This is a genomic window from Pseudomonas sp. JUb52 (genome assembly GCF_004341115.1).
Lineage (GTDB): Bacteria > Pseudomonadota > Gammaproteobacteria > Pseudomonadales > Pseudomonadaceae > Chryseomonas > Chryseomonas oryzihabitans.
Genome location: NZ_SLYS01000005.1, coordinates 226615 through 340282 on the forward strand (window position 1 = coordinate 226615; position 113668 = coordinate 340282).

A 113668-nucleotide genomic window follows, 5' to 3' on the forward strand; every position below is an offset into this window, starting at 1 on the left:
CAGCGGACAGGGAAGGGAGGTCCGAGCCTAGCAGCCGCGGGTCGTCCAGGAAAACCGCCCGGGCGCGGCTGGAGTATGCTGAGGGGATGAATTATCTCGCGCACTTGCACCTGGGCGGCCCCGGCCGCGAAGATCGCCTCGGCAGTCTCTATGGCGATTTCGTCAAGGGCTCGGCGGACGCCTGGCCGGCTGGGATCGCCGCCGGCATCCGGCTGCACCGGCGCATCGACGTCTATACCGACGACCACCCCCTGGTGATCAGGGCCAAGACCCGGCTCCCCGCGGCGCGGCGACGGGTGGCCGGACTGCTGGTGGATGTCTTCTTCGATCACTGCCTGGCGCGCCTCTGGCACCACTATGCCGAGCAGCCGCTGCCGAATTTCGTCGCGGACTGCTACCAGACCCTGCTGGAGGAGCCGGAGCTGCCGCCACGGCTGGCCCGCATCGCGCCCCTGATGGCCCGCCAGGACTGGCTGGGCAGCTACACGGACTTCGCCGTGCTGGAGCGGGTGGTGGAGGGCATGGCGCGGCGGCTGTCACGCCCGGAGCTGCTGGCCGGGGCCTTCGCCGAACTGGACGCCGCCTACGACGGCCTGCTGGAAGATTTCCGCGCCTTCTATCCGCAGTTGCAGGCCTTTGCCGCCGCCGAGCGGGCGGCGCGGGTTTCCAGCTGAATCCCGAGGCGGGCGGCGATGGCCGCCTGGCAGCGACCCGCCAGCACCTGGCGCGCCTGGCCCTGGGGCAGTACCGCGGGCAGCAACTCGATCCTCAGGGTGGTCCCGCCGTTGTCCAGCAGCCGCAGCAGATGACTCACCAGGTCGTCGTCGCCGATGAAGGCCGCGGCCCGATCCGGCTCGCCGTTGCGCCAGTAGCTCAGGGCCACGGGTTGCAGCGGGGTGCCGGTGGCGATGGCCGGACTCAGCAGCCGGCCGTGAAAGGTGCGCAGCACGCTGCCGTCGGTGGTGGTGCCCTCGGGAAAGAGCGCCAGCGACAGGCCCTGGGTCAGGCGCGTGGTCAGGGCCTCGCCCAGGGCGTCGCCGCGCTCGGCGCCACGGCGGATGAACAGGGTGCCGGCCTGGCGCGTCAACCAGCCGGCGAAGGGCCATTCCGCCACCTCCGTCTTGGACAGGAAGCCCAGCGGCCGCAGGCTGCCGAGGGCGACGATATCCAGCCAGGACACATGATTGGCCAACCACAGGTGGGTGCCGCGCGGCACCTCGCCGCGGACCTCCAGGCGCAGGCGCAGCGCCCGGGCCAGCAGCTGGAAGAAGCGCCGCGTCAGCCGTTGCCGTAGCCCCAGGCAGGGCCGGCGACCGAGCGTTACCGCCAGCGCCACCGTCAAGGCGAACAGCGCCCCGAGCAGCAGCGCGGCCAGCACCGGTAGCAGCCGCACGGCAAGGCGCAGTCGCTTCATACCGCGGCCTTGAAGTGGCGGGCATAGCGCGGGCAGAGGTCTTCGCGCTTGAGCAGAATGAAGACGTCGGCCACGCCGAATTCCGGATCCCAGCAGGGCGCGCCGCAGACCTGGGCGCCCAGGCGCAGATAGGCCTTGAGCAGGGGCGGCAGCTGCACCACCAGGTTGTCCGGCACGGCGACGAAGGGCAGCGGGCGCCGCGGCGTGGCGCGGATCGCCGGGATGCGTTCGTCCCGCGCGGCCTGGCGCAGCAGGGCAGCGGCCTGCAGACCGCCATCGGCCATGGGCACGCTGGCGCAGCCCATGAGGTAGCGATAGTCGCCGCAGGCCATGATCTCGGCCAGCTCCGCCCACAGCAGGGCGATGGCCGCGCCGGTGCGATGCCCGGGCGCCACGCAGGTGCGACCGATTTCCAGCAGCGGACCCTGCAGGCCGTCCAGACCTTCCAGCTGGAATTCGCTTTCGCTGTAGAGACTGCCCAGACGCTCGCGGCGGCGCCCGTCGAGCAGTCGCGTGGTGGCGATCAGCTCGCCGCTGCGCAGGTCGCGCACCCCCAGGTGCAGGCAGTGGGCGTCGTAGGCGTCCTGGTCGAGGTTGTCGGCGAAATGCACGCCGTAGGTGCTGCCGAAGACCGCGGCCCGCAGGCGCTGGGCAGCGCGGATATCCGCGGCGGTCGACAGGCGTTCGGCGCGCAGCGCGGGCGGTGCGGACACTGGAATCGGCATGGCAGGGCTCCGGCAGTGGGTATGCAGCAAACCCTAGGTAGCCGGGATGACAGCCCCGTGAAGCGGCCATGGCGATCTCGTGACGAGCGGTCGGGCACCGTTGCAGGGGCGCCCTCCAGATGCCTGCGGGCGCCAGGGGACTGACCGAACGCATTCGCAATTGCTAGGTTGGACGCGTAGACTGATGCGTCAATCCTATTTTTTCCCAGCATGAAGGTTCTGGCCATGCAGATCGCGGCGAACACGGCAGTATCCATCGACTACACCCTGACCAACGACGCCGGCGAAGTCATCGACAGCTCCGCTGGTGGTGCTCCGCTGGTGTACCTGCAAGGCGCGGGCAACATCATTCCCGGCCTCGAGCGCGCCCTGTCCGGCAAGCAGGCCGGCGACGAGCTGAAGGTGGCCATCGAGCCGGAAGACGCCTACGGCGAATACACCCCCGAATTGGTTGCCACCCTGGGCAAGGAAATGTTCGAAGGCGTGGACGAGCTGGAAGTGGGCATGCAGTTCCACGCTTCCGGCCCGGACGGCGCCATGCAGATCGTCACCGTGCGTGACATCGATGGCGACCAGGTCACCGTCGACGGCAACCACCCCCTGGCCGGCCAGCGTCTGAACTTCGACGTCAAGGTGGTCAACGTGCGTGCGGCCAGTGACGAAGAAATCGCCCATGGTCACATCCATGGCGAAGGTGGTCACCACCACTAAGCCTGGCCTCAGGCTCCCATGACGCCCGTGTCCGGCCCTGCCGGCGCGGGCGTCGTCGTTTGGGGCGTCCGTGCGGCGTGGCCCTCACCCCAACCCTCTCCCAAGGGGAGAGGGGGGCTGGTTGGGTGGGGCGCGTAGGGTGGATGACGGCGCAGCCTCATCCACGGTGGCACGCTGCCCGCGTGGAAAACGCTGCGCGGTTTTCCACCCTACCGGGCTGCCAGGCGTAGGGTGGATGACGGCGCAGCCTCATCCACGGAGGCACGATGGCCGCGTGGAAAACGCTGCGCGGTTTTCCACCCTACCGAACCCTGGCTGCCTTAGGGACGCACCACCAGGGCCTTGTCGCCCCCTTCACGTACCCAGAACAGCGTGGCCCCGGCCACGGCGGCGGGCATGAACAGGGCGTTCAGGCCGGGGACCAGCAGCGCCAGGTAGGTCACCCCGCCAAAGCCCAGGCAGCGCAGGCGGCGGGTGCGCAGCCAGGCGAGCATGGCGCGGAAATCCAGCTTGTGGTTGTCGGCGGGAAAGTCGATGTACTGCACCGCCATCATCCAGACGCCGAACAGGATCCACAGTGGCGCGGCGATCAGGTTTAGACCGGGGATGAAGGTCAGCACCAGCAGGCCCAGGGCGCGTGGCAGGTAGTAGCCCAGCTTGCGCAGTTCGCGCTGCAGGGTGCGCGGCACCATGGTGACCAGTTCGGTGAGGTTGAACGGCGGGAAGTCGTCCTGGCCACGCACCATGACCTCGACCTTTTCCGCCAGAAAGCCGTTGAAGGGCGCTGCCACCAGGTTGGCCAGCATCGTGAAGGTAAAGAAGATGATCGCCAGCAGCAGGAGCACGAACAGCGGCCAGAGCAGCCATTCGACGAAGCTCGCCCAGGCCGGCAGGCTCGGCATCAGCTGCTCCAGCCAACCCTCGAAGCCGCGCACGGCAAAGGTGAGGATGGCGGCGTAGAGCAGCAGGTTGATGGTCAGCGGGATGACCACGAAGCGGCGCATGCCGGGGCGGGTCACCAGGCGCAGCCCTTCGGCGAAGTAGGCGGAGCCGGACAGCGGAGCGACAGCCATGAAGATTCCTGACAGGTAACGGGAAGGCACAGCTTACCTCAGGGCTCCCTGGCCGAAGCGGTCGACATAGGCGCGCCCTATGGTCTGGATTTAGAATGGTCGCTTCTGTGGAGGGGCGGCACCCGGTAGGCTGAGCCCCATCCTTGGACCCGGTGTCCGCCTATCGGCGCCGGTCGCGCCGTCGCCAGGAGCGACCGGCGCTTGCGGAACGGCTCCGCACGCACACCGGCCGGCATGCCCATAGGGCGCGCCGGCCACTCTACTCTTAGGTCTGCCGGAGACCCCGGCAGGGAGAATGTCATGTCTGAAGTCAGCACCACGCGCCATTCGCGTCTCATCATCCTCGGTTCCGGTCCGGCCGGTTACACGGCCGCGGTCTATGCCGCCCGTGCCAACCTCAAGCCGCTCTTGATCACCGGCATGCAGATGGGCGGCCAGCTGACCACCACCACCGAAGTCGACAACTGGCCGGGCGACCCCCACGACCTGACCGGTCCGGCGCTGATGGAGCGGATGCGCGAGCACGCCGAGCGCTTCGAGACCGAGATCGTCTTCGATCACATCAACGCCGTGGACTTTGGCGGCAAGCCCTACACCCTCAAGGGTGACAGCGCTACCTACACCTGCGACGCCCTGATCATCGCCACCGGTGCCAGCGCCCGCTACCTGGGCCTGGCCAGCGAAGAGGCCTTCATGGGCAAGGGCGTGTCCGCCTGCGCCACCTGCGACGGCTTCTTCTATCGCAACCGCGAGGTGGCGGTGGTCGGCGGCGGCAACACCGCGGTCGAGGAAGCCCTGTACCTGGCCAACATCGCCAGCAAGGTGACCCTGATCCACCGCCGCGAGACCTTCCGCGCCGAGAAGATCCTGCAGGACAAGCTGCGCGCCCGGGTCGCCGAAGGCAAGATGGCGCTCAAGCTCAACGCCAGCGTCGACGAGGTGCTGGGCGACAACATGGGCGTCACCGGTGTGCGCATCAAGAACAACGACGGCAGCAGCGAAGAGCTGCAGGTGGCCGGTCTGTTCGTCGCCATCGGCCATACCCCCAACACCGGGCTGTTCGAAGGCCAGTTGGAGACCCACGACGGCTATCTGGTGGTGAAGGGCGGCCGCGAGGCCAATGCCACCGCCACCAACGTGCCGGGTGTGTTCGCCGCCGGCGACGTGGCCGACCACACCTACCGCCAGGCCATCACCTCGGCCGGTGCCGGCTGCATGGCGGCGCTGGACGCCGAGCGCTATCTGGACGGCCTGGGCGATCTGCAGGTGCTCTAAGGCCCGGTTGTCGCCTGACAAAGAAAAACCCCGGCAGTGGCCGGGGTTTTTCGTTTCCGGGGTCTTCCGGCAGGCGGCAAGGTCTGGCCTGGCTGCCTTGACGACCCCTCTGAAAATGCAAAGAGCCCCGGCCAATGGGTCGGGGCTCTTCGTTTTGGGTTTTTTCTCACCCCGGCCCTCTCCCTGGAGGAGAGGGGCAAGGCGTGCCTCTTACTTGCCGTATACCGGCAGGCGGGCGCAGACGGCCTTGACCTTTTCACGGACGGCGTCGATCACCGCTTCGTCGCCCATGTTGCCGAGGATGTCGCAGATCCAGCCGGCCAGTTCGCGGCACTCGGCTTCCTGGAAGCCACGGGTGGTGACGGCCGGGGTGCCGATGCGCAGACCGGAGGTGACGAAGGGCGAGCGCGGATCGTTCGGCACCGAGTTCTTGTTCACGGTGATGAAGGCGCGACCCAGGGCGGCGTCCGCGTCCTTGCCGGTGATTTCCTGCTTGATCAGGCTGAGCAGGAACAGGTGGTTGTCGGTGCCGCCGGAGACGACGTCGAAGCCACGCTCGATGAACACGCCGGCCATGGCCTGGGCGTTCTTGATCACCTGCTGCTGGTAGGTCTTGAACTCGGGCTGCAGGGCTTCCTTGAAGCATACGGCCTTGCCGGCGATGACGTGCATCAACGGGCCGCCCTGGGCACCGGGGAAGACAGCCGAGTTGAGCTTCTTCTCGATGGCTTCGTTGGCCTTGGCCAGGATCAGGCCGCCACGCGGACCGCGCAGGGTCTTGTGGGTGGTGCTGGTGACCACGTCGGCGAAGGGGACCGGGTTCGGGTAGACGCCGGCGGCGACCAGGCCGGCGAAGTGGGCCATGTCGACGAACAGGTAGGCACCCACGGCATCGGCGATGGCGCGGAAGCGGGCGAAGTCCAGCACCTGGGAGTAGGCAGAGTAGCCAGCCACGATGACCTTGGGCTTGTGCTCCCGGGCCAGGCGCTCGACCTCGGCGTAGTCGATCAGGCCCTGCTCGTCGATGCCGTACTGCACGGCGTTGTACAGCTTGCCGGAAGAGGACACGGTGGCGCCGTGGGTCAGGTGACCGCCGTGAGCCAGGCTCATGCCGAGGATGGTGTCACCGGCTTCGATCAGCGCCAGGTACACGGCCGAGTTGGCCTGGGAGCCGGAGTGCGGCTGGACGTTGGCGTAGTCGGCGCCGAACAGCTCTTTGGCGCGGTCGATGGCCAGTTGCTCGACCACGTCGACGTATTCGCAGCCGCCATAGTAGCGCTTGTGGGGATAGCCTTCGGCGTACTTGTTGGTCAGCACGCTGCCCTGGGCTTCCATGACCGCCGGGCTGGTGTAGTTTTCCGAAGCGATCAGCTCGATGTGATCTTCCTGACGCTGGGCTTCCTGCTGCATGGCGGCATACAGGTCGGCGTCGAAGCGGGCGAGGGTGGTTTCACGGCTGAACATGGCGGCAGGGTCCCCTGAGGCATGGCGAAGAGCGAGCCCGATCGGGCTCGTGAGGGGCAGTATTCTACCCCATCGCGGGAACTCTGAGGTATGAGCGCCGGTCATGCGGAGGCGCCATCGGTCTCATGTCAGGACTGGAAACAACCCTTGGTGCTCCAGCCGTTCGCGCAGCAGATCCGGGGGCAGCGGACGGTTGAAGAGGAAGCCCTGCACCTCGTCGCAGCCATGCAGGCGCAGGAATTCCAGTTGCGCCGGTTCCTCGACGCCTTCGGCGATCACCGAGAGATTGAGGCTATGGGCCATGGCGATTATGGCCCGGGCGATCTGCGCATCCTGCTCGCCGTGGGGCAGGCCGTCGACGAAGCTGCGGTCGATCTTGAGGATGTCGATGGGGAACTGCTTGAGGTAGTTGAGCGAGGAATAGCCGGTGCCGAAGTCATCCACCGCGATGCACAGGCCCAGGCTCTTGAGTTCGCCGAGCAGTTGCAGGGCCTCGCCGACGTCGCGCATCAGGATGCTCTCGGTCAGTTCCAGCTCCAGGCAGGCCGGCGCCAGGCCGGTCTCGGCGAGGATCGCGGCGATGCGCTGGCCGAGCTGGCCGTCGCTGAACTGCCGCGCGGAGAGATTCACCGAGACCTTGGGAATGCGCACCCTGGCCGCGTGCCATTCGCGCATCTGCCGGCAGGCCTCGCGAATCACCCAGTCCCCGACCTGGACCACCAGGCCGATCTCTTCCAGCACCGGGATGAATTCCGCCGGCGAGACGTGGCCGCGCACCGGATGCTCCCAGCGCAGCAGGGCCTCGACCCCGGTCAGGCGCCGGTTGTCGCAGCGGTACTGCGGCTGGTAGTGCAGGCGGAATTCGCCCTGCAGCAGGGCGTGCCGCAGATCGGCTTCCAGTTCCAGGCGTTCCAGGGCGCGGGCGTTCATCTCGGCCTGGTAGAACTGGAAGTTGTTCTTGCCCATCTCCTTGGCGTGGTACATGGCGGTGTCGGCGTTCTTCATCAGCTGGCTGAGCTCATGGCCATCCTGCGGCGAGAGGGCGATGCCGATGCTGGCGGAGACGAAGAATTCGCGGCCTTCGAGCACGAAGGCCTCGGACAGCTGGGTGAGGATCTGCTCGCCGACGCGGATCGCCTGGGCCAGGGCCACCTCGCGGGTTTCCAGGCCGGACAGCAGCAGGGTGAATTCGTCGCCGCCCATGCGCGCCACGCTGTCCTCGGTGCCGACGCAGGCGGTCAGGCGCATGGCCACCTCCTTGAGCAGGCGGTCACCGGCGGCGTGGCCGAGGCTGTCGTTGATCGGCTTGAAGCGGTCGAGGTCGAGGAACATCAGCACCACCCAGCTGCCGTTGTGGCGACTCAGCTGCAGGGCGTTGTGCAGGCGGTCTTGGAACAGGGTGCGGTTGGGCAGCAGGGTCAGGGCGTCGTAGTAGGCGAGGCGATGGATGCGTCTCTCGCTGGCCTTGCGCTCGCTGATGTCGACGAAGAAGCAGACATAGCTCATCAGGTCGCCGTCGTCGTCGCGGATGGCGGTGATGCCGACCCAGGAAGGGTAGGGCTCGTTGTCCTGGCGCCGCTGCCAGAGTTCGCCTTCCCAGCTCTCCTGGGTGCGCAGCTGCTGCATCACGTGCTGCAGCTGGTTGGCTTCCTGCTTGTCCGCGCAGAGCATCATCGGCTGCTGGTCGAACACCTCTTCGGGGCTGAAGCCGGTGATGCGGGTGAAGGTGCGGTTGACCCGCACGATGTAGCCGGCCGGATCGGTGACCAGGATGGCGCCAGCGGAGTGGTCGAAGACCGTGGCCGCCATGCGCATGTCCTTTTCCGTGCGGCGCTGGGCGGAGATGTCGCGGCAGATGCCGAGCAGGCCGGCGAAGCGCTCGTGGTCGTCCCACAGCGGCTTGAGACGCAGTTCGATCTGCAGGGTGTGACCCTGGGCGTGCAGGCAATCCAGCAGCAGGGGCGCGAAGTGCTCCCGGCGCAGCTCGGCCAGGGCGCGCGGATCGTCGAGGCTGCGCAGCAGCCGCTGCAGGGTGCGGCGGAATTCCTGTAGCTGGCGCGAATGCACCACCAGCTCGGCCAGGGTGCGCTGTTGCAGTTCGGCGACGGGATAGCCGAGCAGTTCCTCGACCGAGGGGCTGAGGTAGTTGAGCACCAGCTGGGCGTCGGTGGTGAAGATGACGTCGCTGATGCTTTCCGCCAGCTGCCGGTAGCGATTCTCGCTCTCGCGCAGGCGCTCGCTGGCGCGGACCATGTCGGTGACGTCCAGGGCCAGCCCGACCACGCTCGCCGCGCTGCCGTCCGCCGCACTGGCGAGGCGTTGCTCGCGCACGTCGAACCAGCGCCAGCCGCCGTTGCGGTGCTGCCAGCGCAGGAGGCTGCTGCTGGGCTGGTCGGACAGCGACGGCCGCATGCTGACCACCCGCTCGTGCAGCTCGACGTCGTCCGGGTGCAGGCGCGCGCGACCGAGGCTGGCGAAGGCCTCCGGCGGATAGCCGAGCTTGAGCGCCAGCGAATGACTCTCGTAGGTCAGCTCGCCGCTGGCCACGTCGTAGGTGTAGAGGGTGTCGGGAATGGCGCTGATCAGATTCGACCAGAAGCTGTCGCGCTCGAGCAGGCGCAATTCGCCGAGCTTGCGCTGGGTGATGTCGGTGAGGCTGAGCAGGGTGGCATCGAGGTGCTGGGGATCGGCCGGCAGGTGCATGGTCAGCCAAAGGTGGCGCTTGCCCTCGGCGGTGTCGATGCAGGTCTCGATTTCCAGCACCTGCTGGCCGGAGAGCAGACCGGCCAGCAGACGATAGCGCTTGCCGCCGAGCTGCACGCGGGAGTCGCCCACCAGCCGCGCCCAGGCCTGGTCAAGGTGACTGATGCCGAGCATTTCCAGGGCGCGCTGGTTGATCTCGGTGATGCGCACCTGACGACCCAGGGTATCCAGGGCCTCGGGCTGGCGGGCGAACAGCTCCGCCAGTTGCTCGGGGCGCTCCAGGCCCAGGGCGTGCATGTGGGGATGGATGGCACTCAGATCGACCACGCAGATGCCGGTGTGCACCCCGTTGAAGATGCTTTCGTAGCGCTGCCGGGTGGTCTGGATGGTCTCCAGGTTGCGCTGCTGCTCGGTGACGTCGCGCAGCACCCAGACGAAGCCGTCCTGGGTCTGGGTGCGGTCGCGCAGGACGCGCGCGCTGGGCTGGCTGTCCGCCAGGGCATGGCAGCTGACCGCGAAGCGGCGGAGCTGCCCTTCCACCGTCAGGGCGACCAGGGCGCCGCTGTCCCGCTCGGCGGGCGTCAGGGCGGTCAGCTGGGGCAGCAGACTGGCGAGGAAATACTGCTGGGCGTCGTCGGCGGCGATGCCCAGCAGGCGGGCGGCGGTGGCGTTGACATGGACCAGGCGACCGTCGGCCTGGGTCATGCAGACGGCTTCCTCGATGCCATTGAGGGCGATGCCGGCCAGGCGCAGGCCCCGCCGTGAGGCCAGGGTGAGGGCCCGCAGGCCCTGTTCTTCGCGCAGTAGCAGGTAGAGCAGGATGACGGCCACCACACCGGCCAGACTGAACAGGGCCAGGCGGCCGAAGGAGGCGCCCAGCAGTGTAGCGCCCATGTCCGTGGCGGAATGGATGCCCACCACCTGCCAATCGCTGTAGGCCAGCGCCTGGCGCATCTCGTCGACGCTCTGCTTGGCCGGCATCGCACCGCCACGGAACAGCAGGGTGCCCTGGGCGCGATCTTCCAGGCGCCAGTCGAGGCCCGACGGCACCCGGGTGGGTCGCCACAGGGGTTCGAGCAGGGGGGCGCTGGTCAGCACCCACCAGCCGTCCTGCAATTGCGGATCGCCGGCCAGCAGCACATAGAGGGGGGCGGCAGTGGCCTGAGCGTTGTAGCCGTAGCGGAAGTCGGCCTGGCCAGCGCGCGCGATCAGCTGCTGGATGAAGGCGGCGTCCGGCGAGTCACCCAGGCGCGCAGCGCGCAGGGTGGCGTTGGCCGGCAGCCAGCGCGCCTGTTGCAGCCCGGGAAAGAAGTCCTTGAGGCTGAGCAGCAGATTGGGTGCCAGCGGCAGGGTGGGGTCCAGCGACCAGCGCAGGGTGCTGCGCACCGCCTGGGCCTTGAGCGCCAGGCCGAATTCGACGGTGTTGGCCAGTTGTCGGGTCAGACCATCCAGCTGTTCGCGCCGCAGGGCCTCGCGCTCGGCCACGCTGGCGAAGGCCTGCCAGAACATCAGGGCCAGCATGGCCATCAGCGAGAGGATCAGCAGGCCACGGGTGAGGCGTCGCGAGGCGGGGGCGAGCGGCGCTTCCGGCAGCGAGGAGGGCGGGCTGTTCACGACGGACTGCGTTCCTGCAGAGGCGATGGCCGTTCGGCTGCGCCCGATTCCGCGGGGCAGGGATGGCCTATGATAAGGGACCGGACGGTGTCTCCGCCGGTTTTTTCCGCGTGATCAGCGCCGACGCTTTCGTCGCGCGGGGTTTCGACAGCGTTCGCTGCTGACGCCATACTGTGTCCCCTGTTTTTCATTCCGGTCCCAAGGTCCCACCATGGCTCAATACGTCTACACCATGCATCGGGTCGGCAAGGTCGTGCCGCCCAAGCGTGAAATCCTCAAGAACATCTCCCTGTCGTTCTTTCCCGGCGCCAAGATCGGCGTGCTCGGTCTGAACGGTGCGGGTAAATCGACGCTGCTACGCATCATGGCCGGCGTCGATACCGAGATCGAAGGTGAAGCGCGTCCGATGCCCGGTATCAATGTGGGTTATCTGCCGCAGGAACCGAAACTTGATCCCGAACAGACGGTTCGTGAGGTGGTCGAGGAAGCGGTCGGGCAGATCAAGCAGGCCCAGGCCCGCCTGGACGAGGTCTATGCCGCCTACGCCGAGCCGGATGCCGACTTCGACGCCCTGGCCGCCGAGCAGGCCAAGCTGGAAGCCATCCTCCAGGCTGCCGACGGCCACAACCTGGACCGCCAGTTGGAAGTCGCCGCCGATGCCCTGCGCCTGCCGGCCTGGGACGCCAAGGTCGGGGTGCTCTCCGGTGGCGAGAAGCGCCGCGTGGCGCTGTGCCGCCTGCTGCTGTCGGCTCCCGACATGCTGCTGCTGGACGAACCCACCAACCACCTGGACGCCGACTCGGTGGCCTGGCTGGAGCACTTCCTCCACGACTTCCCCGGCACCGTGGTGGCCATCACCCACGACCGCTACTTCCTCGACAACGTCGCCGGCTGGATCCTGGAACTGGACCGTGGCCAGGGCATCCCCTTCGAGGGCAACTACTCCGGCTGGCTGGAATCCAAGGCCGCGCGCCTGACCCAGGAAGCCAAGCAGGAAGCCGCCCATGCCAAGGCCATGAAGGCCGAACTGGAATGGGTGCGCTCCGGTGCCAAGGCCCGCCAGTCCAAGTCCAAGGCCCGCCTGCAGCGCTTCGAGGAAATGCAGTCCCAGGAATTCCAGAAGCGCAGCGAGACCAACGAGATCTACATCCCTGCCGGCCAGCGCCTGGGCGACAAGGTCATCGAGTTCAAGAACGTCAGCAAGGGTTATGGCGACCGCCTGCTGATCGACGACCTGAGCTTCGTGGTGCCCAAGGGCGCCATCGTCGGCGTCATCGGTGGCAACGGCGCGGGCAAGTCGACCCTGTTCCGCATGATCATGGGCAAGGAGCAGCCGGATTCGGGCAGCATCGAGATCGGCGATACCGTGCAACTGGCCAGCGTCGACCAGAGCCGCGAGAACCTGTCCGACACCAAGACCGTCTGGGAACAGGTCTCCGACGGCTCCGACGTGATCAAGATCGGCAACTACGAGGTGCCCTCGCGCAGCTACGTGGGTCGTTTCAACTTCAAGGGCGCCGACCAGCAGAAGTTCGTCAAGGACCTCTCCGGCGGTGAGCGCGGTCGTCTGCACCTGGCGCTGACCCTCAAGCAGGGCGGCAACGTGCTGCTGCTGGACGAACCCTCCAACGACCTGGACGTGGAAACCCTGCGCGCCCTGGAAGACGCCCTGCTGGACTTCCCCGGCGCGGCCATCGTGATCTCCCACGATCGCTGGTTCCTCGACCGTATCGCCACCCACATCCTCTCCTACGAGGATGACTCCAACGTGGTGTTCTTCGAAGGCAACTACACCGAGTACGAAGCCGATCGCAAGAAGCGCCTGGGCGAGGCCGCGGCCCAGCCCAAGCGGGTCAAGTACAAGAAGCTGGCCTAAGCGCCAGAACCAACGCCGGCGGGGAAACCTGCCGGCGTTTTCTTTTGTGCCCTCGGCAGCCGCCAGCGTCTTGCGGCTGCCGCTGGGCTGACAGCCCCAATGGAGAAAGCCCGATGCTGTCCAACCGTTCCCGCCTGTCGCTGCTGCTGCTCACCGCGACGCTGGCCACCCCGGCCCTGGCCGATGAGGTCCAGGTGGCCGTGGCCGCCAACTTCAGCGCGCCGCTCAAGGCCATCGGCGAGCGCTTCGCCCAGGACACCGGCCATCGGCTGGTGATTTCCAGCGGCGCCACCGGCCAGCTCTATAGCCAGATCAGGAATGGCGCGCCCTTCGCGGTCTTTCTCTCCGCCGACGACAGCACCCCGGCCAAGCTGGAAAGCGAGGGCGCGGCGGTCAAGGGCTCGCGCTTCACCTATGCCATCGGCACCCTGGCGCTCTGGTCGCCCAAGCCCGGCTATGTGGACGGCGACGGCGCGGTGCTCAAGCGGAACGCCTTCACCCACCTGGCCGTGGCCAATCCCAAGACCGCGCCCTATGGCCTGGCCGCCACCCAGGTACTGGCCAAGCTGGGCCTGACCGAGGCGGTCGCGGCCAAGCGGGTGGAAGGCCAGAACATCACCCAGACCTACCAGTTCGTCGCCACCGGCAATGCCGAGCTGGGCTTCGTCGCCCTGTCGCAGATCTACAGGGACGGCAAGATCAGGGAAGGCTCGGCCTGGATCGTGCCGGCCGAGCTCTATGCGCCGATCCGCCAGGACGCCGTATTGCTGGACAAGGGCCAGGACCAGCCGGCGGCCAAGGCGCTGCTGGCCTATCTCAAGGGCCCCCAGGCGGCCGCGGTGCTCAAGGCCTACGGCTACCGGCAGTGACGCCATGAGTCTGAGCGCGGCGGACTGGGCGGCGATCCGCCTGACCCTGGAGCTGGCCAGCGTGACCACCCTGCTGCTCTTGGTGCTGGGTACGCCCCTCGCCTGGTGGCTGGCGCGCACCCGCTCCCGGCTCAAGGGGCCGGTCGGCGCCCTGGTGGCCCTGCCGCTGGTGCTGCCGCCCACGGTGATCGGCTTCTACCTGCTGCTGGCCATGGGACCGGAGGGCTGGGTGGGGCAACTGACCGAGGCGCTGGGGCTGGGGCGCTTGCCCTTCACCTTCGCCGGGCTGGTGGTGGGTTCGCTGTGCTATTCACTGCCCTTCGTGGTGCAGCCGCTGCAGAACGCCTTCGAGGCCATCGGTCCGCGCCCGCTGGAAGCGGCGGCCACCCTCAGAGCCGGCCCCCTGGATACCTTCTTCCACGTGGTGCTGCCGCTGGCGCGGCCGGGCTTCGTCACCGCCGCCATCCTCGGCTTCGCCCATACCGTGGGCGAATTCGGCGTGGTGCTGATGATCGGCGGCAACATCCCCGGACGTACCCAGGTGGTCTCCACCCAGATCTTCAATCACGTGGAAGCCATGGAATATCCCCAGGCGCACCTGCTGGCCGGGGGCATGGTGGCCTTCTCCTTCGTGATCCTGCTGCTGCTCTATGGGCGCCGTGGGCGGTCGGCCTGGACATGAGTCTCGCTGCGCGCTTCGAACTGCGGCATGCCGACTTCGTGCTGGACGTGGACCTCGCCCTGCCCGGCAGGGGCGTCACCGCCCTGTTCGGTCCCTCGGGCTCGGGCAAGACCAGTTGCCTGAGGTGCGTGGCCGGACTCGAACCCGCCGCCCGTGGCCGCCTGGTGGTGGCGGGAGAGACCTGGCAGGACAGCGACTGCGGCCTGTTCCTGCCGCCGCACAAACGCGCCTTGGGCTACGTCTTCCAGGACGCCAATCTGTTCGAGCACCTGGACGTGCGCCGCAACCTGCTGTTCGGCTGGAAGCGGGTGGCGCCCGCTGCGCGTCGACTGGAACTGGAGCAAGTCGTCGAGTTGCTGGGCATCGAAGGACTGCTCGCGCGGATGCCGGCGCGCCTGTCCGGCGGCGAACGCCAGCGGGTCGGCATCGCCCGCGCGCTGCTGACCAGTCCGCGGCTGCTGCTGATGGACGAACCCCTGGCGGCGCTGGACGCCGAGCGCAAGGCCGAGATCCTGCCCTACCTGGAGCGCCTGACCGGGGAGCTGGCGCTGCCGATCCTCTATGTCAGCCATGCCCCCGACGAGGTGGCGCGGCTGGCCGATCACCTGGTGCTGCTGGAGCGGGGCCGGGTGCTGGCCAGTGGGCCGACCACCGAGGTGCTGGCACGCCTCGACCTGCCCATCGCCCTGGCCGACGACGCCGGGGTGGTGCTGGCAGGGCGGGTGCTCGGCCATGACCCGGACTACGGCCTGCTCAGCCTGGGGCTGGCGGGCGAGCAGCGCGTGCTGCTGGCCCATGCGCCGCTGCCGCCCGGGCAGGCGCTGCGCATCAAGGTGCTGGCGCGGGATGTCAGCCTCAGCCTGGAGCGCCAGCACAGCAGCATCCTCAATGTGCTGCCGGCCACCGTCGCCGAGATCGCCCCGACCCGTTCGCCGGCCCAGGTGCTCTTGCGCCTGGACCTGGGCGGCGCGGCGCTGCTGGCGCGGATCACCCGCTATTCGCTGGAGAGGCTGGCGTTGCGGCCGGGCAGCCGGGTCTGGGCACAGCTCAAGTCGGTGGCGGTGCTAGCCTGAGCCTGGGGTTGGCCCGAGCCGCTCCAGCAGAAAATCCACCAGCGCCCTGACCGCCGCCGGCAACTGGCGATCCGGCGGATAGAGCAGCCAGGCGGTACCCTGGTAGGGACCCAGGTATTGCCAGTCGGGCAGCACCCGTTGCAGGCGGCCGTCGGCCAGGCCGGCTTCAGCGGCGAAGGCCGGCAGGCAGGCGATGCCCAGGTCGGCGAGGGTCGCCTCCAGGCGCACGCCGCTGTGGTTGCAGGCCAGGCGGCCGCGCACCGTCACGCTTTCCACCCGGCCGCCGCGACGCAGTTGCCAGCGCTGGTCGCCCGGGGTTTCGCCCAAGTAGAGGCAATCGTGCTCGGCCAGCGCCTGGGGCTGCTGCGGCATACCGCGGCGCCCGAGATAGGCCGGGCTGGCGCAGAGCACGAAGTCCATCTCGCGCAATGGCCGGGCGACGAAGCCGGCGGGTGGCTGCTCGGTGATGCGCACCAGCAGATCCTGGTCGTCGGCGATGGGGTCCAGCGGACGATCGTCCAGGCGCAGTTGCAGATCCACCTCGGGATAGCGCTGGAAGAAGTCCGGCAGCAGCGGCGCGATCAGCCGGTAGCCGACCGCCTTGGGCACCGCCAGCCGCACCTGGCCGCGGGGCTCCTCGCGATGCTGCAGACCGCTGTCCAGCGCCGCACCGGCGGCGGCCAGCAGCTGGCGGCAGTGGCCGAGCACCTCGCGGCCGGCCTCGCTCAGGCGCAGCTGGCGGGTAGTGCGCTGCAACAGGCGCACGCCCAGCTCCCGCTCCAGCCGCGCCACCTGGCGACTGACCGCCGAAGGCGTGGCATCCAGGAGGCGGGCGGCGGCGGTAAAGCTGCCGGTCTCCACCACCTTGGCGAAGGCGACCAGACAGGGCAGCAGGGGAAGGGCGCGCACGAGATCCATGCCAAATCCGCGGGAAGCAATGGGGCTGGAAAGACTGGCATTGCTTCCCTGGCGGAACAAGAGCTATGCGCGCGGACGGGCTTATCGCGCCTGCCGCGGGACGGGCACACTGGCGGCCTGATCCAGGGAGAAGCCGTCATGTCGCCACGCCCCACCTTCGGTCTCGCCGAAGGCCTGCTGCTCGCCACCGCCCTGGTCTGGGGGACCAGCTACGCCGTGGTCAAGGACGCCGTGATGCTCTATCCGGTGCTAGGCTACCTGGCGCTGCGCTTCTGCCTCACTGCGGCGCTGCTGCTGCCCACCCTGAGGGGCGAAGGCCGGCGGGCCTGGCGGCCCGGGGTGCCGACCGGTCTGCTGCTGCTGGCGATCTTTCTCGCCGAGACCTATGGCGTGGCCCTGACCAGCGCCAGCAACGCCGCCTTTCTCATCAGCCTGTGCGTGGCCCTGACGCCCTTCGTCGAATGGTGGCTGCTCGGCCAGCGTCCCGAGCCTCGCGCCCTGGGCGCCGCGGCCCTGGCGGTGGCGGGCGCCGGGCTGCTGACCCGCGGGGTGACCCTGAGCTTCAACCTGGGTGATGGCCTGATCCTGTTGGCAGCCGTATTGCGCGCGGTCAATGTCTGCGTGGTGCGTCGGCGTCTGCAGCGGGCCAGTACCCCGGTGCCGGCCCTGGCGCTGACCGCGGTGCAGACCGGCGTGGTCGGCCTGGCCTGTCTGCTGCTGTTCGCCCTTGGCCCGGGTCTGACGCCGTTGCCCGTACAGCCAGGCTTCTGGCTAGCCACCGGCTACCTAGTGCTGTTCTGCACCCTGGGCGCCTTTCTTGCCCAGAACTTTGCCCTGGGCCGCACCAGCGCCACCCGCGTCGCCCTGCTGATGGGCGCCGAGCCGCTGTTCGGCGCGCTGTTCGCCAGCATCTGGTTGGACGAACGCCTGGGCCTCTGGGGCTGGCTGGGCGGCCTGCTGATCGTCATCGCCTCGCTGTGGGGGACCTTGCCGCGGCGCGCGCCAGAACACTCGGCCCCGGCTATTCGAACACGATCCGCGGAAAATAGAAGCTGACTACCCAGTTGGGCACGTCGACGATCTCGCTGATGCGCAGGTCGCCGCAGACCGAGCAGAGCAGATAGGCCTGTTCCGCCGGCAGGTTGCGGCTCTGCCCGAGCCAGTCGATGGCGCCGCTGACGGCCATGCGCGCCGCGGCCAGCAGGTCCGGTCCGATCCCGGTGAAGACCTCGTAGCCGGCGCCGTCCAGGTGCCGGGTGACCGGTCCCGGGGTGCTGAAGCGCGGCATGGCCAGCGGTTGCCCCTTGATCAGCTCGAAGGTGGCGGTGACCGCCATGGCGGTCTCGATGGCGGTGCCGCAGACCTCGCCATCGCCCTGGGCGGCATGGGTGTCACCAATGGAAAACAGTGCTCCGGCGACCTCCACTGGCAGGTAGAGGCTGGTGCCGGCGGCCAAGTCGCGGATATCCAGATTGCCGCCCACCCGCCGCGGTGGCACCACCGAGTGCAGCCCCGGCGCCGCGGGCGCCACCCCCAGGGTGCCGGCGAAGGGCTTGAGCGGGACCCGCGCCAACTCGCCGAAGGCCGCCGGCGTCTGACCGCTGCGGTCGTACTGCCAGAGTTGCAGCACCGGGTCCGGAAACTGGTCGGCGAGCAGGCCGAAGCCGGGGATGTTGGCGGTCCAGCCAAAGCCGCTGGGGGTGAAGCTGTCCAGGGTCACCTTGAGCACGTCGCCCGGCTCGGCGCCATCGATCCACAGCGGACCACAGACCGGATTGACCCGCTCGAAGGGCAGGGTGGCGATGTCGGCGGCGCTGGAGTGGTCGTGGAAGTGGCCGTCCGCCGCGTCGCGGCAGGCAAAGCTGACCGTCTCGCCCGGCGCGACCTCCAGCGCCGGAGCGAGGCTGTGATCCCAGCCGCAATGGCAGTGCTGACTGTGCAGGGTCTTGATCATCTGAAGCCTCCGCGGCGGGTCTGTGCCTAATGGACGGCGTCGTTGGCCTTGAATTCCGTGGTCCGGCCGCTGAGCTTGAGGAAGGCCAGCACGGCCAGGCCCAGCACCATCCAGCAGCTGCCACCGACCTTGGCGTAGACGTCGGCGTTGAACAGCACATAGGCGAGGATGATGAAGCCGATCAGCGGGACCAGCGCATGGAGCAACGGGCGACCGGCGCCGCGGTGATGCCAGGCCACTGCCACATGCAGGAGCAGGAAGGCGGTCAGCGCACCGAAGTTGCACATGGAGGCGAGCAGATTGATCTGGCCGACAAAGAACAGCCCCAGCACCAGACTCAGGGCCGCCACCAGCAGGATGGCGCGCTGCGGCACCCGGGTCGCGGGGTGGATCTGGCGCAGGAACTGCGGCAGCTGGCGGTCACGGGCCATGGCGAACAGCAGGCGCGAGGTGGCGGCCTGGGCCACCAGGGCGTTGGCGATGGCGGCGCCGATGGCCACTGCCAGAGCGATCACCACCTGCAGCCAGGGGCCGGCGATCAGCCGACCGATCTCGTAGAAGGCGTTGTTGGAGGCGTCGGCGTCGGGGTACTGGATCAGGTTGGGTTGCAGCAGGGCGGCCAGCCAGGTCTGCACCATGAACAGCGCCGCCACCAGGGTCAGGGCCAGCAGGGTGGCGCGGCCCACCACGCGGCTGCCGCCGCGGGTTTCTTCGGAAAGGGTGGAGATGGCGTCGAAACCGAGAAAGGACAGCACCGCCACCGACAGGGCGCTGAAGATCAGCGGCAGGGAGAATTCCTGGGGGTTGTACAGCGGCTTCAGGCTCCACTCGGCGCCATTCACGCCGCGGCTGATGGCCAGCGACGCCAGCACCACGAACACCAGCAGCACCGCCAGCTGGCCATAGAGGAACAGCCGGTTGGCGCGGGCGGTGGTCTCGATGCCGCGCAGGTTGACCAGGGTGTTGAGGCCGACGAAGAAGAGGATCCACAGCGGCTGGGGAAGCGCCGGGATGACGTTGGCCATGGCATTGGCGCCGATCACATAGAGCAGCGTGGGCACCAGCAGATAGTCGAGCAGGATGGCCCAGCCGGCAAGAAAGCCCAGCGCCGGGTGCAGGCCGCGGCCGACATAGGCATAGACCGAGCCGGCCACCGGGAAGGCGCGCGACATCTGCTGGTAGCTGACCGCGGTGAACAGCATGGCGACGAAGCCGATCAGGTAGGTGAGGGGCACCATGCCGTGGCTGGCGTCGAACACCCCGCCAAAGATGGAAAAGGGCGCGATGGGCACCATGAACACCAGGCCGTAGATCAGCAGGTCCTTCAACCCGAGCTGGCGCCTGAGTTCCTGGGTGTAGCCGAAGCGGGCGAGGTCGGCGGCGTCGCCGGACGGAGCGTGCTGAGTCATGGGGGCTTCCTCGAAGGGGCGGGGTAGGCTCGACTCTAGGCCAGGGTGGGCCCTGGCCCCATCCACAAAAGTGCTAGGTTTGCGGCCGGCCGGGGACGACTGGCAGAGCCTTTGCTTCGCTTTCCCCATCGCGATCCAGGGGAGGAGCTCCAAGATGCATGCCGATCTGCTCACCGTCAGCAGCCGCCTTGCCGGACTGCCCACGCTCGATGCCTGTCTGGATGCCGTCCAGGCCAGTGCCGACCACCTAGGGTGCAAGGCGCTGATCTACGACTACGCGCCGGTGCCCCTCAGTCACGAGGGCGTACTCATCACCCCCTCGGTGTTCAAGGTGCGCAACGCCCCGGCGGACATGCAGGCCTTCTGGTGCGAGCGCGGCTACTACCAGATCGATCCGGTGCAGCAATGCGCCAGTCGGCGCGCGGCGCCCTTCGTCTGGTCGTTTCGCAGCGAAACCCGCAGCGCCCTGCGCGAGTACCTGGGTGACAGTCATAGGCCGGTCACCTGCTATGTGCGTGACAGCGGCCTGGCCACCGGGGTGACGGTGCCGCTGCACCTGCCGGGCGGTGCCTTCGCCACCCTGACCGGCATCCTCGACGCCGATGCCCCGGACGCCGAGGCCGCCGGCGAAGCCTGCCTGGGCGCCTTCCTGGTGCTGGCCCATGCCTTCCAGGCCCGGGCCGACGAACTGCTCGCGCCGGCCGAACGCCGCTGCGGTCAGGTCCGCCTGACGCCGCGCGAGCGCGAATGCCTGCAGTACTCGGCCAAGGGCCTGACCGCCAAGCGCATCGCCGCGACCCTCAACCGATCCACCGCCACGGTCAACCTGCACCTCAACTCCGCCGCCCGCAAACTGGGCGCACGCAACCGGGTGGAGGCGGTGGTGCGGGGCTTGCACTATCGCCTGGTAGAGGTCTGAGCGACTTGGCCGGATCCGTGGGCCGTTCGACCTTGTGACACCTTCGCTGCGGCCTGACACTGGGGCCCTGTCTGCCAAGGAGAGTCCCCATGAGCGCTGCCCGTCCCCCCGTTCCGCCCTTTACCCTAGAGTCCGCCCGGCAAAAGGTCCGCGCCGCCGAAGACGGCTGGAACAGCCGCGATCCGGCCAAGGTGGCCCTGGCCTATACCGCCGACAGCCGCTGGCGCAATCGCAACGATTTCCTCCAGGGCCGCGCCGCCATCGAGGCCTTTCTCACCCGCAAGTGGCAGCGCGAGCACGAATACCGGTTGATCAAGGAACTCTGGGCCCATGACGGTCCGCGCATCGCCGTGCGCTTCGCCTATGAATGGCGGGACGAAGACGGCCAGTGGTACCGCGCCTACGGCAACGAGAACTGGCACTTCGACGACCAGGGCCTGATGGCCGAGCGTCACGCCAGCATCAACGACCTGCCGATCAGCGAGGCCGAGCGGCTGTTTCATTGGCCCCAGGGGCGGCGCCCGGATGACCATCCCGGCCTGAGCGACCTGGGTCTCTAACCTGAGGCGGGCGGCTACCCCGGGCGCGCCGGCTCCTGTACAAGGACCGCTGGCCGCCTGGACCCCAAGATGATGCACTACCGCAACCTGCTCCGCCGCCTCGACCTGGTCTCGCTGCAGCTGCTGCTGGCGGTGCACGAGGAGGGCACCCTGACCCGCGCCGCCGAACGCGAGATGATCGCCCTGTCCGCCGCCAGCAAGCGACTGCACGACCTGGAGCGCTCGCTCGACATCGAACTCTTCGAGCGCAACGCCAAGGGCACCACCCTCACCCCGGTCGGCGAGACGCTGCTGCATTACGCCAAGCGCATCCTCGCCGACGTCGAGCGCATCAGCATCGATGTCGGCGAGCACCTGCAGGGCGTGCGCGGCTACGTGCGGATGATGGCCAACATCTCCGCCATCATCGAATTCCTCCCCGAAGACCTGCAGGCCTTCACCGTCGGCCATCCCCAGGTCAAGGTCAGCCTGGACGAACGACCCAGCGCCGGGGTGGTGAAGGGGGTGCTGGAAGGCGCCGCCGACCTGGGCATCTGTTCCTCGGACACCGACACCCGCGGCCTGCTGGCCGTGCCCTATCGGCAGGACACCCTGGTGGTGGTCATGCGTCCGGATCATCGCCTGGCCGCACGCCCGCGGCTGGCCTTCGCCGAGACCCTGGACGACGACCACGTCGGCCTGCACGCCGACAGCTTCATCAACCTGCGCACCAAGGCGGCTGCGCGCAGTCACGGCAAGGCCCTGCGCCTGCGCATCCATGTGCCCGGCTTCGACGCCGTGTGCCGCATGGTGCAGGCGGGCTTCGGCCTGGGCGTGCTGCCGCTGCAGGCCTTCGAACTCATCGGGCGACCGCTCGGACTGATCGCCGCGACGCTGGATGACGACTGGTCCCAGCGCAGCCTGGCGCTGGTAGTACGTGACGTCGAGTCGCTGTCACCGGTCAGCCGGCTGCTCTACGACCACCTGCTGGACGTGTGAGTCGGGTCTTCGCGATCTGCGAAGACCCCTTGCCGAAAGACGTTAACCACCGGCTGCACTATTGTCCTAGCATCGGCCTCATTCCAATAACAAGAGAGGCTAGCCCGCCATGACGGCTCTCACCGGACTCCGTGTCATCGAGATCGGCACGCTCATCGCCGCCCCCTTCGCCGCTCGGCTGATGGCCGAATTCGGCGCCGAGGTGATCAAGATCGAAGCCCTCGACAAGGGCGATCCCCTGCGCAAGTGGCGCAAGCTGCACGAGGGCACCTCGCTGTGGTGGTACCTCCAGTCGCGCAACAAGAAGTCCCTCGCCCTGAATCTGCGCTCCGCCGAAGGCGTGGCCCTGGTCAAGCAGCTGGTCGAGGGCGCCGACGTGCTCATCGAGAATCTGCGCCCGGGCGCCCTGGAAAAGCTCGGCCTCGGCTGGGACGACCTGCACGCCCTCAATCCCAAGCTCACCCTGGTGCGCATCTCCGGCTACGGCCAGACCGGCCCCTATCGTGATCGCCCCGGCTTCGGTGCCATCGGCGAGGCCATGGGCGGCATCCGCTACACCACCGGTACCCCGGGCGTGCCGCCGGCGCGGGTCGGGGTCAGCCTCGGTGATTCCCTGGCCTCCATGCACGCGGTGATCGGCGCCCTGATGTCGGTGCTGCGGGTCAAGACCGGCCAGGGCGACGGCCAGGTGGTCGATGTCTCCCTGGTCGAGAGCGTGTTCAACGTCATGGAAAGCCTGGTGCCCGAATACTCCATGCTCGGCCATGTGCGCGAGCGCACCGGCGGGGCGTTGCCGGGCATCGCGCCGTCCAACACCTATCCCACCGGCGATGGCGGTTTCGTGGTGATCGCCGGCAACAGCGATCCCATCTATGTGCGGCTGATGCAGGCCATCGGCCGACCTGACCTGGCCGAGCGCCCCGACCTTGCGCAGAACGACGGGCGCGCCCGCCACTGCGAGCTGATCGACGAGGCCATCGCCGCCTGGACCGGCAGTCGCGGCATCGACGAGGTGCTGGAGATCCTCGAAGGCGCCGAGGTCCCGGCCGGTCGTATCTATTCGGCCGCCGACATCGTCGCCGATCCCCATTACCAGGCGCGGGACATGCTGCTAGACACCACCTTGCCCGACGGCGCGAACCTGAAGATGCCGGGCATCGTGCCCAAGCTGTCGGCCACTCCGGGCCAGGTCAACTGGCAGGGTCCGACCCTGGGTCAGCACACCGATGGCCTGCTGGCCGAACTGGGGCTGAGCGACGCGGACATCCAGCGACTCAGGAAGGGCGGGGTGGTGCAATGAGTACCGAACGCCTGATCGTCCAGGAAGTCGCCCCCCGCGATGGCTTGCAGATCGAGCCGAGCTGGGTGGAAACCGCCGACAAGATCGCCCTGATCGACGAGCTTTCGGCGCTGGGTTTCTCGCGGATCGAAGCCGGTTCCTTCGTCTCGCCCAAGGCGGTGCCCATGCTGCGCGACGGCGAGGCGGTGTTCCAGGGCATCGCCCGCCGGCCCGGGGTGACCTATGTCGCCCTGGTGCCCAATCTCAAGGGCGCCCAGCGCGCCCTGGAAGCAGGCGCCGACGAGCTGAACCTGGTGCTCTCCGCCAGCCAGACCCACAATCGCGCCAACATGCGCATGAGTTGCGAGCAGTCCCTCGCCAGCTTCGCCGAGGTGGTGCAGCTGGCCAAGGGGAAGGCGGTCTCGCTCAACGGCACGGTGGCGACCACCTTCGGTTGCCCCTTCGAGGGGCGCATCGACGAAGGCTGGGTGTTCGAGCTGGTGCAGCGCTATCTGGCGCTGGGCATGACCGGCATCACCCTCGCAGACACCACCGGCATGGCCAATCCGCGGCAGGTCGCGCGGATCGTCCGCCAGGTGCTGGAACTGATCCCGGCGTCCGCCCTGACCCTGCACTTCCACAACACCCGCGGCCTCGGCCTGTGCAACGTGCTGGCGGCTTATGAAGCCGGCGCGCGCCGCTTCGACGCCGCCCTCGGCGGCCTCGGCGGCTGCCCCTTCGCGCCCGGCGCGTCCGGCAACATCTGCACCGAGGACCTGGTGAATCTCTGCGTGGAAACCGGGGTGGAGACCGGGATCGACCTGGAGCGGCTGATCGCGCTGTCGCGTACCCTGCCGGCGCTGCTCGGCCACGATACCCCCGGTCAGCTGGCCAAGGCCGGTCGCAACTGCGATCTGCATCCGCCGCCCGCGGCCACTGGCTGAGCCGCACCCGTTTTCATTCGTTCGCCCTGACTACAACAACAAAGGAGCGCCAGCCTGGCCGCTCCCGGGAGACCGCTATGTCCTCATCCGCAACCTCCGCCGCCCTGGCGGCCACCGAACAGGCCATCGTCCGCAAGGTCGCCTGGCGGCTCATGCCGCTGATCATGGTCTGCTACCTGTTCGCCTTCTTCGATCGCATCAACATCAGCTTCGCCAAGTTCCAGCTGCAGGCCGACCTGTCGCTGAGCAACACCGCCTATGGCCTGGGCGCGGGACTCTTCGTGGTGGGCTATGTGCTGTTCGAGGTACCCAGCAACATGATGCTGTACAAGGTCGGCGCCCGGCGCTGGATCGCCCGCATCATGATCTCCTGGGGCATCGCCACGGCGCTGATGATGTTCGTCACCGCCGAATGGCAGTTCTATGTGCTGCGCTTCCTGATCGGCGCCATGGAAGCCGGCTTCGCGCCGGGCATCCTCTACTACCTGACGCTGTGGTTTCCGCAGAGCTATCGCGGCCGCATCACCTCGACGCTGTTTCTCGCTTCGGCCTTTGCCGGGCTGATCGGCGCCCCGGTCTCGGGGGTGATCCTCGGCCAGATGGACGGTCTGCTGGGCATGCGCGGCTGGCACTGGCTGTTCCTGGTCGGTGGCATCCTCTGCGTGCTGCTCGGCGTGCTGGTGCTGCGCCTGCTGCACGACCGCATCGCCGATGCGCCCTGGCTCAACGCCGACGAGAAGACCTTCCTGGCCAGCCGCATCGCCCGGCATGAAAACAACAGCCATGGCTCGCTGCTGGCGGCAATCCGGCTGCCGGGCTTCCTGCTGCTCGGGCTGATCTACTTCCTGATCCAGGTCGCCTCCTATGGCCTCAACTTCTGGGCGCCGCAGCTGATCCGCAGCGCCGGTACCGAAAGCCCGACCGTCATCGGCCTGCTCACCGCCGTGCCCTACGTCTTCGGCGCCATCACCATGGTGGTGGTAGGCCGGCTGTCGGACGCCAGCGGCGAGCGGCGCAAGTTCGTCTGCGGCCTGGTGATCGCCGGCGCCCTGGGCTTCTTCAGTGCAGGACTCTTCGCCGACCACACCCTCTTCCTGATCCTGTCCCTGGCCCTGATGGGCGCCGGCATCATCGCTGCCATCCCGGCCTTCTGGGCCCTGCCGCCGAAGCTGCTGGCCGGGGCCGGTGCGGGCGCCGCGGGGGGTATCGCCCTGATCAACACCCTGGGGCAGTTCGGCGGCATCGTCAGCCCGGTGATGGTGGGCTACATCAAGGACCTGACCGGCAGCACCACCCCGGCGCTCTACCTCATCGGCTGCACCAGCCTGCTGGCCGCCGGCCTGCTGTTCTGGGCGCTGCCGCAGAGCCTGCGGACCTCGGACAAGCTCGGCGCCCGCAAGCCCGAGCCCGCGCCGGTCGAGGACGCCACGCTGCTGGGCGACAAGCGGCCCCATAACGCCTGAGGCTAACGGTCCGGCGCGCGCCAGCGCCGGACCAGCCGCAGCACCCCCACGAAGAACACCGGCACGAAGACCAGCGCCAGGGTGGCGCTGAGCATGCCGCCGATCACCCCGGTGCCCACCGCCTGCTGGCTCGCCGAGCTGGCCCCGGTGGCCAGGGCCAGGGGCACCACGCCGAGGATGAAGGCCAGCGAGGTCATGACGATGGGTCGCAGGCGCAGGCGGGCGGCGCGGCAGGTGGCCTGGTACAGGTCCATACCTTCGTCGTGCAGGCGCTTGGCGAATTCGATGAGCAGGATGGCGTTCTTCGCCGTGAGGCCGATCACCGTGATCAGCCCGACCTTGAAGAAGACGTCGTTGGGCATCCCCCTCAGGGTCACCGCCAGCACCGCGCCGAGCACGCCCAGCGGCACCACCAGCAGCACCGCGGTGGGAATCGACCAGCTCTCGTAGAGCGCCGCCAGGCAGAGGAACACCACCAGCAGCGACAGCCCCAGCAGCAGGGGCGCCTGGCCGGCGGAGAGGCGTTCCTGCAGCGACAGCGCCGTCCACTCCAGGGCGAAACCGTGCGGCAACTCGGCGGCCAGGCGCTCCAGTTCGGCCATGGCCTCGCCGGTGGTGTGACCGGGCAGCGGCTCGCCGGCCAGGCTGATGGCCGGGTAGCCGTTGTAGCGCGACAGCTGTGCCGGGCCCTGGGTCCAGTCGGCGCTGACAAAGGCGGACAGCGGCACCATGCGTCCGCGCTCGTTGCGTACCTCCAGGCGCAGCAGGTCGTCCACCTGGCTGCGGGTGCCCAGGTCGGCCTGGACGATCACCTGCTGCATCCGCCCGCGATTGGGGAAGTCGTTGACGTAGCTGGAGCCCAGGGCGGTGCCCAGGGTCTCGCCGAGGGCGCTGAAGCCTACCCCCAGCGCGGCGGCCTGGCGGCGATCCACCACCAGCTGCACCTGGGCGCTGTCGGCCAGGGCAGTCTCCCGCACGTAGGCGATGATCGGATTGCCCGCCAGCCTGGCCTGCAGTTCATCGCGTGCCGCCTTGAGCGCCGCCTGGCCGCGATTGGACCTGTCCTGCAGGCGCACCTCGAAGCCGCTGGAGGTGCCCAGGCCTTCCACCGGCGGCGGCAGCACGGCGAAGCCCTGGGCCTCGCTCTCGCCCGCCAGGGCGGCATTGGCCCGCTCGGCGATGGCTGCGGCGGAGTCGGCCGGGCCGCGGGCGGACCAGTCCTTGAGGGTGGTGAAGGCCAGCGCGGCGTTCTGGCCGCTGCCGGAAAAGCTGAAGCCGAGCAGCACGAGATCGTTGGCCACTCCGGGTTCGTCGGCGTAATGGCGCTCCAGGCGCTCGAGCACCTTGAGGGTGCGCTCCTGGGTGGCGCCCGGCGGCAGCTGGATGTCGGTGATCACATAGCCTTGGTCCTCGGTGGGCAGAAAGGCGCCGGGCAGGCGGCCATAGAGCGCCACCAGGGCCGCCAGCAGGACGGCGAACAGCAGGAGATTGGGCAGCAGTCGGCGGATGGCGCGGGCCACCCAGCCTTCGAAGCCGCCGGTCAGACGTTCGAAACCCCGGTTGAAGGCGGCAAAGAAGCCGCCGTGGGCATGGGCGCCCTGGGGAATCGGCTTGAGCAGGGTGGCGCACAGCGCAGGGGTCAGGCTCAGGGCGAGAAAGGCGGACAAGAGGATGGCCACCGCCATGGACGCCGAGAACTGGCGATAGATGACGCCCACCGAACCGCTCATGAAGGCCATGGGCACGAAGACCGCGGTCAGCACCAGGGTGATGCCGACGATGGCGCCGGCGATCTCGCCCATGGCCTTGCGCGTGGCGGCGCGCTGATCCAGGCCTTCGCTGGCCATCAGTCGCTCGACGTTCTCCACCACCACGATGGCGTCGTCCACCAGGATGCCGATGGCCAGCACCATGCCGAACAGGGTCAGCACATTGATCGAATAGCCCAGCGCCAGGAGCACGGCGCAGGTGCCCAGCAGCGCCACCGGCACTACCAGGGTCGGGATCAGGGTGTAGCGCAGATTCTGCAGGAACAGGTACATCACCGCAAACACCAGCGCCATGGCCTCCAGCAGGGTGTGGATGACCTGGGTGATGGAGATCTCGACGAAGGGCGCCGTGTCGTAGGGGATGTCGTACTTCATCCCCGGCGGAAAGTACCGGGACAACTCGGCCAGCTTGGCGCGCACCGCCTTGGCGGTGGCCAGGGCATTGGCGGTGGGCGCCAGCTGCACCCCGACCGCCACCGAGGGCTTGCCGTCCAGGCGGGTGCCGAAATTGTAGCTCTGGCTGCCCACCTCGACCCGGGCGACATCGCCCAGGGTCACGCTGGAGCCATCGACCCCGGCGCGCAGCAGGATGCCGGCGAATTCCGTCGGGTCGCTCAGTTGGCCCTTGATCAGCACCGGCGCGCTCAACTCCTGGCCCGCAGGGGCGGGCAGCTCGCCGAGACTGCCGGCCGCCACCTGGACGTTCTGCTCGGCGATGGCGCGGGTCACGTCGGCCGGGGTCAGGCCGACCGCCACCAGGCGACTGGGGTCGAGCCAGACGCGCAGGGCGTGTTCGGCGCCAAACAGCTGGGCCTTGCCCACGCCGTTCAGTCGGCGCAGTTCATTGACCACGTTGCGCGCCAGGTAGTCGCTCAGCGCGGTGGTGTCGAGGCGCTCGTCGGTGGCGGTAAGGGTGACGAACAGCAGATAGCCGGCGGAGGTTTCCTCGATCTGGATGCCCTGCTGGGTGACCGCCCGCGGCAGGCGCGGCTCCACCACCTTGAGGCGATTCTGGATGTCCACCTTGGCCAGCTCCGGATCGGTGCCGGGCTGGAAGGTCACGGTCAGGGTGGCGCTGCCCTGGCTGCTGCTGGACGAGAAGTAGAGCAGGTGATTGACGCCATTGAGTTCCTGCTCGACCAGGCTGACCACGCTCTCGTCCAGGGTCTGCGGCGAGGCGCCCGGATAGCTCAGGGTCAACTCGATCTGCGGCGGCGCCACGTTGGGGTACTGGGCCACCGGCAACTGCGGCAGCGCTAGCAGGCCGGCGAGCAGGATGAACAGCGCCACCACCCAGGCGAACACCGGGCGGTCGATGAAGAAATTGGCCATCAGCGCCCCTCCGCCGGGGCGGCCTGGGCTTCCTGGGGCGCGACCACCAGGCCTGGCTGCGCCTGTTGCAGGCCCGAAAGCAGTACCCGCTCACCGGCGGCGAGGCCCGACTCCACCACCCAGCGACCCTCCACCACCGGTCCCAGGCGCACCTCGCGCAGGGCGAGCCGGTCTTCGGCATCCACCACCCAGACCTGGGCCTGGCCGCCGGCGCTGCGCTGCACCGCCCGCTGCGCCACGCTCAGGCCCTGGTCGAGGCGCGCCTGCTCCAGGCGCACCCGCACGAAGCTGCCCGGCAGGAGCTCGCGCCGTGGATTGGGAAACTGGCTGCGCAGGGTAATCTGGCCGGTGCTGGCGTCCACCGCCAGATCGGCGAACAGCAGGCGGCCGCTCTCCGGGTAGGGGCTGCCGTCTTCCTGCAGCAGGGTTACCTGGGCCTGATCCGGCGCCACCTGCTGCAGCCGACCGTCGCGCAGGGCATCGCGCAGCGCCTTGAGCTGACGGGTCGACTGGGTGACGTCGGCCTGGATGGGGTCCAGCTGCTGGATGATCGCCAGCGGCGTGGCGTCGCCCTGGCCGACCAGGGCGCCTTCGCTGACCAGGGCCTTGCCGATGCGCCCGGCGATGGGCGTGGTGACCGTGGCATAGCCCAGATTCAGCCGCGCCCGCTTGAGCGCCGCCTGGGCCGCGGCCACCTCGGCCTGCGCTTGCAGACTGGCACCGCGGGCATCGTCCTGCGCCTGACGACTGATCGCCTCGCTCTCCACCAGCGCCGCATAGCGCTCGGCCAGCCGGCGCGCCTGGAAGGCGCTGGCCTCGGCCTTGCGCAAGGCGGCGGCACTGTCCACCTCGGCCTGCAGCGGCGCCGGATCGATACGGAACAGCACTTCACCGGCCTTGACCTCGCTGCCTTCGCGAAACACCCGCTGCAGCACGATGCCGGCGACCCGCGCCCGTACCTCGGCGGTCCGCGGCGCCACCAGGCGGCCACTGAGTTCGCTGGCGATGGCCAGGGGCGTGGGGTGCAGCGTCTCCACCTGCACCCTGGGCGCGGGCGGGGCGGCGGCCTCCGGGGCCGGGCGGTCGCAGGCGGCGAGCAGCAGGCAGAGCAGCGCGAGGCTGCCGAGGGCAGGGCGGGACAGAGACATCGGGGCTTCCTCCAGGAGAGCGCCATGGTAGGCGTCCCGCTCGGGCCTCCCTGTAAACGTCTGTAGGTCTCTTGTGAAAGAGTGTTAAGCCCGGCGCCCGCCTGCCCGGGGCTCGGCTATGCTCGGCACTTTCCGCCACGAAGACCTGCCGTGATCCCCTTGCTCATTGTCGAAGACGACACCGCCCTGGCCGAGCTCATCGCCACCTACCTGGGCCGTCAGGGCTATGCCGTGACGGTGATCGGTCGCGGCGACGAGGCGCTGGCCGCGGTGCAGCGCCTGCGCCCGCACCTGGTGGTGCTCGACGTCATGCTGCCGGGGCTGGACGGCCTGCAGGTCTGCCGTCAGCTGCGCGCGGCCCAGCCGGGCCTGCCGATCCTGATGCTCACCGCCCTGGACGACAGCCACGACCAGGTGCTGGGCCTGGAGATCGGCGCCGACGACTACGTCAGCAAGCCTTGCGAACCGCGGGTGCTGCTGGCACGCATCCGCACCCTGCTGCGCCGTTGCCAGCTGGGCGAGGCGCCCGCCGATGACCGCCTGACGATCGGCCAGCTGCGGTTGCTGCCGGGTGAACGCCAGGTCTGGTGGCGCGACCAGCTGGTGGAACTGTCGTCCACCGAATTCAACCTGCTGGCGATCCTCATGCGCCATGCCGGCGAGGTGCTCAGCCGCGACCAGTTGATCCAGCAACTGCGCGGCATCGAATTCAACGGCGTCGATCGCTCGGTGGACGTGGCCATCTCCGGCTGCGCCGGCGCTTCGAAGAGCACCCCGGCGACGCCCGGCGGATCAAGACCGTCTGGGGCAAGGGTTATCTGCTGTCTCGCGCCGAGTGGGAATAGATGCTCAAGATCCTCGTCCGCCTCTACCTCATCCTGCTGGTCACCTACGGCGCCGCTAGCTACCTGGTGCCCGAGGCACTGCTGCAGGTGTTCTACGAGCGCTACAGTCGCTACACCCTCGAACAACTGCACGGCCCGCTCAGCCTGGTGCAGCGCACCTTCAACCAGGCGCCGCCGGCGCGTTGGCCAGCCCTGCAGGACGAGTTGGCCGCGGAGCTGGCGCCCATCAGCCTGCGTCTGGTCCCGCTTGAGGATCCGGCTCTCAGTCCGGAGGAGCGCGCAGGCCTGGCCGCCGGCCAGCGCCGGGTACGGCTGGGCGACTATGGCGAGCCCAGCGCGGCCCTGGTACCCCTGCCTGAGAATCAGGTGCTCTGGGTCGGCATCCCCGAGGCGCCCACCGACATCGCCCTGACCTACTGGGCCATGAACGCCCTGATCGGCGCGGCCCTGTTGGTCTGCCTCTATGTCTGGCTGCGACCGCACTGGCGCGACCTGGAGCGGCTGCGGCGTACCGCGGCGCGGCTGGGCAAGGGCCATCTGGGCGAGCGCACGGCCATCTCGCCGCGCTCGGACATCGGCGAGGTGGCGCGGGCCTTCGATGACATGGCCCAGGAACTGGAAGCGCTGATCGTCCAGCAGCGCGACCTGCTCAACGCCGTCTCCCACGAATTGCGCACGCCGCTGTCACGCCTGGAATTCGGCCTGGCGCTGTTGCAGGCCGATCCGCTGCCCGCCGAGACCCACCGCCAGCTGGAACAACTGGTGCGCCACGTCCGCGAACTGGATGCCCTGGTCGACGAACTGCTGTCCTTCGCCCGCCTGCAGAGCAGTCAGCAACCGCCCGAACGCCTGAGCCTGGAACTCGAAGCCTTTCTCGACAGCGTGCTGGCCGACTTCGCCGAAGAGCAGGAGCGGTGCGGCGTCTTGGTGCACCTGGACCTGACGCAGGCGCCCAGGCGGGTCGAACTGGCGCCACGCCTCACCGCCCGCGCCCTGCAGAATCTCGTCGGCAACGCCTTGCGTTACTGCCAGCGCGAGATCTGGGTAGCGGTCCGGGGCGACGGCGACGCGTTGCTGATCGCCGTCGAGGATGACGGCGAGGGGATTCCCGCGGCGGAGCGCGAGCGGGTCTTCGAACCCTTCTATCGCCTGGATCGCAGTCGCGACCGCGCCACCGGCGGCTTCGGCCTGGGCCTGGCCATCAGCCGCCGCGCGGTGGAAAACCAGGGCGGCCGGCTGGACCTGAGCGCCGGTGCCCAGGGCGGCGCTCGATTCGAGATCCGCCTGCCGCTGCCGCCGCGCCTGGGGCTCGCCTGAGGCCGCCGCGGCCCCTACACTTGGCGCCCCCGCCCGTTTCGGAATTGTCATGGCAGAGCCCTTCGACCGCCAATTGCTGCAACCCCTGCTCGACCGTATCGCCGCCGCCGCGCCGCGCCATTTCGGCGACGGCGAGGTGGCCGACTACATCCCGGCCCTGGCCGAGGTGGCGCCGGATCAGTTCGGCATCGCCGTCTGCGACGTCAACGGCCAGGTCTGGCGCGCCGGGGCGGCCGACACGGCCTTTTCCATCCAGTCGATCTCCAAGGTGCTCAACCTGGTGATCGCCATGCAGCGCCTGGACGAGCCGGACATCTGGACCCGCGTCGGCCGCGAGCCCTCCGGCCATGCCTTCAACTCCATGGCCCAGCTGGAAGAAGAGAAGGGCGTGCCGCGCAATCCCTTCATCAATGCCGGCGCCGTGCAGGTCTGCGAATTGCTGGTGTCGCGCATCATGTCGATCCACTGGATGATGCGCGAACAGGCGCGCCGTCTGGCCGGCAATCCGGCGATCAACTTCGACGACCGCGTGGCCCGCTCGGAGATGGACCACAAGGCGCGCAACGCCGCCCTGGCCTATCTGATGAAGGCTTACGGCAACCTGCACAGCGAGGTCGATGACGTTCTCGACGTCTATTTCCACGGCTGCGCCCTGGCCATGAGCTGCGTCGACGTGGCCCGTGCCTTCGCCTTTCTCGCCAACGGCGGCATCAATCCCCAGGATGGCCAGGCCGTGGTGACGCCCCAGCAGACCCGCCAGCTCAACGCCTTGCTGCTGACCTGCGGTCTCTACGATGCCGCAGGCGACTTCGCCTGGCGCGTCGGCCTGCCGGGCAAGAGCGGGGTAGGGGGCGGCATCGTCGCCATCGTGCCGGGGCAGATGAGCATCTGCGTCTGGTCGCCCCGGCTGGACAGCTACGGCAACTCGGTGGCCGGCCTGCGCGCCCTGGAGACCCTGGTGGAGGGGCTGGGCGTGGCGCCGCTGGGCTAAGAAGCTATTCACGATCTGCTGCGCGTCGGCCAAACGGCGTTGAAAAGCCCTTCGGAATGCTCATTTACGCCGAGTAAACTCCGCTTCCTCAGGTCTTTTCGCCTTGTTTGGCTCTAGCTCGCGAGATCGTGAACAGCTTCTAATAGGCCATGGACAGGCTGAGGGTCACCTGGGGCACCACGCCGTCGGTCTCGCCCTCCGGACCGCTCAACTCGCGCAGGGCGCCGTCGCGATAGAGCGCCAGGGCTTCGGCGCGAGCGCTCCAGCGCGTCTCGCCCCAGCGAAAGGGCTGCTCCAGCGCCAGCCCGGTGCGGGCATAGAGGCGATCGCCGGAATCCGGTCCATAGAAGCCGTTCCAGCCCACCCCCAGGGCACTGGGGAAACTTAGGCGCAGGCCACTGGCCGAGAGGTCCAGTCCGGGTTCCAGGCTGCCCTGGGTGTAGAGACCGCTGTCGCCCTGGGTGCGGGTGGTCACCGCCAGCCCCGGACGCCAGGCGCCTAGGCCCGACTCGGCCTGATAGGCCAGGGTCAGGCTGGCTTCCTGAGTGGTCGCGGCGACGTCGTTGGGGCTGCTCTTTACCGTGTAGACGAAGCCGACCCTCAGGCCCTCGGCCGGTGACACCACCAGGCCCAGCAGGTTGTTGCTCTCGTACCAGCGCCGCGGGCTGACCCGCTCCTCGCTGGACGGGCTATGCAGGCCGTTGCTGCTGCTGAACACCAGCCAGGCATCGGCATTGCCGTCGCTTCCCTGGTGCAGATCCAGGGCGAAGCCCGCCTGGAGGTGCAGCGGGACGCGGTCGAGGCTGGCCGCGTCGTCATCGTAGTTGCCGCGGGAAAAGTCGCCGTTGCGCACGTCCATGCCCAATTGCGGATGGAAGCGCCCGGAGTTTTCGCTGACCTCCACGCTGCCCAGGGCGGCGTCTTCGCTTTCGATGGAGGGCACGCTGCGCGGCGCGGCGGTGGCCGTCAGGGCCAGACCACCTGCCAGCAGGCAGACGCAACGCAGGGGCGATGGGGATGGCATGGCGGGCGACTCCAGGGCGCGGGGCGCTCCGGGCACGGCGCCATTGCGTATCGGACCGGGCCGTCGCAGAGCGGGTTCCGGCCCCTAGAGCACCGGCGAAAACACCCGCGCCACCCGCATGGCCACTCGCCGCCAGCGGCGCAGGGCGGCGTTGTCCTCGGGGGTGAGTTCGCGGGAGCGACTGAAGTCCTGCTCCAGCATCTTGCGCACTTCCCAGGCGAAGGGCACGTCCATCACCATCACCATGACCTCGAAGTTGAGGCGGAAGGAGCGGTTGTCCAGGTTGGCGCTGCCCACCGCGGCCACGTCCTCGTCGATCAGCACCACCTTCTGATGCAAGAAGCCCGGGCCGTAGCGGAACACCCGTACCCCGGCATGCACCGCTTCGAAGGCATAGAGATAGGAGGCGGCATAGACCACCTTGTGGTCCGGTCGCGAGGGCAGCAGGATGCGCACGTCCACCCCGCGCAGGGCGGCCAGGCGCAGGGCCGCCGAAACGGCTTCGTCGGGAATGAAGTAGGGGGTGGTGATCCAGACGCGGTGGCGCGCCGAGTGGATGGCCTCGACAAAGAACAGCGAGCAGGTCTCCTGATCGTCCGCCGGCCCGCTGGGCACCACCTGGCAGAGCACGCCGCCCTCTTCGTAGCGCTCCGGCAGCAGCAGGGTGGGCAGCTTTCTGGTCACCCAGTACCAGTCCTGGGCAAAGGTCTCCTGCAGGGTGGCCAGGGCCGGACCGCGCAATTCCAGGTGGGTATCGCGCCAGGGCGCCAGGGGCGGCTTGAGGCCCATGTATTCGTCGCCGACGTTGAGCCCGCCGGTAAAGCCCACCTCGCCATCGACGATGACGATCTTGCGGTGGTTGCGGAAGTTGACCTGAAACCTGTTGATCAGCCCGCGTCTGTTGCTGAAGCCCTTCACCTCGCAACCGGCCTCGCGCAGCTTTTCCACATAGGCGCGCGGCAGGGCATGGCTGCCGATGGCGTCGTACAGCAGAAAGACCTGGACCCCAGCGCGGGCGCGGTCCAGCAGGGTGTTCTGCAGGGCCAGGCCCAGGGCGTCGTCGTGGATGATGAAGAACTGCACCAGCACCACCTTCTGCGCCCCGCGGATGGCCGCGAGGATGGCGGCGAAGGTCTCCTCGCCGTTGATCAGCAGCCGCACCTGGTTGTTGGCGACGCAAGGCGTGCCGGTGAGGGCGGTCATGGCCTTGAGCTTCCGATTGGCCGCGCTGCACTGCTGGGCGGCCATGGCCTCGGCGATCCAGGGCCGCCAGTCCAGTTCGGCGGCCTGGCGCGCCATCTCCTCGTCGGCCTGACGCCGCGCCTTCACATAGCTGTCGAAGCGCCGCCGGCCGAATACCAGATAGGGAATCAGGCTGAGGAAGGGCATGAACACCAGGGCCATGGCCCAGGCCATGGCGCCCTGGGCGGTACGCACCGTGATGATGGCGTGGATCGCCGCGCTGATGCCGATCAGTTCGAGGACCAGGGCGATGTAGTGGAGATCGAGGGGCAGGGAAGGCACGCGGGCAGCTCTCGCTCCTGGGTGGATGTCAGAGGGGTTGGACCGCCCTGAGCACCACGAATTTCGGCGTGGCCGCGATCTGTTCGACACGCCTGAACAGCCGCTTGAGCTTGACGTGATAACCCAGGTGGCGATTGCCCACCAGCCAGAGTTCGCCCTGCTCGGTCAGCGCCGCCCGCGCCTGCTGGAACATGCGCCAGGCGAGGAAATCCCCCACCACCTGCTGCTGGTGAAAGGGCGGATTGCACAGGATCAGCTCCAGCGACCGCGGCGGCTGGTCGGCGAGGCCGTCGGCCGCGCGGATCGCCACCGGTCGCTCGCCGAAGGCCGCGCTCCAGTTCTCCCTCGCCGACTGCACCGCCATGTAGGACTCGTCCACCAGGGTGAATTGCGCCTCCGGATTGGCCAGGGCGCAGGCCAGCGCCAGCACGCCGTTGCCGCAGCCGAGATCGGCCACCCGGGCCTGGCCCAGGTCCTGGGGCAGGTGTGGGAGGAAGGCACGGGTGCCGATGTCCAGGCCCTCGCGGCAGAAGACGTTGGCATGGTTGACCAGGGTCAGTGGCGGCGCATCCAGGCGATAGCGACTCGGGTAGGGCGAGGCCACCGCCGCTCGCGCCTCGGGCGTGGCGAAGAGCAGCCGCGCCTTCTTTACCGCCAGCGAAGCCTGCACCGGGCCGATATGCCGCTCCAGCAGGTCGCCGGCGGCGCGTGGCAGGTGCTTGATCATGCCGGCGGCGATCACCCGGGCACCCGGCGCCAGCTGGCCGTGCAGGCGGATCAGTTGCTCTTCCAGCAACGCCAGGGTCTTGGGCACCCGCACCAGCACCAGGTCGAAGGGACCGCTGATCGCCTCGCTGGCCGGGACGAAGGTCACCGCCTCGGCGGCGAGGCCGTTGCGCGCCAGGTTGGCCGCCAGCGCCAGGGCCGCCAGGTGCGAGTCGCCACTGGAGGTCACCCGGGCATGGCCGGCAAGGCTGGCGGCCAGGGCGCCGAAGCCGTCGTTGAGCACCAGCACCCGAGCGGATGGCGCCAGGCCATCCGCGGCGACCTGCTGCAGCAGGTATTCGTCGGCGGCGTCGAAGGCCTGCAGGGGATCGTCGCGGCGCGGGGGCTGACGGTCGAGTTCGAGGGTGGCGAAGGGCGAGACGAGAGAAGGCATGGTTTCTGTCGGTGTTTATCGGCGGCTCACTGCGGGACAATGGCGCCAAGCAATCGGGAAAAAGAGGCCAGTATGACCGCCACCGAAGACAAGTTCACCCGCGAGACGATCACCGCCGTCTGGCCCTGGAGCGACAACCTCTTCAGTCTGAGGACCACGCGCGATGCGCGCTATCGCTTTCGCGCCGGCCAGTTCGCCCGGCTGGGCGTGCGCAAGGCCGATGGCGACATCGTCTGGCGGGCCTACTCCATGGTCTCGGCGCCCCACGATGACTTCCTCGAATTCTTTTCCATCGTGGTGCCGGGTGGCGCCTTCACCAGCGAACTGAGCCGCCTGCGCAAGGGCGACGAACTGCTGGTGGAAAAGCAGCCCTATGGCTATCTCACCCTGGAGCGCTTCGGTGGCGGTCGTGATCTCTGGTTGCTGGCCACCGGCACCGGCCTCGCGCCCTTCCTGTCGATGCTGCAGGAACCCGATACCTGGGAACGCTTCGAGCGCATCGTGCTGGTCTACAGCGTGCGCGAAGCCCGCGACCTGGCCTACCAGGAGGTCATCCGCGGGTACGGCGAGGTGGAGCACCTCGAAGGCCTCACCGACCGCCTGGTCTATGTCCCCGTGGTCACCCGCGAGGATCATCCCGGCGCCCTGCGTGGCCGCATCACCACCCTGATCGAGAACGGCGAGCTGGAACGCGCCGCCGGCGTCGAACTCTCGCCCGAGCACTCGCGCATCCTCATCTGCGGCAATCCGGAGATGGTCGACGACACCCGCCAGCTGCTCAAGACCCGTGATCTGCAGCTGGCCCTGAGTCGCCGACCCGGGCAGGTGGCGGTGGAAAACTACTGGTAACAGGGGCCACCACCGGCGTCTTTACGTTTTCTTCACAATTGGAAAAGGTTGGGCCTTTAGCTTTGGCCCCGCCTTGCTCTAGGATCGGAAATTCCAAGGCTACTTTCCGAGTCCCGATGAGCAGTGACAGATCCGAGCCGCCCCCGGCCCCCTGGCCAGGTGCGGCTGACACCCCCTCCCGCTCTACCCCCTCCGTGGCCGTTCGGCCCCTTCAGACGGAGGTCCGCTGCTGATGGAATGGATCGCCGATCCCACCGCCTGGTTGGGACTTCTCACCCTGATCGTCCTGGAAATCGTCCTGGGCATCGACAACCTGGTCTTCATCGCCATCCTCGCCGACAAGCTGCCGCCCGCGCAGCGTGACAAGGCACGGGTCATCGGCCTGTCGCTGGCGCTGATCATGCGCCTGGGCCTGCTGGCCAGCATTTCCTGGATGGTGACCCTTACCGAACCGTTGTTCGAGGTCTTCGGCAAGGCCTTCTCCGGTCGCGACCTCATCATGTTGTTCGGCGGTATCTTCCTGCTGTTCAAGGCCACCACCGAACTGCACGAGCGCATCGAGGGCCATACCCACAAGACCGGTGGCAGCCGCGCCTACGCCGCCTTCTGGCCGGTGGTCGCGCAGATCGTGGTGCTCGACGCCGTGTTCTCGCTGGACGCCGTCATCACCGCCGTGGGCATGGTCGAGCACCTGAGCGTGATGATGATCGCCGTGATCATCTCCATCGGCCTGATGCTGGTGGCGAGCAAGCCGTTGACCGCCTTCGTCAACGCCCACCCCACGGTGATCATGCTGTGCCTGGGCTTCCTGATGATGATCGGTCTGAGCCTGACCGCCGAAGGCCTGGGCTTTCACATTCCCAAGGGCTACCTCTATGCCGCCATCGGCTTCTCGATCCTCATCGAGCTGGCCAACCAGGTGGTGCGCTGGAAGCGCAAGCGGCAGCTGCACGAGCGCCTCGGCATGCGCGCCCGTACCTCCCAGGCGGTACTGCGCCTGCTGGGTGGCCGCCTGCGTGAAGACGAGGTGGACGAGGACATCGCCGAGCTGATGGAAGGCGAGAAGGGCGAAGGCCCGGTCTTCGATCGTCGTGAGCGGCTGATGATCAGTGGCGTGCTGCAACTGGGTGAGCGCCCGGTGCGCACGGTGATGACCGCCCGCGCCGACGTCGACATCCTCGATGCCGACGCCGCTCCGGAACGGCTGCGCGAGCAGTTGCTGGCCTCGGCCCACTCGCGCCTGCCGCTGGTGGTCAACGGCAACATCGACGAGCCCCTGGGCTACATCCACAAGAAGGAGCTGTTCGCCGACATCCTGCAAGGCCAGTCGCCGGATCTGCGTGCCCGGGTACGCACCCCCATCCATCTGCCGGCCCAGGCCACGGTGCTGGGCGCCCTGGAACAACTGCGCGCCGCCTCGACCCATGTGGCCTTCGTGGTCAATGAATTCGGCGGCTTCGAAGGTCTGCTGACCCTCACCGACATCCTTGAGGCCATCGCCGGCGAATTGCCGGACGCCAGCGAGGAGAGCCTGCCGGAATTGGAAAAGGTGGAGAACGGCTACCGGGCCAGCGGTGGCCTGAATCTGCATCCCCTGGCCCAGCGCACCGGTTTCCAGATTCCGGAAAACGAGGACTACCAGACCCTGGGCGGGCTGGTGGTGGACCTCTTGGGACGCCTGCCGACGGTGGGTGATCGTCTCGAATACCAGGGCTGGCAACTGACGGTCGAGTCGGTGAAGGATCGGCGGATCGGCTGGATCCGCCTGGAGCGACCCGCCTCCTAGCGAGGCGGGTTCAGCGAAGGCCTTACAGCGGGTTGATCGGCGGTTCCTGCTTCACCACGGGAACCTCGGTCGCCTTGCTGTTCTGCTCCTTGAGCAGGTCGCGGATCTCGGTCAGCAGCACCTGATCCTTGGTCGGGCCGGAGGGTGCAGCGTCCTGGTGCAGGCGCAGACGGTTGAGCACCTTGATCGCCATGAAGATGGCGAAGGCGATGATCACGAAGTCGAAGATGGTCTGCAGGAATTTGCCGTAGGACATGACCACGGCTGGCTGGTCACCCACGGCGGCCCTCAGGGTGATCGCCAGTTGCGAGAAATCCACACCCCCCAGCAACAGACCCAGCGGCGGCGTGACGATATCGGCCACGAAGGACGACACGATCTTGCCGAAAGCCGCGCCCAGGATGATGCCGACCGCCAGGTCGACCACGTTGCCTCTCATGGCGAATTTCTTGAACTCGGCAATGATGCTCATGCTGCACTCCTTTGGATGGTTTCGAAGAGACGATAGACGATTGTGCTCGCTTCGCTCGGGTTTGGAACCTTGCTGAGGGTCTCCAGGTTCCCCGGAAGCGGCAAATCGCCGCGCGATCGGCAACTGGTCGCGGCTGTCGCACTTTGTCGAAGGGGCCGGGTCCACCCTTGTACGCCGAGGGCTGCAACCCTCGCGACCTCTACCTCTCGCCCTCAAGGAGCCCCTGATGGTTGCCAAACACGACCTGCACAAAGACTTTCCCGAGTACGCCGAGCAGCTGGACAGCCGTCCGCAGACCGATGCGGCCTTCGCCAAGCTGCTGGAAGACTACGCCAAGCTCGACCAGCAGATCCTCGATCTGGAAGAAGTGGAAGAATCCAGTGGCGACGAGGAACTGGGTCGCCTGCGCCGCGAGCGCGTCCTGCTCAAGGACAAGATCGCTCAGCAGCTGAAATACCCGTCCTAGCCGTACCGGGCTCGACCGGCGGGGTCGAGCCCTACCTGGCGCGATTGGCAAGAGCCGCTGGCGTTGCCATCATGGCCTCCCAGGAGAGGAGCCGATGACCGACGAAGTGGCGATGTACCAGCAGTGGCACCTGTGGATCACCGAGGCGGCCGTGGAAGCCCAGCGCCGTCGCGTGCAGCTCGAATTCGCCGAATACAGCCGGTTGCTGGCCGACCTGCAACTGCTCGAACAGCAGCGCTGGCAACAGGCGTTGCCGGTCTGGTTGCGTGGCGAGGCGGAAATGGTGTCGACGCTCAAGCACTAGCGCCTGATCGGCGAATCCCCCCCTGCAGAGCCTGATGACAGAGCGATGAACGACCAGCGGTGCCCGGCGGTCAATGGGTTACCCCAGGCTACTTTCGCGGGGTGAGCGAGGTTTATCCGGCCTACCTGGCCCTCTCAACGAGGATGTCCCCATGAAGCGTACCGCCCTGATCGCCCTGATGATGTTTGCCGCCGCCCCCGTATTCGCCAAGGATCTGTGCGCGGTCCAGTTGCAGAAGCTGGACGATGCCAGCAAGATGAAGACCAACATGATCGGCCCGGGCAGTTCCCAGGCCCAGCAGATCGCCGAATTCCGCAAGAACGCCATGGCTGCCCAGAAAGCCGGCGACGAGAAGAAGTGCATCGCTCAGGCCAACCAGGCCCTGACCATGCTGCGTCAGCCGGGTGGCGAGGGCAACTAAGGCTCAAGCCCGCAGTTCAGAAAGGCGCGCTCCCCCCGGGGAATGCGCCTTTTTACTGTCTATGCATCCAGTCGTGTTATGCTGGACGTCTTCCCTTCTCGACTGGAGAATTCCGCCATGGCCAAGGCCAAGCGTCTCTACGGCTGCACCGAATGCGGCGCTACCTTTCCCAAGTGGGCGGGCCAGTGCGGTGAGTGCGGCGCCTGGAACACCCTGGTGGAAACCGTCGTCGAGACCTCCGCCGTCCCTTCCGGACGCGCCGGCTGGGCCGGAGCCCAGGCGACCATCAAGACCCTAGCCGAGGTCAGCGTCGAGGAAACCCCGCGCTTCACCACCGACTCCACCGAACTCGACCGGGTGCTGGGTGGCGGCCTGGTGGATGGCTCCGTGGTGCTGATCGGCGGCGATCCCGGCATCGGCAAGTCCACCATCCTCTTGCAGACCCTCTGCCACCTGGCTGCGCGCATGCCGGCGCTCTATGTCACCGGCGAGGAATCCCAGCAGCAGGTGGCCATGCGCGCCCGCCGCTTGGGCCTGCCGGAAGACAAACTCAAGGTCATGACCGAGACCTGCATCGAGTCCATCGTCGCCACCGCCCGCCAGGAGAAGCCGCGGGTCATGGTGATCGACTCCATCCAGACCATCTTCACCGAGCAGCTGCAGTCCGCGCCCGGCGGCGTGGCCCAGGTACGCGAGAGTGCGGCCCTGCTGGTGCGTTTCGCCAAGCAGACCGGTACCGCCATCTTTCTGGTCGGCCACGTCACCAAGGAAGGCGCCCTGGCCGGACCGCGGGTTCTGGAGCACATGGTCGACACCGTGCTCTATTTCGAAGGCGAATCCGACGGCCGTCTGCGCATGCTGCGAGCGGTCAAGAACCGCTTTGGCGCGGTCAACGAACTGGGCGTGTTCGGCATGACCGACAAGGGTCTCAAGGAGGTCTCCAACCCCTCGGCGATCTTTCTCAACCGCGCCCAGGAGGCAGTCGCCGGTAGCGTGGTGATGGCGACCTGGGAAGGCTCGCGGCCCATGCTGGTGGAGGTGCAGGCACTGGTGGACACCAGTCATCTGGCCAATCCGCGGCGGGTCACCGTAGGCCTGGACCAGAATCGCCTGGCCATGCTGCTGGCGGTGCTGCACCGCCACGGCAGCATTCCCACCTACGATCAGGACGTCTTCATCAACGTGGTCGGCGGGGTCAAGGTGCTGGAGACGGCGGTGGACCTGGCGCTGATGTCGGCGGTGATCTCCAGCCTGAGGGACCGCGCCCTGCCGCACGACCTGCTGGTGTTCGGCGAGATCGGCCTGTCTGGTGAGATCCGCCCGGTGCCCAGTGGCCAGGAACGGCTCAAGGAGGCGGCCAAGCACGGCTTCAAGCGGGCTATCGTGCCCAAGGGCAATGCGCCCAAGGACCCGCCATCCGGCTTGCAGGTGGTCGCGGTGACGCGTCTGGAGCAGGCGCTGGATGCCCTGTTCGAATAGCCCTGGGCGGCTTTTGTAATATTTTTTAAAACTCTCGGCGGGGCAGGGTGGTCTATCAGGCGCTTCCATGACCCTGGATACCGCCATGTCTCGTCTGCTCCCGCTTTCCGTATTCCTTGCCGGCTTCGCCACCAGTGCCCTGGTCCAGGCCGCCGATCCCAGCAGCTCCGCACCGGCCAGTCTGGAGGTGGATCAGCTGGAGTGGCAGCACGCCGACGAAGGCAGCGTCTTCAACTGGGATCTGGAAGGCTGGGCCCTGGGCGGCGGCGCCAATCGCCTGGATTTCCGCAGCCAGGGCGAGCGTACCAACGGCCACACCGAGCAGGCCGAGGTGCAGGCGCTCTGGGGGCGCGCCCTGGCCAAGGGCTGGGGCAGCGTGGCCGGCATCCGCCAGGATTTCAAACCCGGCTCGCCGCAGACCTGGGCCGCCCTGGGCATCCAGGAACACGATCCCGAGGATCTCGACATCGAGATCACCGCCTTCTTCGGCGAAAACAACCAGACCGCCCTGCGCCTGGAGGCCGAATACGACTGGGCCCTGACCCAGCGGCTGATCCTCCAGCCCCATACCGAACTCAATTTTTACGGCCGCAACGACGAATCCCGTGGCCAGGGCGCCGGTTTCGCCGAAAGCGAAGCCGGGCTGCGCCTGAGATACCAGGTGACCCCGGAGGTCGCGCCCTATGTCGGGGTGTCCTGGAACGCCACCCACGGCAACACCGCCGCCATGGCGCGGGAAGAGGGCGAAGACACCCACGACGCGCGGTTGGTCGTAGGTCTGCATCTGGAGTTCTAGGCTCGGTCCTACGGAAGACTTCGCCCTTCGCTTCGGACAGGCGCCCTCGCTCAGGCGGTAGGCAGAGGTGACCCGGCTGTTCTATCGCGGCCACGGGCCGTTCCTGCAGCGCTTTCCGTGTACCTGTAGGAGCGATCGCTACGGCGCACCGGCATGGCCGCGATAGAGATCAAGCAGAACAGTAGCGTGGAAAACGGCGTAGCCTTTTCCACTGGGCCTTCGTGGCGAGGGACACCCTCACCCCAACCCTCTCCCGAGGGGAGAGGGGGCTATCCGTGCAGGTGTTCATCTCCATCGGCTTCAAGATCGCGATCAGCTGTCTGCCTACACCTGTAGGAGCACCCCGTGACCGCGATAAGGTGCAATCAGCACAGACGATAAAGCGCTAGCCAGTACCGTCGATCCCAAGACCTAGGGCGTACCCAGCGCCGCCAACTCGCGTTCCAGCAGGGTCTCGTCGCCCAGGTTCAGCTCCACCAGGCGGCGCAGGTGGCTGATGGAATCCAGGTCGATCTGGCGGCAGGCGAAGGCCAGCTGTTCCGGGGTTTCCCGTACCAGCTCCACGTCCATGCTCACCTGGGTCTCGTCGTTCAGCAGGATGCGCAGTTGATAGGCCGCGCTGGGCTGGGCCGACCACTCGGCAGGCCGCGCCAGCAGCACGCCCTTGAGCGAGATGTCGTCCACGGGCGCCGCCCACTGGCGCTCACCCTGGTGCAACTGGGCAGGGGCATCGAAGGTGAAGCGGGTAAAGCGGCGACGCTCGTTGGTGTCGTTCATGGAAGGGCTTCCTGAGGTTTCCTGATCACTGTAGACGACCGTGGCCGTCCCGTATCGACTGCGCCTGGAAGGGTAGCCGGCGGCGGCCAGTGGGGCCAGGACGAGAGGGCTCATTGGTCGCCAGGGGGCGAGCAGCGGCCCAATTCGTCAGACGTTGGACGTGCCCTCCGGGCGCCAGCCGTACTCGCGCGCATGACGGACCAGATCGGCCGGCTTCTGGATGTCCAGCTTGCGACGGATGCTCAGGCGGTGGGTCTCCACCGTGCGCACGCTGAGTCCCAGCTGCTGGGCCATGGTCTTGTTGTTGAGGCCCTGGGCCATGAGCAGCAGCACCTGGCGCTCCCGGGGGGTGAGGTCGCCGTCACTGGCGCCCCCTTCGCCCAGGCGGGCGGCGATGGCGCTGCTGTAGAAGCGCCCGCCGACCGCCAGGGCTTCCACCGCGGCGATGATCTCCTCGGACGGCGCGTCCTTGATCACATAGCCGGCCGCGCCGACCCGCAACGAGGTGCTCACGTATTCACGATTGTCGTACATGCTCAGGATCAGCACCCGGGCGCGCGGGGCGCGTTCGGCGATCAGGGCGGTCAGCTCCAGGCCGTTGATGTCCTTGAGGCCGATGTCCACCAGCAGGATGTCCGGATCGAGGCGCGCCAGCAGGTCGAGGGCTTCCGCGCCACTGCCGGCCTCGCCGACCACGACGAAGCGCTCGATGGTGCCCAGCAGCGCCCGCACCCCGGCGCGGACCAGGGCATGGTCGTCGACCAAGAGGATGCGGATGGGCGTCATGTCGGGCTTTCCTCGTCGGCCGGGAGGTCCGAGCGTAGCAGAACCACGTCCAGGGTCGTGCCGCCGGGGCCGGACTGGATGGCGCAGCGACCGCCGAACAGCTCCACCCGCTCGCGGATGTTGCGCAGGCCGATGCCGCCGCTGAGGCGTTCCACCTGGCCGGTATCGAAGCCGCGGCCGTCGTCGTGCACGGTCAGGCAGATCCAGCGCCCGCGCCGCTGCAGGTCGATGACGACCTTGCGCGCCGCCGCGTGGCGCTCGATGTTGGTCAGGGCCTCCTGGACGATGCGGAACAGGGCGACGTCCATGTCGCCGCCGGCGGTGCTGTCGTCCAGGGTCTGCCGATAGTCCACGTCCAGGCCGCTGCGCTGGCGGAATTCCTCCACCAGCTGGCCGAGCGCCGCGGGCAGGCCAAGGGTATCCAACAGGGAAGGGTGCAGGTCGTGGGAGATGCGGCGGATCTCGCCGATGGCGGCGGCCAGACGCTGGGTGCCTTCGCGCAGGGTCTCGCCGGCGCTGGGCTTGCCGGTCCCCAGTTCGCGGCTGGCCAGTTCGAACTGGAACTTGATGGACACCAGCAACTGGCTGATGCCGTCGTGCAGCTCCCGCGACAGTCGCGATCTTTCCTCTTCCTGGGAGGTGATGAGTCTCTGGGTCAGCTGCTTGAGCTTGCGATCGGCCAGGCGGTGCTCGCTGACGTTGAGCGTCAGGCCGCCGGCGAACACCAGCAGCACCGCCACCAGGGCCACCCCGGCGCTGGCCAGCAGGGTGGTGCGGATGCCGGCGGCCACGTCGTGGCGCACCTGGGCGAGGGCGGCGTCCACGTCGTCCAGGTAGAGGCCGGTGCCCAGCACCCAGCCCCAGCGCTGCAGCTGGGTCACGTAGGCGAGCTTTTCCGCCATCTGGCCGCTGGAGGGCTTCTGCCAGCCATAGCGCTGGAAGCCGTCGCCCTGACTGGCACTGCGCAGCAGCGCCTGGATCACCAGCAGGCCGTTGCCGTCGGTGAGTTGCCAGAGATCCTGGCCGACCAGTTCGGGCTGGCGCGGATGCATGAGATTGCGGCCATGCTGGTCGTAGACGAAGAAGTAGCCGTCGCTGCCGAAGTTCAGGCTGGCCAGCAGCGCCAGTACCCTGGCCTTGGTCTCTTCGTCGTCGCGACCGCTGCCGTACAGCGGCTGGATGGCACTGACGCCCATCTCCACATAGTTGCGCAACTCGGTCTTCTTGCTGCCGAGGATGCTGTGTTCGAGCAGCCGCGCCTGCTGCTCGCCCAGGCGCTGGCTCTGTTCCAGGACCACCAGGCAGACCGCGGCCACCGCCAGCAGCAGCGGCAGGAGTCCGAGGGCGACCATCTTGTATTTGAGCTGCATCGGCACCTGTCCGGGCGGGCGGCTACGTAGAACTACGTAGCGGGCCTTGGGTAGTTCTGCGAATTTCGCTGTCGCGTCGAGCCGCCGATAGTAATATGGCTCCGCTGTGGGCTCTCACAATAACAAGTATCGCCGCGGCCACCGGTGCGCGGCAGGAGAACAAGCATGACCCGAATGGCCAGCCATCTTGCCTGGTTCGCCGTTGCCGTACTGGGCGCCTTCGCGCTGGGTACCGTGGCGCTGAGTCGAGGCGAAGCGATCAACGCCCTCTGGATCGTGGTCGCCGCCGTGGCGATCTACCTCGTTGCCTACCGCTACTACAGCCTGTTCATCGCCACCAAGGTGATGGGCCTGGACGCCAAGAGAGCCACGCCCGCCGTGCTCAACAACGACGGCCTGGACTACGTCCCCACCAACAAGCACATCCTCTTCGGCCACCACTTCGCCGCCATCGCCGGCGCCGGTCCGCTGGTAGGCCCGGTGCTCGCCGCCCAGATGGGCTATCTGCCCGGCACCCTCTGGCTGATCGCCGGGGTGGTCTTCGCCGGTGCGGTGCAGGACTTCATGATCCTGTTCCTCTCCACCCGCCGCAACGGCCGCTCCCTGGGCGACATGGTGCGCGAGGAGATGGGGCGCATCCCCGGCACCATCGCCCTGTTCGGCTGCTTCCTGATCATGATCATCATCCTCGCGGTGCTGGCGCTGATCGTGGTCAAGGCCCTGGCCGAGAGCCCGTGGGGCATGTTCACGGTGATCGCCACCCTGCCGATCGCCATGTTCATGGGCGTCTACATGAGATACATCCGCCCCGGGCGCATCGGCGAGATCTCGCTGATCGGCGTGGTACTGCTGCTGGCTTCCATCTGGGTGGGTGGCCTGGTCGCCGCCGATCCGGTCTGGGGTCCGGCCTTCACCTTCACCGGCGTGCAGATCACCTGGATGCTGATCGGCTACGGCTTCGTCGCCGCCGTGCTGCCGGTCTGGTTGGTGCTGGCCCCGCGTGACTACCTGTCCACCTTCCTCAAGATCGGCACCATCATCGCCCTGGCCATCGGCATCCTGGTGACCATGCCGATGCTCAAGATGCCGGCCCTGACCCAGTTCGTCGACGGCACCGGTCCGGTGTGGAAGGGCACCCTGTTCCCCTTCCTGTTCATCACCATCGCCTGTGGCGCGGTGTCCGGCTTCCATGCCCTGATCAGCTCGGGCACCACGCCCAAGCTGATCGCCAAGGAAACCCATGCCCGCTACATCGGCTACGGCGCCATGCTGATGGAGTCCTTTGTCGCCATCATGGCCATGGTCGCCGCCTCGGTGATCGAGCCGGGCGTCTACTTCGCCATGAACAGCCCGGCCGCCGTGGTCGGCGCCGACGTGGTGTCGGTGGCCGCCAAGATCAGCACCTGGGGCTTCGTGGTGACGCCCGAGATGCTGCAGGCCACCGCCACCGAGATCGGCGAGCACACCATCCTGGCCCGTGCCGGTGGTGCGCCGACCCTGGCGGTGGGCATCGCCCAGATCATGCACAACGTGCTGCCGGGCGAAAACACCATGGCCTTCTGGTACCACTTCGCCATCCTGTTCGAGGCGCTGTTCATCCTGACCGCGGTGGACGCCGGCACCCGCGCCGGACGCTTCATGCTGCAGGACCTGCTGGGCAGCTTCGTACCGGCGCTGAAGCGCACCGACTCCTGGACCGCCAACGTCATCGGCACCGCCGGTTGCGTCGCCCTCTGGGGCTGGCTGCTGTATCAGGGCGTGGTCGATCCGCTGGGCGGCATCAACACCCTCTGGCCGCTGTTCGGCATCTCCAACCAGATGCTCGCCGGTATCGCCCTGATGCTGGGCTCGGTGGTGCTGATCAAGATGAAGCGCCAGCGCTATGTCTGGGTGACCCTGGTGCCGGCCGTCTGGCTGCTGATCTGCACCACCACCGCCAGCCTGATCAAGCTGTTCGATTCCAATCCGGCGGTCGGCTTCCTGGCCCTGGCCAAGAAGTACAGCACCGCCATGGCCCAGGGCCAGGTGATCGCCCCGGCCAAGAGCATGGAGCAGATGCAGCACATCGTCTTCAACGCCTACACCAACGCCACCCTCTCGGTGCTGTTCCTGGTGGTGGTGATGAGCATCCTGTTCTTTTCCATCAAGGTCGGTCGCGCCGCCCTGGCCAAGCCCGAGCGCAGCGACCGCGAGACCCCGTTCCAGCCGGCCACGGGCGTTTAAAGGAGAATCCCTATGTTCAATGACCTGGGTCGCATGGGTAAGTACCTGGGGCAGGCCGCCAAGATGCTGGTGGGCATGCCCGACTACGACACCTATGTTGAGCACATGCGCGGCAAGCACCCGGACCAGCCGGTGATGAGCTACGAAGCCTTCTTCCGCGAGCGCCAGGAAGCGCGCTACGGTGGCGGCAAGTCCGGCGCCATCCGCTGCTGCTGACCCCAGGGTCTCCTCCAGGCCGGGCCTCAAGCCCGGCCTCTTTCTGTCTGGAGTGTTCTATGCACGAACCCATCCCCGTCACCGTCCTGACCGGCTTTCTCGGCGCCGGCAAGACCACCCTGCTCAGGCACATCCTGCAGGCCGAGCACGGCCTCAAGATCGCCGTGATCGAAAACGAATTCAGCGCCCTCGACGTCGACGGCGAATTGCTGGAAGACGCGGGCGCGGTACAACTGATGAAGGTCGCCAACGGCTGCGTCTGCTGCACCGGCAGCAAGGACCTGGCCTATGCCCTGACCGTGCTGCTGGAGCGGCTGGACAGCGGCGAGCTGGATTTCGAGCGCCTGGTGGTGGAATGCACCGGTCTCGCCGATCCCGGTCCGGTGGCCCAGACCTTCTTTACCGACGACCTGCTGCGCGAGCGCTATTTGCTCGACGGGGTGCTGACCCTGGTGGACGCCGTCCATGCCAGCGAGCAACTGAGCGATCCGCTGCTGCAGGCGCAGATCGGTTTCGCCGACCGCCTGCTGCTGACCAAGCTCGACCTGGCCGAGCCGGCCGCCGTCGAGGCGCTGGAGAATCGCCTGCAGCGCATCAACCGCCGTGCGCCCATCCGCCATGTCGATCACGGCCGCATCGAGCTGGCCGAATTGCTCGACATCCGCGGTTTCAACCTGCACGACGAAGACCTGGCGCCGCCCACGCTGTTTCGCCCGCTGCGCCCGGTGTCGGAAGCCGTCAGTCTCACCGAGCGCATCCAGTCCATCGCCATCCGCGAGTCGCGCCCCTACGACCAAGACAAGATCGGCAAGGTCATGGAGATGCTGCTCGACACCCTCGGCTGCGACCTGTTGCGCTACAAGGGGCTGCTCAACATCGCCGGCGAGGAGCGCCGCCTGCTGTTCCAGGGCGTGCAGCAGATCTATGCCGCCGACTGGGAGCGTGACTGGCTGGCCGACGAGGAGCGTGAGAGTCGCGTGGTGCTGATCGGCATGGACCTGCCGGAAGAGCGCATCCGCGCTGCCTTCGAGCGGGCGGTGGCACGGGCCTGAGGCGGGCTGGATCACCAGTCACTGGCCCAGGATGGGAAGCACCGCGGGGCGCAGAATCCCAGGGCGCCTTCGATACGGGCTTCAGCGATCCGGCGTCCGGCCATGCCTGAGCGCGGTATCGGCGCCAGTGAGGTGGCGTAGCGGCAACCCGGTCGATGACGCCGGACGAGGCGTAGCGCCACCGGACCAAATATCCCTTACCGAGGACGCTCTGCATGCTCCTGCTATGGCAAGCCCTGGCCACCGGTGGTCTGATCCTGCTGGGCGCATTGCTGATCGATCACCTGTTGCCGCACCGGGAGACGCGCGCGCGCCGCTGGTCGCGGCGTATCGCCCTGGTCGTCATGGGCGGTCTGGCCGGCATCGCCGGGCGGCTGTTGGTGGGCTGGCCCTAGGCGTCGCCGTCCGCGGCAGGCACCTTGGGCGCGGCGCGGCTGGCCAGGCGTTCCAGGGCCGCCTTGAGCTTGGGATCGCGGATGCCGGCGGCCACGTCGCGCAGGCTGTCGGCGCCCACCTGACTGACCTGGCGCACCGGTCGGACCCGGGTGGCGACGCCGGGACTCGGCTGCATCTTGAATTGCAGGCGCATCAGGCCGGCGAATTCCGGCGCCTGCTGCAGCAGCCTGAGCAGGCGGCGCTGCTGATAGCGCAGCCGCGTCGCCCAGTGGGCATCGTTGACCACCAGCAGCAGGGTGCCCTCGCGCCAGCTGGCCACCCGGCAGTGGGGGCGGGCAGCGGGTTGCAGCTGTTCTTCCAGCAACTGTTGCAGGCGCCCCAGTCGCTCGGCTTCGCGAAACAGCGACTTGAGCGGTTTGGCCTGGCGCAGCAGGGCAGCGGGAGCGACGGCGGAGAGAGGGCGAAAGGCCATGCGCAGGACTCGCGATGGGCGAAGAGAAGACGCCGATGGTAACAGATCGCTCTGGCGTCCTGGCGGCTGGGGGCCCGTCGTTCTTTCCTCATCGGCATTTCCGAGTAGAATGCCCGATTACCATCGCGGGACACCGCGGGTCTCAACCCCCGCGCCCAGGCGTCTGGCCAGGCTCTGCAGAGGCCTTGCCGCCCGTTTCGCTCCCCTCATTCCAGCGGAAGAATTCCAGTCGATATGTTTGCGCCTTTGTTGAAGAAATTCTTTGGAAGCAAGAACGAACGAGATGTCAAACGCCTAGGCAAGGTCGTGGTGGCCACCAATGCGTTGGAATCCCAGATTGCCTCCTTGAGCGACGAGCAACTGCGCGCCAAGACCGAGGAATTCAAGCAGCGCGTGGCCAAGGGCGAGTCCCTCGATGCCCTGATGCCGGAAGCCTTCGCCGTGGTCCGCGAGGCCGGCAAGCGCGTCATGGGCATGCGCCACTTCGACGTCCAGCTGATCGGTGGCGCGGCGCTGCACGAAGGCAAGATCGCCGAGATGCGCACCGGTGAGGGCAAGACCCTGGTGGGTACCCTGCCGGTCTACCTCAATGCTCTGTCCGGCAAGGGCGTCCACGTGGTCACGGTGAACGACTACCTGGCCCGCCGCGACGCCAACTGGATGCGGCCACTGTACGAATTCCTCGGCCTGTCGGTGGGCATCATCCTGCCGTTCCAGCCGCCGGAAGAGAAACGCGCCGCCTACGCCTCGGACATCACCTACGGCACCAACAACGAATTCGGCTTCGACTACCTGCGCGACAACATGGCCTTCAGCATGGCCGAGAAGTACCAGCGCGAGCTGAACTTCGCGGTGGTCGACGAGGTGGACTCCATCCTCATCGACGAAGCCCGGACTCCGCTGATCATCTCCGGTCAGGCCGAAGACAGCTCCGAGCTCTATCAGAAGATCAACCAGCTGATCCCGCGTCTGCAGCAGCACATCGAGGAAGAGGAAGGCAATCCGACCCAGGTCGGCCACTACACCATCGATGAAAAGACCCGCCAGGTGGAGATCACCGAGCTGGGTCACCAGTACATCGAGGAGATGCTCACCGAGGCCGGGCTGCTGGCCGAGGGCGAGAGCCTCTACTCGGCGCACAACCTGGGCCTGCTGACCCACGTGTTCGCCGGTCTGCGCGCCCACACCCTGTTTCATCGCAACGTCGAGTACATCGTCCAGCAGGACCAGGTGCTGCTGATCGACGAGCACACCGGCCGGACCATGCCGGGTCGCCGCCTTTCCGAAGGCCTGCACCAGGCCATCGAGGCCAAGGAAGGACTGCCGATCCAGCCCGAGAGCCAGACCCTGGCCTCGACCACCTTCCAGAACTACTTCCGCCTCTACAACAAGCTCGGTGGCATGACCGGTACCGCCGACACCGAGGCCTTCGAATTCCGCCAGATCTACAACCTCGACGTGCTGGTCATCCCGACCCACCGCGAGATCGCCCGTAAGGACTTCAACGACCTGGTCTACCTGACCCAGGCCGAGAAGTACCAGGCCATCATCGAGGACGTGAAGCAGTGCCAGGCTGAAGGCCGCCCGGTGCTGGTGGGTACCGCCTCCATCGAGAGCTCCGAGTACGTCGACCAGCTGCTGACCCAGGCCGGCATCGAGCACAAGGTGCTCAACGCCAAGTACCACGAACGCGAAGCCGAGATCATCGCCCAGGCCGGGCGTCCGGGCGCCGTGACCATCGCCACCAACATGGCCGGTCGTGGTACCGACATCCTGCTCGGCGGTAACTGGGAAGTGGAAGTCGCGGCCCTGGAGAATCCTTCCGAGGAGCAGATCGCCGCGATCAAGGCCGCCTGGCAGGCGCGCCACAAGCAGGTCATCGACGCCGGCGGCCTGCACGTGATCGCCTCCGAACGCCACGAATCCCGTCGGATCGACAACCAGCTGCGCGGCCGTGCCGGGCGCCAGGGCGACCCGGGTTCCAGCCGCTTCTACCTGTCGCTGGAAGACAGCCTGATGCGCATCTTTGCCTCCGACAGGGTGAAGAACTTCATGAAGGCCCTGGGCATGCAGGGCGGCGAGGCCATCGAGCACCGCATGGTCACCAACGCCATCGAAAAGGCGCAGCGCAAGGTCGAAGGCCGCAACTTCGACATCCGCAAGCAGCTGCTGGAATACGATGACGTGGCCAACGAGCAGCGCAAGGTGATCTATCACATGCGCGACACCCTGCTGGCCAACGAAGACGTCGGCGACACCATCAGGGGCTTCCGCGAGGAAACCCTGACCCAGGTGATCAACGAGCACATCCCGCCGCAATCGCTGCCCGAGCAGTGGGACATCCCCGGCCTGGAAGCCGAGCTGTACAGCGTCTTCGGTCTGCAACTGCCCATCGGCCAGTGGCTGGACGAAGACGACAAGCTGTACGAGGACACCCTGCGGGTGAAGATCCTCGAGCAGCTCGAAGCCGCCTACATGGAAAAGGAAGACCTCGCCGGTCGCGAGGCCCTGCGCAACTTCGAGAAGCAGATGCTGCTGCGGGTGGTCGACGACCTCTGGAAGGACCACCTCACCACCATGGACCACCTGCGCCACGGTATCCATCTGCGCGGCTACGCCCAGAAGAACCCCAAGCAGGAATACAAGCGCGAGTCCTTCACCCTGTTCCAGGAGCTGCTGGACAGCATCAAGCGCGACACCATCCGCGTCCTGTCCCACGTCCAGGTGCGTCGCGAAGATCCGGCCGAGGAAGAGGAGCGCATGCGCCGCGAGGCCGAGGCCATGGCCGAGCGCATGCAGTTCCAGCACGCCGAGGCGCCTTCGCTGGTCGATCCCGAGGTGCTCGAGGACGAGCAGGGCGAAGACACCGTGGTGCCCTTGCAGCCCCAGCGCAATGACCAGAAGATCGGTCGCAACGAGCCGTGCCCCTGTGGCTCCGGCAAGAAGTACAAGCAGTGCCACGGCAAGCTCGATTGAAGGCCTGCCCAGGCAGTCGAGGCGACGGCAACCTGTCGGCATAGCCGCCGACAGGTTGTAAACTCCACTCGCTAGGCTGTTTGCGCCCCTTGCCCCGGCTGGGCGAGGCGGGCGCTGGAAGGCTGCTTTCCACGCCGCGACCGGTTTTCCGCTCGCGGCGTTTCCTTTTCTTTCACTGGAGTTTTCCCATGGCTGTCGGTCTCGGTCCGCTCTCCACGCTGCACCCGGTTCCCGGTTTCGAACTCGGTATCGCCTCTGCCGGCATCAAGCGCCCCGGGCGCAAGGATGTGGTGGTGATGCGCTGTGCCGAAGGCTCCAGCGTGGCCGGGGTCTTTACCCTGAACGCCTTCTGCGCGGCCCCGGTGATCATTGCTCGTCAGCGCTTCGCCGGCCCCGTGCGTTACCTGTTGACCAACACCGGCAATGCCAACGCCGGCACCGGACAGCCCGGCCTGGCCGCGGCCGAGCGCACCACCAAGACCCTGGCGACCCTGGCCAGCGTCGGCGAGGAGGCGGTACTGCCGTTCTCCACCGGCGTGATCGGCGAACCGCTGCCGGTGGAAAAGATCGAAGCCGCGCTGCCGGCCGCCCTGGCCGACCTGGCCGAGGACAACTGGGCCGCCGCCGCCACCGGCATCATGACCACCGATACCCTGCCCAAGGGCGCCAGCCGCCAGTTCCAGGTGGACGGCACCACCGTCACAGTGACCGGCATCAGCAAGGGCGCCGGCATGATCAAGCCGAACATGGCGACCATGCTCGGCTATGTGGCCACCGACGCCAAGGTCGCGCGCGGTCTCTTGCAGGATCTGCTGGCCGACGCCGCCAATCGCTCCTTCAACCGCATCACCATCGACGGCGACACCTCCACCAACGACTGCTGCATGCTGGTGGCCACCGGTCAGGCGGCCATGGCGGAAATCACCCAGGCCAGCGGTGCGGCCTTCGAGCAACTGCGCGAGGCGGTGTTCGCGGTATTCGCCGAACTGGCCCAGGCCATCGTGCGTGACGGCGAGGGTGCCACCAAGTTCGTCACCGTGCAGGTCAATGGTGGTGGCAATGCCCAGGAATGCCTGGACGTCGGCTACGCCGTGGCCCATTCGCCGCTGATCAAGACCGCGCTGTTCGCCTCCGATCCCAACTGGGGGCGCATCCTCGCCGCCGTCGGCCGGGCCGGCGTGCCCCAGCTGGACGTCAGCCTGATCGACGTCTTCCTGGGTGGCGTGCAGATCTGCCAGCAGGGCGGTCGCGCGGCCACCTATACGGAAGAGCAGGGCGCGCGGGTCATGGCCCAGGCCGAGATCGAGATCCGCATCGAGCTGGGTCGCGGCAGCCACAGCGAGACCATCTGGACCACCGACCTCTCCCACGACTATGTGAAGATCAACGCCGAGTACCGTACCTGACGGCTACCCGACGCCTTGGCGTCCGCTCCGGCGGGCGCCTGCGGCGGTCCTCGCGGGCCGCATCGTTTCGAGGAATCCCCGCATGTCCCAGCTGCAACTCGTGATCGGCAACAAGAATTTCTCCTCCTGGTCGTTGCGGGCCTGGCTGGCCATAGAGCTTAGCGGCGCCGCCTTTGAAGAGGTGTCGATCCCGCTCTATGCGCCCAACAGCCGCGCCTTGCTCAAGGCCCAGTCGCCCACCGGCAAGGTGCCGGTGCTCAAGCTGGCCGAGGGCACCATCTGGGATTCCCTGGCCATCGTCGAATACCTCGCCGAGGCCTATCCCGACGCCGGGCTGTGGCCCGCCGAGACGCTGGCCCGCGCCCATGCCCGGGCGCTGTGCGCGGAGATGCACAGCGGCTTCCTGGCCCTGCGCCGCGAGCTGCCCATGGATCTGCGTCGCCGCCAGCGGTTGAAGTCGACCACCGCCGAGGCGGTGGAAGACATCCAGCGCATCCAGCGCCTGTGGCGCGAATGCCGCGAGCGCTACGGCCAGCAGGGTCCCTATCTGTTCGGCACCCCGACCATCGCCGATGCCTTCTATGCCCCGGTCGCCAGTCGCTTCCGCAGCTACGGGGTGGAACTGTCGGCCGAGGCGGCCGCCTATGTCGAAACCATCTACGCCTGGCCAGCCTTCCAGCGCTGGCTGGCGGAGGCCGAAGCCGAGGAGCAGAGCGCATGACTCGTCTGCATGTCGTCGCCGCGGTGATCCGCGACCCCCAGGGCCGGATCCTCATCGCCCAGCGCCCGGCGCACAAGCACCAGGGCGGTCTCTGGGAATTCCCCGGAGGCAAGGTCGAGGCCGGTGAGGCCCCGGCCGCGGCCCTGGCCCGCGAACTGGCCGAGGAGCTGGGCATCCAGGTCACAAGGGCGCGGCCGCTGCTACAGGTGCGCCACGACTATCCCGACCAGGCGGTACTGCTGGATGTCTGGCAGGTGGACGCCTTCACCGGTGACGCTCATGGCGCCGAAGGCCAGCCCTTGGCCTGGGTCGCGCCTCGCGAATTGGCCGACTACGACTTCCCGGCGGCCAACCGGCCCATCGTCCAGGCGGCGCGGCTGCCCGAGCGCTACCTCATCACCCCCGGCGAGCTGACCACTGCGGAATTGCTCAATGGCCTGCACCGGGCGCTGGACAGCGGCATCCGCCTGGTCCAGCTGCGCACGCCGGACAACTTCGATCCCCAGTACCGCGACCTGGCCGGCGATGTCCAGGGCCTCTGCACCGGCCGCGCCCAGTTGATGCTCAAGGGGCCGCTGGAGTGGCTGGGGGATTTTCCCGCGGCGGGCTGGCACCTGACCGCCGAGCAGTTGCGCCGCTATGCGCCCAATGGCCGGCCTTTTCCAGAGCACCGTCTGCTGGCGGCTTCCTGCCATGACGCCGAGGAACTGGCCCTGGCCCAGCAGATGGGCGTGGACTTCGTCACCCTGTCGCCGGTGATGCCCACCACGAGCCATCCCGGCGCCCCGACCCTGGGCTGGGTCAAGGCCCAGCAGCTGCTGGCCGACTGCAATCTGCCGGCCTATCTGCTCGGCGGGCTGGGCGAGGATGACCTCACCAGCGCCTGGCAGGCCGGCGCCCAGGGCGTGGCGGCGATCCGGGCGTTCTGGCCTGGGGGCGTTTGAGACAAATGGTGTAATCCAATCGCGGCCATGCCGGTGCGCCGTAGCGACCGCTCCTACAGGGGCACCGAACACCTGTAGGAGCGGCCGCATCGGCGGACCGCCATGGCCGCGATATCGGCACAAAAAAAGCCCGCCAACAGGCGGGCTTTTTTTATCCACGGAAAAACCTACAGCCGCGGATAGTCGATGTAGCCCACCGGGCCCTTGCTGTAGAAGGTGTCCGGGTGCGGCTCGTTCAGCGCGGCGTCCTGTTCCAGGCGTTGCGGCAGGTCCGGGTTGGCGATGAAAGGCACGCCAAAGGCCACGGCATCGGCCTTGCCTTCGTCCAGCCAGGCATTGGCCTTGGCCTTGTCGAATTTCTCGTTGGCGATGTAGACGCCACCGAAGGCCGCCTTGAGGTCCGGGCCAAGGCTGTCGCTGCCGGCCGCTTCGCGGATGCAGATGAAGGCGACCTGGCGCTGCCCCAGCTCCCGGGCGACATGGCCAAAGGTGGCGGCGGGGTCGTTGTCGCCCATGGTGTGCATGTCGCCACGGGTGGACAGGTGCACGCCGACGCGATCGGCGCCCCAGACGTCGATGCAGGCATCGGTCACTTCCAGCAGCAGACGGGCGCGATTCTCGATGGAGCCGCCGTAGTTGTCGGTGCGCTGGTTGGTGTCGCTCTGCAGGAACTGGTCGAGCAGATAGCCATTGGCCCCATGGACCTCGACGCCATCGAAGCCGGCGCGCTTGGCGTTCTCGGCGCCATGGCGATAGGCGGCGACGATGCCGGGGATCTCGGCGGTTTCCAGTGCCCGCGGGGTGACATAGTCGCGCTTGGGGCGCAGCAGGCTGACGTGCCCCTGGGCGGCGATGGCGCTCGGCGCCACCGGCAGTTCGCCGTCGAGGTAGCTGGGATCGGAGATGCGGCCCACATGCCAGAGTTGCAGCACGATGCGGCCACCGGCCTTGTGCACGGCGGTGGTCACGCGCTGCCAGCCGGCCACCTGCTCGTCGGACCAGATGCCGGGGGTGTCGGGATAGCCCACGCCCATAGGGTCCACCGAGGTGGCCTCGGTGATGATCAGGCCGGCGGATGCGCGTTGCACGTAGTACTCGACCATCAGGTCGCCCGGGACCCGTCCCGGTTCGGCGCGGCAGCGAGTGAGGGGCGCCATGATGACGCGGTTGGGCAGTTCCAGGGCGCCGATCTTGATCGGGTCGAACAGCTGAGTCATGGCTAGCTCTCTTTATTAGCTGGAGGTCGCCAGGCCGCTCTTGCGGGCCTGGCTGGCGGTCAGCAGGGTGGCGATAAGGGCCAGCAGGGCGAGCCCGCTGGCGGCGAGGGGTACCGCGGTAAGACCCAGGCCGTGGTCGATCACCAGGCCGCCGACCCAGGCGCCGAGGGCATTGCCCACGTTGAAGGCGCCGATGTTGAGGGTCGAGACCAGATTCGGCGCGTCCTTGCCGAAGGTGACCACGTTGATCTGCAGGGCCGGCACGGCGGCGAAGGCGGCCGCGGCCCAGAGGAAGAGGGTGATCTCGGCGGGCACGAAGGCCTGGCCGGTCCAGCGCAGGGCGGCGGAGGTCAGGGCCAGGGCGACGAAGATGCCTACCAGGCTGGTGGCCAGGCGCCAGTCGGCCAGGCGACCGCCGATGAAGTTGCCCAGGGTCAGGCCCAGACCGATCAGCAGCAGGGTACCGGTGACGCCACGCGGCGAGACGCCGGTGACCTCCTGCAGCAGCGGCGCCACATAGGTGAAGAGGGCGAACATGGAGGCGGCGAAGAACACCGTCATCGACAGCGCCAGCCAGAAGCCCAGGCCGCGCAGGGCGAGCAATTCCCGGCGCAGGTCGGCGCGCGGCTGGTTGCGGTCGGCCGGCAGCACCCGCCAGAGACCGATCAGAGCGACCACGCCGATCGCCACCACCGCCCAGAAGGTCGAGCGCCAGCCGGCGGCCTGGCCGAGGGCGGTACCCAGGGGCACGCCCAGCACATTGGCCAGGGTCAGACCGGTGAACATCAGGGCCACCGCCGAGGCGCGGCGATTCTCCGGGACCAGGCTCGCCGCCACGACCGCGCCGATGCCGAAGAAGGCGCCATGGCAGAGGGCGGTGACCACCCGCGCCAGCATCAGCATGTTGTAGCCGCTGGCCACGGCGCAGAGCAGGTTGCCGACGATGAAGATGCCCATCAGGGCGAGGAGGGCACGCTTGCGCGGCCAGTGGGCGGTGGCCAGTGCCATGAAGGGCGCGCCGACGGCCACCCCCAGGGCATAGCCGGTGACCAGCCAGCCGGCGCTGGGAATGGACACGCCGAGATCGGCGGCGACGTTGGGCAGCAGCCCCATGATGACGAATTCGGTGGTGCCGATGGCGAAAGCGCTCAGCGCCAGCACGATGAGAGAAGCGGGCATCAGGATTCCTTGCAGACTAGAGTTCGCGGGCGAGACGTTGCAGAAAGGCCTGGATGGCGGCCTCGTCGCGTTGGTAGAACACCCATTGGCCGATGCGCCGCGTGGTGACCAGGCCAGCCCGGGTCAACACCGCCAGGTGCGCCGAGACCGTGGACTGCGAGAGTCCGGCACGGGCTTCGATCTGTCCGGCACAGACGCCCGTACCCAGGTCGTGTTCCTGGTGCGGGAAATACTGCCGGGGATCGCGCAGCCAGCCGAGGATCTGGCGGCGCAGGGGGTTGGCCAGGGCTTTGAGGATCACGTCCATCACGGTCGCATCGTCATATTGGGTTGTAACGAACCTTAGATCGCAAAAAATCGATATGCAAGCTATCTATCTTCGATTCTGCCTATCGCGGACTTAGAGGCTCACTATCGCGATAAGTGTCCGCGAGCGCCGCTTCGTTCAGTTGCGATTCAGATCACGCGGCTAGAATTGCCGGGTGCGGCCCCATTCGCCGCAATGGATTTCCAAGGAGCAAAGACATGGCGCTGCCCACCCGTATCCTTCTCGCCAGCCTGGCCCTGGCCACCCTGGCCGGATGCGCATCCCCCAATCCCTACGAAAACCAGGGTCAGGCCAGCGGTGGTACCTCCAAGACCGCCAAGTACGGCGGCCTGGGTGCCCTGGCCGGTGCCGTCGCCGGTGCCGCCATCGATCACAACCACCGCGGCAAGGGTGCGCTGATCGGCGCCGCCGCCGTGGGTGCGGCCGCTGCCGGTTACGGCTATTACGCCGATCGCCAGGAAGCCGAGTTGCGCCGGCAGATGGAAAACACCGGCGTCGAGGTGCAGCGCCAGGGCGATGACATCAAGCTGATCATGCCTGGCAACATCACCTTCGCCACCGATTCGGCCGATATCGCCAACAGCTTCTACAAGCCGCTGAACGACCTGGCCAATTCCTTCAAGCAATTCGATCAGAACAGCATCGAGATCGTCGGCTACACCGACAGCACCGGCAGCCGTGCCCACAACGTCGAACTGTCCCAGCGCCGCGCCCAGAACGTTGCCGGCTACCTGACCGCCCAGGGCGTGCCGGCAGCGCGCCTGAGCACCCGGGGCGCCGGTCCCGATGCCCCCATCGCCAGCAACGCCACCGCCGATGGCCGCGCGCAGAATCGCCGCGTCGAGGTCAATCTGCGCCCCCTGCCCGGAGCCACCGGCACCCCCGCCCAGTAGCGACCGCTCGTCGCCGGCGACCGGCAGTTTCCGCGCCTTAGTGCCGCCTGGCGGAAACTGCTTTTTCATTTTGCGCTCTGATAGACGTCGCGAAGGGTCCCGCCTGCCAATCGGCAGGCGGCAGACCCCTGTCCGGCTGCTACGCTAGTAGGGTTGAGAGCGACGCGTCGCATAACGGTCACGACGGGAAGAGGTAGCCAGCCGCGCATGGCTGCTGCACGGCGGCAGAGGCCGCGGGGAGAAGAGGCTTGATGGAGTGCCCGTTGCCGCAGACAGAGCAAGGTCCGGTGTTGCTGGTGGTCGACGACCGCCTGGAGAACCTGTTCGCCATGCAGGCGGTACTGGAGGTCGGAAACTGGCGGGTGATCACGGCCGCTTCGGGTGAGCGTGCCCTGCAATACCTGCTGGACGAAACCGTGGATCTGGTGCTGCTCGACGTCCAGATGCCGATCATGGACGGCTTCGAGGTGGCGCGCATCATGCGCAGCAACCTGCGCACCCGCTTCACCCCGATCATCTTCGTCTCCGCCGAAGCCCACTCCTACGAATCGGTCCTGCGGGGCTATGCCACCGGCGCGGTCGACTACCTGCTCAAGCCGGTCGATCCCAATATCCTCAGGCACAAGGTGCGCTCGTTGCTTGATCACGAGCGCAATCGCCGCGAATTGCTGCAGGCCACCCAGCAGCTGGAACTGGCCAAGTCCTTCAGCGATTCGCTGCTCGACAATGCCGCCGAAGGCATCCTCACCGTCAACGAACAGGGCCGGGTGACCTTCGCCAACGCCGCCATCGCCCGCATGCTGAGATGCAGCGTCAGCGACCTGGTGCACGCCAATTTCCTCGACTTCCTCGAAGGCGGCAGCGGTCTCGACGACTGGCAGACCTCGCCCTTCATGGAGCACTACGACCGCCGCGAGACCTATCGCCTGCACGATGCCCGCCTGCGCACCAATCGTGGCGACAGCCTGCCGGTGGCGCTGTCCTGCGCGCCGCTGCCGCGCATGCAGCGGGCCATGGTCATCATCGCCCTGGACATGTCGCGCATGCGCGAGCTGCAGGACCAGCTGGAATCCCAGGCCGTCACCGATGCCCTGACCGGTCTGCTCAATCGCCGCGGCTTCAACCAGACGCTGGAAGCCGCGCTGGCGCGCAGCGGCCGCAACGGCAAGCGCATGGCGGTGCTCTACATAGATCTCGACGGCTTCAAGCGCATCAACGATTCCCTCGGTCACGAGGCCGGGGATCGGGTGCTGTGCATCGTCGCCGAGCAGCTCAAGAGCTGCATGCGACCCTACGACATTCTGGCGCGCATGGGCGGTGACGAATTCACCGCGCTGCTCGACTCCCTGGAGCATCCCGAGGACGCCGCTCGCGTGGCCGAGAAGCTGCTGGAGCTGCTGGCCACGGTGCATCGCATCGACGGCATGGAAGTCAGCCTGGGCGCCAGCATCGGCATCGCCAGCTATCCCGACTGCGGCCATACCGTGGACGGCCTGCTGAGATCCGCCGACATCGCCATGTACGAGGCCAAGCGCGGCGGGCGCCAGCAATACCGCTTCTTCTCGCCGGACATGAACGGCCGCGCCCGTTCCCGGCTGATGCTCGAAGAGAGCGTGCGCAACGCCATCGACAACAAGGACTTCGTGCTCGCCTACCAGCCGCAGGTCTATCTGCGCGACGGCCGCCTGCGCGGCTTCGAGGCGCTGCTGCGCTGGGAGCACACGGTGGCCGGCAAGGTTTCGCCGAGCGTCTTCATCCCGCTGCTGGAAGAGACCCGGCTGATCAACCGCATCGGTGACTGGATCTTCCGCGAAGGCGCGACCAAGCTGCAGTCCCTGCAGGAGATCTATGGTGACGAACTGCTGCTGAGCATCAACCTAAGCCCGGTGCAGTTCGGCATGCCGCAGCTGGCGGAAAGCCTTCGCCAGATCATCGAGACCCATGGGCTGCGACCCGAGCAGCTGGAAATCGAGGTGACCGAATCGGCGCTGATGCACGATATCGACTACACCCGCGCACAGCTGTCGCAACTGCGCGCCCTCGGCGTGCGCATCGCGGTGGATGATTTCGGCACCGGCTATTCCTCGCTGGCCTATCTGCGCCACTTCGAGCTCGACACCCTCAAGATCGATCAGCTGTTCATCGCCAACATGCTGGATTCTTCCCGCGACGCCGCCATCGTCAGCACCATCCTAGAACTGGGCCGCAACCTGGATCTGGAGGTCATCGCCGAAGGGGTGGAGACCCTGGAACAGCGCGATTGGCTGATCGAGCACGGCTGCGAGATCATGCAGGGCTTCCTGGTCTCCCGGCCGCTGAGCGCCGAGGTGACCGGTCGCTTTCCCCAGCAGGTCGACTGGACCGCCCGGCGCCCCGAGCCCACACTCTAGGCGCCCTGACGGCCTGCTCCAGGAGCAGGCCTCCGTCCATCGGCGCAGCCCGCCGAGCAGGCGCCGCGCCAGAGCCGGCGGTGCTCCCCTGGCCAGCCAAACCACGCCTGTGACTGAACGAACCCCCGTCCGCGCCTTCTTATGCAATGGCCACAGGCACGGAGTAGGAAGCATGCGGGGCGCCGTCTTTCCATGGCGGGAAAACAACAGGTTCGAATTGCTGGTGGACGGCGGTCGGTTCTTTCCGGCCATGCTCGAATCCATCGCCGGCGCCAGTCGCCGGATCGATGTCGAACTCTATCTGGTGGAAGCCGGCAGTTGCTCCGAACAGTTGCTCGTGGCCCTGACCGAAGCGGCCCGACGCGGCGTCGCGGTGCGTTGCCTGTTCGATGGCTTCGGCACCCTGCGCATGGATGCCGGCTTGCGCCGCCAGCTGGAAGAGGCGGGCGCGGAGCTGCGCATCTTCAACCCCGTGCGCTTCGGTCACGGCTTGCACAACCTGCACCGCGACCATCGCAAGATCTTCATCATCGACGGCGAAGAGGCCTTCGTCGGTGGCAGCGGCGCGACCGATGACTTCTGGGATCCGGCCAAGAGCGACTGCAACTGGCACGAGGTGATGGTACGCATCCAGGGACCGCTGGTGGAGGACTGGCTGGCGCTGTTCGAGCGGCAATGGGAAGCGGTGGGTCGCCGCCGCGCCTGGAAGCCACGCCCGCGGCGGGGTCGCGAGCGGCCACCGCCGCCACCCGCCGCCCAGGAAGGGCAGGGCCGGGTCGCCTACGCCGATGCCCGCCAGCACCGCGACATCCTGCAGGCGCTGATCCGCGCCCTGGTGGGTGGCCGCGAGCGCATCTGGTTCGCCACCCCCTATTTTCTCCCGACCTGGCGCGTGCGCTGGGCCTTGCGGCGGGCGGCGCGGCGCGGCGTCGACGTACGGCTGCTGCTCACCGGCCGGCACACCGACAATCCGCCGGTGCGTTTCGCCGGGCAGCGCTACTACCGCAGCCTGTTGCGCGCCGGTGTGCGCATTTACGAATACCAGCCGAGATTCATCCACGCCAAGATGGTGCTAGTGGATAACTGGGTCAGCGTCGGCTCCTGCAATTTCGATCACTGGAATCTGAGGTTCAACCTGGAGGCCAATGTCGAGGCGGTGGATCGCGGCCTGAGTCAGGCGGTGGCGGCCAGCTTCGTCAAGGATTTCGCCCAGAGTCGCGAGATCACCCTGGAATTCTGGCGCAGTCGGCCCTGGTGGCGGCGCGCGCGCGAGTGGCTCTGGGGTTCGCTGGATCGCCTGGTGATCGGTGTACTGGGGCGCGGTTAGCAGCCCCGGGTGTCAGGTGCGGGTAACATAACCGATCCGGCGCTGTAGGCCGGACCCATCGTCCCGCGGACGAGGCCAGACGAGTAACGCCTTAGTGCAGACTTTAGATAAACACCGCTTCATCGGTCTGGAGTGGCTCAGGTTCCTGATGGGTTTCTATGTGGTCGTCTACCACACCATCCATTTCTATCCCGAGCGCAAGACCATTCCCCTGCTGGACGAGATCACCAGCATGGGCTTCTTCGCCACCAGTACCTTCTTCGTGCTCTCCGGCTTTCTGCTCGCCCACGTCTATTGCGGCCGTGGCAGCCTGCGCGAGCCGGCGCGCAGCTTCTGGGTCAAGCGCTTCGCCAACCTCTATCCGATCCACATCTTCGCCCTGCTGCTGGCGATGGCGGTGGTGACCTGGATCGGCAGTCTGGGGATTCCACCGGGCGCCGCCACGGCGAGCATCCGCTTCGTGGTGTTCGACACCAACGAGCCCCTGGCGCGGACCAATCCCGAGTTGTTCCAGCACTTCATGAGCAACGCGGAGCTGGCTTTCAACGCCGTGCTGCAACTGTTCATGCTGCAGGCCTGGAATCCTTACTACCTGACCTTCAACGCGCCGCTCTGGTCGATCTCGGCGCTGTTCTTCTTCTACCTGACCTTTCCCAAGCTGGCCCCCCGGCTGATGACCAGCGAGCGTCCCTGGCAGCTGTTGCTGCTGGTCTGGGTGCTCTATCTGATTCCGCCGCTGCTGGTGATCCTGCACCAGAACTACGGCATGCCCTTTACCGGTCTGCTGCAGCGAGTGCCCCTGTTCCGGCTGCCGGAATTTCTCGCCGGCATCCTGCTGTACGCCATCTTCCGCCGCCAGCACGCGCGGGGCTGGACACCCTCGGAGCGGCAGCGGTTGCTGCTGGCGAGCTACCTGATCCTGAGTTTCGCCCTGGGCACGGCGCTGTTCACCCACGGGCCCAAGTTCTGGTACTTCCTGTTCCACAACGGTCTGTTCCTGCCGTCGCAGCTGATCCTGGTCTATCTGGCCGCGCTGGCGCAGGAGCCGGCCAGCGAGCGCATCCGCCACTGGTCGCCACGACTCGGCGGTGCGTCGCTGTCGATGTTCGCCCTGCACGTGCCCCTGTCGGGGATCTACATGACCCTGGAACAGCTGATCGGCGGCAATCTCAAGGCCTGCCTGAGTGGCGATCGCGAGGTCTGCATCGCCGCCGCCGGGGCCTATACCAACTCCATCGAGTGGTACTGGCTGTTCCTGCTGGCAGTGGTGGTGCTTTGCGTGCTGTTCCAGGAGCGGCTGGTGGTGCCGACTCGCAAGCGCATCCTCGCGGTGCTGCTGCCACGGCTGGCGCCGCCGCAGCAGCCACCCCAGGCTAGCGGCGGAAGCCTGCGGCCATGACGAAGAAGCGGGCGTTCAGGGCCGCCAGCGGCTCGCGCAGCTGCTCCAACTGATCGGCCGCACCGAATACCTCGAAGCGTTCCAGGGTGGCGATGGCCTGGGCCTGCTCCAGCAGATCGCCGATGTTGTCCAGGTGCGCCAGTAGCGCCTGGGCATCGCGATAGCCTTCGCGGCAACGCGCCGTGGTGCCGTCATAGCAGAAGCCGTAGTAGAGGCAGCCGGGTTCGTTGCGGGTGCGCTCCAGCATGGCCTCGCCCAGGCGCTTGAAGGCTTCGAGCTGATCGGGCTGGACGGCGAAGACGGGGGCCAGGCTGCAGACGGAATCGCTGGGAAGAGTGGGCATGGGGGCTCCGGGGTCGGGGATGGTCTCCATGCGACCCCTGCCGCTCGGCAAGGCTCCCACCGGCTGACGGACGTGCGCCCAAAGAAAAAGCCCAGCACGGGGCTGGGCTTTTCCGTCGCGACGGGCGCTTAGATCTCGACGGCCAGGCTGTCGGCGATCTTCTTCTGCCACACCTGCGGACCGGTGATGTGCACCGACTCGCCACGGGTGTCCACGGCTACGGTCACCGGCATGTCCTTGACCTCGAACTCATAGATGGCTTCCATCCCCAGTTCCGGGAAGGCCAGCACCTGAGCGCCCTTGATGGCCTGGGCCACCAGGTAGGCGGCGCCGCCGACGGCCATCAGGTAGACGGCCTTGTGGTCCTTGATCGCCTCGATGGCGATGGGGCCACGCTCGGACTTGCCGATCATGCCCAGCAGACCGGTCTGGTCGAGGATCTGGCGGGTGAATTTGTCCATGCGGGTCGCCGTGGTGGGACCGGCCGGGCCGACCACCTCGTCGCCCACCGGATCGACCGGGCCGACGTAGTAGATGAAGCGACCCTTGAGGTCCACCGGCAGTGGCTCGCCCTTGTTGAGCATGTCGACCATGCGCTTGTGAGCGGCATCGCGACCGGTCAGCATCTTGCCGTTGAGCAGTACGGTCTCGCCCGGTTGCCAGCTCTGCACCTCTTCCGGGGTCAGGGTGTCCAGGTTGACCCGACGGGCACTCGGACCGGCTTCCCAGACGATTTCCGGATAGGCGTCCAGCGACGGAGCTTCCAGGCTGGCGGGGCCGGAGCCGTCGAGCACGAAGTGAGCGTGACGGGTGGCGGCGCAGTTGGGGATCATGCACACCGGCAGGGAGGCGGCGTGGGTCGGGTAGTCCTTGATCTTGACGTCCAGCACCGTGGTCAGGCCGCCCAGGCCCTGGGCACCGATGCCCAGCTGGTTGACCTTGTCGAAGATCTCCAGGCGCAGCTCTTCCAGGCGATTCTGCGGACCGCGGGCTTTCAGCTCATGGATGTCGATCTCGTCCATCAGCGATTCCTTGGCCAGTACCGCGGCCTTCTCGGCGGTCCCGCCGATGCCGATGCCGAGCATGCCCGGCGGGCACCAGCCGGCGCCCATGGTCGGCACGGTCTTGAGCACCCAGTCGACGATGGAGTCGGAGGGGTTGAGCATGGCCATCTTCGACTTGTTCTCGGAGCCGCCGCCCTTGGCCGCGACATCGATCTCCACGGTGTTGCCCGGGACGATCTGGTAGTGGATCACCGCCGGGGTGTTGTCCTTGGTGTTCTTGCGGGCACCGGCCGGGTCGGCCAGGATCGAGGCGCGCAGGACGTTTTCCGGCAGGTTGTAGGCGCGGCGCACGCCTTCGTTGATCATCTCGTCCAAGCTCAGGGTGGCGCCGTCCCAGCGCACGTCCATGCCGACCTTGGCGAAGACGGTGACGATGCCGGTGTCCTGGCAGATCGGCCGGTGGCCGGTGGCGCACATCCGCGAGTTGATCAGGATCTGGGCGATGGAATCGCGCGCGGCGGCGGATTCTTCGCGCAGATAGGCCTCGTGCATGGCCTGGATGAAATCGACGGGGTGGTAATAGGAGATGAACTGCAGGGCGTCGGCAACGCTCTGGATCAGGTCATCCTGCTTGATCACGGTCATGTACGCGCTCCTCTTGGCGGTTTCTTGCGTCTCGGCCACAGCGGTGGCGAGACGGGCGCGCAATTCGGGTCGCACGGACCGGGCCGCGAAGGAGCCCGATCGGAGGGGTGGCCTGACACACTGAGAGAGGCCCACCCGGCCAGGGCGGCCGACCCGAGAGCGGCGCGGCAGTATAGCCTTTAAGCGCCCGGACGGCACGCCACCTGGGTCGACGGTGGGCGATCAGCGCCTAGCGGCGATCCAGCGCCGCCGGATTGACCAGGTCGGACGGGCGCTCACCGGTAAGGGCCGCGATCAGGTTGTTCACCGCGCGTTCGGCCATGGCGTAGCGGGTCTCGTGGGTGGCCGAGCCGATGTGCGGCAGGGTGACCACGTTGGGCAGTTCGAACAGCGGCGAGGCCTCCAGCGGCTCGCGGGTATAGACGTCCAAGCCGGCGCCGCGGATCTGGCCCTGACGCAGCGCCTCGATCAGCGCCGGCTCGTCGATGACCGGGCCACGCGCCAGGTTGATCAGGATAGCGCTGGACTTCATCAGCCCCAGTTCGCGGGCGCCGATGAGGCCTTCGGTGGCGGCCGACAGGGGCACCACCAGGCAGACGAAGTCGGCTTCCTTGAGCAACTCGTCCAGCTCGCGGCGCTGGGCTCCCATCTGCTCTTCCAGCTCGGGCTTGGCGCTGTTGGCGGTATAGAGGATCGGCATGTCGAAGCCGAAGTGGCCACGCTTGGCGATGGCCGCGCCGATGCGACCGGCGCCGACGATGCCCAGGGTACGGCCATGGATGTCGGTGCCGAAGTGTTCTTCGCCGATACCCTTGCGCCAGTGTCCGGCCTTGACGAAGGCATCCAGCTCCGGCACCCGCCGGGCGGCGCTGACCAGCAGGGTGAAGCCGAGGTCGGCGGTGGTATCGGTGAGCACGTCCGGGGTGTTGGTGAGCAGGATGCCGCGCTCGGTCAGGTAGTCCACGTCATAGCTGTCGTAGCCGACCGAGACGCTGGCGATGGCTTCCAGGGTCGTGGCCATTTCCAGTTCCTTCTCGCCCAGCTTGCGACTGGCGCCGATCAGGCCCTGGGCCTTGGCGGCGGAAGCGGCGAACAGGTCGATGTTGGCACTGGCGGGAATCACCTCGACGGAGAAATGTTCGCGCAAACGTTCCACCAGCGTTTCGGGCAGGCGGTTGAAGACCACTACGTGCTTCTTGCTCATCGATACCTCGGCGTGCGGAAAAGGATTAGGCCAGACCGGCCGCGGCGAAGCGCGGCCGCTCGGGATGTTGCCTGAGCAGCGGCTCGAGTCCCTCGCGGGTCGGCTCCTGGTTGAAGTCCAGACCGAGGGCCTCGCGGTGGATGCCGGTGGCCGCCAGCCAGAGACAGTCGATGCCCGCCGCCACCGCGCCGGGTACATCGGTCACCAGCGAGTCGCCCACGAACAGCAGGCGCTTGGCGCCACGCTCGGCCAGGGCGCCTGCCGCGCAATGGAAGGCATAGGGATCGGGCTTGCCGTACCAGGTGACCGCGCCACCCAGGGCGGCGAAGCGATCGGCCAGCTTGCCGGCTGCATAGAAGGGTAGACCCCCGGACACCACGTTGCGATCCGGATTGGCGCAGAGAAAAGGCTTGTCCAGCGCCGTGGCCAGGGGCGCGAAGCGCGCCTCTAGTTCGTCTTCCGGAAAGCTGCCGACGCCTAGGATGATGGCTGCCTGCTCGATGTCCTCGACGAAGCGCGCGCGGATTTCCGCGGGCCAGCCCACCTGGCCGGTGCCAGGGCCGGAGAGGTAGATGCCGCCTTCGCTGAAGGTCGGGTCCTGCTGAAAGGCATCAATGGCCAGCTGACCCGAGGTGGTGATGCCGGCGAAGAGCTCGCGCGGCACGCCCAGCTTGCCCAGTTCTTCGACCATGCCGTCCGCATCGCGCGAGGCATTGCTGAGGAACCACACCGGCTTGCCTTCGGCGGCGCGGCGCTCCAGCCAGGCGCGAGCGCCGGGAAAGGTTTCGTAGCCGTCGATCAGCACGCCCCAGAGGTCGAGGATGAAGCCGTCGTAGGCGGCCAGGGCCTCGTCCAGTTGATCGAGGCGGAGCAGGGTGGGAGCGGTCATGCGGCGGATCCGATGGCGAAAGGGGAAACGACAAGCCTAACCGGTTTTGCCGAGCGGCTGCCGAAAATGCAGACACCGGCCGAAGCCGGTGTCTGTTCATTGCCGTGCAGCGAGGCTTAGCGGGTCGACGCCTTGCCGGCCTTGGCGACTTCCAGGGCCTGGGTGTCGACGCGGCCGTAGATGTCTTCGAAGCGGACGATGTCGTCCTCGCCCAGGTAGCCACCGGACTGCACTTCGATCAGCTCCAGCGGTACCTTGCCGGGGTTGGCCAGGCGGTGCACGGAGGTCATCGGCAGGTAGGTGGACTGGTTTTCGGTCAGCAGGAAGACCTTGTCGTCACAGGTGACCTCGGCGGTACCCGAGACCACGATCCAGTGCTCGGCACGGTGGTGGTGCATCTGCAGCGACAGCTGGGCGCCCGGCTTGACGGTGATACGCTTGACCTGGAAGCGCTGGCCCATGTCGATGGAGTCGTAGGAACCCCAGGGACGGAAGACTTCCTGGTGGGCCTTAACCTCGTTGCGGTTCTGCTTCTCGAGGGTGTTGACCAGCTTCTTGACGTCCTGGACCTTGTCCTTGTGGGCGATCATGACGGCGTCCTTGGTTTCCACCACGACCACGTCGTCCAGACCGACCAGGGTCACCAGCTTGCCGTTGCCGTGCACCAGGCAGTTGCGGCTGTCATGCAGGACGACGTCGCCCTTGATGACGTTGCCGTTGTTGTCCTTGGCATGCACGTCCCACAGCGCGGACCAGGAACCGACGTCGTTCCAGCCGGCGGTCATGGGCACCACGCAGGCGCGGGTGGTCTTTTCCATCACGGCGTAGTCGATGGAATTGTCCGGGCAGACGGCGAATGTGGCGGCATCGATGCTGATGTTGATGCCGTCGATGCTGCTGCGCTCCAGCGCCAGCAGGCAGGTGTCATAGATGTCGGTGTCGTGCTTCTTCAGCTCTTCCAGGAAACGGCTGGCGCGGAACAGGAAGATACCGCTGTTCCAGCAGTAGTCGCCGGAGGCCACGTATTCGGTGGCGGTGACGGCATCGGGCTTCTCGACGAAGCGCTCGACGCGGGACACGCCCTGGGGCAGACCGTCGTTGGAGCCGGTCTTGATGTAGCCGTAGCCGGTCTCGGGCGCGGTGGCCGGGATACCGAACAGCACCATCTCGCCACGCTCGGCGGCGGCGGCGGCCTGTTGCAGGGCGGCCTTGAATTCGGCTTCGTCCTCGATCACGTGATCGGCGGGCAGCACCAGCATCAGGTCGTCCTTGCCGTCAGCGACCAGTTGCATGGCGGCGATGGCCACGGCCGGCGCGGTGTTGCGACCGAAGGGCTCCATGATCAGCGCCTGGGGCTTGCACTCGACGGCCTTGAGCTGCTCTTCCACCAGGTAACGGTGTTCGGCATTGCAGACGATGATGGGGCAATCGATGCTGCCCTCGCAGCCCAGGCGATTGATGGTCTCCTGGAACATGGTCTGTTCGCTGGTCAGTGCCAGGAACTGCTTGGGGTAGAGCTTGCGCGAGAGGGGCCAGAGTCGCGAGCCGCTACCACCGGACAGGATGACGGGAATCATGGGCGTTACTCCTTCAGCGTCTGCTGATTTGTGGCCGCTGTCCCTGAGGTCGGGACGAAGCGTCCGTGCTTCGAAAGATCAACCGGCCGAAATGTCGACCGGTACAAATTGAACGTGCGGACTGATTGCCATTGGCCAGCATGACCCAGGGCAAGGACCAGACAAAGACAGAATCAAACGAAAGTGGTTCTCAGCGAATTTTCCTTTTTCCGGAAAGGCAGCGGTTTTGAGATGTCCGGCAACTTTTCGTGCCTGAACCGTCTCCGCTACGAGGCTGAAACCTTTTTTATTGGAGGGAGATGACAGTCTTTCATGGACGCATTCCACCGATTGTGACTTCCTAGCCAGTTTGAAGGCAAAGCAAGCCAGCGCCTCTGCCATCCGTCGATTACCCGGCTATTCAAGAGGATTGTCCCGCAAGAATACCAGCTTGTCTGAGCTGGAGCGCTCGCTTGAATAGCGATAGCCCTGGTCATCGAAGTTGCGCAGGTCGTCCACCGCGGTGACGCGCTGCTTGATCACGTGCCGCGCCATCAGGCCGCGGGCCTTCTTGGCATAGAAGCTGATGATCTTGTAGTCGTCATTCTTGAGATCGCGAAACTCCACGTCCACGACCCGGGCCTGCAGGTGCGCGCGGCGTACCGCGCTGAAATACTCGTTCGAGGCCAGATTCAGCAGGACATCGTCACCCTGGGCCGCGAGATCCGCCTTGAGCCAGTCGCTGATGCGCTCGCCCCAGAAGGCGTAGAGGTCCTTGCCCCGGGCATTGGCGAAGCGGGTGCCCATCTCCAGGCGATAGGGTTGCATCAGGTCCAGCGGACGCAACAGGCCATAGAGTCCGGAGAGCATGCGCAGGTGGCGCTGGGCGAAGTCGAAATCGTCTTCCTGGAAGTCTTCGGCGGCAAGCCCGGTGTAGACGTCGCCCTTGAAGGCCAGCAGCGCCTGCTTGGCATTCTCCGGCGTGAAGTCCGGGGTCCAGCTGCCGAAGCGGGCGACATTGAGGGTGGCGATCTTGTCGGACACCCCCATGAGCGCGGCGACCTCCGCCGGCGCGAGCTGCCGGAGTCCGTCGATCAGCTCACGGGAGTGCTCCAGGTATTGCGGCAGGGTATGGCGGGACGTGCTCGGCGGTGTGCTGTAGTCCAGCGTCTTGGCGGGTGAAATCACCATCAGCATCGGCTTGGCTCCTCTTGGCGAGGCGCCATTCTAGAAGCCTCCGCCGCTGGGCTCCAGTGGCCCTTGCCGATGGGATCGATAGGTATTGACCACGCTCCCGGGGCTAGGTTGCCAGGCCAGGCGGCAGGAAATACCGGTCCGCGAAAAAAACCGGGTACCGCCAAAAAAAGCCTTTGTGCCCAAGGCCTTTTGCGTTATTACCGAAGTGTCCGTCGCATCTCTCGGGTCCCGTGCCCTCATGTTGGCCGGTCCGTGAACCCGTTGCTGGAGCGACGGCACCTTTCGCAGCGGAGCGTCGTCTGGCGCTCCGTCGACAGGCTTGCGAGTCAAGCGTTTCTACGAGGTGACCGAGTATGGATGATCACGGACGTTCCCGCCCCACCCAGCCCACCCTCTATGTGCTCGACACCAACGTACTGATCCACGACCCCAACGCGCTGCTCAATTTCGAGGAGCACCACGTCGCCATTCCCATGACGGTCCTGGAGGAACTCGACAAGCTCAAGACCGGCAAGCACAACGTTGCCGCCGAATGCCGGCAGGCGATCCGCCTGATCGACAGCGTCCTCGCCGAATCCTCGCCCGAGGACGTCGAGCGGGGCGTACCCATCCCCCGTGGCAAGGGCGAGGCCAAGGGGCGGCTGTCCATCCTCATGGGTCGTCGCGCCGGGCCCATGGCCTGTCTGCCCGACGACATCAACGACAACCGCATCATCAACCAGCTCGTCGAATTGCGTACCCAGCATCCCCAGGAGCGGGTCGTGCTGGTGACCAAGGACATCAATATGCGCCTCAAGGCGCGGGGTTGCGGCATTGCCGCCGAGGACTACCAGACCGACCAGTTGCTCGACGACGTCTCCCTGCTGTCCCAGGGTTACCACAATCTGCCGGGGTCCTTCTGGGACAATGTCAGCAAGGTGGAAAGCCGGCAGGAGCTGGGCCGGGTCTGGCACCGGGTGCAGCTGGCGGCCGAGATGCCGCCTTTCAACGTCAACGACTTCGTGCTCGACGAGCAGGGCTTCGTCGGCTGGGTCAAGGCGGTGCGCGATGGCGAGGTCATTCTGCTCGACATGCACCAGGAACCCCTGATGCACCAGGAAGCCTGGGGCCTCAAGCCGCGCGACATCTATCAGGCGCTGGCGCTGTTCGCCCTGCTGGAGCCGGATATCCATCTGGTCAACCTGACCGGCGCGGCGGGTTCCGGCAAGACCATCCTGGCGCTGGCCGCGGCCATTGAACAGACCATGGTTACCAAGAGATACCGGCGGATCATCGCCACCCGTAGCGTCCAGGGTCTGGACGAGGACATCGGCTTCCTGCCCGGGACCGAGGCCGAGAAGATGGAACCCTGGCTGGGCGCCATCACCGACAACCTCGAAGCCCTGCACATGGATGACCACAATCCCCACGGCAGCGTGGACTACATCCTCAGCAAGGTACCGCTGCAGTTCAAGTCGCTGAACTACATCCGCGGCCGCAGTTTCCAGCAGAGTCTGATCCTCATCGACGAATGCCAGAACCTTACCCCGCACCAGATGAAGACCATCATCACCCGTGCCGGCAGTGGCTCTAAGGTGATCTGCCTGGGTAACCTGGCGCAGATCGACACGCCGTACCTCTCGGCCACCAGCTCGGGCCTCACCTATCTCTCCGAGCGCTTCAAGGGCTTCAACCACGGGGTGCACATCACCCTGCAGGGTGTGCCCCGTTCCGTCCTCGCCGAATACGCCGAGGCCCATCTGTAACTCCCCCGATCCCCGTCCGGTCACGGGCGGGGATCAAATCCCCAACCGCGGGTCTACAATGGCAGGTCTTTTCCAGGAGTCATGCCGTGCTGACCCATCTCGATTCCCAAGGCCGTGCCAACATGGTCGATGTCACCGACAAGCAGGTGACCTTCCGTGAAGCCACCGCCGAAGCCCGGGTGCGCATGCGTCCGGAAACCCTCGACCTGATCCAGAGCGGCGGCCACCCCAAGGGCGATGTTTTCGCCGTGGCCCGTATCGCCGGCATCCAGGCGGCCAAGAAGACCGCCGACCTCATCCCGCTCTGCCATCCGCTGATGCTGACCGGCGTCAAGGTCCAACTGGCCGCCGAAGCGCCCGATGCGGTGCGGATCACCGCCACCTGCAAGCTGTCCGGCCAGACCGGGGTGGAGATGGAGGCCCTGACCGCCGCCAGCGTTGCAGCCCTGACCCTTTACGACATGTGCAAGGCGGTCGATCGGGGCATGACCATCGAGGCGGTGCGGCTGCTGGAAAAGAATGGCGGCAAGAGCGGTCATTTCCGCGCCGAGGAGCAATCGGCATGATCCGCGTGCAATTCTTCGCCCGCTATCGCGAAATGCTGGGCCGTGCCGAGGACAGCCTGGCATGGGCGCCTGAGCTGGCCACCGTTGGCGACCTGCGCGAGCACCTGGTACAGCGCGGCGGAAGCTGGGCCGAGACCCTGGGTGAACGAGGGCTGATGTGCGCGCGCAACGAAGAACTCTGCGGCCTGGCCGAGCCGCTGCGTGATGGCGACGAGGTCGCCTTCTTTCCCACCGTGACCGGAGGCTAGACATGGCCATTCGTGTGCAGGCCGCGGCCTTCGATCCCGGCCAGGAGCTCAATGCCCTGCATGCCGCCAACACCGGTATCGGTGCCGTGGTGGGTTTCGTGGGGTACGTGCGGGATTTCAATGACGGGCGCGACGTCGGCGGGCTGTTCCTCGAACACTTTCCCGGCATGACCGAAAAGGCCCTGGCGCGCATCGTCGAAGAGGCGAAGCAGCGCTGGCCGCTGCTCGGGGTCGATATCCTGCATCGCATCGGTCGCCTGGAACCGGGCGAGCCCATCGTCTTCGTCGGCACCGCCAGCGCCCATCGCCAGGCCGCCTTCGACGCCTGCAATTTCGTGATGGACTATCTCAAGACCCGCGCACCCTTCTGGAAGAAGGAAGATACGGCCGAAGGCCCGCGCTGGGTGGAAGGCCGCGCCAGCGATCAGGATGCCGCGGGGCGTTGGGCGAAGGCCTGATGGGGTAGGGTGGAAAACCGCGTTAGCGTTTTCCACCTGCTGCCTAAAGGCTGGCGGTGGATGAGGCTACGCCGTCATCCACCCTACGACAGGTGATTTCCAGCGGCTGGCAATCACCGCGCGTGCGCAGCGCTAAGACTTATCGCGGCCATGGGCCGCTCCTACAGAGGCGCGATATAGGTGTAGGAGCGGCCGCATCGGCGGACCGCCATGGCCGCGATCGAGCAGCACTCTATTAACGCTGCCGCGGCACCGACTTGAGCAATTCGGCCGGGGGCATTTCGCAGGAGATCTTGCGACCCAGCAGGGTCTCGATGGGCGGCAGGGCGAAGGCGTCGTCCTCGCCGGCGAAGCTGATTGAGGTGCCGCTGGCGCCAGCCCGACCGGTACGGCCGATGCGGTGCACGTAGTCGTCCGGATCTTCCGGCAGGGTGAAGTTGATCACGTGGCTGATGCCGTCGACGTGAATGCCGCGACCGGCCACGTCGGTGGCCACCAGCACGCGGATCTTGCCGGCGCGGAAGCCTTCCAGGGTCTTGATGCGCTTGTGCTGGGGTACGTCGCCGGACATCTGGGCGGCGCTGATGCCGTCCTTGGTCAGGCGTTCCTCGATGCGGCGCACCTCGTCACGACGGTTGGCGAACACCATCACCCGCTCCCAGTTGTTCTGGGCCACCAGGTTGTAGAGCAGCTTGTATTTGTCGCTGGAAGAGACCGCATAGACGTGCTGCTCGACGGTGTCGCTGGCCACGTTTTCCGGCTCGATCTCGACGATGGCCGGATCAGTGGTCCACTGCCGCGCCAGGTTCATCACATCGTCGGTGAAGGTGGCGGAGAACAGCAGGGTCTGGCGTTCGCTCTTGGGCGGCGTCTGGCGGATGATCTGGCGAACCTGGGGAATGAAGCCCATGTCCAGCATGCGATCGGCCTCGTCCAGCACCATCACCTCGACCATGTCCAGGTGCACCTCGCCGCGCTGGTTGAAGTCCAGCAGGCGGCCCGGGGTGGCGACCAGGATGTCGCAATAGCGCGCTTCGAGCTGCTTGAGTTGCTTGTCGAAGTCCATGCCGCCGACAAAGCTCATGACGTTGAGACCGGTGTACTTGGCCAGGTCCAGGGCGTCGTTGGCGATCTGCACCACCAGTTCACGGGTCGGCGCGATGATCAGTGCCCGCGGTTCGCCCATGTACCTTTCCTTGGGCGGCGGGGTGGTCAGCAACTGGGTGATCGTCGAGATCAGGAAGGCAGCGGTCTTGCCGGTACCGGTCTGGGCGCGACCGATGGCGTCCTTGCCCTTGAGCGTGAAGCCCAGCACCTGCGCCTGGATCGGCGTGCAGTAGGGAAAGCCGAGGTCATGGATGCCGTGCATCAGCCGCGGATCCAGCTTGAAGTCGTGGAAGCGGGTCTTGCCTTCCTGCGGCTCGACCACGAAGTCTTCCAGTTTCCAGGTGTCGACCGGCTTGGGCTTGCGCGGGCTGCGTTCGCGACGCGGCTTGGCGGCTCTTTCCGCCTGGGCGCGCGGCTCCTGTTTTTCGGCCTGGACGCGCGGCTCCTGGCTACGGGATTCGCCTGGGTTGCGCGGTTTGCGTGGCGCACGCTCGGCCTGGGGCTCGGGCGCCAGGGATGCAGGAGAGGAGGGGGCTGCAGGAGCGACGCTGGGGGTAGCTTGGGGCGCAGGGGAGGGAGTCGGCTGAGCGACCTCCTGATCCTTGCCCAGAAATTTTTTGAGTGCCTTGAGCACGGAGGGTCTCGATCATCGAAAGCGGAATGAGACCGCAGTGTAAAGCAACCTACGTGCCCGGCAACAACTACCTGCCGAACGCAAGCGCAATCCGCTCAGCCGCTGATCCGATTGCGCCCGGCATCCTTGGCCTGGTAGAGCGACTTGTCCGCACGCCCTACCAGTTCGTCCAGGGAGTCGGCCTTGCGCATCTGGGCCAGTCCGATGGACACGGTCACCCCCGGCAGCTTGCCGCAGGGCGAATAGAAGTCCTTGATCTCCGCCAGGCTCTGGCGCAGGCGCTCGGCGATGGCGATGGCTTCGTCGCGGTCGATCTCCGGCAGCAGGATGACGAACTCCTCGCCGCCATAGCGCGCCATGCTGTCCTTGGGTCTCAGCTGGTCGCGCAGGGTGTTGGCCACCAGGCACAGGGCATAGTCGCCCGCCAGGTGACCATGGGTGTCGTTGTAGCGCTTGAAGTGATCCACATCCAGCATCAGCAGGCTCAAGGGCTGCCGATTGAAGGCGCAACGGGTGCTCTCGCGCTCGAACAGCTGTTCGAGCCGCCGACGATTGAAGAGGCCGGTCAGGGTGTCGACGTTGGCATTGCGTTCGGTATCGACGATGAGCTGGTTGCCACGGCGCATCCGCTCGCAGAGGATGCCGAGCAGGTTGTGCATGGCCTTGGAAGAGCGCTCGATCAGCTCCAGCACCAGATCGCGGTGCAGGCAGAGCACCTGGGTGTCGGCTTCGGCGATGACGTGGGCGCTAGGCCGCTCGCTGTCCATGAAGCTGATCTCGCCCGAGCATTCGCCCGGACCCAGCAGATAGATGGGCGGATTTTCCGGCGAGCCTAGGTGGACCCGCAGGCGGCCTTCCAGGATGAGATACATGTACTGGTTGAGCATGGCGGGCGAGAGCAGGCACTCGCCAGCGACCAGGCTGCGCGTGGCCGAGCGGGCGATCAGGGCTTCCAGCAGATAGGTCTCCACGCCCTTGAACAGGCGCAGGTCCTTCAGGGAATCGACCGGGACTTCGGCCAACCAGACCGACAAGGGGGCAGCCATCAAAGGATCACCCCTGGGACTGAAAGGAAAACTCGGGCCATAGCTGCTCCATGCACATCACGACCTTCAGGCACCCACACTGGACCGGATGGGTACCTCAAAGTTCGTTCGCTTTGCCCTTTTCAGGCCTCCCTTCGCGTCCAGATTCTGCAAATTGTCGACCGGTTTCCAAAAACGAAGCGGTCCGGCAATTCGCCCTTTATTTTCCGCCGAGACGTGCCAGCAGCCAGCCCTGGATGTCCTGGATCTCCGCGGGGATGACCTCGTGGCGCATGGGGTAGCTGTGCCAGAGCGCTTCCACGCCCGCGGCCACCAGCGCCTCGTAGGCGGCTCGCCCCAGGGCCAGGGGTACCACGTCGTCCTGCTCGCCGTGCAAGCACAGCACCGGGGTGGCCCCGCCCCGATTGACCTGGGCGTCCTCGAAGCTGGGTGCATAGGTCGACAGTGCCATGACGCCGCCCAGTGTCGGGCAGGCGGTGTTGTAGGCGGTGTGCAGGACCACGGCGCCGCCCTGGGAAAAGCCGGCCAGCACGATGCGTTCGGCCGCAATGCCCTGGGCCTGCTGGGCGTCGATCAGCGCCCGGACCGTGGCGGCCGAGGCGTCCAGCTGGGCGCGGTCTATGGCCCGGGCCGGATTCATGGCCAGGATGTCGTACCAGGACGGCATGGCCCAGCCGCCATTGATGGTGACCGCCTGGATGGGCGCCTGGGGCAGGACGAAACGGGTCGACGTCAGGCTGCGCTGCAACAATTCGGCAACGGGTTCGAAGTCATGCTGGGTTGCCCCCAGGCCATGCAACCAAATGACGCAGCTATCGGCGGTTCCGCTGGGCGATTCCAGCACAAGAGGCGAATTTTCCAAGGCTTTGCTCCAGTTTGGTGCCACTAAAAATGGGTGTGGTAACAGATGGTGCACAAAATGCGTGTCGCATTTTCGTAATTCTGTTGTCCGGCTTTTTGCTCGAAGTCACGCAGTTGCCGGGTTTGAGCGAAGTGAGCAGCTGTCGCATTCACTGGTCCGCAAATTGCCTCATCTAGGCTGCGGCCAGGTAGTGCACTAACAGGTAACACTGACTCACTGCTTCGTCACGCCTTCCAGCGCGTCTCCTCCATCCCTTGATCGAGGACGCCCAGGGACCGGGTGGGCGGGTTACACGGCAATCAGGCGAGAGACATCGCTGCCGTGCGACTGGAAACGTAATTCATAAACAAAGTGGAGCTTATCGATGAAGATGGTGAAGTCTACCCTGGCAATTCTGACCACCGCCGCTGCTCTGGGCCTGTCCGGCATGGCTCACGCGGGCGCTACCCTGGATGCGGTGAAGAACAAAGGTTTCGTGCAATGCGGCGTCAGCGATGGCCTGCCGGGCTTCTCCTACACCGACTCCAAGGGTGACTACAAGGGCATCGACGTCGACGTATGCCGCGCCGTGGCCGCTGCGGTCTTCGGTGACTCCACCAAGGTTCGCTTCACGCCCCTGACCGCCAAGGAGCGCTTCACCGCGCTGCAATCCGGCGAAATCGACGTGCTGTCGCGCAACACCACCTGGACCAGCTCCCGCGATGGCGGCATGGGTCTGATCTTCGCCGGCGTCACCTACTACGACGGTCAGGGCTTCCTGGTGAACAAGAAGCTGGGTGTGAAGAGCGCCAAGGAACTGGACGGCGCCACCGTGTGCATCCAGGCCGGCACCACCACCGAACTCAACTTGGCCGACTACTTCCGTTCCAACGGCATGAAGTTCACCCCCATCACCTACAGCACCTCGGACGAGAGCGCCAAGTCCATGGAAGCCGGTCGTTGCGACGTGCTGACCTCCGACCAGTCGCAGCTCTATGCCCAGCGCAACAAGCTGGCCAGCCCTGACGACTACGTCGTGCTGCCCGAGGTGATCTCCAAGGAGCCCCTGGCGCCGGCCGTCCGTCGTGGCGACGAAGACTGGCTGACCGTGGTCAAGTGGTCGCTGTTCGCCATGGTCAACGCCGAAGAACTGGGTCTGACCTCCGCCAACGTCGAAGCCCAGGCCAAGGATTCCAAGAATCCTGACGTGCGTCGTCTGCTGGGTGCCGATGGCGAATTCGGCAAGGATCTGAAGCTGCCGAAGGACTGGGCGGTGAAGATCGTCAAGCAGGTCGGCAACTACGGCGAAGTCTTCGAGCGTAACGTCGGCATGGGCAGCGATCTGAAGATCAAGCGCGGCCTCAACGCCCTGTGGAATGCAGGCGGTCTGCAGTACGCCCCGCCGGTCCGTTGATCTCGGCGCCTTAGTCGCCGAACACCTTCCGGATGTGCAGATTCTCGCCCTGCAGCGCTGCCCGCGCTGTGGGGCGAGAATTTAATGAGGCTCCTAGTAGATGCAAAACGTTAGCAAACCGTCCGCGCCGGTTCGTGGGTCGCTGCTCACCGACCCGCAGGTTCGTTCCTGGCTGTTCCAGATCGTGGCCGTGGTCGCCGTGGTGTCCTTTGGCTGGTTCCTGTTCAACAACACCCAGACCAACCTCGCCAACCGGGGTATCACCTCGGGCTTCGGCTTTCTCAACAACACCGCCGGTTTCGGCATTCCCCAGCACCTGATTCCCTACAGCGAGGGCGACACCTACGGGCGCGTCTTCCTGGTCGGGCTGCTCAACACCCTGCTGGTTTCGGTGATCGGCATCGTCCTGGCGACCATCATCGGCTTCACTGTGGGTGTGGCGCGCCTGTCGAACAACTGGCTGCTGCGCAAGGTCGCCACGGTCTACATCGAGACCTTCCGCAACATTCCACCGCTGCTGCTGATCTTCTTCGTCTATTTCGCCGTGCTCGCGCCCCTGCCGGGCCCGCGACAAAGCCTGAGCCTGGGCGGCGCGCTGTTCGTCAACAACCGCGGCCTGTACATGCCGGCGCCGATCGCCGACGCCGGCTTGCTGCCCGGCCTGATCGCGCTGCTCATCGCCATCGTCGCCAGCGTGGTGGTGGTGCGCTGGGCGCGCAAGCGTCGGCATGCCACGGGGCAGCGCTTTCCGGTGCTCTGGACGGTGCTGGCACTGCTGATCGGGATTCCGCTGCTGGCGGCCCTGGTCTTTGGCAAGCCGCTGCACTGGGAGCTGCCGGAACTGCAGGGCTTCAACCTGCGCGGTGGCTGGGTGATCATCCCCGAGCTGGTGTCCCTGGCGGTGGCCCTGTCGGTCTATACCGCGGCCTTCATCGGGGAAACGGTGCGCGGCGGCATCCAGGCGGTCAGCCATGGCCAGACCGAGGCGGCCAGCTCCCTGGGCCTGCGTCCGGGGCTGACCCTGCGGCTGGTGATCATTCCCCAGGCCCTGCGGGTGATCATTCCCCCGCTGACCAACCAGTATCTGAACCTGATGAAGAACTCCTCGCTGGGCGCCGCGGTGGGCTATCCGGAGATGGTGGCGCTGTTCGCCGGCACCACCCTGAACCAGACCGGTCAGGCCATCGAGACCATGGCCATCACCATGAGCGTCTACCTGGCCATCAGCATCAGCATCAGTCTCCTGATGAACTGGTACAACAAGCGCATCGCGCTGATCGAGCGTTAAGGAGCGCGTATGAGTAACCAGACCCATACCTTCAAACCGGACCTGCCGCCGCCGCCTTCCAGCGTCGGTGCCCTGGCCTGGATCCGTGGCAACCTGTTTTCCAGTATCGGCAATACCCTGCTGACGCTGTTCGGTCTCTATATCGTCTGGCTGATCGTGCCGCCGGTGGTGAACTGGGCCTTCATCAACGCCACCTGGAGCGGCAGCACCCGTGCCGATTGCGTGCCGGGCGGCGCCTGCTGGGTGTTCATCAAGGAGCGCTTCGGCCAGTTCATGTACGGCTTCTATCCCGGCGATCAGCGCTGGCGCGTGGACCTGACCGTGGTGATCGCCGTGGTCGGGGCGATTCCGCTGTTCCTCGACAGCTTCAAGCACAAGGCTCGCTACGGCCTGGCCCTGCTGGTGATCTATCCGCTGGTGGCCTTCTGGCTGCTGTATGGCGGCTTCGGTCTGCGTGTGGTGCCCACCAGCGAGTGGGGCGGCCTGATGCTGACCGTGGTGATCGCCGCGGTGGGCATCGTCGGCGCCTTGCCGCTGGGTATCCTGCTGGCCCTGGGACGGCGCTCCAAGCTGCCGGCGATCAAGGTCATCTGCGTGACCATGATCGAGTTCTGGCGCGGCATTCCGCTGATCACCGTGCTGTTCCTGTCCTCGGTGATGCTGCCGCTGTTCCTGCCCGATGGCATGAACCTGGACAAGCTGCTGCGCGCCATCGTCATGGTCATCATCTTCGAGGCGGCCTATATCGCCGAGGTGGTGCGGGGTGGCATGCAAGCCATTCCCAAGGGGCAGTACGAAGCCGCCGCCGCCATGGGCCTGGGCTACTGGCGGACCACCGGCCTGGTGATCCTGCCGCAGGCGCTCAAGCTGGTGATCCCGGGCATCGTCAACACCTTCATCGCGCTGTTCAAGGATTCGAGCCTGGTGGTCATCATCGGCCTGTTCGACCTGCTCAACAGCATCAAGCGCGCCACCTCCGACCCGGCCTGGCCTGGTCTGTCCACCGAAGGCTATGTGTTCGCCGCCCTGGTCTTCTGGATTTTCTGTTTCGCCATGTCCAGCTACTCCGCCCGTCTGGAGCGCAAGCTGAACACCGGCCACAAGCGTTAGGAGTCAACAGATGAACGTAAGCAACAAGCAGCCGGTCGACAGCAGCAAGGTCATGATCCAGCTCAAGGACGTGAACAAGTGGTACGGCCAGTTCCACGTGCTCAAGGACATCAACCTGACCGTCACCCAGGGCGAGCGCATCGTGCTGTGCGGGCCGTCCGGTTCGGGCAAGTCCACCACCATCCGCTGCATCAACCGGCTGGAAGAGCACCAGAAGGGCCAGATCATCGTCGACGGCACCGAGCTGACCAACGATCTCAAGCAGATCGAGACCATTCGCAGCGAAGTCGGCATGGTGTTCCAGCACTTCAACCTCTTCCCGCACCTGACCGTGCTGCAGAACTGCACCCTGGCACCCATGTGGGTGCGCAAGCTGCCGAAGAAGCAGGCCGAAGAGATCGCCATGCACTACCTGCAGCGGGTGCGCATTCCCGAGCAGGCCAACAAGTTTCCGGGCCAGCTGTCCGGCGGCCAGCAGCAGCGCGTGGCCATCGCCCGGGCGCTGTGCATGCAGCCGCGCATCATGCTGTTCGATGAGCCGACCTCGGCGCTCGACCCGGAGATGGTGAAGGAGGTGCTGGACACCATGATCGGTCTGGCCCAGGACGGCATGACCATGCTCTGCGTGACCCACGAGATGGGCTTTGCCCGCACCGTGGCCAACCGGGTGATCTTCATGGACAAGGGCGAAATCGTCGAACAGGCCGCTCCGGACCAGTTCTTCGACAACCCGCAGAACGAGCGTACCCGCCTGTTCCTCGGGCAGATCCTGCACTAAGCGTGTCCGGGGCGGAGACCTGTCCGCCCCGGTCGTCCTGCGAACCCAGTCACGGGCGTTCGGCGGGAAGGCGGGCAAAGGGCCGCAAGGCGCGGTATCCTCGACGTTTGGCGCCCGGTTTCCGGGGTCGGCGGTCAAGGTCCGCCTTGCCGTTCACCGGCTTCATTGTCGATTTCGTAGCGTATCGCCAGAACGGGCGGTGCGCTGGGCAGTCGAAGCCGTCATCATAGAGAGACGCCCGTGAACTCCATTTCCCATCCGCTCATGCTGACAAAAGCCAAGGCCTGGGGCGCCCATGCGGTGACCTCCAGTGGTGTGATCCTCGCGCTTCTGGCGCTGCTCGCTCTGGTCGACGGTCAACCCAAGGGTTGCCTAATGTGGCTGGGCATCGCCCTGCTCGTCGACGGTCTCGACGGCACCCTGGCGCGCAAGTTCGAAGTCAAGCGGGTACTGCCCCATTTCGACGGCTCGGCGCTGGACCTGGTGGTCGACTACCTGACCTATGTGTTCATTCCGGCCATCTTCATCTATCGCTTCGTGCCCTTGCCGCCGCATTTCGAACTGGTGGCGGTGGGCATCATCCTATTGTCGTCGCTGTTCTGTTTCTGCAATGTGAACATGAAGAGCGCCGACAACTATTTCGTTGGCTTTCCCGCGGCCTGGAACGTGGTGGCGCTGTATTTCTACGTGCTGGACCTGGCGCCCTGGTTCAGCATGGCGGTGGTGCTGGTGCTGGCCGCCCTGACCCTGACCCGGGTCAAGTTCCTGCATCCCTTCCGCGTGCGCCAGCTGATGGCGGTGAACATCACCGTGACCTCCATCTGGCTGCTCAGCAGCGCCATGATGGTGTTCGTGCATCCCGACAAGCCGCTGTGGCTGATGGTGCTCTGGTTCGCCAGCGGCATCTACTTCGTCGGCGTGTGCGTCTGGCGTACCGCCCGGGAGTGGTTCGCCTGAGGGTGAGCGACGTATCCCTGTCACCCACGCGCACCTGGTATGTCTACCTAGTGCGCGCCGAGAATCAGGCGCTCTATTGCGGCATCAGCGATGATCCCGAGCGCCGTTTCGCCCAGCACCGCAGTGGCCGCGGTGCTCGCTTCTTCGCCTCCAGTCCGGCCCAGGCGCTGGTCTATGTGGAAGCCTGTGGCGACAAGTCGACCGCCCTGCGTCGCGAAATCCAGATCAAGAAGCTGCCCAAAAAAGCCAAGGAATCCCTGGTGCTGGCCCGCGCCGGCCTGGCGTCCGCGGCCCCTTCAGGAGAGCTGTCATGTCCGAGCTGATTCTGCATCACTACTGGCAATCGCCCTTCGCCGAGAAGGCGCGCCTGCTGCTGGGCTTCAAGGGCCTGGCCTGGCGCTCGGTGATCATTCCGCGGATGCTGCCCAAGCCCGAGCTGGTGGCGCTCACCGGTGGCTATCGCAAGACGCCGGTGCTGCAGGTCGGCGCCGATGTCTATTGCGACACGGCGCTGATCGCGCGCCGCCTGGAGGCGGAAAAAGCCGTGCCGGCGCTGTTTCCGGAAGGCCAGGAAGCGGTGGTGGCCGCCCTTGCCGGCTGGGCGGACTCGGTGCTGTTCCAGCATGCCGTGGCGCTGATGTTCCAGCCGGAGATCATGGGTCCGCGGCTGGCCAGCCTGCCGCCGGAGCAGGCCCAGGCGTTCCTGGACGATCGCAAGGCGCTGTTCAACGGTGGCAGCCTGAGCCGGCTGAGTCCCGAGCAGGCCCGGCAACAGTTGCCGACCCTGCTGACCCGCCTGGAGACCCAGCTCCAGCGCAGCGCCGGCGACTTCCTGTTCGGCGCGCCCTCGGTGGCCGACATCGCCCTGGCGCACAACTTCTGGTTTCTCAAGAGCACGCCGCAACTGGCGCCCCTGGTCGACGAGCGTCCCGAGATCGCCGCCTGGTTCGCCCGGGTGCTGGGGTTCGGTCATGGTACCCATGAGGAACTCGGCGCCGCCGAGGCGCTGGAGATCGCCAGGGCGGCGGAGCCGCTGGCCTTGCCGCGCGACCAGGCCCTCGCCGTGGAAGGCTTCGCCTGGGGTGACCGGGTGAGTGTGGCGGCAACCGACTATGGGGTGGGTCCGGTGGTGGGTGAACTGGTGCATGCCGATAGCGAAGCCCTGGTGATCCGCCGTCACGACGGGCACCTGGGGGCGATCCAGGTGCATTTCCCGCGCCTGAATTTTCGCGTCAGCGCAGCGGGCTAGAGATCGCGACAACGACAACGGCGCCCGAGGGCGCCGTTTTGCATTCCAGAGCCTACCGGTCAGTCGGGGCGCCGCATGCGGAACAGCGCGGCCTCGGTGATCTCGAAATAGTCGGCCGGGCCACCGCCGCGGACGATGGGGCGAGCGGCCGCGGTCTGGTAGATGCCGTCCTTGAGCAGGCGCTTGTCGATATGGGCGGCCACCACCTCGCCCAGTACCAGCCACTGATCCAGTTCGTCTCCGGCGGCGGTCTTGAGGCGGACGATCTGGCTCAGCTTGCATTCGAAGGCCACCTGGGCACGGGCCACACGCGGCACCTTGACCACCGTCGAAGCGGCAGGCTCCAGGCCAGCCAGGGCGAATTCGTCTACCTCGGGTCCGACCATGGCGCTGCTGGTGTTCATTTCCTCGGCCAGTTCGCGGGTGGCCAGGTTCCAGACGAATTCGCCGGTACGCTCGATGTTGGCCACGCTGTCCTTGTAGCCCTGGCTGGAAAAGCCGATCAGCGGCGGCTTGTAGTTGAAGGCATTGAAGAAGCTGTAGGGCGCCAGGTTGAGGATGCCGGTTTCGCTCTGGGAGGAGATCCAGCCGATGGGGCGCGGCGCGATGATGGCGTTGAAGGGATCGTGGGGCAGGCCATGGCCCTGGCTGGGTTCGTAGAAGTGGTAATCGATGCTCATCGGGATTCCTTCAGGGGGTGAGTTCCAGGATCTCGGCCTGGATCTGGCCGGCGTCCAGGGTCAGGCGGCCGACGCTGATCGGCAGCCGAAAGCGCCGTGGGCCAGCGCTGCCGGGGTTTATGTAGAGTACGCCATCGCGCTCTTCGATCAGCGGCTTGTGCGAGTGCCCGCTGACCACCACCCGCACCTGGGCACCGGCGGCCGCCAGGTCGAGCTCGGGCAGGATGTGCAGCATATGGATGTCGATGCCGCCCAGGGTCAGGGTGACGCGTTCGGGGATGTCGTCGGCCCAGGGCACGTCGTCGTTGTTGCCCCGGACCACCGCCAGCGGCGCCAGCTCGCGCAGGGCGTCGAGGATCTCGGGCTTGCCGATGTCGCCGGCGTGCAGGATGAAGTCGCTGCCGGCGAGGACCTCCAGGGCCTGGGGCCGAAGCAGGCCATGGGTGTCGGCGATCAGGCCGACGCGATAGGGATGGGCCATGGCAGCTCCTTTAGTTGGCCTGGACGATGTCCAGGGCCTCGGCGCGTCCCAGCGGCTGGCGCATACGCTGGGCCAGGATGGCGGTGGCACGCTCGCGCTGGCAGGCCACCACGCCCACCACCCGATCCTCGGCCAGCAGCAGGGCGACAAAGGTCTGGTCACCGAGGCTGCCATCCAGATGCATGTCGTCCCAGTGGCGGGGATGGCCGAGGTATTCGTAACGCTTGCCGTGGTGCAGGGTCCAGAAGAAGGGCACGTCCGCATAGCGCTCGGCGTGGCCCAACAGATTGCGCGCCGCCAGGCGGCCGTGTTGCTGGGCCAGGCGCCAGTGTTCGATGCGGGTCGGCTGACCGGCAAAGGGAAAGGTCGCCAGGTCGCCGACGGCGTAGAGGCCCTCGGTGGCCCGGAGCTCGGCGTCCACCGGAACGCTGCCGTCATTCGCCAGGGACAGATCAGTGAGGAAAGTGGTGGCCGGCGTGATGCCGGTACCCACCAGCACCAGGTCGGCGGGCAGCTGGCTGCCGTCCTTGAGATTGACCTGGCGGACGTGAGCGTCGCCGGTGAAGCCCACTACCTCGCTGGGGGCGTGGAAGGTCACGCCATTGGCCTCGTGCAGGGTCTTGAAGTGCTGCCCGAGGGTCTCGCCCATCTGCTTGACGAAGGGCAGGGAAGCGGGGGAGACCACGTCCACCGCCAGGCCCTGCTTGCGCAGGGCGGAGGCGGCTTCCAGGCCGATGAAGCTGGCACCGACGATCACCGCGCGGCCCTTGGCGGGCAGATCGGCGAGGATCGCGGCGGCGTCGGCGCGGGTCCGCAGCAGGTGGATGCCCTCGAGCTGGGCGCCGGGAACGTCTAGCGGCTTGGGTTCGCCACCGGTGGCGAGCACGCAGCCGTCGTAGCTCAGGGTCTGGCCGTTGGCCAGTTCCAGCTGACGGGTCTGGGGATCCAGGCGGGTCACCTCGGCATGCAGGCGTTCGATGCGCTGCTGGCGGAAGAACTCGGTCTCGCGCAGCGGCGGGGCTTCGTCGGGGGCCTTGTCGCCCTGGAGGACGAATTTGGACAGGGCCGTCCGGTCATAGGGCTCGCCCGGTTCGCGACCTATCAGCAGCAGGCGTCCGCCATAGCCGAATTCGCGCAGGGCGGCGGCCGCGGCGGTACCCGCGGCGCCGGCGCCGACGATGACGAACAGGCGGTCGTCGGGCCGAGGTTCCGCCGCCTGTGCGGGCAGGGGATCGCGGCCGACCAGCACCTCGCCATCGCGCACCTCCACCGGATAGCGCTGCAGGGCGTCCAGCGCCGGTGGTTCGCACAGGCCGCCATCCGCGACGGCAAAGCTCGCCTTGTGCCAGGGACAGATCAGGCGACCCTGGCAGACCGCGCCGTCGGCCAGGGGCGCGCCGGCGTGGGGGCATTTGGCCTGGAAGGCGCGGGCCTCGTCGCCGACGCGCAGCAGCAGGATCTCGGTGTCTTCGATCTTGACCGCGGTGCCACAGTCTTCGCGCAGGTCGGCGAAGCGCGCGACCGGATGCATGGCTTTCATGGTGGACTCCGGCGCCGTCGGGGGCGCTCTCAAATCAGGCTCAACAGATTCGAGAGAGCGCAGCGGCGCCGGGTTCCGCTCAGGTGGCGGGCGGCAGCGGATGTCGGTGCGGAACGTCGGGTGCGTCCAGCGGATCGGCGTGGACCAAGACTTCGGCCTGAGGATATTCGGCGCGGATGGCGGCTTCCACCTCGTCGCACAGCACATGGGCGCGGGACAGGCTCATCTCGCCCGGCAGCTCCAGGTGCAGTTGCACGAACCAGTGATTGCCGGAGAGGCGGGTGCGCAGGTCATGGGCACCTTCCACGCCCGGCACCTGGCAGGCCAGCTGCAGCATGTGCTCGCTGATGTCGGCGGGCAGTTCCTGGTCCATCAGTACGCCAAAGGAGTCGCGGGCGATGCCGTAGGCGCTCCAGAGGATGTAGAGGGCGATGGCCAGGCCGAACAGCGGATCCAGCCAGTACCAGCCGAAGCCGGTCAGCGCCAGGGCGACCAGGATGCCGACGTTGAGCAGCAGATCGGAGCGGTAGTGCAGGGCGTCGGCGCGGACCACCGTGGAGTCGGTGAGGCGGATGACGTGCTGCTGGTAGGCCACCAGCATGGCGGTCAGGGCCAGGGAAAACAGGGTGACGGCGATGCCCAGGCCATGGGCGCCCAGGGGCTCGGGTTGCTGCAGGCGTCCGATCGCCTGCCAGGCGATGAGCACGGCGCTGACGCCGATGAAGACCGCCTGGGCGATGCCGGCGAGGGACTCGGCCTTGCCATGGCCATAGCGATGGTCGTCGTCCGCCGGCTTGAGGGCGTAGTGTACCGCCAGCAGGTTGAACATCGAGGCCAGGCCGTCGAGCAGCGAATCGGTCAGGCCGGCGAGCAGGCTGACCGAGCCGCTGAACCACCAGGCCACGGCCTTGGCCAGGATCAGCGTCGTCGCCACCGCCACCGAGACGGCGGTGGCGCGACGCAGGAGCCGCTCGGTGCGGTGCGGGTCGCTCATCAGGCGCGCGGGGCGAGCCCCAGGCTGGCGAGCTGCTCGTTGCTGCCGCTGCGCTGCAGCAGGCGCGGATCGTCCAGCGGCAGGCTGTGGCCGGTGGCCTGCTGGATGATGGCCTTGAGGCGCGCGCGATCGACGCTGCCGTCCGAATTGACCGCCTTGTTCAGCTCGCTCGGATCGACCTCGGCGCGCTTGTTGTCGGGCAGGTAGATGGCGCCGGTGGCGAAGTCCACGCCAAAGGCGATCAGGCCGGGAATGATGTAGAACAGCAGGCCGATGGCATCGAGGGCGACGATGCCCGGATCGATCCGGCCACTGCCGGTGATCTGGCCGCGACGCTCGGGATAGAACAGCGAACCGCAAGCGGTCAGCTGGGTGAACAGGGCGGCGGCGAGGACGCCACACACCGCGCGGGTACGCATCGACATAGACAACCTCCGGTTGGATGAGGCCGCCACTATAGCGGCCGGAATCACGGCGGGCGAGACGCTTTATACTGCCCGCCCCGTTGAGACCACCGGCCGTGCCCAATGACGCCCTTGCCCATCGATGTTGTCCTGCCCGAGCTGCGCCAGGCCCTCGCCCACCGTGACGACTGCGTGCTGGAAGCGCCGCCCGGGGCGGGCAAGACCACCCGGGTGCCCCTGGCGCTGTTGCAGGAGCCCTGGCTGGCCGGCCAGCGCATCCTGCTGCTGGAGCCGCGCCGGCTGGCGGCGCGCGCGGCCGCCGAGCGCCTGGCCGCGGAGCTGGGCGAAGGCGTCGGCGAGACGGTGGGCTATCGCATCCGCCTGGAGAGCCGGGTGGGCCCGCGAACCCGTATCGAGGTGGTCACCGAGGGCATCCTCACCCGGCGCCTGCAGGACGATCCGGCGCTGGACGGCGTCGGCCTGGTGATCTTCGACGAATTCCACGAACGCAGCCTGGACGCCGACCTGGCCCTGGCGCTGACCCTGAGCGGTCGCGAACTGCTGCGCGATACCCCGCTCAAGCTGCTGGTGATGTCGGCCACCCTGGAAGGCGAACGCCTCGCCGCGCTGCTCGGCGGCGCGCCGGTGGTGCGCAGCGAAGGACGGATGTTTCCGGTGACGACCCGCTGGAGCCGACCGCTCGGCCAGGACGAGCGCCTGGAGGCACGGGTGGCCGCCACGGTGCTCCAGGCGCTGGACGAGGAAGCCGGCAGCCTGCTGGTGTTCCTGCCCGGCCAGGCGGAGATCCGCCGCACCGCCGAGCGACTGGCCGAGCAGTTGCCGGCCGGTGTGCTGCTCTGTCCGCTGCACGGCGAGCTGGAGCTGGCCGCCCAGCGTGCGGCCATCGAGCCGGCGCCGCCAGGTAGCCGCAAGGTGGTGCTGGCCACCAACATCGCCGAGACCAGCCTGACCATCGAAGGGGTGCGAGTGGTGGTGGACGCGGGCCTGGCGCGAGTACCGGCCTTCGATCCCGGCAGTGGCATGACCCGCCTGACCACCCGGCGCATTTCCCGCGCCTCGGCGACCCAGCGCCAGGGCCGCGCCGGCCGCCTGGAGCCGGGCGTCTGCTATCGACTCTGGTCGGAGGAAGGGCATCAGCAGTTGCCGGCCTATGACAGCGCCGAGATCCTCCAGACCGATCTGGCCGGGCTGGCGCTGCAACTGGCGCGCTGGGGCATGAACGCCGAGGAGCTGGCCTGGCTCGATCCGCCACCCGCCGCCGCCCTGGCCCAGGCCCGCGATCTGCTGGTGCGCCTGGGCGCCCTGGACGACCAGGGCGTGCTCACCCCTCACGGCCAGGCCATGAGTGGCCTGCCGGCCCATCCACGGCTGGCGCACCTGCTGTTGCGGGGGCAGGCCTGGGGCCTGGCCGAGCGCGCCTGCGAGATCGCCGCGCTCTTGGGCGAGCGCGACCTGGCCCCGGGGCAGGGTGCCGATCTGCACACCCGCCTGCTGCTCCTGGGCGGTGACGGCCGCGGTCCACGCGGCGGCGTGGCGCGGATTCGGCAGCTGGTCCGCCAGTATCGCGGCCTGCTGCGTGGCCCGGCCGGGCAGCCGGTGGCCGATCCCGAGCACCCGCGCTGGACCGGTGCCCTGCTGGCCTGCGCCTATCCGGATCGCATCGCCCAGCAGCGCAAGGCCGGCGGCAAGGACTATCGCCTGGCCAATGGCCGGGCCGCCAGCTTTGGCGAACCGGATGGACTGATGAAATCGCCCTGGCTGGTGGTGGCCGATCTGGACAGTCGCCAGGGACAGCGCGAAGAGCGTATCTACCTGGCCGCGGAACTGGATCCGGCGCTGTTCGAGGGGCCACTGGCCGAGCAGGTGGCAGGCCACGACGAACTGGACTGGGACGAGCGCGAGGGAGTGCTGCGCGCCGAACGCCAGCGGCGGATCGGCCAGCTGGTGCTGAGCCGCGAACCCTTGAAGAATCTGGACGCCGCCGCCCGCAGCCGGGCGCTGCTCGGGCTGGTGCGGCGCAAGGGGCTGGAGCTGCTGCCCTGGACGCCGGAACTGCGCCAGTGGCAGGCGCGGGTGGCGCTGCTGCGCCAACTGGATCTGCAGCAGCAGCCGACGAGCGACTGGCCGGATGTGAGCGACGCCGCCCTGCTGGCCAGCCTGGAGGTCTGGCTGCTGCCTTATCTGGATCGCGTCAGCCGCCTGGCCCACTTCGCCACCCTGGACCTGGCCGCCATGCTCCAGGGCCTGCTGCCCTGGCCGCTGCCCCGTCAGCTCGACGAGCTGGCCCCGCGCGGTCTGGCCGTGCCCTCGGGTTCCACGATCCGCCTGGACTACAGCGAGCAGCCGCCGGTGCTGGCGGTGCGGCTGCAGGAGCTGTTCGGCCTGGCCGCCACCCCGCGCCTCGCCGGAGGGCGGCTGGCGGTCAAGCTGCACCTGCTCTCGCCCGCGCGGCGACCGGTACAGGTCACCCAGGACCTGGCCAGCTTCTGGGCCAATACCTACGGCGAGGTGAAGAAGGATCTCAAGGGACGCTATCCCAAGCACTACTGGCCGGACGATCCCCTGATCGCCGAACCCACGGCGCGCGCCAAGCCGCGAGGTCAGTGAGGGCGCGTATCACCCACCGCGCCCTGGCCATGGGCTAGTCGCTCTCCCAGGCTTTGCGCAGATTGGACCAGAAGGCTCCGCCATCCTTGAAGGGCACGTTGGCCGCGCCGAAGTCGTAGCTGTTCAGGGTGTTCTTGGCGGGGACCGGCATCCGGCTCCAGCTGATCAGCGGCTGGCTGCGGCCCATGTCGTTGGTGGCATCGGGAGAGTGGTCGGCGAAGCCCTTGTAGGTCGCATGGTAGGTGACCTTGGGATGTACGCCCTCGGCAAGATAACCGCTGTGGCCTCGCCAGACGGGCGGATTGAAGTTCACCTGGTATTTGCCGTGAGTGGAATAGTCTATCTTCAGTATGGGAGAGCCGACTTTGCACTCGTTGGTCCAGACGACGATATCTTCCCAGTCATGGCGATGACCGCCGGCAGCGCCCAGATAGTTCGGCGGCTGATCCTTGGGGAAATACCAGGAATACATGATCGCGCAATGTTTGAAATATTCGGCCATGCGCGAATAAACCTGGCCATTGGTGCCGCGACAATGACCATCCGGGGCGCCCGAAGGATGCAGGCCGCCACTGACGTTGCCCGCGGAATCCACGGCCGGATAGTTGTTGCAGGAGTCCGGACCGTCGGCAATCATCGGCTGATAATAGTATTCGACGGCGGTGGCATCGGCGGGAATCTGTTGTACCTGGTCGTGGTTGAGCACGGCGGCGAACGCGGGTGCCGTCAGGCAGAGTGTCGTGGACACCATCAATAGCGAGACCTTACTGCTCATGAAGAATCTCTCCACTAAGTAATAGGGTGGTCGTTCATTAAAAGGTGAGTTGCTTTCTGAAAGTTGCTGTATCGGCAACCCAGTCAAACTTGGTCCGTCACAATTTTCTATAGCGCTCTTGTTGGTTTTATTTAACTGCGGTGACACTTGAATGGCAGGTGCGGCTTAAGGAAAGGGGGCACTGGCGCGAGGCGATTGGTGGATACCGAGCTGGGTCAGCGCAGGTCGTTTCTGCCGAACGCCCTCCGTCCGAAAAGGCCGGGCGACGCCGCTGCGCCGGAACCAAGCGGCCGCCGCCCCCGGTCTGAATGCAGACGGGCACTGCCTGCCCGCCCAACCGGAGCGACCCCCATGGCCGACAAGACCCTGCACGACCTTTCCAAAGCGATGCGCGATCTGGATTTCTGCATGCTGACCACCGGTACCGGCCGCCTGACCAGCCGGCCGATGAGCAACAACGGCGACGTCGAATACGACGGGGACTCCTGGTTCTATGCCTACGAGGACTCGGCCAAGATCCGGGACATCGAGCAGGATCCGGCGGTGGGGCTGAGCTTCAGCGAGGGCAAGAGCCTGCTCGGCAAGCCCGGCATCTTCATCGGCATCGAAGGGCACGCCGAGCTGATCCGTGACAAGGCGCAATTCGAGGCGCACTGGACCAAGAATCTGGACCGCTGGTTTCCCCAGGGCACCGACACGCCCGGCATGATCCTCATCAAGGTGCATGCCGAGCGCATCCGTTACTGGGATGGCGAGGAGGAAGGCGAGCTGCGCCCCTGAGGTCCTAGAAGCAGGTCGCGAAGGTCTCCACGACCTCCAGTCCTCCGTCGACGATGCAGCCCTGGCGCCACTTGTCGAAGGTCAGGCAAGGGTGGGAGGTGCCCAGGGCGATGATGTCGCCGATGGCCAGCGCGGTCTCCGGGGCGACGACCATGAAGGCGTGCTGGTCCATGATCGCCGTGACCGTGCAGCCGCTGACGTCGACGGCCTCGGCAGCGGTCTGGCCGGGCCGGTAACGGCGCAGCGGCAGCGGCAGGCCGGCGTCGTGGGCGATGTCGCGCTTGCCCAGGGCGAGGATGGCGAAACCGGGTTCGGGCAGGGATTGCACGTGAGCCCAGACCTCCAGCGCCGGTTGCAGGCCTTCGTTCAGACCGGTGCGGGCCAGGACGCCACGCTGGGCATCGCGATAGATCCCGTGGTCATGGACCACATAGCTGCCGGGGCGCATGACGGCGAGAAAGCGCTCGCGCACTGCCAGCTGGTCGAAGGCGGCGGCGATCAGGTCGTACCAGGCCGAACCCGAGGCGGTGACGATGGGCCGGTCGAGGGCGAAGGCGCCCTGGCCGCGCAACTCTTCGGCCAGGCGCACCAGGGAATCGGCGAAGGCGCGGATGTCGGTGGCCGCCTCGGCGCCGTGGATCACTCCCTCGTAACCTTCGATGCCGGTCAGGCGCAGCGCCGGTTGCCCGGCGATGGCCCGGGCCAGTTCTCGTACCTCGGCTTCGCTGCGGCAACCGCAACGGCCGCCGGGTACGCCGTATTCGATCATCACCTGCAAGGCCAGGCCGCGTGCGCCAAAGAAGTCGCCCAGGGCGGAGACCTGATCGGGATGATCCACTAGGCAATGGAAGTCGAAGTCCGGATCGGCGGCGAGCAACTCGGCGATCAGCGCCATGTTCGGCGCCCCCACCAGCTGGTTGGCCATCAGCACCCGACGCACGCCCTGAGCCTGGGCGGCGCGGGTCTGCACCGCGGTGGCCAGGGTCATGCCCCAGGCACCCGCGGCCAGCTGGCGCTGAAACAGCGCCGGCGCCATGCTGGTCTTGCCATGGGGTGCGAGTTCGGCGCCGCGATCGCTGGCGAAGGCCTGCATCCAGGCGATGTTGTGGTCGAGCGCAGCCTGGTGGATGACCAGGGCGGGCAGGGGCACGTCGCTGAGCAGGCTGGCGCCAGGGGTGGCGGCACCTTTCTCGGGAGCTTTGAGGATGGTCATGGATTCTCCTGGCCGCCCAGGCGCTGGGACAGGCGGCGGGCGCTGTCGATCAGCACCTGGCGGTACTCGGCATGGTGGGCCTGGGCGTCGGCGCGGGGCGCTACTATGCACAGGGTGGCGATGCTCAGGCCGCTGGCGTCCTGCACCGGGGCGGCGAAGCAGTGGGTGTAGGTGTCGGCGATGCTGTCGAAGGAAAAAAAGCCTTCGGCGCAGGCGCTGCGGATCTCGGCGATAAAGGTCGCCGGGGGCAGGCGGCTGCCGTCGGGCAGGATGAAGTCGTCCGGATCGATCAGGGCGAGGATCTCGGCATCGCTCAGGTGACCGAGCAGCAGTCGCCCGGACGCGGTCCAGGGAATGGGCGCGTCCTCGCCGACATTGGACGAGATGCGAAAGGCGCGGGCGCCTTCCTTCATCAGCGAGACGGTGTACTTGCGGCCGTTGAGCTGGCACAGCTGGGCGGTCTCGCGGGTCTGGGCGACGATGTCGTCCAGCAGCAGCCCGGCCTCGCGGGCCAGATCGAAGTGGCGCAGGTGCGCCTGGCCGAGAAAGTACAGCTCGCGGCCCAGGTAGACCTGACCGTCGCGGCCCACGGCATCGAGCATGTGCCGCTCCAGCAGCAGGCCGACCAGGTCGTAGACGGTGGACTTGGGAATGCCCAGGCCCGCGGCGATCTCGTTGGGGCGCAGCGGCCGACCTACCCGCTTGAGGTGATCGAGGATGTCGAAGGCGCGGTCCAGGCCACGGGCTCGTTGGCGGGTAGGTTCGGTCATCTGTGCGGTTTGTCTCAGGCCTTGGGTTTGTAGGCGATGCAGTCGATCTCGACCTTGCAGTCCACCATCATGGAGGACTGCACGCAGGCGCGCGCCGGGGCGTGGCCGGCGAAGTACTCGGCGAACACCTTGTTGAAGCTCCAGAAATCACGCGGATCGTCCAGCCAGACGCCGGCACGCACCACGTGCTCCAGACCGTAGCCGGCTTCGTGCAGGATGGCGATCAGATTCTGCATGGTCTTGTGGGTCTGGGCGACGATGCCGCCGTCGATGATCTCGCCATTCTCCATGGCCACCTGGCCGGAGACGTGCAGCCAGCCATCGGCTTCCACCGCTCGGGCGAAGGGCAGGGGTTGGCCGCCTGCGCCGCGTTCGCCGGCGCCGTATCGGGTGATGCTCATAAGGATGCTCCTGTAGCGGGGGAAGGATTCAGAAGGAGGTCCGGCCGAGAAATTCGGCGAGACGGGTGGAACGGGGGCGCTCGAAGAGTTCGCGAGGCGGGCCCTGCTCCTCGATGCGGCCCTGGCTCATGAAGACGATGCGATCGGACACCTCGTAGGCGAATCTCATCTCGTGGGTCACCAGCAGCATGGTCATGCCGTCCTGGGCCAGGTCCTTGATCACCGCCAGCACCTCGCCGACCAGCTCGGGGTCCAGCGCCGAGGTGGGTTCGTCGAACAGCATCAGGCTGGGATTCATGGCGATGGCGCGGGCGATGGCCACCCGCTGCTGCTGACCGCCAGAGAGTTGGCCGGGATGATGGTCGCGTCTTTCGATCAGGCCGACCCGGCGCAGCCACTGTTCGCCCAGGGCGATGGCTTCGTCCTTGCCCATCTTCTTGACCTTGCGCAGGCCGAGGGTGACGTTTTCCAGGGCGGTGAGGTGGGGAAACAGATTGAATTGCTGGAAGGCCATGCCGGTGAGCGAGCGCTGGCGGGCGATCTCGCGCTCCGGCAGGCGCTGGCGGCGACCGCCTTCCTCGCGGTAGCCGATGGCCTCGCCGGCCAGCTGGATGCTGCCGCCCTGGAAGTCTTCCAGCAGGTTGACGCAGCGCAGCAGGGTGGTCTTGCCCGAGCCGCTGGAGCCGATCAGGGTGACCACGTCACCGCGGTCCAGAGACAGGTCGATGCCCTTGAGCACCTCGGTGGCGCCGAAACTCTTGTGCAGGCCGTTGATGCTCAGCAGCGGGGCGTTGGCGTCGGTCATGGCAGGGTCACCCGTTTTTCCAGATAGCGGCCGAACCGCTCGATGGCGAAGTTGATGAGAAAGAACAGCAGCCCGGCGAACAGATAGAACTGCAGGGTCATGAAGGTGCGGGCGATGACCTGCTGGCTGCTCAGCAGCAACTCGGCCACGCCGATCACCGAGAGCAGGGTGGAGGCCTTGACGATCTCGGTGGAGGCATTGACCCAGGTCGGCAGGATCTGGCGCAGCGCCTGGGGCAGCAGCACCTCCTTGAGACTCTGGGCGAAGGTCAGGCCGATGGCCTTGGCCGCCTCGTGCTGCCCGCGGGGAATGGCCTGCAGCGCGCCGCGGACGATCTCCGCCACGTGGGAACCGCAGAACAGCAGCAGCGCCGCGGTGCCGGCCTGGAAGGGCGTGGGCCGCAGGCCCAGTGCCGGCGCCATGTAGTAGCAGGCCAGCACCAGCACGAACACCGGGGTGCCGCGGATCAGATCGGCATAGACGCGGAACGGCAGGCGCAGCGGCCAGCGGCCATAGGTCAGCGCCAGGCCGCCGAGGGTCCCGAACAGGGTGCCGCCGAGCACCGCCAGTACCGAGCAGGCCAGGGTGGTGGCGAACCCGGCGGCCAGGGTCTGGCGCGCGTTCCACAATTCCAGGAACCAGGAGGGGGCTTCGTACACGATCGGGCTCCTAGCGGGTCAGGCTCAGGCGTCGCTCCAGCTGGCGCAGCAGCAGGGCGATGACGTAGCAGGTGAGGATGTAGAGGGCGCTGGTCACCAGCCAGGTCTCGATGACCCGGTAGCTTTCCAGGTTGATCTTGCGCGCCTGGTAGGTCAGCTCCGGCACGGCGATGGCCGCCGCCAGGGAGGTGTCCTTGAACAGCGAGATGAAGCTGTTGGACAGCGACGGCAGCACGTTGCGCAGCATCACCGGAATGATGACGTAGGCCTTGATCTGCCACTCGCGCAGGCCGATGGCCAGGCCCGCCTCGCGCTGGCCCTTGGGAATGGCCATGAGCCCGCCGCGAAACACCTCGGCCAGGTAGGCCCCGGCATAGAGCGCCAGGGTGATGAGAAAGGAGCTGAGCTTGTCCAGGCGGATGCCGACGCTGGGCAGGGCGAAGTACAGCAGCAGGATCAGCACCAGGATCGGGGTATTGCGCACCAGGGTGACATAGCCCCCCGCCAGCCAGCGCAGCGCCCGCACCGGCGAGAGCAGGGCGAAGGCGGTGGCCAGGCCGATCAGGCAGCCGATGGCAATGCCCACCAGCGCCAGCTGCAGGCCGAGGGCGAGCCCGGCCAGCAGGTGGTCCAGGTTCTGCCACACGGGGGCGAAGTTGAGGGTGTAGTTCATGCTCTGCCGTTACCTAGAAAGCACCTAGAGGGCGCGGACGGACCGCGCCGGGGCCAGGATCACTTGAACTCGACGGGGAAGCCGATCGCCGGAGAGGGCAGCTCGACGCCAAACCACTTCTTGAAGGACGCCTGATAGGTGGGGAATTCCACACCGGTCATGGCCTCGTGCAGGGCGGTGTTGACGAAGTTCAGCCAGTCCTGGTCGCCGCGCTTGACCGCGCAGGCGTAGGTCTGGGGACTCCAGGCGTAGTCGGGCGAGCGGTAGCGGCCGGGATTCTGAGTCATCAGGTACTTGACCGAGGACTGGTCGGTGGCCACGGCGTCGGCGCGGCCGGTGCCCAGGGCCTGGTAGAGCAGGTCGACGCTGTCGTACTGGTCGACCTTGGCGCCGGGCAGCGCCTGGTGCACCAGTTCCTCGGCATAGACGTTCTGCAGCACGGCCACGGTCAGGTCGCCCTTGGCCGCCTTGAGGTCGTCGATCTGCTGGTAGCGGCTGTTGGCCGGCAGGAGCAGGGCCACGCCTTCGCGGTAGTAGGGCAGGGTGAAGGCCACCTGCTGGGCGCGGCTGGCGGTCACGGTGATGAACTGGCAGCTGATGTCGACCTTGTCGGTGAGCAGGTTGGGGATGCGCGCATCCGAGCCCTGGACCACGAATTCGACCTTTTCCGGATCGTTGAACAGGCCCTTGGCGATGACCTTGGAGATATCGATATCGAAGCCCTGCAACTTGCCGTCGGCGCCCTGGAAGTGCCAGGGCGCATTGGTGCTGCCGGTGCCCACCACCAGATGGCCGCGCTTGAGCACGTCATCCAGCTTGGCCGCCTGAGCGCCGGTCATGGCGACCAGGCCGATCAGCAACGCCAGCGTTTTCCACCCCTTCGTCTTGCCTGTCATCGCGCGTCTCCTGTTCCGTTATAGCGGAAGTGTGTTCGTAACAACGGAATAGGTTGCAGCGACTGTGCCAGCTTTTGGCATGACGTTGCAAATCAAGGGCTTGGCGTGAGGAACAGGCAGCGGAAGGGGCTCCCGGTGCGCCAGGGGGCACCGGGAGGTGGCGGAAGGTAACGGAGATGCACCAGCTAGAGGCGTTACCCGGTAGCGCTTAACCGGAATGGGGGAAGGTCGACCGCAGATCCCCAGCGCGCGGCAGGAAGCGACCATGACGCTCGCCAATGGCCTGCCCGGGTGCATAGGCCAGGTGCCCATTCACCCAGACCGCTTCGATGCCTTCGGCAGGCCGTTGCGGCTCGCTGAAGTCGGCCACGTCGCGGATACGGGCGGGGTCGAACAACACCAGATCGGCCTGGGCGCCGGGCTCGATCAGGCCGCGATCCGCCAAGCCGAAGCGGGCGGCGGAGAGGCCGGTCATCTTGTGCACGGCGGTGTGCAAGGGAAAAAGGCCGAGGTCGCGGCTGAAGTGACCGAGCACCCGTGGGAAGGCGCCCCAGAGGCGTGGATGGGGGAAGGGGTCCTCGGGCAGGCCATCGGAGCCGATCATGCTTAGCGGATGGGCGAGAATGAGGCGCACGTCGGCTTCGCTCATGCCGTAGTAGACGGCACCGGCCGGTTGCAGGCGGTGGGCGGTTTCCTGCAGGTCCAGGCCCCAGTCGGCGGCGATGTCGGCCAGGTCGCGGCCGCCGCACTCGGGATGCGGGGTGGACCAGGTGATGGTGATGCGGTGGCGGTCGGTGACCTGCTTGAGATCCAGGGTGGAGGAGCTGGCGGCATAGGGATAGCAGTCGCAGCCGACCGGCTGGCTGTGGGCGGCCCGCGCCAGGGCGCCGAGCAACTCCGGCGCGCGGCCCCAGTTGTCCACCCCGGCGCACTTGAAGTGGGACACCACCACCGGCGCCCGGGTCTGGCGGCCGATGGCCAGGGCTTCGTCCAGGGCCTCGTGCACCGCGGCGAATTCGCTGCGCAGGTGGGTCGCATAGAGTCCGCCCACGGCGTCCAGCTCGGCGGCCAGCTCCGCCACCTCCGCGGTCGGCGCCGCCATGGCGGAGGCGTAGGCCAGGCCGGTGGAGAGCCCCAGGGCGCCAGCGGCCAGGCTGTCGCGCAATTCGGCGCGCATGGCGGCGATCTCGGCAGGGGTGGCAGCCCGCTGGAGATCGTCCAGGTGATTGCTGCGCAGCGCCGTGTGCCCGACCAGGGCGGCGACGTTGACCCCGGGGCGGGCCTGCTCCACCGCCGCGCGGTAGGCGGCAAAGGTGGGATAACCGAAGGCCGCCGCCGGGCCGAGCAGATTCAAGGGATCCGGCGGCTCGCCGCGTAGCCGCACCGGGGCGGCGCTGATGCCGCAGTTGCCCACCACCACCGTGGTGACCCCCTGGCTGAGCTTGGGCAACTGCTCGGGGCGGCGGATGACCATGGTGTCGTCATGGGTGTGGACATCGATGAAGCCGGGAGCCAGGGCCAGGCCGCGGCCATCGCGGACCTCCCGTGCCGGTTGCCCGGCCAACTGACCGAGTGCCTGGATACGCTCGCCGGCAATCGCCACGTCGATTACCCGGCCCGGACGGTCGCGACCATCCAGCACAAGGGCATTGAGAATCACTACATCATGCATGCCAGAGCCATCCTGCGACCGTTGGGGGACGCCTTTCGACCGCCGGGTGGCAAAGAGCCATATAAGCGAGACGGCAGACCGATAGCGATAGAACTGTTACAAAATACTCTGTCTATTAGGTCACAAATTGGGCGGTACAGCCCGAGTGTTCCTTCCTGCCGCCCGTGAGCTCACCATGAATCTGTTGACCCCTGCTGTAGCCCTAATGAATCGCCTGAGATTCTCCGCCAAATTCGCCTGCCTGGCGGCCATCGTCCTGGTGCCCCTGGTGTTTCTCAGTGTCTACCTCTATCAGGATATCCAGGAACAGCGGGTCGGCCTGGCCCAGGAAATAGACGGTCAGCGCTATCTGACGCAACTGACCCCAGTCGCCCGCCTGAGCATGTTGCAGCGCGCCCTGACCAAGCGACTCCAGGATGGCGATGCCTCCGCCCAGCAGGACTGGCAGAACAACCGTGACAACCTGCTCAAGGCCTATGACGATCTGGGCCGGCTGGATCGCGAACTCGGCACCCAGCTGGAAATCGGGGATCGCCTGAGCCAGTTGCGGCGGGGCGCCGAGCGCCTGATGCAGGGGACCACGGGCACCCCGCTGGAGGTGTTCGAGGCCTGGAACGAGCAGCTGACCCAGACCCTCAATCTCTTCTATTACGTCTCGGCCACCTCCGGCCTGGCGCTGGACTCTGATTACGCCAGCCTCTTTCTGATCGACATCACCTCCGTGCGTCTGCCGCGAGAAATCAACCTCATCGGCCAGCTGCGCGGCCTGGCTACCGGTCTGAGTGCCACCAACCGCTTCGATCCCGCCAGTCTGAATCTGGCGCGCAGCGTGGTGAGACAGGAACGGCAGAGCGCCGACGAACTGGAGCAGGGTCTCGGCCTCCTGGCGCGGCAGGCGCCGGAGCTGGCCCAGCGCCTCAAGGGCTCCCTGGCCCAGGCGGCGGACGACTATGCCAACTTCCGTCAGGGCATGCAGGCGGCCATGACCAATGAGGGTACGGTTTCCGGTCGCGCCCTGGGTACCCAGGGCAATGCCGTGGTCGCCCGCTACTACAAGGTGCAGGACGAGGCGCAGGGCCAGCTCTCCCAGCTGCTGGCCGAGCGTCTGGCGCATGCGACCATGCTGCGTAATCTGGTCGTGGGCATGATCCTGGGCGCCCTGCTGCTGCTGGCCTACACCTTCGCCGGCATCTACCAGGCCCTGCGCCTGGGGATCGCCGAACTGGTCGGGGTGACTGCCGCCGCGGCCCAGGGTGATCTGAGTCGCCGCGCCGCCCTGCGCGGGCGTGACGAGATCGCCGACATCGGCCGTAGCCTGGACGCGATGCTGGAGGCCTTCGGTCGCTCGCTGCGCGAGGTCGATCAGGCCTCCAACGCGGTGGCCGAGGCCTCGGGATCCCTGGCCGGCTCCATCGGCCAGGCCCGTTCGACCATGCAGACGCAACAGGGCGAGACCGATCAGGTCGCCACCGCCATCACCGAGATGACCGCCAGCGTGGCGGACGTCGCCAACAACACCGAAGGCGCCGTGGCCGCCGCCCAGCAGGCCGATCAGGCCACCCGCGAAGGCACCCGGGTGATGCAGCAGACGCAACAGGCCATCGAAGCCCTGGCCGCCGAGGTGGACCTCAGCGCCACCAAGGTCGCGGCCTTGGAAACCCATAGCCAGGCCATTGGGGGTGTCATCGCGGTGATTCGCACCATCGCCGAGCAGACCAATCTGCTGGCGCTCAACGCCGCCATCGAGGCCGCTCGGGCCGGCGAGCAGGGCCGCGGCTTCGCCGTGGTGGCCGACGAGGTCCGCACCCTGGCCTCGCGCACCCAGACCTCCACCGAGGAAATCCGCCGCATCATCGAGCAGTTGCAAGCTGCCACCGGCGAGGCCGTCGGGCAGATGCAGGCCAGCCGCGGCCATGCCCTGACCGGCGTCGCGGCCGCCGAACAGGCCAGCGTCAGCCTGACCAGCATCGGCGCCGCCGTGGAGCGCATCGTCGACGTCAACGTGCAGATCGCCAGTGCCGCGGAACAGCAGGCGGCGGTCTCCGAAGACATCAACCGCAACACCACCGGCATCCGCGCCAGCACCCTGCAGGTCCTGACCGGTATCGAGTCCGATGCCGGTACCGCCGAACGCCTCGCTGGTCTCTCCCAGGACCTGCGCGGCATCGTCTCGCGCTTCCGCCTCAGCGCCTGATGGCGCCGCTCATCGGCGCAGATTAGGTCGGACTTTACAACACGGCAGCTGCGAATAACTGTATAAATAGACAGTTATCCGCAGGAGCGCCTTGTCATGTCCGTTACCGTCCTGGGTTGCCTGGAATCGTCCGACACCTGGCTGCCGCTCTATGATTTTCGCCTGCCGTGCGGCTTTCCGTCGCCGGCCCAGGATCATCTGGAGCGCCAGGTCTCGCTGGACGAGCTGGTCGACCTGCGCGCGCCCCACACCTATGTCATCCAGGTCAGTGGCGACAGCATGACCGGCGCCGGCATCTTTGCCGGCGACCTGGTGATCGTCGATCGCGCCCGGCCGGCACGGGTCGGCGACATCGTGGTGGCGGTGCGCGATCGCGAACCCACCCTCAAGCGCCTCGGCCGGCGCGGCGCCAATTTCGTCCTGCTGGCGGAAAATCCCGCCTATGCCCCCCTGGTCATCGGCGAGCGCGACGACTTCGAGGTCTGGGGCGTGGCCACCCACAGCCTGAGGCGCTTCGGCCATGGCTGAGTCGGTGCTGGCGCTGATCGACTGCAACGCCTTTTATTGCAGTTGCGAGCGGGTCTTCCGCCCCGATCTCGCCGGGCGCCCGGTGGTGGTGCTGTCCAACAACGACGGCTGCGTGATCGCCCGCTCGCCCGAGGCCAAGCGCCTGGGCATCGCCATGGCGGCGCCCTGGTTCCAGGTGCGCGAACTGGCCCAGCGCGGCGAAGTGACGGCCTTCAGTTCCAACTACGCCCTCTACGGCGATCTCAGCGATCGGGTGATGCGCACCCTGGCGACCCTGGTGCCGCGTCTGGAGCGGTACAGCATCGACGAGGTGTTCGCCGATCTGGCCGGCCTGCCCGAACCCCTGGATGCCCTCGGCCATCGCCTGCAGGCGCGGGTGCAGAAGTGGACGGGCATCCCGGTCAGCATCGGCATCGCCGGCACCAAGACCCTGGCCAAGCTGGCCAACGCCGCCGCCAAGCGCTGGCCGGAGCGCACCGGCGGGGTGCTGGATCTGCGCGATCCGGCGGTGCATGACTGGGTGCTCAAGCATTCGCCCATCGAAGACGTCTGGGGCGTCGGCCGGCGCCTGGCCGCGCGGCTGCGCGGGGAGGGGGTCACCACGGCCTGGGAATTGGCCGGGCAGGATGCCTGGTCGCTGCGCCAGCGCTACAGCGTGGTGCTGGAAAAGACCGCGCGGGAATTGCGCGGCCTGGCCTGCCTGAGCCTGGAAGAATTGGAAGCGCCGCGGCAGAGCATCTGCAGCAGTCGCATGTTCGGCCGCCGCCAGTACCAGTTCGGCGCTCTGGCCGAGGCGGTGGCCAGCTACACCGCCCGCGCCGCGGAAAAGCTGCGCGCCCAGGGCTCGCTCTGTCGCACCCTCAGGGTCAGCATCCAGACCGGCATGCACGGCGCCGACGAAGGCCGCTACGCCAATGCCGCCCTGCTCAACCTGCCGGTGCCCAGCGACGACACCCGGGTGCTCAACGACCATGCCCAGGCGGGCCTGCGCGAGATCTTTCGCGACGGCTTCGGCTACGCCAAGGCCGAGGTGCTGCTGCTCGAGCTCTGCGGCCGAGGCGAGGTGGCGGCGGATCTCTTCGCCGCCGCCCCGGATCCGGCCGCGGCCCGGCTGATGGCGACCCTGGACGCCATCAACGGCCGGTTTGGTCGCGAGACCCTGAGACCCGCACGGATCCCGCGCGATCCCGCCTGGCAGATGCGCCGTGACCTGCTCAGCCCGCGCTACACCACCCGGCTCGCTGAACTCTGGACGGTGGGTTGAGCGTCGGAACCGCCATCACCAGTCGAGGGCATAGGCCAGGCTGAAGGTGCGGCCCTGGCCTTCGGGGTAGGGCGCCCGACCGCTGGCCTGGGCCAGCAAGGTCTGATAGCTGCGGTTGGTCAGGTTGTAGATGCCGCCTTCCAGGCGCCCCTTGGGCAATGCGACGGTACCCAGCAGATCCACAAGGGTATAGCCGTCGATGCTGCGGCCGTTGCCATCGCGATCGGCGGCGTCGTAGTCGGCCAGGCGCATGCCCTGCAGGCGCAGGTTGTAGGCCTGCTGGGTGTAGCCGAGGAACAGCGTGGTCTTGGCCGGCGAGATGCGGGTGGCCGGCAGGTCGATCCACTGGCCGTTCTGCCGGGTCTCGCCCTTGGACCAGGCGTAGGTGCCGCCCAGCGACCAGCTGTCGTCGAGTTTCCAGGTCAGGCTGCTCTCCACGCCGCGCACCCGCTCGCGCTGGTCGATCAGGCGCAGGACCCGGTCGGTGGCGTCATAGAACTGGGTGACGTCCGAGGTGTTCTGGTAGAGCGTGACCTGGGCCTGAACTGGCCGCCAGTTGCCGCGCCAGCCGAGTTCGTAGCTGTCGACCTTGATCGCCTGGGCATTGAGATTCTGGATGTCGTAGGTGCTGCCGACGTCGCGCAGGAAGCGCTGGATGTCCGGCAGCGAGAAGCCCTGGCTGAAATTGGCGAACAGGTCCTGCTGCGCCGAGAGATGGTAGACGGCGCCCAGGTTGTAGAGGGTGGCGTCGTATTTCAGGGTGCCGCCCTGGAGGGTGCCGCCGCGGCCAGTGCGGACCACATCGCCAAAGGCGATGCTGTCTTCTACCTCGCTGTCGATCCACTCGCGCCGGACGCCGCCGCGGATGGTCCAGTCGCCAATATCCCAGGCGGTCTGGGCGAACAGGGCCTTGGTCGCGGTGGCCAGTTCCGGACCGAGATCGTAGGTCACACCGGTCTTGCGGTAGTCCAGGCCGTTGACCGCGTACTGATCGCCGGTCTGCTCGGCGCGTTCGTGGCTGTAGTCCACGCCCCAGACCAGGTTGCCCATGGCTTCGCCGATCTGCGGCAGCGGGGTATCGACCGCGGTGCGCAGGCCGTAGACGGTCTGGCGACTGTCGGTGGCCGAGTAGCCCGCCCGGCCGCGGGAGATGTCGGGAAAGAACAGCGCATCGGACTTGCGCCGGTAGCTCTCGACGTTCAGCGTCTGGCCGAAAAACGCCGCGTCGCTGTAGTTGAGGTTGATGGCCTGGTTGGTGGTTTCCGGCTGGTCGTCCAGCTGCAGGCCCTTGACCGCCACCGCCTGGCGGCTGTTGCGTGGATCCTTGGTGTAGTCGGTGTCCTGCCGATCGCGGTAATCCTGCAGGCCCAGGGTCAGCTTGCGGTCTTCGTCCAGGGCGTAACCGAAGCGTCCCTGCAGATCACTGGTGTCGGTGTCCATGTTGCTGCCCTGGGATGTGTCCTGGGGAATGCGCTGGCCGTGGGCGTCGAACTGGTCGTTGCGTTGGGTATAGGCGCCCGAGAGGTACCAGTCGAAGGGCCCCTGGCGGCCGGTGGCGCTCTGGAAGCCTTCATAGGCGAAACCCTTGCGTTCGAAATTCTTGCCCGCGGTCAGGCCGAGCTTGCTGCTGAAGGCCAGGTCCTGGCCCTGGTTGCGCTTGGTGATGATGTTGATGATGCCGCCGGACGCGCCCGCGCCATAGATGCTGCTGGCGCCGGAGATCACCTCGATGCGCTCGATACTCTCTGGCGCGATGCTGTTGAGCTGGCGGAAGTTGTCCCGGGTGGCGTTCTGCGAGACCCCATCGATCAGCACCAGGGTGTTGCGCCCTCGTAGGGTCTGGCCGTAGTTGCTCATGCCCCCGCTGGACGGCGCCATGCCGGGCACCAGCTCGCCCAGGATATCGGCGATGCGCCGGCCGGCACCCGTCTGTTCGCGCACCTGAGCGGCATCGATCACCTGAACCGAACCGGGGATGGAGGCGATGGTGCTTTCCGCGCGGGTGGCCGAGATCACCGTGGGTTGCAGATCGGCGACCTGGTCGGTGGCGGCGTCCGTGGCCCAGGCGGCTGGGCCGAACAGGGCGGTGGCGATGAGTGCAGCGAGTCGAGTGGGATGCATGACGATACTTCTTATTGAGGGGTGGTTGGGGAGGGGTTGGGCGCCTGACAAGCCGGCGTCAGGCGAGACTGGCGGATCAATCGGATGCCCAGGGCGGCGGTGAAATAGAGGGCCGCGACCAGCCAGAACGCCTGGCCCAGACCGGCCACGGCCATGGCCGCGCCGCCGAGCAGGGTGCCGATCAGGGCGCCGGCCTTGGCCGCGCTGTTGCCCAGGCCCAGGGCGAAGCCCTGCTGACTAACGCTCAGGGTGTTGGCGATCAGGGCATAGGCCACCGGCAGCAGCGCACCCTGCCAGAGGCCCCAGAGCAGACGGGTGGCGAGAAAGCTCGGCCAGCTGCCGGCCAGGGCGGTGGCGGCCAGGGTCAGGGCGCAGGCCCAGGCCACGCCTTCGATGAGGGCCAGGGTCCGCGCCGGTTGCCAGCGATCGAATAGCCGCGCCCAGAGCGGTGCGGACAGCGCCAGGCTCAGGGCGCTGGCGCCGTAGGTGGCGCCGATCAGCCAGCCCGGTGCCTGCAGCACCTGGGCGACATAGAGGGCATAGAAGGGCTGCGGCATGAGCTTGGCCGCCTGTACCAGCACGATCACCAGCAGGATGCCGGCCAGCCAGCCACGGGGTAGGGCCTGCGTCTGCGCGCCTCGGTGGGTGCGGGGTTGGGGGCGATCCGCCGGTAGCCAGAGCGCCGCCAGGGCGCACAGCAGGCAGATGGCCAGGGCGCTGGTGCAGAGCAGGCGAAAGCCTGCCGCGTCCAGCAGCCAGCCGCCCATCACAGGGCCGAGCAGAGAGCCGAGGGCGGTGACCGATTGCAACTGGGCGAGGGTGCGGCCGCGACTGCCGCCGGCGCACCAGACCAGCGCATAGGCCTGGGCCGCCGCCAGAAAGCCGGCCAGGCCACCCTGGACCACTCGCACCGCGACCAGCGCCCAGGCGTCGCTGACCACCGCCGCCAGGCCCTGGCAGAGCGCCAGGGCCAGCAGGGCGCGCAGAATCATCGGCCGGTGGCCGGTGCGGTCGCCGAGGCGCCCCCAGAAGGGGGTCAACAGCATGGCCGCCAGCAGCGGACCGGCATAGACCGCCGCGGACAGCAACGCTGTGTACTGGGCGCCCTCCGGCCCGAGCAGGCTGGCAATCTGCAACGGCCAGAAGGGTCCGCTCATCTCCATGGCGCCCATCGATAACAGCTGGATCGCCAGCAGCAGCCGCAGACCGCGGACTTCAGCAGTCATCCCGGGAGGTCCGCAACGGATTGGCCAGGCGACCGACGACATCGGTCTGGCTGTCGAGCAGGCGCATGCGCAGAAAAGCCTTGGCCGGCCAGGGCTCTTCCAGCAGCGCCGCCCGCTCGCGGTGCCAGCGCTGCGCGTCCACCCGGGGGCCTGCTTCGTCGAAGCAGCGGGCGACGGCGTCGGCCAGCAATTGCCAGGGGCTGGCTTCGGGCAGTTGCCAATACCGCGCGCCCAGTAGCGCGAGCTCGCCCAGATGGCACATTAAGGTGGTGTGCAGCAGCTTGTCGCGGACAAAGGCGGCGTCATCGAACAGCGTCAGCGCCGGATCGTGCAGTTCCAGGTCAAGTCCCTGACCGTGCAGGGTGGCGCGGTCGATGCGGATGTCGCCAAAGTCCCGCAGCAGCAGACGGATCGGTCGGCCCATGGCGTCCATGACCATGAAGCTGTTTTGCTGGTGCGCCTCGAAGGCCACGCCGTACCTGAGGTAGATCCCCAGCAGGGCGGGCACGGCAACGGCCAGATAGTCGGCGAAAAAGGCCAGGAAGGCGGCGCCGTCGTCGCGGCCTTTTGCCAGGGCCACCCATTCGCGCAGCAAGGGGCGCTGCTGCTCGTCCTGGGCGAACAGGCTGCCGACCGGAACCGCCAGCTCGCCCGGCGCCAGGCGACTCCAGGGGTTGTCGCGATAGAGCACGCCCAGGTGGCGAGCGCGCTCGTCGTCCGCCGGCTGTGGCTGATAATGCACGCCGAGACGCTCGGGAATGATGTCCAGCTGCCGCTGCAGCTCGGGCTCGCGCTGCAGGATCCGCAGCAGCAATTCGCTGACTCTGGGTCCCATGCGCGCCGAGCGCGGCGAGACGGTGCGCTGCACGCTGGTCAGGCGCAGCGAAACCGGCAGCTTCAGCATGGGCGCCGTACGGCTGGCCGCGGGCAATACGGTACGAAACGACATGGTGGGCGCTGCTTCGCAGGCGGGGATGTCGGTCAGGACCAGCAGGCGATCGGCGATCTCAGCGGCAAATTCCCCCGGCAGGACATCCTCGGCCTGCCAGGGATGCACCGGCAGCGGCCAGTAGTCGTCACTGTCGAGACCCAGCGCGGTGAGATGCTGGCGCAGACGCGTCGCGGCCTCCGGGAAACGTTCCGCCCACCAGCTCTGGTAGTCGGGGGTACCGGGCAGCCGCTGCACATGGGCGCACTGGCGATGCAAGGCGCACAGGCGGATTTCGATGCGGGCGGCGAATTCGGGCGCGTAGCTGATCAGGCGGCTGGTATCGAGACCCAGCTTGGTCTTGTAGTTCGGGTGCCAGGGATGCCCGAGGGTCCCCCACTGCTCCAGCTGCAGCGTCGGATTGGCGGGCGCCGCCGCGAGGCGCATGCCGGCCAGCAGCCCCTGCCCGGGATGCTGCGCCTGCAGGCTCGCGCTCCAATGGGCGTTGAAGGCCAGGCAGAGGGTGTCGTTGACCAGACTGTCGTCCAGCTCCTCGGCCAGACGCTGCAGAGCCTCCCGGCCAGGCGGCTGGACCAGGTGTTCGCTGAGGCGGATCAGCAGTTGCGACGGCCAGCGGATCGCCTCGCTCCGCGCGCCGGGACGCTGCAGCCAGACCGCGCCACGCAGGTCCCAGCTGTCCATCCGCCCAGGCATCAGGTGCTCGGCCCGCAACCGGGTACCGTCGCGCAACACCAGGGTGGCGGCGCCGGCTTCGTCCGGATGGAAGTCGGCTTCGATCAGCCCCTCTCTGAGCACGGCCTGCAGCAGGCGCTGCAGGCTGCGTGCCCGCGCGGGCGCCAGGGTCGCGCGCAACTGGGCGAGATCGATGCCCGCGTCTTGAAAGGCCGTGGAGGCGAGCGCCTGCTGCCAACGCAGCTGCAGGCGTTCTTCCTGGATAAGAGACGGTAACGACATGCAAAGCTCCTCTGTGCCCGGCTGAAAGGTGCGGGCTAGAGCTTATGCAGGTCGCCTATCGGTGTAAATGAGAATTTATATCAAACGAAATAAATTCACATACGAGACTCTTTCTTTTTGGCTGGACAAGCCTGCCGCCGCCCGCGCCACCAGTAGCCCACCCCCAGCAGCAGGAACCACAGCGGACTGGCCAGCAGCGCCTGGCGGGTGTCGTCCTGCAGGGTCAGCAGCACCAGCACCGCGGCAAAGAAAGCCAGCACCCCGTAGCACACCCAGCGCCCGCCGGGCAGGCGAAAGACTGAGGCGGCATGGCGCTCCGGACGGGTACGGCGGTAGGCCAGCCAGGCCAGCAGGATCAGCGACCAGACGAACATGAACAGCACCGCGGCCAGGGTGGTGACCAGGGTGAAGGCGGTGACCAGGTTGGGGATCAGGTAGATCAGCACCGTACCCAGCAGCAGGCACAGGCAGGACAGCACCAGGCCACGCGCCGGCACCGCCGCCCGCGAAAGGCGAGTGAGACCGCGCGGCGCATGGCCTTCGCGGGCCAGGCCATAGAGCATCCGGCTGGTGGAGAAGATGCCGCTGTTGGCCGAGGAGGTGGCCGAGGTCAGCACCACGAAATTGATCAGGCTGGCGGCCATGGGCACGCCGGCCAGCACGAAGAGTTCGACGAAGGGACTCTTGTCCGGCACCACCTGGCGCCAGGGCGTCACCGCCATGATCACCACCAGCGCCAGCACATAGAACACCAGGATGCGTACCGGGATGGAGTTGATCGCCCGTGGCAGGTTGCGGCGCGGATCGGCGGTCTCGGCGGCGGTGGTGCCCACCAGTTCGATACCGACGAAGGCGAAGACGGCGATCTGGAAGCCGGCGAAGAAACCGCCCAGCCCCATGGGAAAGACGCCGCCGTCGTTCCACAGATTGGCGAGACTGGCGACGTTGCCCGAGGGCGACTGGAAGCCCCAGAGCACCAGGCCGAATCCGGTGACGATCAGGGCGCAGATGGCGACGATCTTGATCAGCGCGAACCAGAATTCCAGTTCGCCGAACAGCCGCACCGTGACCAGATTCAGGCCCAGCAGGAGCAGCACGCAGAGCAGCGCCGGGATCCAAGGCGCGAGGCTGGGAAACCAGAACTGCGCATAGGCGGCGATGGCGATGACATCGGCGATGGCGGTGACGATCCAGCAGAACCAGTAGGTCCAGCCACAGAAGAAGCCGGCCCAGGGCCCGAGCAGATCGGTGCAGAAGTCGATGAAGGACTTGTACGCCAGATCCGACAGCAGCAACTCGCCCAGGGCGCGCATGACAAAGAACAGGGCGCTGCCGATGATCAGATAGACCAGCAGGATCGAGGGGCCGGCCAGGGCGATGGTCTTGCCCGAGCCCATGAACAGGCCGGTGCCTATGGCGCCGCCGATGGCGATCAGTTGCAGATGGCGATTGGACAGGCTGCGTTGCAGCCCCTCGGGCGGGGTGGGAGACGCGGACATGACGAGCGGATACCTGACAGCGACAGCGGGGGCCACACGGTAAGAGATGCACGGCGCCGGTGCCAGTCGTTTCACCGGGACAGCATGCCGCAGGCCCGGTCCCGCCTCGGATGGGCAAGGCGGCGCCGGCGATGGATCGCGGTACTGGCAGGGGCTTGCGTACCTGCCTATCATGGGCATCCGGGCGCCTCGCGGCAGGCCCGGACGGCCACGAGATCCCTCCGTGCCTCTGTCAGTGAGTCGTCCCTTGTCCTATCTCGAAAGTTTCGCCTGGGAAACCACGCCACTGGGCGCGCGCGCCAGCTGGCCCGTGGCCCTCCGGACCACCTACGACCTGCTCATGGCGTCTCCCTTCGCCATGTGCGCCACCTGGGGCGCCGAGCAGACGCTGATCTACAACCAGGCCTACGCCCCCTTTCTCGGCGCCCGCCATCCGGCCGCCCTGGGGCAGCCGATCGACGAGGTCTGGGCGGAGTTGTGGGACGAGATCGCGCCGCTGATCGCGCGGACGCTGGCCGGCGAGGCGCTGCACTTCGTCGACAAGCACTTCGTGATGACCCGCAACGGGTATCCCGAGGACACCTACTGGAGCTTTTCCTACAGCCCGCTGCGCGATGGCGAGCGCATCGTCGGCATGCTCAACATCACCACCGAGACCACCGCCAGCGTCCTGGCCCATCGCCAGCGCGACGCCGCCGAGGCCGCCCTGCGCCGGCACAACCTGACCCTCGAGCAGGAGCTTTCGGCGCGCATCGACGAGCGTGACAGCGCCCGCGCCGCGGAGAGCAGCGTGCTGGCCGCTGCCGAGCGCGTGCAGCTGGCCCTTGCCGCCGGCGCCATCATCGGCACCTGGTACTGGGATCTGCCCACCGACAGATTCACCGTCGACGAGGCCTTCGCCATCAACTTCGGCCTCGACCCGGCCCTGGGGCGCGATGGCCTGAGCCTGGCGCAGGTGGTGGCCACCGTCCATCCGGACGACCAGGCCGGCCTGGCCGCGGCCATCGCCGACGTCCTCGGGCGCGGCGGGCGCTATGCCCACCAGTACCGGGTCCGCCGCAGTGATGGCCGCTACTACTGGCTGGAGGCCAACGGCCACGTCGAACTGGCGCCAGATGGCACCCCGCTGCGCTTTCCCGGTGTGCTGCTGGACGTGGACGCCCGCCGTGCCCTGGCCGACGAGCGCGACCGCGCCCTGGCGGACCTGCGGGACCTGACCGCCACCCTGGAACAGCGGGTCGAAGAACGCACCGAAGAATTGCGGCGCTCGGAAGAGGCCCTGCGTCAGTCGCAGAAGATGGAAGCCGTGGGGCAACTCACCGGCGGCCTGGCCCACGATTTCAACAACCTGCTCGCCGGGATCTCGGGCAGCCTCGACCTCATGAGTCGGAGAATCGACCAGGGACGCTTCACCGAGCTGGAAAAATACCTGACGGCCGCCCAGGGCAGCACCCGGCGCGCCGCGGCCCTGACCCATCGGCTGCTGGCCTTTGCCCGCCGCCATACCCTGGCCCCGGAAGCCACCGAGATCAACCAGCTGGTGGGCGGCCTGCTCGACCTGGTGCAGCGCACCGTGGGACCGGCCATCCAGGTGCAATTCAGCAGCCTGCCGGACGACCAGCCCCT

General features: G+C 67.2%; 100 protein-coding genes and 1 pseudogene (1 of these 101 cut by a window edge). 53 read left to right on the plus strand and 48 right to left on the minus strand.

All coding sequences use genetic code 11. The features are described from left to right. Positions 1-86 precede the first annotated feature (86 nt). Complete coding sequence (locus tag EC839_RS10935; RefSeq protein ID WP_039976394.1) at positions 87-674, plus strand: ACP phosphodiesterase; 588 nt, start codon at positions 87-89, stop codon at positions 672-674. Here EC839_RS10935 and EC839_RS10940 read toward each other — a convergent pair. Then, positions 617-1414 carry a 1-acyl-sn-glycerol-3-phosphate acyltransferase gene (locus EC839_RS10940; protein WP_007162723.1) on the minus strand — a complete coding sequence of 266 codons (798 nt, stop codon included), beginning with the start codon at positions 1412-1414 and terminating at the stop codon, positions 617-619. The genes EC839_RS10935 and EC839_RS10940 overlap by 58 nt on opposite strands. Beyond that, positions 1411-2139, minus strand: coding sequence for a GNAT family N-acetyltransferase (locus EC839_RS10945; protein ID WP_007162722.1), 729 nt, complete (start codon positions 2137-2139; stop codon positions 1411-1413). Before EC839_RS10945 ends, EC839_RS10940 begins: the two co-directional genes overlap by 4 nt. Before the next feature lie 225 nt (positions 2140-2364). Here EC839_RS10945 and EC839_RS10950 point away from each other — a divergent pair, with 225 nt between their 5' ends. Further along, positions 2365-2850 (plus strand): peptidylprolyl isomerase, encoded by a 486-nt coding sequence (locus EC839_RS10950; protein ID WP_027598438.1) that lies wholly within the window; start codon positions 2365-2367, stop codon positions 2848-2850. A gap of 320 nt (positions 2851-3170) precedes the next feature. Here the strand turns inward: EC839_RS10950 and cysZ are convergent, their stop codons facing one another. After that, on the minus strand, positions 3171-3923 hold the full coding sequence (gene cysZ / locus EC839_RS10955; RefSeq protein WP_007162720.1) for a sulfate transporter CysZ: 753 nt from the start codon (positions 3921-3923) through the stop codon (positions 3171-3173). A gap of 300 nt (positions 3924-4223) precedes the next feature. On the opposite strand from cysZ, the gene trxB reads away from it, so the two are divergent. Then, positions 4224-5198 (plus strand): thioredoxin-disulfide reductase, encoded by a 975-nt coding sequence (trxB, locus tag EC839_RS10960; RefSeq protein WP_007162719.1) that lies wholly within the window; start codon positions 4224-4226, stop codon positions 5196-5198. Between the two features lie 210 nt (positions 5199-5408). On the opposite strand, the gene glyA is transcribed toward trxB, so the two are convergent. After that, a complete protein-coding gene (gene glyA / locus EC839_RS10965) occupies positions 5409-6662 on the minus strand; it encodes a serine hydroxymethyltransferase (RefSeq protein WP_007162718.1) in 1254 nt (417 codons plus the stop codon). A 123-nt stretch (positions 6663-6785) separates the two neighbouring features. Further along, on the minus strand, positions 6786-10979 hold the full coding sequence (locus EC839_RS10970) for an EAL domain-containing protein (RefSeq protein WP_132832547.1): 4194 nt from the start codon (positions 10977-10979) through the stop codon (positions 6786-6788). A gap of 211 nt (positions 10980-11190) precedes the next feature. Between EC839_RS10970 and ettA the strand changes: the two genes are divergently transcribed. The 4 genes from ettA (at position 11191) to modC (ending at position 15479) form a co-directional block, all read left to right on the plus strand. Beyond that, positions 11191-12855 carry an energy-dependent translational throttle protein EttA gene (gene ettA, locus EC839_RS10975; protein ID WP_007162716.1) on the plus strand — a complete coding sequence of 555 codons (1665 nt, stop codon included), beginning with the start codon at positions 11191-11193 and terminating at the stop codon, positions 12853-12855. A gap of 113 nt (positions 12856-12968) precedes the next feature. Continuing rightward, positions 12969-13724, plus strand: a complete 756-nt coding sequence (gene modA / locus EC839_RS10980; RefSeq protein WP_007162715.1) for a molybdate ABC transporter substrate-binding protein — start codon at positions 12969-12971, stop codon at positions 13722-13724. A gap of 4 nt (positions 13725-13728) precedes the next feature. Further along, complete coding sequence (gene modB, locus EC839_RS10985; RefSeq protein WP_007162714.1) at positions 13729-14406, plus strand: molybdate ABC transporter permease subunit; 678 nt, start codon at positions 13729-13731, stop codon at positions 14404-14406. After that, positions 14403-15479: a molybdenum ABC transporter ATP-binding protein gene (gene modC / locus EC839_RS10990; RefSeq protein WP_007162713.1), complete on the plus strand. Its 1077-nt coding sequence runs from the start codon at positions 14403-14405 to the stop codon at positions 15477-15479. Before modB ends, modC begins: the two co-directional genes overlap by 4 nt. Here modC and EC839_RS10995 read toward each other — a convergent pair. Continuing rightward, positions 15471-16397: a LysR family transcriptional regulator gene (locus EC839_RS10995; protein WP_007162712.1), complete on the minus strand. Its 927-nt coding sequence runs from the start codon at positions 16395-16397 to the stop codon at positions 15471-15473. The genes modC and EC839_RS10995 overlap by 9 nt on opposite strands. Positions 16398-16535: 138 nt before the next feature. On the opposite strand from EC839_RS10995, the gene EC839_RS11000 reads away from it, so the two are divergent. Next, positions 16536-17453: a DMT family transporter gene (locus EC839_RS11000; protein WP_007162711.1), complete on the plus strand. Its 918-nt coding sequence runs from the start codon at positions 16536-16538 to the stop codon at positions 17451-17453. On the opposite strand, the gene EC839_RS11005 is transcribed toward EC839_RS11000, so the two are convergent. Next, complete coding sequence (locus EC839_RS11005; protein WP_007162710.1) at positions 17419-18351, minus strand: acetamidase/formamidase family protein; 933 nt, start codon at positions 18349-18351, stop codon at positions 17419-17421. The two genes, EC839_RS11000 and EC839_RS11005, sit on opposite strands and share 35 nt — an antisense overlap. 26 nt (positions 18352-18377) lie before the next feature. Further along, the gene (locus tag EC839_RS11010) at positions 18378-19760 is read right to left on the minus strand and encodes an APC family permease (protein WP_007162709.1); all 1383 of its coding nucleotides are present in this window, start codon (positions 19758-19760) and stop codon (positions 18378-18380) included. A gap of 154 nt (positions 19761-19914) precedes the next feature. Between EC839_RS11010 and EC839_RS11015 the strand changes: the two genes are divergently transcribed. From EC839_RS11015 to EC839_RS11040, 6 genes are all read left to right on the plus strand, one after another. Next, complete coding sequence (locus EC839_RS11015) at positions 19915-20679, plus strand: LuxR family transcriptional regulator (RefSeq protein WP_007162708.1); 765 nt, start codon at positions 19915-19917, stop codon at positions 20677-20679. An 89-nt stretch (positions 20680-20768) separates the two neighbouring features. After that, entirely contained in the window at positions 20769-21239 is a 471-nt protein-coding gene (locus EC839_RS11020) for a nuclear transport factor 2 family protein (RefSeq protein WP_007162707.1), read from the plus strand. A gap of 69 nt (positions 21240-21308) precedes the next feature. Further along, positions 21309-22217, plus strand: a complete 909-nt coding sequence (locus tag EC839_RS11025; protein ID WP_007162706.1) for a LysR family transcriptional regulator — start codon at positions 21309-21311, stop codon at positions 22215-22217. Between the two features lie 109 nt (positions 22218-22326). Beyond that, positions 22327-23517 (plus strand): CaiB/BaiF CoA-transferase family protein, encoded by a 1191-nt coding sequence (locus EC839_RS11030; protein ID WP_007162705.1) that lies wholly within the window; start codon positions 22327-22329, stop codon positions 23515-23517. Continuing rightward, positions 23514-24440 carry a hydroxymethylglutaryl-CoA lyase gene (locus EC839_RS11035; RefSeq protein WP_007162704.1) on the plus strand — a complete coding sequence of 309 codons (927 nt, stop codon included), beginning with the start codon at positions 23514-23516 and terminating at the stop codon, positions 24438-24440. The genes EC839_RS11030 and EC839_RS11035 overlap by 4 nt, the downstream gene beginning before the upstream one ends. A 77-nt stretch (positions 24441-24517) precedes the next feature. Then, positions 24518-25903 (plus strand): MFS transporter, encoded by a 1386-nt coding sequence (locus tag EC839_RS11040; protein WP_132832548.1) that lies wholly within the window; start codon positions 24518-24520, stop codon positions 25901-25903. A gap of 2 nt (positions 25904-25905) precedes the next feature. Here EC839_RS11040 and EC839_RS11045 read toward each other — a convergent pair whose 3' ends face one another. Together EC839_RS11045 and EC839_RS11050 are read right to left on the minus strand one after the other, a co-directional pair. Further along, a complete protein-coding gene (locus EC839_RS11045) occupies positions 25906-29004 on the minus strand; it encodes a multidrug efflux RND transporter permease subunit (RefSeq protein ID WP_007162702.1) in 3099 nt (1032 codons plus the stop codon). Then, positions 29004-30152, minus strand: coding sequence for an efflux RND transporter periplasmic adaptor subunit (locus tag EC839_RS11050; protein ID WP_007162701.1), 1149 nt, complete (start codon positions 30150-30152; stop codon positions 29004-29006). The genes EC839_RS11045 and EC839_RS11050 overlap by 1 nt, the downstream gene beginning before the upstream one ends. 150 nt (positions 30153-30302) lie before the next feature. On the opposite strand from EC839_RS11050, the pseudogene EC839_RS11055 reads away from it, so the two are divergent. The 3 genes and pseudogenes from EC839_RS11055 to glsB all read left to right on the plus strand — a co-directional run bounded on the left by EC839_RS11055 (position 30303) and on the right by glsB (position 33305). Beyond that, positions 30303-30997 (plus strand): annotated as a pseudogene (locus EC839_RS11055) (response regulator). Beyond that, positions 30998-32314: an ATP-binding protein gene (locus EC839_RS11060; RefSeq protein WP_007162699.1), complete on the plus strand. Its 1317-nt coding sequence runs from the start codon at positions 30998-31000 to the stop codon at positions 32312-32314. A 49-nt stretch (positions 32315-32363) separates the two neighbouring features. Further along, entirely contained in the window at positions 32364-33305 is a 942-nt protein-coding gene (glsB, locus tag EC839_RS11065) for a glutaminase B (protein WP_007162698.1), read from the plus strand. 139 nt (positions 33306-33444) lie between these two features. Here glsB and EC839_RS11070 read toward each other — a convergent pair whose 3' ends face one another. The 3 genes from EC839_RS11070 to EC839_RS11080 form a co-directional block, all read right to left on the minus strand. Next, positions 33445-34329, minus strand: a complete 885-nt coding sequence (locus tag EC839_RS11070; RefSeq protein WP_007162697.1) for a hypothetical protein — start codon at positions 34327-34329, stop codon at positions 33445-33447. A gap of 84 nt (positions 34330-34413) precedes the next feature. Beyond that, positions 34414-35853, minus strand: a complete 1440-nt coding sequence (gene cls, locus EC839_RS11075) for a cardiolipin synthase (protein ID WP_007162696.1) — start codon at positions 35851-35853, stop codon at positions 34414-34416. A gap of 28 nt (positions 35854-35881) precedes the next feature. Next, positions 35882-37012, minus strand: coding sequence for a class I SAM-dependent methyltransferase (locus tag EC839_RS11080; protein ID WP_007162695.1), 1131 nt, complete (start codon positions 37010-37012; stop codon positions 35882-35884). A 72-nt stretch (positions 37013-37084) separates the two neighbouring features. On the opposite strand from EC839_RS11080, the gene EC839_RS11085 reads away from it, so the two are divergent. Both EC839_RS11085 and EC839_RS11090 read left to right on the plus strand, forming a co-directional pair. After that, on the plus strand, positions 37085-37861 hold the full coding sequence (locus tag EC839_RS11085) for a ferredoxin--NADP reductase (protein ID WP_007162694.1): 777 nt from the start codon (positions 37085-37087) through the stop codon (positions 37859-37861). Positions 37862-38093: 232 nt separating this feature from the next. Next, positions 38094-39647, plus strand: a complete 1554-nt coding sequence (locus EC839_RS11090) for a TerC family protein (protein WP_007162693.1) — start codon at positions 38094-38096, stop codon at positions 39645-39647. Between the two features lie 22 nt (positions 39648-39669). Here the strand turns inward: EC839_RS11090 and mscL are convergent, their stop codons facing one another. Beyond that, on the minus strand, positions 39670-40119 hold the full coding sequence (mscL, locus tag EC839_RS11095; protein WP_132832549.1) for a large-conductance mechanosensitive channel protein MscL: 450 nt from the start codon (positions 40117-40119) through the stop codon (positions 39670-39672). Positions 40120-40345: 226 nt separating this feature from the next. On the opposite strand from mscL, the gene EC839_RS11100 reads away from it, so the two are divergent. From EC839_RS11100 to EC839_RS11120, 5 genes are all read left to right on the plus strand, one after another. Beyond that, positions 40346-40585 carry a YdcH family protein gene (locus EC839_RS11100; RefSeq protein WP_007162691.1) on the plus strand — a complete coding sequence of 80 codons (240 nt, stop codon included), beginning with the start codon at positions 40346-40348 and terminating at the stop codon, positions 40583-40585. 94 nt (positions 40586-40679) lie between these two features. Continuing rightward, the gene (locus EC839_RS11105; protein WP_007162690.1) at positions 40680-40889 is read left to right on the plus strand and encodes a hypothetical protein; all 210 of its coding nucleotides are present in this window, start codon (positions 40680-40682) and stop codon (positions 40887-40889) included. Positions 40890-41040: 151 nt separating this feature from the next. Then, positions 41041-41310, plus strand: coding sequence for a hypothetical protein (locus EC839_RS11110; RefSeq protein ID WP_007162689.1), 270 nt, complete (start codon positions 41041-41043; stop codon positions 41308-41310). Positions 41311-41427: 117 nt separating this feature from the next. Next, complete coding sequence (gene radA, locus EC839_RS11115) at positions 41428-42789, plus strand: DNA repair protein RadA (protein ID WP_007162688.1); 1362 nt, start codon at positions 41428-41430, stop codon at positions 42787-42789. Positions 42790-42874: 85 nt separating this feature from the next. Further along, positions 42875-43585: a copper resistance protein B gene (locus tag EC839_RS11120; protein WP_100169012.1), complete on the plus strand. Its 711-nt coding sequence runs from the start codon at positions 42875-42877 to the stop codon at positions 43583-43585. 411 nt (positions 43586-43996) lie between these two features. Here EC839_RS11120 and EC839_RS11125 read toward each other — a convergent pair whose 3' ends face one another. From EC839_RS11125 to EC839_RS11135, 3 genes are all read right to left on the minus strand, one after another. Further along, complete coding sequence (locus EC839_RS11125; RefSeq protein ID WP_007162686.1) at positions 43997-44362, minus strand: PilZ domain-containing protein; 366 nt, start codon at positions 44360-44362, stop codon at positions 43997-43999. A gap of 147 nt (positions 44363-44509) precedes the next feature. After that, positions 44510-45148, minus strand: a complete 639-nt coding sequence (locus EC839_RS11130; protein ID WP_132832550.1) for a response regulator transcription factor — start codon at positions 45146-45148, stop codon at positions 44510-44512. Then, on the minus strand, positions 45145-46518 hold the full coding sequence (locus EC839_RS11135; protein WP_007162684.1) for a cache domain-containing protein: 1374 nt from the start codon (positions 46516-46518) through the stop codon (positions 45145-45147). Before EC839_RS11135 ends, EC839_RS11130 begins: the two co-directional genes overlap by 4 nt. A gap of 165 nt (positions 46519-46683) precedes the next feature. Between EC839_RS11135 and EC839_RS11140 the strand changes: the two genes are divergently transcribed. From EC839_RS11140 to EC839_RS11155, 4 genes are all read left to right on the plus strand, one after another. Continuing rightward, positions 46684-48741 (plus strand): carbon starvation CstA family protein, encoded by a 2058-nt coding sequence (locus EC839_RS11140; protein WP_039976389.1) that lies wholly within the window; start codon positions 46684-46686, stop codon positions 48739-48741. A 12-nt stretch (positions 48742-48753) separates the two neighbouring features. After that, complete coding sequence (locus EC839_RS11145) at positions 48754-48957, plus strand: YbdD/YjiX family protein (RefSeq protein WP_007162682.1); 204 nt, start codon at positions 48754-48756, stop codon at positions 48955-48957. Positions 48958-49016: 59 nt separating this feature from the next. Then, positions 49017-50009 carry a GTPase gene (yjiA, locus tag EC839_RS11150; RefSeq protein ID WP_007162681.1) on the plus strand — a complete coding sequence of 331 codons (993 nt, stop codon included), beginning with the start codon at positions 49017-49019 and terminating at the stop codon, positions 50007-50009. 215 nt (positions 50010-50224) lie between these two features. After that, a complete protein-coding gene (locus EC839_RS11155; RefSeq protein ID WP_007162680.1) occupies positions 50225-50404 on the plus strand; it encodes a hypothetical protein in 180 nt (59 codons plus the stop codon). Here EC839_RS11155 and EC839_RS11160 read toward each other — a convergent pair. Beyond that, entirely contained in the window at positions 50401-50877 is a 477-nt protein-coding gene (locus tag EC839_RS11160; RefSeq protein WP_007162679.1) for a DciA family protein, read from the minus strand. The two genes, EC839_RS11155 and EC839_RS11160, sit on opposite strands and share 4 nt — an antisense overlap. Before the next feature lie 234 nt (positions 50878-51111). On the opposite strand from EC839_RS11160, the gene secA reads away from it, so the two are divergent. The 4 genes from secA to EC839_RS11180 all read left to right on the plus strand — a co-directional run bounded on the left by secA (position 51112) and on the right by EC839_RS11180 (position 56924). Further along, positions 51112-53853: a preprotein translocase subunit SecA gene (secA, locus tag EC839_RS11165; RefSeq protein WP_007162678.1), complete on the plus strand. Its 2742-nt coding sequence runs from the start codon at positions 51112-51114 to the stop codon at positions 53851-53853. A gap of 188 nt (positions 53854-54041) precedes the next feature. Beyond that, positions 54042-55259: a bifunctional glutamate N-acetyltransferase/amino-acid acetyltransferase ArgJ gene (gene argJ / locus EC839_RS11170; protein WP_007162677.1), complete on the plus strand. Its 1218-nt coding sequence runs from the start codon at positions 54042-54044 to the stop codon at positions 55257-55259. Positions 55260-55341: 82 nt separating this feature from the next. Further along, positions 55342-55980 carry a glutathione S-transferase family protein gene (locus EC839_RS11175; protein WP_007162676.1) on the plus strand — a complete coding sequence of 213 codons (639 nt, stop codon included), beginning with the start codon at positions 55342-55344 and terminating at the stop codon, positions 55978-55980. Further along, the gene (locus tag EC839_RS11180) at positions 55977-56924 is read left to right on the plus strand and encodes a Nudix family hydrolase (RefSeq protein WP_007162675.1); all 948 of its coding nucleotides are present in this window, start codon (positions 55977-55979) and stop codon (positions 56922-56924) included. The genes EC839_RS11175 and EC839_RS11180 overlap by 4 nt, the downstream gene beginning before the upstream one ends. A 167-nt stretch (positions 56925-57091) precedes the next feature. Here EC839_RS11180 and EC839_RS11185 read toward each other — a convergent pair whose 3' ends face one another. From EC839_RS11185 to EC839_RS11195, 3 genes are read right to left on the minus strand one after another with little or no spacing between them, the layout of a single operon-like run. Further along, a complete protein-coding gene (locus tag EC839_RS11185) occupies positions 57092-58141 on the minus strand; it encodes an alkene reductase (RefSeq protein ID WP_007161863.1) in 1050 nt (349 codons plus the stop codon). Positions 58142-58156: 15 nt separating this feature from the next. After that, positions 58157-59320 carry an MFS transporter gene (locus tag EC839_RS11190; RefSeq protein ID WP_007161864.1) on the minus strand — a complete coding sequence of 388 codons (1164 nt, stop codon included), beginning with the start codon at positions 59318-59320 and terminating at the stop codon, positions 58157-58159. A gap of 16 nt (positions 59321-59336) precedes the next feature. Beyond that, on the minus strand, positions 59337-59627 hold the full coding sequence (locus EC839_RS11195) for a helix-turn-helix transcriptional regulator (RefSeq protein ID WP_132832555.1): 291 nt from the start codon (positions 59625-59627) through the stop codon (positions 59337-59339). 218 nt (positions 59628-59845) lie between these two features. Here EC839_RS11195 and EC839_RS11200 point away from each other — a divergent pair, with 218 nt between their 5' ends. The 4 genes from EC839_RS11200 to EC839_RS11215 all read left to right on the plus strand — a co-directional run bounded on the left by EC839_RS11200 (position 59846) and on the right by EC839_RS11215 (position 65657). Then, complete coding sequence (locus tag EC839_RS11200) at positions 59846-60541, plus strand: OmpA family protein (RefSeq protein WP_007161866.1); 696 nt, start codon at positions 59846-59848, stop codon at positions 60539-60541. Between the two features lie 251 nt (positions 60542-60792). After that, positions 60793-62931, plus strand: a complete 2139-nt coding sequence (locus tag EC839_RS11205) for a bifunctional diguanylate cyclase/phosphodiesterase (RefSeq protein WP_177416714.1) — start codon at positions 60793-60795, stop codon at positions 62929-62931. Positions 62932-63103: 172 nt separating this feature from the next. Then, on the plus strand, positions 63104-64258 hold the full coding sequence (locus EC839_RS11210) for a phosphatidylserine/phosphatidylglycerophosphate/cardiolipin synthase family protein (protein ID WP_007161868.1): 1155 nt from the start codon (positions 63104-63106) through the stop codon (positions 64256-64258). Positions 64259-64352: 94 nt separating this feature from the next. Continuing rightward, complete coding sequence (locus tag EC839_RS11215) at positions 64353-65657, plus strand: acyltransferase (protein WP_080568397.1); 1305 nt, start codon at positions 64353-64355, stop codon at positions 65655-65657. On the opposite strand, the gene EC839_RS11220 is transcribed toward EC839_RS11215, so the two are convergent. The 6 genes from EC839_RS11220 to yaaA all read right to left on the minus strand — a co-directional run bounded on the left by EC839_RS11220 (position 65632) and on the right by yaaA (position 72495). Continuing rightward, the gene (locus EC839_RS11220) at positions 65632-66000 is read right to left on the minus strand and encodes a putative quinol monooxygenase (RefSeq protein ID WP_007161870.1); all 369 of its coding nucleotides are present in this window, start codon (positions 65998-66000) and stop codon (positions 65632-65634) included. The genes EC839_RS11215 and EC839_RS11220 overlap by 26 nt on opposite strands. Positions 66001-66128: 128 nt before the next feature. Continuing rightward, a complete protein-coding gene (locus EC839_RS11225; protein WP_007161871.1) occupies positions 66129-67649 on the minus strand; it encodes a fumarate hydratase in 1521 nt (506 codons plus the stop codon). Positions 67650-67878: 229 nt separating this feature from the next. Next, positions 67879-68853, minus strand: a complete 975-nt coding sequence (locus EC839_RS11230; RefSeq protein ID WP_007161872.1) for a D-glycerate dehydrogenase — start codon at positions 68851-68853, stop codon at positions 67879-67881. A 25-nt stretch (positions 68854-68878) separates the two neighbouring features. Beyond that, positions 68879-69742 carry a TIGR01459 family HAD-type hydrolase gene (locus EC839_RS11235; protein WP_007161873.1) on the minus strand — a complete coding sequence of 288 codons (864 nt, stop codon included), beginning with the start codon at positions 69740-69742 and terminating at the stop codon, positions 68879-68881. A 116-nt stretch (positions 69743-69858) separates the two neighbouring features. Then, positions 69859-71319 carry a mannose-1-phosphate guanylyltransferase/mannose-6-phosphate isomerase gene (locus EC839_RS11240; protein ID WP_007161874.1) on the minus strand — a complete coding sequence of 487 codons (1461 nt, stop codon included), beginning with the start codon at positions 71317-71319 and terminating at the stop codon, positions 69859-69861. Between the two features lie 396 nt (positions 71320-71715). Further along, positions 71716-72495, minus strand: coding sequence for a peroxide stress protein YaaA (gene yaaA, locus EC839_RS11245; RefSeq protein ID WP_007161875.1), 780 nt, complete (start codon positions 72493-72495; stop codon positions 71716-71718). Between the two features lie 353 nt (positions 72496-72848). On the opposite strand from yaaA, the gene EC839_RS11250 reads away from it, so the two are divergent. The 4 genes from EC839_RS11250 (at position 72849) to moaE (ending at position 75512) form a co-directional block, all read left to right on the plus strand. Beyond that, entirely contained in the window at positions 72849-74240 is a 1392-nt protein-coding gene (locus tag EC839_RS11250) for a PhoH family protein (protein WP_007161876.1), read from the plus strand. Positions 74241-74326: 86 nt separating this feature from the next. After that, positions 74327-74806, plus strand: a complete 480-nt coding sequence (moaC, locus tag EC839_RS11255; protein WP_007161877.1) for a cyclic pyranopterin monophosphate synthase MoaC — start codon at positions 74327-74329, stop codon at positions 74804-74806. Then, positions 74803-75054: a MoaD/ThiS family protein gene (locus EC839_RS11260; RefSeq protein WP_007161878.1), complete on the plus strand. Its 252-nt coding sequence runs from the start codon at positions 74803-74805 to the stop codon at positions 75052-75054. The genes moaC and EC839_RS11260 overlap by 4 nt, the downstream gene beginning before the upstream one ends. Before the next feature lie 2 nt (positions 75055-75056). Then, complete coding sequence (gene moaE, locus EC839_RS11265) at positions 75057-75512, plus strand: molybdopterin synthase catalytic subunit MoaE (RefSeq protein ID WP_007161879.1); 456 nt, start codon at positions 75057-75059, stop codon at positions 75510-75512. A gap of 235 nt (positions 75513-75747) precedes the next feature. On the opposite strand, the gene rhlB is transcribed toward moaE, so the two are convergent. The 3 genes from rhlB to EC839_RS11280 all read right to left on the minus strand — a co-directional run bounded on the left by rhlB (position 75748) and on the right by EC839_RS11280 (position 79143). Next, positions 75748-77253, minus strand: coding sequence for an ATP-dependent RNA helicase RhlB (rhlB, locus tag EC839_RS11270; protein ID WP_007161880.1), 1506 nt, complete (start codon positions 77251-77253; stop codon positions 75748-75750). Between the two features lie 95 nt (positions 77254-77348). Further along, positions 77349-78299: a GGDEF domain-containing protein gene (locus tag EC839_RS11275; RefSeq protein WP_007161881.1), complete on the minus strand. Its 951-nt coding sequence runs from the start codon at positions 78297-78299 to the stop codon at positions 77349-77351. A gap of 199 nt (positions 78300-78498) precedes the next feature. After that, a complete protein-coding gene (locus EC839_RS11280) occupies positions 78499-79143 on the minus strand; it encodes an alpha/beta hydrolase (protein ID WP_007161882.1) in 645 nt (214 codons plus the stop codon). Positions 79144-79525: 382 nt separating this feature from the next. On the opposite strand from EC839_RS11280, the gene EC839_RS11285 reads away from it, so the two are divergent. The 7 genes from EC839_RS11285 (at position 79526) to EC839_RS11315 (ending at position 85936) form a co-directional block, all read left to right on the plus strand. Continuing rightward, the gene (locus tag EC839_RS11285; protein ID WP_039976150.1) at positions 79526-80554 is read left to right on the plus strand and encodes an amino acid ABC transporter substrate-binding protein; all 1029 of its coding nucleotides are present in this window, start codon (positions 79526-79528) and stop codon (positions 80552-80554) included. 100 nt (positions 80555-80654) lie between these two features. Next, positions 80655-81842: an amino acid ABC transporter permease gene (locus EC839_RS11290; RefSeq protein ID WP_007161884.1), complete on the plus strand. Its 1188-nt coding sequence runs from the start codon at positions 80655-80657 to the stop codon at positions 81840-81842. A gap of 9 nt (positions 81843-81851) precedes the next feature. After that, positions 81852-82952: an amino acid ABC transporter permease gene (locus EC839_RS11295; RefSeq protein WP_007161885.1), complete on the plus strand. Its 1101-nt coding sequence runs from the start codon at positions 81852-81854 to the stop codon at positions 82950-82952. 10 nt (positions 82953-82962) lie between these two features. After that, a complete protein-coding gene (locus EC839_RS11300; RefSeq protein WP_039976153.1) occupies positions 82963-83730 on the plus strand; it encodes an amino acid ABC transporter ATP-binding protein in 768 nt (255 codons plus the stop codon). 264 nt (positions 83731-83994) lie between these two features. Then, a complete protein-coding gene (pcsA, locus tag EC839_RS11305) occupies positions 83995-84687 on the plus strand; it encodes a phosphatidylcholine synthase (RefSeq protein WP_085982652.1) in 693 nt (230 codons plus the stop codon). A gap of 2 nt (positions 84688-84689) precedes the next feature. Continuing rightward, a complete protein-coding gene (locus EC839_RS11310; protein WP_237709569.1) occupies positions 84690-85010 on the plus strand; it encodes a GIY-YIG nuclease family protein in 321 nt (106 codons plus the stop codon). Next, a complete protein-coding gene (locus EC839_RS11315) occupies positions 84998-85936 on the plus strand; it encodes a glutathione S-transferase family protein (RefSeq protein ID WP_132832551.1) in 939 nt (312 codons plus the stop codon). Before EC839_RS11310 ends, EC839_RS11315 begins: the two co-directional genes overlap by 13 nt. Before the next feature lie 59 nt (positions 85937-85995). On the opposite strand, the gene EC839_RS11320 is transcribed toward EC839_RS11315, so the two are convergent. The 5 genes from EC839_RS11320 to EC839_RS11340 form a co-directional block, all read right to left on the minus strand. Next, on the minus strand, positions 85996-86616 hold the full coding sequence (locus tag EC839_RS11320; protein WP_007161890.1) for a flavin reductase family protein: 621 nt from the start codon (positions 86614-86616) through the stop codon (positions 85996-85998). Between the two features lie 10 nt (positions 86617-86626). Continuing rightward, positions 86627-87097 (minus strand): metallophosphoesterase family protein, encoded by a 471-nt coding sequence (locus EC839_RS11325; protein ID WP_007161891.1) that lies wholly within the window; start codon positions 87095-87097, stop codon positions 86627-86629. A gap of 10 nt (positions 87098-87107) precedes the next feature. Then, positions 87108-88637: an apoptosis inducing factor family protein gene (locus EC839_RS11330; RefSeq protein ID WP_007161892.1), complete on the minus strand. Its 1530-nt coding sequence runs from the start codon at positions 88635-88637 to the stop codon at positions 87108-87110. Between the two features lie 79 nt (positions 88638-88716). Next, positions 88717-89631 carry a cation diffusion facilitator family transporter gene (locus tag EC839_RS11335; RefSeq protein ID WP_007161893.1) on the minus strand — a complete coding sequence of 305 codons (915 nt, stop codon included), beginning with the start codon at positions 89629-89631 and terminating at the stop codon, positions 88717-88719. After that, positions 89631-90056, minus strand: coding sequence for a hypothetical protein (locus tag EC839_RS11340; RefSeq protein ID WP_007161894.1), 426 nt, complete (start codon positions 90054-90056; stop codon positions 89631-89633). Before EC839_RS11340 ends, EC839_RS11335 begins: the two co-directional genes overlap by 1 nt. A gap of 102 nt (positions 90057-90158) precedes the next feature. Here EC839_RS11340 and hrpB point away from each other — a divergent pair, with 102 nt between their 5' ends. Beyond that, on the plus strand, positions 90159-92663 hold the full coding sequence (gene hrpB / locus EC839_RS11345) for an ATP-dependent helicase HrpB (RefSeq protein ID WP_007161895.1): 2505 nt from the start codon (positions 90159-90161) through the stop codon (positions 92661-92663). A gap of 34 nt (positions 92664-92697) precedes the next feature. On the opposite strand, the gene EC839_RS11350 is transcribed toward hrpB, so the two are convergent. Next, positions 92698-93438 carry an NPP1 family protein gene (locus EC839_RS11350; protein ID WP_007161896.1) on the minus strand — a complete coding sequence of 247 codons (741 nt, stop codon included), beginning with the start codon at positions 93436-93438 and terminating at the stop codon, positions 92698-92700. A 351-nt stretch (positions 93439-93789) separates the two neighbouring features. Between EC839_RS11350 and EC839_RS11355 the strand changes: the two genes are divergently transcribed. Further along, entirely contained in the window at positions 93790-94218 is a 429-nt protein-coding gene (locus EC839_RS11355; protein ID WP_007161897.1) for a pyridoxamine 5'-phosphate oxidase family protein, read from the plus strand. A gap of 4 nt (positions 94219-94222) precedes the next feature. On the opposite strand, the gene EC839_RS11360 is transcribed toward EC839_RS11355, so the two are convergent. The 8 genes from EC839_RS11360 to EC839_RS11395 all read right to left on the minus strand — a co-directional run bounded on the left by EC839_RS11360 (position 94223) and on the right by EC839_RS11395 (position 101307). Beyond that, positions 94223-95431, minus strand: coding sequence for an amino acid deaminase (locus EC839_RS11360; protein ID WP_007161898.1), 1209 nt, complete (start codon positions 95429-95431; stop codon positions 94223-94225). After that, complete coding sequence (locus EC839_RS11365) at positions 95428-96201, minus strand: IclR family transcriptional regulator (protein WP_007161899.1); 774 nt, start codon at positions 96199-96201, stop codon at positions 95428-95430. Before EC839_RS11365 ends, EC839_RS11360 begins: the two co-directional genes overlap by 4 nt. A gap of 14 nt (positions 96202-96215) precedes the next feature. Continuing rightward, entirely contained in the window at positions 96216-96602 is a 387-nt protein-coding gene (locus EC839_RS11370; protein ID WP_007161900.1) for a RidA family protein, read from the minus strand. Positions 96603-96630: 28 nt separating this feature from the next. Next, entirely contained in the window at positions 96631-97407 is a 777-nt protein-coding gene (locus EC839_RS11375) for an amino acid ABC transporter ATP-binding protein (RefSeq protein ID WP_007161901.1), read from the minus strand. After that, positions 97404-98066 carry an amino acid ABC transporter permease gene (locus tag EC839_RS11380; RefSeq protein ID WP_007161902.1) on the minus strand — a complete coding sequence of 221 codons (663 nt, stop codon included), beginning with the start codon at positions 98064-98066 and terminating at the stop codon, positions 97404-97406. The genes EC839_RS11375 and EC839_RS11380 overlap by 4 nt, the downstream gene beginning before the upstream one ends. 10 nt (positions 98067-98076) lie before the next feature. Further along, positions 98077-98739 carry an amino acid ABC transporter permease gene (locus tag EC839_RS11385; protein ID WP_027598510.1) on the minus strand — a complete coding sequence of 221 codons (663 nt, stop codon included), beginning with the start codon at positions 98737-98739 and terminating at the stop codon, positions 98077-98079. Positions 98740-98798: 59 nt separating this feature from the next. Then, positions 98799-99578 (minus strand): transporter substrate-binding domain-containing protein, encoded by a 780-nt coding sequence (locus EC839_RS11390; RefSeq protein ID WP_223855486.1) that lies wholly within the window; start codon positions 99576-99578, stop codon positions 98799-98801. 265 nt (positions 99579-99843) lie between these two features. Continuing rightward, entirely contained in the window at positions 99844-101307 is a 1464-nt protein-coding gene (locus tag EC839_RS11395; RefSeq protein ID WP_007161905.1) for an amidohydrolase family protein, read from the minus strand. Positions 101308-101482: 175 nt separating this feature from the next. Between EC839_RS11395 and EC839_RS11400 the strand changes: the two genes are divergently transcribed. The 3 genes from EC839_RS11400 to EC839_RS11410 all read left to right on the plus strand — a co-directional run bounded on the left by EC839_RS11400 (position 101483) and on the right by EC839_RS11410 (position 105293). Further along, entirely contained in the window at positions 101483-103501 is a 2019-nt protein-coding gene (locus tag EC839_RS11400) for a methyl-accepting chemotaxis protein (RefSeq protein ID WP_039976159.1), read from the plus strand. A 96-nt stretch (positions 103502-103597) separates the two neighbouring features. Further along, positions 103598-104029, plus strand: coding sequence for a LexA family transcriptional regulator (locus EC839_RS11405; RefSeq protein ID WP_007161907.1), 432 nt, complete (start codon positions 103598-103600; stop codon positions 104027-104029). Further along, positions 104022-105293: a Y-family DNA polymerase gene (locus EC839_RS11410; protein ID WP_007161908.1), complete on the plus strand. Its 1272-nt coding sequence runs from the start codon at positions 104022-104024 to the stop codon at positions 105291-105293. Before EC839_RS11405 ends, EC839_RS11410 begins: the two co-directional genes overlap by 8 nt. 15 nt (positions 105294-105308) lie before the next feature. Here EC839_RS11410 and EC839_RS11415 read toward each other — a convergent pair whose 3' ends face one another. The 4 genes from EC839_RS11415 to cycA form a co-directional block, all read right to left on the minus strand. Continuing rightward, a complete protein-coding gene (locus EC839_RS11415) occupies positions 105309-107414 on the minus strand; it encodes a TonB-dependent receptor (RefSeq protein ID WP_007161909.1) in 2106 nt (701 codons plus the stop codon). Between the two features lie 11 nt (positions 107415-107425). Continuing rightward, a complete protein-coding gene (locus tag EC839_RS11420; protein ID WP_007161910.1) occupies positions 107426-108640 on the minus strand; it encodes an MFS transporter in 1215 nt (404 codons plus the stop codon). Beyond that, positions 108630-110543 carry an IucA/IucC family siderophore biosynthesis protein gene (locus EC839_RS11425; RefSeq protein WP_007161911.1) on the minus strand — a complete coding sequence of 638 codons (1914 nt, stop codon included), beginning with the start codon at positions 110541-110543 and terminating at the stop codon, positions 108630-108632. The genes EC839_RS11420 and EC839_RS11425 overlap by 11 nt, the downstream gene beginning before the upstream one ends. A gap of 95 nt (positions 110544-110638) precedes the next feature. Continuing rightward, entirely contained in the window at positions 110639-112042 is a 1404-nt protein-coding gene (gene cycA / locus EC839_RS11430) for a D-serine/D-alanine/glycine transporter (RefSeq protein WP_007161912.1), read from the minus strand. Positions 112043-112400: 358 nt separating this feature from the next. Between cycA and EC839_RS11435 the strand changes: the two genes are divergently transcribed. Then, a protein-coding gene (locus tag EC839_RS11435) for an ATP-binding protein (RefSeq protein WP_372237653.1) crosses the window boundary here: on the plus strand, positions 112401-113668 show its 5' portion. Its footprint extends 799 nt past the window's final position; only the first 1268 of its 2067 coding nucleotides appear in the window; the start codon lies at positions 112401-112403; its stop codon lies beyond the right edge, outside the window.

Coding starts and splice junctions, on each gene's coding strand:
- EC839_RS10935 (WP_039976394.1), top strand. CDS start 87: ATGAATTATCTCGCGCACTTGCACCTGGGCGGCCCCGGCCGCGAAGAT.
- EC839_RS10940 (WP_007162723.1), bottom strand. CDS start 1,414: ATGAAGCGACTGCGCCTTGCCGTGCGGCTGCTACCGGTGCTGGCCGCG.
- EC839_RS10945 (WP_007162722.1), bottom strand. CDS start 2,139: ATGCCGATTCCAGTGTCCGCACCGCCCGCGCTGCGCGCCGAACGCCTG.
- EC839_RS10950 (WP_027598438.1), top strand. CDS start 2,365: ATGCAGATCGCGGCGAACACGGCAGTATCCATCGACTACACCCTGACC.
- cysZ (WP_007162720.1), bottom strand. CDS start 3,923: ATGGCTGTCGCTCCGCTGTCCGGCTCCGCCTACTTCGCCGAAGGGCTG.
- trxB (WP_007162719.1), top strand. CDS start 4,224: ATGTCTGAAGTCAGCACCACGCGCCATTCGCGTCTCATCATCCTCGGT.
- glyA (WP_007162718.1), bottom strand. CDS start 6,662: ATGTTCAGCCGTGAAACCACCCTCGCCCGCTTCGACGCCGACCTGTAT.
- ettA (WP_007162716.1), top strand. CDS start 11,191: ATGGCTCAATACGTCTACACCATGCATCGGGTCGGCAAGGTCGTGCCG.
- modA (WP_007162715.1), top strand. CDS start 12,969: ATGCTGTCCAACCGTTCCCGCCTGTCGCTGCTGCTGCTCACCGCGACG.
- modB (WP_007162714.1), top strand. CDS start 13,729: ATGAGTCTGAGCGCGGCGGACTGGGCGGCGATCCGCCTGACCCTGGAG.
- modC (WP_007162713.1), top strand. CDS start 14,403: ATGAGTCTCGCTGCGCGCTTCGAACTGCGGCATGCCGACTTCGTGCTG.
- EC839_RS10995 (WP_007162712.1), bottom strand. CDS start 16,397: ATGGATCTCGTGCGCGCCCTTCCCCTGCTGCCCTGTCTGGTCGCCTTC.
- EC839_RS11000 (WP_007162711.1), top strand. CDS start 16,536: ATGTCGCCACGCCCCACCTTCGGTCTCGCCGAAGGCCTGCTGCTCGCC.
- EC839_RS11005 (WP_007162710.1), bottom strand. CDS start 18,351: ATGATCAAGACCCTGCACAGTCAGCACTGCCATTGCGGCTGGGATCAC.
- EC839_RS11010 (WP_007162709.1), bottom strand. CDS start 19,760: ATGACTCAGCACGCTCCGTCCGGCGACGCCGCCGACCTCGCCCGCTTC.
- EC839_RS11015 (WP_007162708.1), top strand. CDS start 19,915: ATGCATGCCGATCTGCTCACCGTCAGCAGCCGCCTTGCCGGACTGCCC.
- EC839_RS11020 (WP_007162707.1), top strand. CDS start 20,769: ATGAGCGCTGCCCGTCCCCCCGTTCCGCCCTTTACCCTAGAGTCCGCC.
- EC839_RS11025 (WP_007162706.1), top strand. CDS start 21,309: ATGATGCACTACCGCAACCTGCTCCGCCGCCTCGACCTGGTCTCGCTG.
- EC839_RS11030 (WP_007162705.1), top strand. CDS start 22,327: ATGACGGCTCTCACCGGACTCCGTGTCATCGAGATCGGCACGCTCATC.
- EC839_RS11035 (WP_007162704.1), top strand. CDS start 23,514: ATGAGTACCGAACGCCTGATCGTCCAGGAAGTCGCCCCCCGCGATGGC.
- EC839_RS11040 (WP_132832548.1), top strand. CDS start 24,518: ATGTCCTCATCCGCAACCTCCGCCGCCCTGGCGGCCACCGAACAGGCC.
- EC839_RS11045 (WP_007162702.1), bottom strand. CDS start 29,004: ATGGCCAATTTCTTCATCGACCGCCCGGTGTTCGCCTGGGTGGTGGCG.
- EC839_RS11050 (WP_007162701.1), bottom strand. CDS start 30,152: ATGTCTCTGTCCCGCCCTGCCCTCGGCAGCCTCGCGCTGCTCTGCCTG.
- EC839_RS11060 (WP_007162699.1), top strand. CDS start 30,998: ATGCTCAAGATCCTCGTCCGCCTCTACCTCATCCTGCTGGTCACCTAC.
- glsB (WP_007162698.1), top strand. CDS start 32,364: ATGGCAGAGCCCTTCGACCGCCAATTGCTGCAACCCCTGCTCGACCGT.
- EC839_RS11070 (WP_007162697.1), bottom strand. CDS start 34,329: ATGCCATCCCCATCGCCCCTGCGTTGCGTCTGCCTGCTGGCAGGTGGT.
- EC839_RS11080 (WP_007162695.1), bottom strand. CDS start 37,012: ATGCCTTCTCTCGTCTCGCCCTTCGCCACCCTCGAACTCGACCGTCAG.
- EC839_RS11085 (WP_007162694.1), top strand. CDS start 37,085: ATGACCGCCACCGAAGACAAGTTCACCCGCGAGACGATCACCGCCGTC.
- EC839_RS11090 (WP_007162693.1), top strand. CDS start 38,094: ATGGAATGGATCGCCGATCCCACCGCCTGGTTGGGACTTCTCACCCTG.
- mscL (WP_132832549.1), bottom strand. CDS start 40,119: ATGAGCATCATTGCCGAGTTCAAGAAATTCGCCATGAGAGGCAACGTG.
- EC839_RS11100 (WP_007162691.1), top strand. CDS start 40,346: ATGGTTGCCAAACACGACCTGCACAAAGACTTTCCCGAGTACGCCGAG.
- EC839_RS11105 (WP_007162690.1), top strand. CDS start 40,680: ATGACCGACGAAGTGGCGATGTACCAGCAGTGGCACCTGTGGATCACC.
- EC839_RS11110 (WP_007162689.1), top strand. CDS start 41,041: ATGAAGCGTACCGCCCTGATCGCCCTGATGATGTTTGCCGCCGCCCCC.
- radA (WP_007162688.1), top strand. CDS start 41,428: ATGGCCAAGGCCAAGCGTCTCTACGGCTGCACCGAATGCGGCGCTACC.
- EC839_RS11120 (WP_100169012.1), top strand. CDS start 42,875: ATGTCTCGTCTGCTCCCGCTTTCCGTATTCCTTGCCGGCTTCGCCACC.
- EC839_RS11125 (WP_007162686.1), bottom strand. CDS start 44,362: ATGAACGACACCAACGAGCGTCGCCGCTTTACCCGCTTCACCTTCGAT.
- EC839_RS11130 (WP_132832550.1), bottom strand. CDS start 45,148: ATGACGCCCATCCGCATCCTCTTGGTCGACGACCATGCCCTGGTCCGC.
- EC839_RS11135 (WP_007162684.1), bottom strand. CDS start 46,518: ATGCAGCTCAAATACAAGATGGTCGCCCTCGGACTCCTGCCGCTGCTG.
- EC839_RS11140 (WP_039976389.1), top strand. CDS start 46,684: ATGACCCGAATGGCCAGCCATCTTGCCTGGTTCGCCGTTGCCGTACTG.
- EC839_RS11145 (WP_007162682.1), top strand. CDS start 48,754: ATGTTCAATGACCTGGGTCGCATGGGTAAGTACCTGGGGCAGGCCGCC.
- yjiA (WP_007162681.1), top strand. CDS start 49,017: ATGCACGAACCCATCCCCGTCACCGTCCTGACCGGCTTTCTCGGCGCC.
- EC839_RS11155 (WP_007162680.1), top strand. CDS start 50,225: ATGCTCCTGCTATGGCAAGCCCTGGCCACCGGTGGTCTGATCCTGCTG.
- EC839_RS11160 (WP_007162679.1), bottom strand. CDS start 50,877: ATGGCCTTTCGCCCTCTCTCCGCCGTCGCTCCCGCTGCCCTGCTGCGC.
- secA (WP_007162678.1), top strand. CDS start 51,112: ATGTTTGCGCCTTTGTTGAAGAAATTCTTTGGAAGCAAGAACGAACGA.
- argJ (WP_007162677.1), top strand. CDS start 54,042: ATGGCTGTCGGTCTCGGTCCGCTCTCCACGCTGCACCCGGTTCCCGGT.
- EC839_RS11175 (WP_007162676.1), top strand. CDS start 55,342: ATGTCCCAGCTGCAACTCGTGATCGGCAACAAGAATTTCTCCTCCTGG.
- EC839_RS11180 (WP_007162675.1), top strand. CDS start 55,977: ATGACTCGTCTGCATGTCGTCGCCGCGGTGATCCGCGACCCCCAGGGC.
- EC839_RS11185 (WP_007161863.1), bottom strand. CDS start 58,141: ATGACTCAGCTGTTCGACCCGATCAAGATCGGCGCCCTGGAACTGCCC.
- EC839_RS11190 (WP_007161864.1), bottom strand. CDS start 59,320: ATGCCCGCTTCTCTCATCGTGCTGGCGCTGAGCGCTTTCGCCATCGGC.
- EC839_RS11195 (WP_132832555.1), bottom strand. CDS start 59,627: ATGGACGTGATCCTCAAAGCCCTGGCCAACCCCCTGCGCCGCCAGATC.
- EC839_RS11200 (WP_007161866.1), top strand. CDS start 59,846: ATGGCGCTGCCCACCCGTATCCTTCTCGCCAGCCTGGCCCTGGCCACC.
- EC839_RS11205 (WP_177416714.1), top strand. CDS start 60,793: ATGGAGTGCCCGTTGCCGCAGACAGAGCAAGGTCCGGTGTTGCTGGTG.
- EC839_RS11210 (WP_007161868.1), top strand. CDS start 63,104: ATGCGGGGCGCCGTCTTTCCATGGCGGGAAAACAACAGGTTCGAATTG.
- EC839_RS11220 (WP_007161870.1), bottom strand. CDS start 66,000: ATGCCCACTCTTCCCAGCGATTCCGTCTGCAGCCTGGCCCCCGTCTTC.
- EC839_RS11225 (WP_007161871.1), bottom strand. CDS start 67,649: ATGACCGTGATCAAGCAGGATGACCTGATCCAGAGCGTTGCCGACGCC.
- EC839_RS11230 (WP_007161872.1), bottom strand. CDS start 68,853: ATGAGCAAGAAGCACGTAGTGGTCTTCAACCGCCTGCCCGAAACGCTG.
- EC839_RS11235 (WP_007161873.1), bottom strand. CDS start 69,742: ATGACCGCTCCCACCCTGCTCCGCCTCGATCAACTGGACGAGGCCCTG.
- EC839_RS11240 (WP_007161874.1), bottom strand. CDS start 71,319: ATGATTCCCGTCATCCTGTCCGGTGGTAGCGGCTCGCGACTCTGGCCC.
- yaaA (WP_007161875.1), bottom strand. CDS start 72,495: ATGCTGATGGTGATTTCACCCGCCAAGACGCTGGACTACAGCACACCG.
- EC839_RS11250 (WP_007161876.1), top strand. CDS start 72,849: ATGGATGATCACGGACGTTCCCGCCCCACCCAGCCCACCCTCTATGTG.
- EC839_RS11260 (WP_007161878.1), top strand. CDS start 74,803: ATGATCCGCGTGCAATTCTTCGCCCGCTATCGCGAAATGCTGGGCCGT.
- moaE (WP_007161879.1), top strand. CDS start 75,057: ATGGCCATTCGTGTGCAGGCCGCGGCCTTCGATCCCGGCCAGGAGCTC.
- EC839_RS11275 (WP_007161881.1), bottom strand. CDS start 78,299: ATGGCTGCCCCCTTGTCGGTCTGGTTGGCCGAAGTCCCGGTCGATTCC.
- EC839_RS11285 (WP_039976150.1), top strand. CDS start 79,526: ATGAAGATGGTGAAGTCTACCCTGGCAATTCTGACCACCGCCGCTGCT.
- EC839_RS11290 (WP_007161884.1), top strand. CDS start 80,655: ATGCAAAACGTTAGCAAACCGTCCGCGCCGGTTCGTGGGTCGCTGCTC.
- EC839_RS11295 (WP_007161885.1), top strand. CDS start 81,852: ATGAGTAACCAGACCCATACCTTCAAACCGGACCTGCCGCCGCCGCCT.
- EC839_RS11300 (WP_039976153.1), top strand. CDS start 82,963: ATGAACGTAAGCAACAAGCAGCCGGTCGACAGCAGCAAGGTCATGATC.
- pcsA (WP_085982652.1), top strand. CDS start 83,995: ATGCTGACAAAAGCCAAGGCCTGGGGCGCCCATGCGGTGACCTCCAGT.
- EC839_RS11315 (WP_132832551.1), top strand. CDS start 84,998: ATGTCCGAGCTGATTCTGCATCACTACTGGCAATCGCCCTTCGCCGAG.
- EC839_RS11320 (WP_007161890.1), bottom strand. CDS start 86,616: ATGAGCATCGATTACCACTTCTACGAACCCAGCCAGGGCCATGGCCTG.
- EC839_RS11325 (WP_007161891.1), bottom strand. CDS start 87,097: ATGGCCCATCCCTATCGCGTCGGCCTGATCGCCGACACCCATGGCCTG.
- EC839_RS11330 (WP_007161892.1), bottom strand. CDS start 88,637: ATGAAAGCCATGCATCCGGTCGCGCGCTTCGCCGACCTGCGCGAAGAC.
- EC839_RS11335 (WP_007161893.1), bottom strand. CDS start 89,631: ATGAGCGACCCGCACCGCACCGAGCGGCTCCTGCGTCGCGCCACCGCC.
- EC839_RS11340 (WP_007161894.1), bottom strand. CDS start 90,056: ATGTCGATGCGTACCCGCGCGGTGTGTGGCGTCCTCGCCGCCGCCCTG.
- hrpB (WP_007161895.1), top strand. CDS start 90,159: ATGACGCCCTTGCCCATCGATGTTGTCCTGCCCGAGCTGCGCCAGGCC.
- EC839_RS11350 (WP_007161896.1), bottom strand. CDS start 93,438: ATGAGCAGTAAGGTCTCGCTATTGATGGTGTCCACGACACTCTGCCTG.
- EC839_RS11355 (WP_007161897.1), top strand. CDS start 93,790: ATGGCCGACAAGACCCTGCACGACCTTTCCAAAGCGATGCGCGATCTG.
- EC839_RS11360 (WP_007161898.1), bottom strand. CDS start 95,431: ATGACCATCCTCAAAGCTCCCGAGAAAGGTGCCGCCACCCCTGGCGCC.
- EC839_RS11365 (WP_007161899.1), bottom strand. CDS start 96,201: ATGACCGAACCTACCCGCCAACGAGCCCGTGGCCTGGACCGCGCCTTC.
- EC839_RS11370 (WP_007161900.1), bottom strand. CDS start 96,602: ATGAGCATCACCCGATACGGCGCCGGCGAACGCGGCGCAGGCGGCCAA.
- EC839_RS11375 (WP_007161901.1), bottom strand. CDS start 97,407: ATGACCGACGCCAACGCCCCGCTGCTGAGCATCAACGGCCTGCACAAG.
- EC839_RS11385 (WP_027598510.1), bottom strand. CDS start 98,739: ATGAACTACACCCTCAACTTCGCCCCCGTGTGGCAGAACCTGGACCAC.
- EC839_RS11390 (WP_223855486.1), bottom strand. CDS start 99,578: ATGACCGGCGCTCAGGCGGCCAAGCTGGATGACGTGCTCAAGCGCGGC.
- EC839_RS11395 (WP_007161905.1), bottom strand. CDS start 101,307: ATGCATGATGTAGTGATTCTCAATGCCCTTGTGCTGGATGGTCGCGAC.
- EC839_RS11400 (WP_039976159.1), top strand. CDS start 101,483: ATGAATCTGTTGACCCCTGCTGTAGCCCTAATGAATCGCCTGAGATTC.
- EC839_RS11405 (WP_007161907.1), top strand. CDS start 103,598: ATGTCCGTTACCGTCCTGGGTTGCCTGGAATCGTCCGACACCTGGCTG.
- EC839_RS11410 (WP_007161908.1), top strand. CDS start 104,022: ATGGCTGAGTCGGTGCTGGCGCTGATCGACTGCAACGCCTTTTATTGC.
- EC839_RS11415 (WP_007161909.1), bottom strand. CDS start 107,414: ATGCATCCCACTCGACTCGCTGCACTCATCGCCACCGCCCTGTTCGGC.
- EC839_RS11420 (WP_007161910.1), bottom strand. CDS start 108,640: ATGACTGCTGAAGTCCGCGGTCTGCGGCTGCTGCTGGCGATCCAGCTG.
- EC839_RS11425 (WP_007161911.1), bottom strand. CDS start 110,543: ATGTCGTTACCGTCTCTTATCCAGGAAGAACGCCTGCAGCTGCGTTGG.
- cycA (WP_007161912.1), bottom strand. CDS start 112,042: ATGTCCGCGTCTCCCACCCCGCCCGAGGGGCTGCAACGCAGCCTGTCC.